Here is a 114245-nt window from a genome sequence, read left to right as displayed (position 1 = left end):
AACGGCGGGGCGGGCTGCGCCAGCTTCCGGCGCGAGAAGTTCATTCCCTTCGGTGGCCCGGATGGGGGCGACGGCGGCAAGGGCGGCAGCGTCTTCGCGATGGCCGACCGCAACCTCAACACACTGATCGACTACCGCTACGCGCGCCGCCACGAGGCCCGCAACGGGGAGGCGGGGCGTGGCTCGGACCAGTTCGGCGCCGCCGCCGACGACATCACGCTGAAGGTGCCGGTCGGCACCATCGTGCGCGACCTGGAAACCGACGAGATCATCGCCGAGCTGCTCGAGCCCGATGTGCCGGTGTTGCTGGCCAAGGGCGGCGACGGCGGCTTCGGCAACCTGCACTTCAAGACCTCGACGAACCGCGCCCCGCGTCAGAAGACGCCGGGCTGGCCCGGGGAGATCAAGAAGATCAAGATGGAGTTGCGCGTGCTGGCCGACGTCGGCCTGCTCGGTCAGCCCAACGCCGGCAAGTCGACGCTGATCGCGGCCGTCTCCAATGCGCGCCCGAAGATCGCCGACTACCCGTTCACGACGCTGTACCCCAACCTGGGTGTGGTGCGCGTGGGGCCGGAGAAGAGCTTCGTCATCGCCGACATCCCTGGCCTGATCGAGGGCGCCGCCGAAGGTGCCGGCCTCGGTCACCAGTTCCTGCGCCATCTGCAACGCACGCGCGTGCTGCTGCATGTCGTCGACCTGGCCCCCTTCAATCCGGACGTCGACCCGGTCGCCGAGGCCAAGGCCATCGTCAAGGAACTGAAGAAGTATGACGAGGCGCTGTACGAGAAGCCGCGCTGGCTGGTGCTGAACAAGCTGGACATGGTGCCGGTGGAAGAGCGTGCCGCCCGCGTGAAGGACTTCATCAAGCGCTACAAGTGGAAGGGTCCGGTGTTCGAGATCTCCGCGCTGACACGCGAAGGCTGTGAGCCGCTGATCCGCGCCATCTACGATCATGTGGCGGCGATCCAGTCGCCGCCGGTCGAAGATCCGGACGCACGCTTCGATGCGCCGACGATCGATCCTCCGAAGGCCTTCCAGGAAACGCGCAAGACGCGCGCCACCAAGGCCAAGGCGGTCAAGGCGGCGAAAGCCGAGAAGGCGGAGAAGGCGGAAAAGCCGCCCGAGCGCGATCCGCGCTTCGATCCGCTGCCCTGACTTCCGGCTTCGGCCTTACCGTTCCCTGATTCTTCGCGCATGAGCAACGGCAACCTCACCGGCCACCCCACTGGCAACTCGCACGGCGAACTGGCCGGCGTCCTCAGGGACGCGCGACGCATCGTCGTCAAGGTCGGATCGAGCCTGGTGACCAACGAGGGCCGAGGCGTCGATGCTGAAGCGATCGGCAACTGGTGTCGCCAGCTGGCAGAACTGGCGCGCGAGGGCCGCGAGGTCGTGATGGTGTCCAGCGGTGCCATCGCCGAAGGCATGAAGCGCCTGGGTTGGGCGAGCCGTCCGAAGGAGTTGCACGAGTTGCAGGCCGCGGCGGCCGTCGGCCAGATGGGCCTGGCGCAGATGTATGAGACCAAGTTGCGTGAGCAGGGCCTGACGAGCGCGCAGGTGCTGTTGACGCATGCGGACCTGGCTGACCGCGAGCGCTACCTGAACGGGCGCTCGACGCTGCTGGCGCTGCTGCAGCACCGCGTGGTCCCGGTGATCAACGAGAACGACACTGTCGTCAACGACGAGATCAAGTTCGGCGACAACGACACGCTCGGTGCGCTGGTCGCCAATCTGGTCGAGGCCGATGCGCTGGTGATCCTCACCGACCAGAAAGGCCTGTACTCGGCCGATCCGCGCAAGGATCCGAACGCCCGCTTCATCGATCGCGCGACGGCCGGCAAGCCCGAGCTGGAGGAGATGGCCGGCGGCGCCGGCTCCAGCATCGGGCGCGGCGGGATGATCACCAAGATCCTGGCCGCCAAGCGCGCGGCCAGCAGTGGTGCCAACACCGTGATCGCCTGGGGCCGCGAGCCCGACGTGCTGCTGCGCCTGGCCGCCGGCGAGGCGATCGGCACGGCACTGATGGCGTCGACCGCGAAGCTCGCGGCGCGCAAGCAGTGGATGGTGGATCACCTGCAGCTGCGCGGGAAGGTCATCGTCGACGCTGGCGCGGCGATCAAGCTGCGGGAGGAGGGCAAGAGCCTCCTGCCGATCGGCGTGCAGGAGGTGTCGGGCGAGTTCCATCGTGGCGACGTCATCGCGATCGTCGACGTGACCGGGAAGGAGCTCGCACGCGGCCTGACCAACTATGGCAGCGCCGAGGCCCGGCTGATCGCGCGCAAACCGTCGTTCGACATCGAACGGGTGCTGGGCTACGCGGCCGAGCCGGAACTGATCCACCGCGACAACCTCGTGCTGCGCTGACGCCTCAGCGATGCGGCGCTGAGGCGCACGCGACAAGGACAAAGGCGCCCGTGGGCGCCTTTGTCATGTCCACATCGCCAGCAGCGAGCGCTCAGTCCTTCGGAGGTTCCACCGCGCCGCCGTGGGCGGCGCTCGGTGGCGCGACCTCGCGACCGTCGTGCGACTCCTGATGCGTGGCCTCCGCACGCGCCTGGCCGTCAGGGTCGTGGGGCCGGTGATCGAAGCGCTCATGCCGGTGGTGGTCCTGATCGCCGTGATGGTCACCGTGGTCGCCGTGCCCGCCATGACGGTCCCCCGCGGCGGCGGACGCATGCCGGCACGCAGGTAGCGGTTGTGATGATTCAAGCGTGGCAGGAAACGCGCGAGCTCCGTCAGCGCCATCTGATACACGCCGCGCTTGAACTCGATCACGGCCTCCAGCGGCACCCAGTACTCGTTCCAACGCCAGGCGTCGAACTCCGGATGGTCGGTGGCGCGCAGGTTCATGTCGCTGTCGCGACCCATCATCTGCAGCAGGAACCAGATCTGCTTCTGCCCGCGGTAATGCCCGCGCGCGTCGCGCCGGATGAAGTGGTCCGGGACTTCATAACGGAGCCAGTCCCGCGTGCGCGCAATGATGCGCACGTGGTCCGCAGTGAGGCCCACTTCCTCATGCAGCTCCCTGAACATCGCCTGCTCGGGCGTCTCTCCATGCTTGATGCCCCCTTGGGGGAACTGCCAAGAATGGGTGCGTATGCGCTTGCCCCAGAACACCTCGTTCTTGTGGTTGAGCAGGATGATGCCGACGTTGGGCCGGAAGCCTTCACGGTCGAGCATAATCAACCTTCAAATCATTCGTTGGATTGATTATTGCACCGGGGCTGCGACCCGGCGCGATCATCGCTAACCCTCGGTGATTCACGGTACTTTCCGCGGCGGCCCGGCTGACCGCGGACTTTTATTTTCTGCGCCCATGAAAGCCTCCCAGTTCTTCATCTCCACGCTCAAGGAAGCGCCCGCCGATGCGGAAATCGTCAGCCACAAACTGATGATGCGGGCCGGCATGATCAAGCGCCTGGGCGCCGGCATCTACAACTACATGCCGATGGGCCTGCGCGTGATCCGCAAGGTCGAGCACATCATCCGCGGCGAGATGAACCGCGCCGGCGCGGTCGAGCTGCTGATGCCGGTCGTGCAGCCGGCCGAGCTGTGGCAGGAGACGGGGCGATTCGACAAGATGGGCCCGGAGCTGCTGCGCGTGAAAGACCGCCACGGGCGCGACTTCATCATCCAGCCGACGTCGGAAGAGGTCATCACCGACATCGCGCGCCAGGAGCTGCGCAGCTACAAGCAGCTGCCGAAGAATTTCTATCACATCCAGACGAAGTTCCGCGACGAGCGCCGCCCCCGCTTCGGGATCATGCGCGGCCGCGAGTTCACGATGAAGGATGCGTACTCGTTCGACCGCGACAAGGAAGCGGCCGGCCGCAGCTATGACGCCATGTATTCGGCCTACGGCCGGATCTTCGATCGTCTCGGCCTGCGGTACCGCGCCGTGGCGGCGGACACCGGCGCGATCGGCGGCGACCGCTCGCATGAATTCCAGGTCATCGCCGAGACCGGCGAAGACGCCATCATCTACTGCCCGACCAGCGACTACGCGGCCAACATCGAGCTGGCCGAGGCGCTGTCGCTGATCGCCACGCGCGGCGCCGCGACTCAGCCGCTTGCCAAGACGGCGACGCCCGGCAAGGCCACCTGCGCCGATGTCGCCGAGCTGCTGAAGCTGCCGCTGTCGCAGACGGTGAAGTCGCTGGTGCTGGCGACCGACGAGCTCGACGACGAAGGCAACATCGTCAAGTCGCAGGTCTGGCTGCTGCTGGTCCGCGGCGACCACGACCTGAACGAAGTGAAGGCCGGCAAGCTCGAAGGCCTGAAGGGCGGTTTCCGCTTCGCGACCGCCGCCGAGATCGACGCCCACTTCGGCTGCAAGCCCGGCTACCTGGGCCCGATCGGCCTGAAGCAGCCGCTGAAGGTCATCGCCGACCGGACCGTCGCCCACATGTCGGACTTCGTCTGCGGCGCCAACGAGGCCGACTTCCACTTCACCGGTGCGAACTGGGGCCGTGACCTGCCCGAGCCCGACCTGGTCGCCGACATCCGCAACGTCGTCGAGGGCGATCCCTCGCCGGACGGCAAGGGCGTGCTGGCGATCCAGCGCGGTATCGAGGTCGGCCATGTCTTCTATCTCGGCACGAAGTACTCGGCCGCGATGAACGCGAGCTACCTCGACGAGACCGGCAAGCCCCAGCTGATGGAGATGGGCTGTTACGGCATCGGCGTGACCCGCATCCTGGGTGCGGCGATCGAGCAGAACCATGACGAGCGCGGCATCGTCTGGCCCGACGCGATCGCGCCGTTCACCGTCGTGGTCTGCCCGATCGGCATGGACCGCAACGAGGACGTGAAGGCCGCCGCGACCAAGCTGCACGAAGAGTTGTTGGACCTGGGCATCGACGTGCTGCTGGACGACCGGGGCGAGCGCCCCGGCGCCATGTTCGCGGACTGGGAACTGGTCGGCGTGCCGCACCGCGTGGTGATCTCCGACCGCGGCCTCAAGGAAGGCCAGGTCGAGTACCAGGGCCGCCGCGATGCCGCCGCCACCAAGCTGGCGCTGGCTGATGTCGTCGCTCATCTGAAGCAACGACTCGCGTGAACCCGGCCCGTCCGCCGCAGCGTGTCGCGGCGGTGGACGCGCTGCGCGCGCTGGCGCTGTTCCCAGTGGTCGCGGTCAACTGGGTCGGCTATCCCGCTCTCCCGGATGCCGGGCCGCTCAGTCCCCCGTCGCCCGCTGACGGCGTTGTCGCCGAGGTCGTCTCCTGGTTCCTGCACGCGCTCATCGCGGGCAAGGGCATCGCGCTGCTCGCCTTCCTGTTCGGCTACAGCCAGGGGCTGTCCCAGTCGCGGGGCGAAGAGGCCCTGGACAAGCGGAGACGGCGGCTCGCGAAGATGCTGACGCTCGGCCTGCTGCACGGCACGCTGCTCTACATGGGCGACATCCTGACGCTCTACGCGGTCTCCGGTTCGGTGCTGGCGATCTGGGCCGGGCATTCGATGGCGATGCTGAAGGTCCGGCTCCGGGTGTTGATCGGATTGGAACTCGTGGTGATCGCGCTCACGGTCGTGATGGCGAGCATGCCGCTGTCGGGCGAGCCGTCGATGCCGCTGTCAGCGCCGGCCACGTGGGGGGACTGGACGCTGCGCAACGCGGGCCACTTCCTGGCGTCGACGATCGCCTTCGCCACGCTGGGCTTGCCGACGCCGCTCCTGCTGATGACTGCCGGGTTGATGGCAGCGCGTCTGCGGCTGTTCTCCCATCCGCGTTGGGAGCCCGCCTTGCGGCGCTGGTCCCGTCGAGCGCTGTGGCCTGCCGTGGCGGTGAACATCGCGTTCGCCTCGCTGCTCTGGCCAGGGTTGCGCGACGGCGACGGCTATGTCACCAGCCGCTACGCGATCTTCTATCTCTATCCGACGATGCTGCTCCTGAGCGCCGCCGTACCGGCGCTGGTGCTGCGCATGCGCAGCGATCCGCGACTCCTGAACGCGCTTGCGCCGCTCGGGCGGCACACGCTCAGCCTGTACCTTTTCAGCTCGGTCCTGAGCTTCGCGCTTTTCAGCGGCGCGGGCCTCTCCTGGCAACCGGGCACGGTGGCGGTGGCCGGCCTGGCGCTCGCCTACTGGACCGGTGGCTTGCTGCTCGCGCGACTGCGCGGTCCGCGACCTTTGCCGCTGGAACGCTGGCTCTCCCGCTGACGGCGGCGGCGCGCGCCGTTATGCTGCCGCGCCTCGGCCTCTCGCTTGTCGATCGACATACGACCCCACCTGATCTCCGCCGTTCCCGTGACTGACTCTGGCTTCAAGACGATTGCTCCCACCTCGCGCCGCGCGCTGCTGCTCGCCGGCGCGGCCAGTTGCCTGCCGCGTCCGGCGTTCGCCGGCGCCCAGGTGGAGGAGCCGCTGGCCGATGCGGTCCGCTCCGCGATGTCGGCCGCGATCGCCTCGGACGCGCCGCCCAAGCCGCATTTCGACTCGATCGAACCGCGCCTGGCCTACTTGCGCTGGCTGGGCGAAATGAGCGAGCGCATGAAGCGCAAGAAGAGCGAGACCCAGGTGCGGATCGAGTTCCTCGAGACGATCTGGTACGAGAGCGCCCGCGCGGGCCTCGAGACGGCGCTGGTGCTGGGGCTGGTGCAGGTGGAGAGCGGCTTCAAGAAGTACGCGATCAGCGTCGCCGGCGCGCGAGGCTACATGCAGGTGATGCCGTTCTGGATGCGCTCGATCGGCGACGGGCAGGTGTCCCGGCTGTTCCACATGCAGACCAACCTGCGCTTCGGTTGCGTGATCCTGCGGCACTACCTCGACCGCGAGAAGGGCGACCTTTTCCTCGCGCTGGGCCGCTACAACGGCAGCCGGGGGCGCGCGGAGTATCCCAACATGGTGATGGGCGCCCGCAAGGGCTGGTTGATGCCGGGTCAGACCTGAGGCCGCAGCCCCAGCCAGGCCTGCGGCGTCGCGCCTGGCAGCTGCGCCAGTTCGAGCACGCGCTCGACGGTTTCCGCCACCATCTCCTCGATGGAGGTCGGCTTCAGGTACAGCGCCGGCAAGGGCGGGAAGACGATGCCGCCCATCTCGGTCACCGCGGTCATGTTGCGCAGGTGGGCGAGGTTGAAGGGCGTCTCGCGCACCATGAGGATCAGCCGACGACGCTCCTTGAGCGTGACATCGGCGGCGCGGGTCATGAGGTTGTCCGAGAGCCCGTGCGCGACTGCGGCGAGGGTGCGCATCGAGCAGGGCGCGATCACCATCGCGGCGGTCGGGAAACTGCCGCTGGCGACGCAGGCGCCGATGTCGCCGGGCGCGTAGGCGAAGTCCGCCTCGCGCTCCAATGCGTCACGCGCGAGCCCCAGTTCATGGTGGGCATTGAGCACGCCCGCGGGGCTGAGGACCAGGTGGGTCTCCGCGCCGATCGCGCGGGCCCGGCGCAGCAGTTGCAGCCCGTAGGCGGCGCCGGTCGCGCCGCTGATGCCGACGATCAGACGCGGCCGCGGTGCTGCCGCGGCGGTCATCAGGCCTTGGCCAGCAGTTGCTGCAGCTCGCCGCTCTCGTACATCTCCATCATGATGTCCGAGCCGCCGACGAATTCACCGTCGATGTAGAGCTGCGGGATGGTCGGCCAGTTGGCGTAGTCCTTGATGCCCTGGCGGACGCCTTCGTCTTCGAGGACGTTGAAGGTCTTGAGCTCGGCGGCGCCACTGGCCTTCAGGATCTGGATCGCACGGCCGGAGAAGCCGCACATCGGAAACTGCGCGGTGCCCTTCATGAAGAGCACGATGCGGTTGCTCTTGACCAGGTCGGCTATGCGTTGCTGAACGTCGCTCATGGCGGAAATCCTCTGAAAGCAGATGCGGAAAGGCGGATGCGGTGCGAGGCAGGATCCGTTCCGGGGCCCACGGGCGTGGGTCGGCGCGGTACCGCGCGCTATGAGGATTATCAAGCAGCGCGCAAGCCCGCGCTGGGCAGGGCTCAAGTCGTTCGAACGGCGGTGCCGGGCAGCGGCCTCCGGCGCGGACAGCGTCAGAAGCTGTAGCTGACGCCGAACTGGACGACCGGCTTGTAGCGCAGGTCCTGCGACAACTCGGCCTGCGGCGCGCTGTTGCCCAGGCGCAGGCTCGAGGCGCCGCCGCCCACCACGCCGACGTCGGCGCTGAAGCCCCAGCCGCCGCGCAGCGAATAGCTGGTGTAGCCGACGCCCACGTAGGACAGGGACAGGTTGGGCTCGCGGTCGGGGCCGGTGAGCAGGCTGAGGCTGCGGCGACCGGCCGACAGCGACGGCGAGACCGCCGCGCTCTGGCCCAGCGCCAAGCCGGAGCTGCTCTGCAGCAGCGACATCGGGCCCAGCATCAGGCCGCCGGTGGCCCGCAGGCCGCCGCGCGTGCCGGCACCGAGGCCGGATCCGGTCAGGTAGTAGTCCGCCAGCAGGTTCGCGCTCAACAGGCGGCTGCCGTTGCGGGCGTCGAAGGAGAGGCTGTCGTTGTCCTGGGCCTGGCTCAACTGCAGCCGGCCCTGCCAGCTGGTGAACGCCTTGCGGTCCGGTTTCAGTTGCAGGCCCTGTTGGGCCCACGCCGCGCCGGCCATGCAGACACTGCCGGCCAGGACCACGGCAAGGCGCAGGAGCAAGGGGGCGGCGCTCATGACAGGTCTCCCAGACTGACGACGAACCCGTTTCAAGATGGATCAAAACGGGCGCCAAGTCAGACCATGCTACGCCCGGGCCGGTTACCGCGCCAGATCGAGTTGAGGGGGATTCCTGGCACTGTTGCGGATTCCCGGCGCGGTTTCCCGCAGTGTGGAAACAGTCTGTGAGGCGCGCCACATTCCTGTGCGGAGCGCCACATTCCTTACGCCAGCCAGCGGCCGCCAGTGGCGCGGGGCTGGCCGCCCAGATCCCGTCGGTTCTCGACCTCCCGGAAGCCGCGTGCGCTCAGCAGATCGGCCACCGCCTCGGCCTGGTCATACCCATGTTCGAGGAGCAGCCATCCATTCGGGCGCAGCCGCTCCGGCGCGCCGGCGATGAGCGCCCGCAGGTCGTCCAGTCCGTCGCCTTCCGGTGTCAGCGCCATGCGCGGCTCATGCCGCAAGGCATCGAGGTGGTGATCGTCACCCGCAACGTACGGCGGGTTACTCAGGATCAGGTCGAATGCCGATTGACCCGCCAGCGGCTCGTACCAGCTGCCGAGATGGGCCTCGACGGTCAGGCCCAGCCGGCGGGCGTTGTCCTGGGCGACCGCCAGGGCGCCGGCGCTCGCGTCGACCATCCGGACGTCCGCATCGGGACGTCGCGACTTGATCGACAGCGCGATCGCGCCGGTGCCGGTGCCCAAATCGACGACCCGGGGCATGGACTGTCCGGCGAGACGCTCGAGCGCCCATTCCACCAGCACTTCGGTGTCCGGCCTCGGAATCAGCGTGTCCGTCGTGACGCGCAGCGTCAGGCCGAAGAACTCCTTCTCTCCGGTCAGGTAGGCCAGCGGCACACCGTCGAGCCGGCGGGCGAGCCAGTCCTGGAAGCGCTCGCGCAGGGGCGCGTCGAGCGGATCCGTGTCATGCGCGATCAGCCAGGCGCGCGAGACGCCGAGCAGCGCCTGCAACAGGTACTGCGCCTCGGCGCGCGGGAGGCCGGCGGCGACGGCGGCGCGTTCCGCCGCGACGACCGTCAGCGCGTCTGCGGCGGTGCTCATGCCTGACCGCCTTCCAGCGCGGCGAGCTGCTCCGCCGCCTGCGCCTGCTGCAGACCCTGCAGCACGTCGGCGAGGTCGCCGTCCATGATCGCGCCGAGCTTGTAGAGCGTCAGGTTGATCCGGTGGTCGGTCAGCCGTCCCTGGGGAAGTTGTACGTGCGGATGCGGTCGCTGCGGTCGCCGGTGCCGACCAGGCTCTTGCGTTGCGCGGCCTCCTTGGCGGCGCGCTCGTTGCGGTCCTTGTCGCGCAGCCGCGCGGCGAGCACCGCCATCGCCTTGGCCTTGTTGCGGTGCTGGCTGCGATCGTCCTGGCACTCGGCGACGAGGCCCGTCGGCAAGTGCGTGATCCGGATCGCGCTGTCGGTCTTGTTGACGTGCTGCCCGCCGGCGCCACTCGCACGGAAGGTGTCGATGCGCAGCTCGGCGGGATTGAGCTGGATCTCCTCGGCCTCGTCGGGCTCCGCCATCACCGCGACCGTGCAGGCGCTGGTGTGGATGCGCCCCTGCGACTCGGTGGCGGGCACGCGCTGCACGCGGTGGCCGCCCGACTCGAACTTCATCTGGCCGTACACCCCGTCGCCGTCCAGTCGCAGCACGATTTCCTTGTAGCCGCCCAGATCCGATTCGCTCGCCGACAGCACTTCGCAGCGCCACCCCCGGCCTTCGGCGAAGCGCGTGTACATGCGGGTCAGATCGCCGGCGAAGAGTGCCGACTCGTCGCCGCCCGCGCCGGCGCGGATTTCGAGGAACGCGGGCCGGTCGTCGTCCGGGTCCCTGGGGATCAGCGCGAGCTGCAGTTCCTGGTCGAGCTGCGCCAGATCGGCCTCGGCGCCGGCGATCTCCTCGCGCGCCATCTCGATCATGTCGGCGTCGCCGCTGTCGAGCAGCTCGCGCGCCGCGGCGAGATCCTGCTCGCGCTGGACGTAGCGCCGGTAGCGCTCGACGAGGGACGACACCTCCGACTGCTCGCGCGTCAGCGCGCGGTAGCGCTTCATGTCGGCGGCGGCGCTGCCGTCGGCCAGCGTGCTGTCGAGCTCCGCCAGCCGGTAGCCGAGGCGGTCGAACTTCTGGCGCAGGGCGTCTTTCATGGGAATGGGCGGGGAAGGCGAGGAGGCGGAGGAGCGACCGGTCGGCGGACCGGGCGCGGCGTGGCAGGGTGTGCCAGAAGAGCAGCCGGTACCGGCTGCCCGCGCGTGGACCGCGCCGCTACGAGTCCGCTTCTTCGCCGAGCGCGTCCGGGCGGGCGCCCGTCGCCTTCGGGCTGCCGCGCAGGAACAGCCGCGACACGGTCTGCGCCATCTGCAGGCGCTGTTCGCCGTCGCTGCCGTTGAGTTCGGCCATGGCGCCGTGCAGCATCTTCTGCGTCAGTCCGCGCGCCAGCGCATCCAGCACGCTGTCGATGTCCTCGCCCTTGGCGATCAGCTTGCGCGCGCGCTGGAGTTCGGCCTGGCGCCAGCTGTCGGCCTGCTGGTGCAGGGCCTGGATCAGCGGCACCGTGTGACGCTGGCCCAGCCAGTGGACGAAGCTCTGGACGCCGCTTTCGATGATGGCTTCCGCCTGCTGGACCGCGGCCTGGCGCTTCTCACCGGCGGTCTGGACCAGCTTGGACAGGTCGTCCACGGTATAGAGGTAGACGTCGTCCAGCTTGGCCACTTCCTGCTCGATGTCGCGCGGCACGGCGAGGTCGACCATGAACATCGGCTTGTGGCGGCGCTTCTTCAAGGCGCGCTCGACGGCGCCCAGGCCGATCAGCGGCAGGCTGGAGGCGGTGCAGGAGATCACCGCGTCGAATTCGTGCAGGCGGTCGGGCAGGTCGGCCAGCCGGAAGGCCTCGCCGCCCAGCTGATGGGCGAGTTTCTCGCCGCGTTCCTGCGTGCGGTTGGCGATGGCGATGGCCTTCGGCGACTTGGCGGCGAAATGCGTGCCGACCAGCTCGATCATCTCGCCCGCGCCGACCAGCAGCACCTGGATGTCGGCGAGGTTCTCGAACAGCTGCGAGGCCAGCCGGACCGAGGCCGCGGCCATGCTGATCGAGTGGCTGCCGATCTCGGTCGAGCTGCGGACTTCCTTGGCCACCGAGAAGCTGCGCTGGAACAGCTGGTGCAGCGTGGTGCCGAGCGTGCCGGCCGAATCGGCCTCGCGCACGGCCTGCTTGAGCTGGCCGAGGATCTGCGGTTCGCCCAGCACCATCGAGTCCAGTCCGCTGGCGACGCGGAAGGCATGCCGCGCGGCGGCGCCGTCCTCGACCACGTAGGAGTGGTCCATCAGCATCGAGCTGCCGACCCCGCCGACCTGCGCCAGCCAGTCGACGGCGGGGCGGACCATGTCGGCGTCGCCGGCGACGTAGAGCTCGGTGCGGTTGCAGGTCGAGAGGATGGCCGCTTCCGCGGCGGCGGTGCGACGGCGCTGGGTCGTGCCGAGCTGGTCCTGGAAACGCAGCAGCGTCGGGGCCAGTTGCTCGAGCGTGAACGCGAAACGTCCACGCAGATCGAGCGGCGCGGACGTGTGGTTCAGACCCAGGGCGAAGACGGACATCTGGCGATTATAAAATTCCTGCCCGACCCGTGTCTCGCACGGGCCTTGGCGGCGCGCTCATCGCCCCGGGATGCGTCAAGAACGGCGCCTTTCGACCGCCGTCCCGTTACAACTCACTCGCCCGGAGCGAAGCCACCCGTGGATCCACTCGACGCCGTCTGGCATTTCGGCAACCTGTTCCTGCCCGCCTGGGGCGTCGCCGCGCTGATGGCCGCGGCGCTCAAGCTGATCTGGCGCGAGGGCCTGGCCGACATGCGCTGGCGCACGCTGGCCGTGTGGGGCGGGCTCGGCGGCACGCTGGGCCTGTTCGCCGCGCTGATGCTCACCGGCAGCGACGGCACGATGGCCGGCTACGGCCTGATGCTGCTCGGCATCACCGTCACGCAGTGGGGCGTCAGTTACAAGCGTTGAGGGAACGCGCTACCGCTTTCGAGTGAGGCGGCTCAGCCCGGGAGGTCTTCGGTCACGGGCACCTCGCCGCGCAGCGAGTGTGCGAAGGCCTCGGTGATGTGCATCGGGATGATCTGGTGCATCAGGCGCTCGTGGCCCTTGAAGTTGACGATGCGGTTGCACTCGGTGCGCCCCATCAGCTCCGTGGCGTCCCTGCGGGCGTGACCCGACACCAGCACCGGCACGGTCCTGCCGACCATGCTGTGGTTGTAGCGGATGGCGGTCGCCTCGATCTCGGCCTGCAGTTCCTGCAGGCGGCGGACCTTCACCTCGTGCGTCGTGTCGTCGGCCAGGTTGGCGGCCGGCGTGCCGGGACGCGGACTGAAGATGAAGCTGAACGAGGCATCGAAGCCGATGTCCCGCACCAGCTGCATGGTCTTGGCGTGGTCCTCGTCGGTCTCGCCGGGGAATCCGACGATGAAGTCCGAGGCGATGCGGATGTCCGGCCGGATGGCGCGCAGCTTGCGCACGATGCTCTTGAACTGCAGGGCGGTGTAGCCGCGTTTCATCGCCATCAGGATGCGGTCCGAGCCGTGCTGCACCGGCAGGTGCACGTGGTTCACCAGCTTGGGGATCGTGGCGTAGGCGTCGATCAGGCGCTGGCTGAACTCGTTGGGATGGCTGGTGGTGTAGCGGATGCGCTCGATGCCGGGGATCTCCGCGACATATTCGAGCAGCAGCGCGAAGTCGGCGATCTCGTCCGTGCCGCCCATGGCCCCGCGATACGCGTTGACGTTCTGTCCGAGCAGCGTCACTTCCTTGACGCCCTGGTCGGCGAGGCCGGCGACTTCCTCCAGCACGTCCTCGAAGGGTCTGCTGACCTCCTCGCCGCGGGTGTAGGGCACGACGCAGTAGGAGCAGTACTTCGAGCAGCCTTCCATGATGGACACGAAGGCCGAGGCGCCTTCGACCTTGGCCGGCGGCAGGTGGTCGAACTTCTCGATCTCGGGGAAGGAGATGTCGACCTGCGGGCGCGACTGCTGCTGGCGTTGGGCCAGCATCTGCGGCAGGCGGTGCAGGGTCTGCGGGCCGAAGACGACGTCGACGTAGGGCGCGCGCTCGATGATCGCCGCGCCTTCCTGGCTGGCCACGCAGCCGCCGACGCCGATCATCACCCCCTTGGCCTTCAGGTGCTTGATGCGGCCGAGGTCGGAGAACACCTTCTCCTGGGCCTTCTCGCGGACCGAGCAGGTGTTGAACAGCACCAGGTCGGCCTGGTCGACGTCGGTGGTGGGTTCATAGCCTTCGGCGGCGCGCAGGACGTCGGCCATCTTGTCCGAGTCGTACTCGTTCATCTGGCAGCCGAAGGTCTTGATGAAGACTTTCTTGCTCATGGGGGAGCTCCGGGAATCGGGAGGAATGCGGCGGCCCCGCGGCGATGCGCCTGTCCGGTGATCCGGCGGGCGTGGCGCGGTCGGCCGCTCAGTCGTTCAGGGCTTGCGCCAGACCTGGCTGGCCTGGTCGAAGACCAGCTTGGAGGCCTGGTCCGGCGTGGTCGGCCAGGACTTGTTGGCCAGCTCGACCTCGTTGAGCACCCAGACGTCCATGATCAGGCCGCTGATGTCGGTGGTGTAGAGGACGGCGACCTTCTGGTCGTACAGCGAGCCCGGCGTGGCGACCTGGTCGACCGCGTTGCGGATCCGGGCGCCCGGGGCGAGGCGCGCCGCCTTGCCGTTGAGCTTGACGTCGGGCGCGACGCCGACGATCAACTCGCCGCGCAGCGCGCGCTGCGGGAAATAGCGGTGGCCGGGAACGATCTGGGCCTCGGCGGTCGACGGCACGGTCACGGCGGCGAGGCCGCCGAACGCGGCGACGAGGGCGAACAGGGCGGTGCTGGCGGCCGTCGCCATCATCGATCGACGGCGGGGCAGGGCGGGCGAGGCACAGCGGTACATGGTGTAGATCCAGTGGCTGCGGAAATGCGCAAGGGCGCAAGTGTAGCGGGCGTGGTCCTGCCGTCGCGGGAGGGCAGGCGTCGGTTGCGGATCGTTTCCGAAGGCCCGGGTGCGACTCAGAGACGGCCGGTGGCCGTGTTCTGCGCGACGGCAGCGGGGCCGGGTTCCGGCAACACGTAGACGACGCCCGGTCCGTGGCCGAGCACCGGGGCAACAACACGGTCGAAGAATTCGCCCGCGACGACGACGCAACCGAGCGAGATGCGGTTGTCGTCCGGCGAGGGCGAGGCGAGCCGCTCGGCACGGCGCTCGTAGGCGGGGCTCGGACGCAACCGGTGGATGGCGAACGCCGCGTCGTAATCGACCCAGATGACGGTCTCGCCCTTGAGATTGGGGCCGGGTTGGCTGTCGTAGCGGCCGGAAGGCGTGGTGCGCAGGCTGGGCGGAATCCCGGTGCTCACCATCTGGCCGACGCCGGGGGCGACGGTGTCGCCGCGCGCCAGGCCCAGCAGCGCCGGCGCCGCGCCGACCAGCTGGCCGTCCGCATTGAAGACGAAGAGCTTCGCCTCCTTCTTGTCGACGACGGCGAAAGGGCGTCCCTTGGCATCGAATCCCTCGAACGCCGCGCGGGCCGCGGCGCGTGCCTCGGGCGAGGCGGTCTCACCGTGGAAGTCGACGGCCAGCGGGGCGATGTGAGCGGAAGCCGGCTGAAGCTGCTGGAGCGGCTGCTGAAGCGCGGGTTCGGCGTGGACGGCCTGTGCGCCCAGCATCAGCGTGACGATGGCAGCGATTGCCACCCCTGCCTGCTTCGCCTGTTTTGACTGACCCGACGACCCGATCGACTTCATACTGCCCGATGTCTTTCTGGCGGACGGTCTGAGGTGCTCCGACGAGGGCCGGGCGGGTCCGCTGGGGCCGCATATTAAGGAGCAACCGGGTGTTTCAACGGTCGATCTGTCGGCAAAAACGGCAGGACTTTCCCGGGAATTTGTAAGACGTGCGGGCTGCGGCACGAATCGACGTACGTTAGGTGCGCGATAGGAACTTCTCGCGGCCCTGGGCCTCTGCCGCCCCGAGTTCCTTGGCGCCGAGGACGTAGTCGTCGCTGTCCGCCAGACGCTCGATGGCCAGGTCGATGAAGGCGCGCACGCGCGCCGGTTGCGCGCTGCGGCTGCCCCAGTAGACATGCAGGCTGGAGGGCGCGGCCACATGCCGGGTGAGCAGCGGCACCAGGCGCCCCGCGCGGATGTGCGCGGCGACGGTGATGCTGGTCATCATGCTGATCACCTGACCGCCGAGCAGCGCGTCGAATTCGAGTTCCTCGTCGTTGACGCAGAGCGCCGGCGTGATCGGCTGTGCGGCGACCGCCTTCCCGACCTTGACGGTCCACGCGACGACGCGACCCTCGGGATGGCGGAAAGTGCTGCAGCGGTGCGCGGCCAGTTCATCCAGCGTTTGCGGCGCGCCGTGCTTGCGCAGATAGGCCGGCGTCGCGCAGATGATCCCCTGCACCGGGAACAGCCGCCGCGCGATGACGCCGTCCGCGGGCGACGGGCCGATGCGGAAGCCCACGTCGACGCGGTCCTCGACCCAGTTGCCGATGTCGTCGGAGAGCTGGACCTCGGGACGCACGTCGGGATGGCGGGTGCAGAACTCGTCCAGCAGCGCCCACAACGCCGGCCGGAACGCCGAGCGCGGACCGACGATGCGCAGCGGGCCGGCGATCTCGTCCTTGGCCTCGCGCACGTTCTCGATCGCGCGATGCAGCCAGCCCAGCGCGGGCCGCACGCTGTCCAGGAACTGGCGGCCCTCGTCGGTCAGCGCCATGTTGCGCGTCGTGCGATGGAACAGCCGCACGCCGAGGTGCTGCTCGAGCTGCGCCAGCGCCTGGCTCGCCGCCTGCGGCGTGATGCCCTGCGCGGTGGCGGCGCGGCGCAGGCTGCCCAGTTCGGCGGTGCGGACGAAGGTCGTGATGGCGCGGAGTTCGTTGACGGGCATGGCGTGAGGATGACCGATGCGGGACTGGCGGATTATCAAGTTCCGCTTGCCAATCCTTCAATGCGGAACTGGCTAGCGGCTTGCCAATCGCCTGCCTACAGTCCGGCCTGCCGAGCCCTTGCCCCAGCGGTCAGGCGAGCAAGCCGCCGGGCGTGAGATCGAGCGGGCGTCGTGCGGGCGCCCGGTCGTCGGGACGGGGCGTCGATCGCCCGATTGCCGCACCATGCCGATGCATGCCGCCCAATCGTGGGGGAGTGACCCCGTACGCGTACGGTCATTACCGATCAGCAATACATGGGCGCGTGCCGACACACAAAATCCGCGCTCGACAAGACCGGACAACGGTCGTCCACCAGAGAGCAACGATGACAACGATCGTGGGAATCCGTCCATGCTGATGGCCGCCGTGCGCGTCGCGCTGCGACGCCCTTACACCTTCTTCGTGCTGGCGCTGCTGCTGCTGATCATCGGCCCGCTGGCGGCCATGCGCACGCCCACCGACATCTTCCCGGAGATCAAGGTGCCGGTGATCGCGGTGGCCTGGCAGTTCACCGGACTGCCGCCGGACCAGATGGCCGGGCGCATCTCGACGCTGTTCCAGCGCACGCTGACGACCACCGTCAACGACATCGAGCACATCGAGGCCAACACCTATCCCGGCGTCTCGGTGGTGAAGATCTTCTTCCAGCCGGGCGTGAACATCGCGGTGGCCAACGCGCAGGTCACCGCCGTCGCGCAGGTCGCCGTGCGGCAGATGCCGGCAGGCACCACGCCGCCGCTGATCCTGAACTACAACGCCGCCACGGTGCCCATCCTGCAGCTGGCGCTGTCGGGCAAGGGCCTGTCGGAGCAGCAGCTGTTCGACCTTGGCTTCAACACCATCCGCACGCCGCTGGTGACCGTGCCCGGCGCGGCGATCCCGCTGCCCTATGGCGGCAAGCAGCGTCAGGTGCAGATCGACGTCAACCCTGCCGCGCTGCAGGCGCGCGGGTTGTCAGCGCAGGACGTGGCCACCGCGCTGGCGACGCAGAACGTGCTCACGCCGATCGGAACGCAGAAGATCGGCGAACTCGAATACACGCTGCAGCTCAACAGCGCGCCGTCCGCGATCGAGGAACTGGGCCGGCTGCCGGTGAAGGTGGTCAACGGCTCGACGATCTACCTGCGCGACGTCGCCGACGTGCACGACGGCAACGCGCCGCAGACCAACATCGTCCATGTGGACGGCGGGCGCTCGGTGCTGATGTCGGTGCTGAAGAACGGCGCGGCGTCCACGCTCGCGATCGTCGACGGCGTGCGCGCCAAGCTAGGCGAACTGCGACCGTCGCTGCCCGACGAGCTCGAGGTCAAGCCGATCAACGACCAGTCCGTCTTCGTGCGCGCCGCCATCAAGGGCGTCGCGATCGAAGGCGCCATCGCCGCCGCGCTGACCAGCCTGATGATCCTGCTGTTCCTGGGCAGCTGGCGCTCGACGGTGATCATCGCGGTGTCGATCCCGCTGTCCATCCTCGGCTCGATCATCGGCCTGGCGGCGATCGGCGAGACGCTCAACCTGATGACGCTGGGCGGACTCGCGCTGGCGGTGGGCATCCTGGTCGACGACGCGACGGTGACCATCGAGAACATCAACTGGCACCTGGAGCACGGCAAGGGCGTCGAGGAATCGATCATGGACGGCGCGCAGCAGATCGTGACGCCGGCCTTCGTCTCGCTGCTGTGCATCTGCATCGTGTTCATCCCGATGTTCTTCCTGGAAGGCGTGTCGCGCTTCCTGTTCGTGCCGATGGCCGAGGCGGTGATCTTCGCGATGGTGTGCTCGTTCATCCTGTCGCGCACGCTGGTGCCGACGATGGCCAAGTACCTGCTGCATCCGCATGCGCCGCTGACCGACGGTCACGGGCATCTGGCGCAGCCGCCGTCGCGCAATCCGCTGGTGCGCTTCCAGCGCAACTTCGAGGCCCGCTTCGAGCGCGTGCGCGAGGGCTACCGGCGGATGCTCGAGGCCGCGCTGAAGAGCAAGAAGCCGTTCCTGATCGGCTTCGCGGTGGTGGTGCTGGCGTCCTTCGCGCTGGTGCCCTTCATCGGCAGCAACTTCTTCCCGCAGGTCGATTCGGGCCAGATCCTGATGCACGCGCGGGTGCCGGTGGGCACGCGCGTGGAGGAGACCGCCGCGCGCTTCGCCAAGATCGAGCAGGCGATCCGCCGCGTCATCCCGTCCGACAAGATCGAGACCATGGTCGACAACATCGGCCTGCCGCCGTCGTCGATCAACCTGACCTACAACAACACCGGCGTGCTGGGCACCTCCGACGGCGACTTCCAGATCGCGCTGAAGGAGGGCCATGCGCCGACGGCCGACTACGTGCGCCAGCTGCGCCAGGTCCTGCCGCGCGAGTTCCCGGACACGACCTTCTCGTTCCCGCCGGCCGACATCGTCAGCCAGATCCTGAACTTCGGCGCGCCCGCGCCCATCGACGTGCAGGTGCGGGGGCGCGACGTGGAGTCCAACTTCGCCTACGCGCAGCAACTGCTCAAGCGCATCAAGGCGATCCCTGGCGTGGCCGACGCGCGCATCCAGCAGTCCAACAAGGCGCCGACCTTCAACGTCGACGTCGACCGTACGCAGGCGCAGCTGCAGGGCCTGACCACGCGCGACGTGGCCAACAGCCTGGTCGTGAACCTGGCAGGCAGCAGCCAGGTCGCGCCGACCTTCTGGCTGAATCCGCAGAACGGCGTCAGCTACTCGATCGTGATGCAGACGCCGCAGCATCAGCTGGACTCGCTGGCCGCGCTGAGCAACCTGCCCATCGGCAACGGCAGCCAGCCGGGGACCTCGACGCTGGGCGGCGTGGCGACCTTCCAGCGCGTCAACAGCCCGGCGCTGATCAGCCAGTACGACGTCGCGACGATGGTGCAGATCCATGCGACGACGCAGGACCGCGACCTCGGCGCGGTCGCGCGCGACATCCGCAAGGTGCTCGCCGACACGCAGGCCGACGTGCCCAAGGGCTCCAACGTGCAGCTGCTCGGCCAGGTGCGCACGATGGACCGCGCGTTCTCGGGCCTGCTGTTCGGGCTGCTTGGCGCGGTGGTGCTGATCTACCTGCTGATCGTCGTGAACTTCCAGTCCTGGCTGGACCCGGCGGTGATCGTGTCGGCGTTGCCCGCGGCGCTGGCCGGCATCGTGTGGATGCTCTTCGCGACCGGGACGACCTTGTCGGTGCCCGCGTTGACGGGGGCCATCATGTGCATGGGCGTGGCGACCGCCAACAGCGTGCTGGTGATCAGCTTCGCGCGGGAGCGGCTGGAGGAACTGGGCGACGCCTACGCGGCCGCGATGGAGGCCGGTTTCGTGCGCTTCCGTCCGGTGCTGATGACGGCGCTGGCGATGGTCATCGGCATGCTGCCGATGGCGCTGGGCCTGGGCGAGGGCGGCGAGCAGAACGCGCCGCTGGGTCGCGCCGTGATCGGCGGCCTGGTCTTCGCCACCTTCGCGACGCTGGTCTTCGTGCCGGTGGTGTTCAGCATCGTGCACCGACACCACCGCAAGACCGGACCCGCCGCCGACCTTTCCGAATCGAACGACTTGACCGCCGGCGCCGCCACCGCGCTGCCCGGGGCCGGAGATGCATCCCATGCGAACTGATAACGACAACACCGTGGTGTCCTCGCGTCCTCCCGCGCGCTTCAAGCTCGCCGCGACCGTCGCGGTCGTCATCGCGATCGCGGTGGTGGCGGCGGGTCTGTGGTCCCGCAAGTCCAACGCCGAGCAGCTGCAGAGCACCGCCGACGAGCGCGGCCAGCCCAGCGTCGCCTTGGTCTCGCCCCAGCCTTTGACCGAGGGTGGCCTGGAGCTGCCCGCGCGGATCGAGGCCTGGTCGCGCGCGCCGATCTACGCGCGGGTCAGCGGTTATCTGAAGCGCTGGAACGTCGACATCGGCGGCAAGGTCAAGGCCGGGCAGCAGCTCGCCGAGATCGAGACGCCCGACCTCGACCAGCAGCTGATGCAGGCCAAGGCCGAACTCGCGACCGCGCGCAGCAATGCCGCGCTCGCGGCGAGCACGGCCAAGCGCTGGCAGGGCCTGCTGGAATCGGACTCGGTGTCCAAGCAGGAAGTGGACGAGCGCACCGGCGACATGACCGCCAAGCAGTCGCAGGTCACGGCGTTGCAGGCCAACGTCGATCGCATCGAGGCGCTGAAGCGCTTCACGCAGTTGACGGCGCCGTTCGACGGCGTCGTCACCGCGCGCAACACCGACGTGGGCGCGCTGATCAACATCGGCGGCGCGCCGGGCAGCGAGCTGTTCGTCGTCTCCGACACGCGCAAGCTGAGGGTCTACGTCAACGTGCCGCAGCGTCAGGTCGCGCAGGTGCGGGCGGGCGGCAAGGCCGTGCTGACGGTGCCTGAGCGGCCGGGCCAGCGCTTCGCGGCGACGGTGCAGTCGACCTCGCAGGCCATCAACACGGCGAGCGGCGCGATGCTGGTGCAGCTCGCCGTCGACAACGACAAGGACGAACTGCTGCCGGGCGGCTTCGCGACCGTGCGCTTCGACGGCGCGGCGCCCGCTTCCGCGATCGCCCAGGCGAGCGGGCAGGTGAACGGGCAGGTGAACGGGCAAGCGAACCTGCAGGCGAACGCGGCGGTGTCGCTGCCGCCGGGTGCCGTGATCATCAACAAGGACGGCGTGCAGGTCGCGACGGTCGACGCGAGCAATCGCGTGAAGCTGCGCAAGGTCACGATCGCGCGCGACATGGGCACGCGCATCGAGCTCGGCGGCGGGTTGACCGCCGCGGACCGCGTCATCGCGAATCCACCGGACGGCATCGCCGACGGCGACGTGGTGCGCGTCGCGCAACCTGCAGCCGCGCCGGGATCGGCGGCATCGGCGAAGGGCCGCACATGAGGACGCGTCCGTCCGCCGGCGCCGTCCGCGGCGTCACGCTCGCCGTCGGCGCACTGATGGCCGCATTGATCGCCGGCTGTGCCCAGCCGCCGAAGACGGTGCTGCCGGAAGTGCCGATGGCGACGGGATTCAAGGAGGCTCGGGGTCCGTGGGTCGAGGCGGGCTCCTCGACTACCGCGCCCATCGCCTTCGACGGCTGGTGGAAGGGCTACGGCGATCCCGAGCTCGACGCGCTGCAACAGCGGCTGATCGAGAACAGTCCCGACCTCGCGTCGGCGCTGGCCCGCTACCAGCAGGCCAAGGCCGCGACCGACAGCCTGCGCTCGGCGCAATCGCCGACGCTGAACAGCTCGCTCAACGGGCAGCGCGACCGGCAATCGGAACGTCGCCCGTTGCGCGTGCTCGGGCCGACCTCGCCCGATTGGTACAACAGCGCGACGCTGGGCCTGGACCTGAGCTACGAAGTGGATCTGTGGGGACGCATCTCGCAGCAGGTCCGCGCCGGACTGGCGTCGGAGCGGGCGGCGGCGGCGGACCTCGCCGCGGCGCGGCTGGCACTGCAGGCGCAGTTGGCCGATTCCTTGCTGCAGCTGCGCGGACTCGATCGCGACAACGCCTTGCTCGCCGATGCCGAGGAGGCCTACACGCGGGCGTTCGACCTGATCTCCCGTCGACATCAGGCCGGCATCGCGTCAGGTCTTGACCAGGCGCGAGCGGAAGGCCAACTGGAGTCGGCGCGTTCGCAGCGCAAGCAGTCGCAGGCTCAACGTGCGGTGCTGGAGCACGCGATCGCCGCGCTGGTCGGCGCCAACGCTTCGAGCTTCCGCATCGAGCCGGCCGCGTCGCTGGATCTGGCGATGCCGGTGGTGCCGCCGGGCCTGCCGTCGACCTTGCTGGAGCGCCGTCCCGACATCGCCGCGGCGCAGCAGCGCGTCGTGGCGGCGACCGCGACGCTGGGCGTGGCGAAGACGGCGTTCTTCCCCTCGGTCGTGCTGAGCGCGCAAGGCGGCTTCCAGAGCAGCGACTTCGGCCGTTTCCTCGAAGCGCCCAACCTGTTCTGGGCCATCGGGCCAACGCTGGCCTACAACCTGTTCGACGGCGGCCGACGCAAGGCCGAGGAGGCTCGCGCATCCGCGGCGCTGGACGAATCGGCGCAGCGCTATCGCGGCACGGTGCTCGCGGCGTTCCAGCAGGTCGAGGACCAACTGGTCCTGCTCGATCGCTACGGCGAAGCGCTGGAGTCGGAGAACAAGTCCGTCGACGCGGCGGAGCGCTCGCTCATGCTGGCGACGAACCGTTATCGCGCCGGCGCGGCGGCCTACCTGGAGGTGGTCACCTCGCAGACCGCCGGCTTGCAGGCGCGTCGCAGCGCGGTGGATCTCGCCACGCGGCAACGCCGCGCGACCGTGGCGCTCGTGAGGGCGCTCGGCGGAGGATGGCAGCAGCCGGTGGAGATGAAGGCGGACGCGGGAGCGTCCGATGCGGTGGCGGTCACCAGAAATGGAAATCCGTAACGCTAGATCGGCAAATGTAAAACGCCTTTCCGAAATTAGACGACCTCGTTAGTCTGCCTCCCGTTGTCGACATGGCCGCGCCTGCGCGCTGGCGTGTCGACACGTGGCCTGTGCCGACGGCCACCGTCCCCGATGCGGATCCTGCTGGTCCGCGTCGCGCGAGGCGGAGGAAACGGCGTTGGTTCCCGAGCATTTTTTGATTCACCGGTGGCCGGTGAGGGCGGAGCCATGCCCACGCCGATCGCTTCAACGACATTGGGAGACATTCGATGAAGAACATCCGAATTGACGAGTCCGCTGTGCTGGTCGCGCCGAAGCCGACGACCGCCGCAGCGCTGCGCGCGCCGAGCCCGCGGCACGGTCTGATGGCGATGGCGGTCGTGGTCGGCGCCGTCGCGCCGATGGGCGCGGCGCACGCGGTGGACTGGCCGTCCGGCTACTCCAAGTGCGCGGACGAGGGCGGCACCTGCAAGGTCGGCGACACGGCGCGCCAGGTCTCCTTCGGCGTGAAGGACAAGTGGGTCATCAAGAGCTTGAAGGGCGACGTCGCCTGCACGTCGGCGACCTTCGGCGGCGCGGATCCCAACCCGGGCAAGGCCGAGAAATGCGCGGTGGGACCGGCCGGTTCCCCGGCGCCTTCGCCGTCTCCGGCGCCGTCCCCCTCGCCGGCGCCATCGCCTTCCCCCGCGCCGTCACCGGCCCCGGCCGGCCACAGCGGCGGCTACGCGGGGCAGGTCACCGGCGGCGGTTCGGCGACGCCGGTCACCGTCACGACCGCGGCGCAGATGCAGGCCGCGATCGATGCCTACAGCGGCACCGGCGGCCTGGTGATCCGTTACGCGGGCACCTTCGATTTCGGCACCATCCCCGATCCCTGCACGCAGTGGAAGAAGGCGGCGGGCGCCGTCGTCGAGGTCAAGAACAAGAGCAACGTCACGATCGAAGGCGTCAACGGTTCCGCCGCGAACTTCGGGCTCGCGATCAAGGCCGCGGCGACCAACATCATCATCCGCAACATGACGATCGGTCTGCTGCCCGGATCCATCGATGCCATCGGCATCGAAGGCCAGAGCGGCAAGTTCCCGGGCTACGTCTGGATCGACCACAACACGCTGTTCAGCTCGACCGCCGAATGTTCCGGCGCCGGCGACCTGGAGTTCGACGGCCTCATCGACAGCAAGGCCGGCGCGCATCACATCACCTACTCGTACAACTATCTGCACGACCACCACAAGGTCGGCCTGATCGGATCGAGCGACAGCGACGCGAGCGACCGCTACATCACCTTCCACCACAACGTGTACAGCAACGTCGGCTCGCGGCTGCCGCTGCAACGCGCGGGCTACACGCACCTGTACAACAACCTGTACTCGGGCGTGCTGACCTCGGGCGCCAACATCCGGATGGGGGCGTACGCGCTGATCGAGGGCAACTACTTCGAGAACGCGCAGAACCCGGTGACCTCGCGGGACAGCTCGTCGATCGGCTACTGGGAACTGCGCAACAACAACGTGCGCAGCCCGGCCGACTTCGCGACCTACGGGATCAAGTGGGTGGCCAGCGGTTCGAGCCCGTCGCGCGACGCGACCGATTGGGTGACGACGGCGAACTTCCCCGTCGGGATCCCGTATTCGTACACGGTGCACACGCCGGCCTGCGTGAAGCAGAAGCTGCTGACCGTGGCCGGGGCTGGGAAGAACCTGGCGACCCTGAGCTGCAATTGAGCTCGCGCTGAGTTCGCGCGGCGTCGTCAATAGACCGGCAGGACGAAGTCTTCTTCGACCTGCCGGGCGCGACGAGCCGGGCTCGGTGTCAACAGGCGCTGCATGGGCGCGCTGCCGAAGAACCGTTGCAGGACCCGCGCGATGGCGATGCCGACCGGCGTGCGGACATGCATGAGGCGGACGAAGCGGGGGCTGAGTTCCTGCTGGCAGTGCTCGGCGTAGGGGCGCAACAACGCCTCGTACGCGCGGAACGCCTCCGTGTGTGAGGCGGCCTTGCTGAGTTCTCCCGCCAGCACGTAGGCGCCGACCAGCGACAGCGCGGTGCCCTTGCCCGTGAACGGCGTGGGGCAGTGCGCCGCATCACCCAGCAGGACCAATCGGCCGACCGACCAGGTCGAGGCCTGGACCTGGCTCAACGGCCCAAAGTAGAAGTCCTGCACCGTGTCCAAGGCGTCGATCAGGCGATCGGCGATGGTGCCGCGTCCCTGGAGCGCGGCGACCAGCAGGTCCCGTCGAGACCGGTGTGCGGCGCCGTCCAACTCGGCGGGCTCGGCGGGGAAGGTGACCAGCGCGGTCGTCTCCGTCGCGCTTCCCGGTCGCAGGTTGATCATCGTGCCGCCGATGCCGTTGACCGAATGCGCCCAGAGATCGTCGCCCGGGCGCTTCGGGATCTTGAAGAAGGCCATCCATGCGCCGAGATGGCGCATCCGTGTCTGGGCGCCGAGCTTCAGGCTGCGCGTCGACGAGCCGAGGCCTTCGGCGCAGATGACGAGCGAGAAGGTCTCCTGGGTTCCGTCGTCGAAGATGACGAGCGCGCCCTCGTCGCCGTCCACGATATCCGTGACGTGTCGTCCGAAGCGGTATTCGCAGCTGTCTCGTGTGGCCTCGAACAGCAGTCGCGCGAAGTCGCCCCGCAGGATCTCGAAGTCGCTGGTCAGGCTGCCGAAGCCGTCCTTCGGAAAGACGGCGACGACCTTCCCATTGGCGTCCAGCCATTTCTGTCCACACTCGCCCGTGTTGAGTGCCTGGACCTGGTCGTCCAGTCCCATGCGCCGGATGACCTGCTGCCCGGCACCCTTCACGTCGACGTTCTGCCCTCCGTCGCGGAACGACATCGCCTTCTCGGCGATGACGACCGAGAAGCCGTATTGCCTCAGCCAGTACGCACAGGCGGGGCCGGCAATGCCGCCGCCGCAGATCAGGATCTTCTTGCTGCTTGTCATGGGTTCGCGTTCACATCCGTTGGCTGGGATGGGCGGACGTTAGGTTGGGCGGGGTATTGGTCACAAGAAGCGGTCATGCCAAGATCTGTTGAATTCCTGCCAGGCCCTTTCCGGGCAGCACGACCGCCTCATGCCACTGTTTTCGAATGATTCGCCCGTCGATTGGGAGGAGCCCGATCTTGTTCCTCGCCCCGTGGTGACCTTGGGCGCGGTGGGACTGGATGCGACCGATTGGGTGGACGTCGATCACGGCGCCACGCCGTCGCAGCAGGGGCGGGAGGCGGTTTTCCATGCGCATCGCAAGGGACAGTTCCTCCTGTGGATGCGGGGCGTGCTGACCTGTGAGGTCGAAGGCGGGTTCTGGCTCGTGCCGCCCGGACAGGGCATCTGGGTGTCGGCTGGCGTCCAGCATCGAATGGAGACCGCAGGGCGGGTGGAGTGCTACGTGGTGTACGTGGATCCGGCGGTCTGCGGCCCGTTGCCGGCACAGTGCTGCACCCTGGCCACTACGCCGTTGCTGCGGGAACTGGTCATTCGTTCAGCGGCGCTGCCGATGCGTTATGCGGAGGAGGGCATGGCCCCGCGACTCGTGGCGCTGCTTCTGGATGAACTGGCCTTGGCGCCGGCAGGGCGGCTCCACTTGCCGATGCCGGCCGATGGGCGGTTGCGTCCCCTCGTCGATTGGATGATGACCCACCCGGCAGAGCGCGGCAGCATCGAGGCTTGCGCAGGATGGATGGACCTGAGTGCCCGCACCTTGTCGCGGCTGATCGCTCGCGAGACCGGGATGAGCTTCGGCCGCTGGCGTCGGCAGCTGCATCTGCTGCTGGCGCTGCAGTGGCTCGCGAAAGGCGCGGCGGTCCAGGATGTCGCGGAGGGGCTGGGCTACGAGAACGCCAGCAACTTCGTCGTGATGTTCCGGAAGGCACTGGGTGAGCCGCCGGGACGGTACCTGGCGACACGGTGCTGAGTGCGACTTGAGGCGGAGAGGCCCTCGCGGTGGCGAGGGCCCCGGATCAGCAGGTCCGCATGGCTGCGGGCCTGGACGTGATCAGAAGGGGTAGCTCTTCGACAGGAGCGTGTAGTTCTCGAAGATCCAGGCTTTCACCTTTGAACGCCCTTGGAGGTGGGATGGCAGCTTCTCGTGGATCATCCATTCACAGATCTGCCGCACGCGGATGTCCAGGTCCCCACCGAACGGACTTCGCCAGCAGCAGTCGGGCCTTCTCTTCAGGAAGAAGCTCATAGGCTTGGCCGCCCGTGAAGGGGATGTCGTAGTTGTAGAAGTAGGTGCGGTCCGCCTCCACGCGGATCGGTGTGGGCTGCACCATGGGACCACCCAAGAAATGCTCACCCGGGGCAAGCTCGATGGCGGCATGCGTTGCGGTTCCTAGATGAGCAACCTCGCGGCCATCCATGTGAACAGCCCATGTGCCGATGGAGCCCTTGAGCATGGACTCACGCATGACGACCACGAGGGCCTTGTCGCCTGAAGGCCTCAGCGACGATTGGCGTTGATCTCCATGGACCATGTTCGAGGGCGTCGAGGCGCACCCCGCCAATGCAGTTGCCGTGACCATCGCCAACATCGATCTTCTGTACATGACCGCCTCCCCTGATTTCGATCGAGTCTAGCGGCGAGGGGGGTGTGGCCCATGGCGGACGTTGTGCCACTCTGGCCCAATGAACAAAGCCCGCAAGACTTGCGTCTTGCGGGCTTTGAAATTTGGTGGCGCTTCAGGGATTCGAACCCCGGACCTGCGGATTATGATTCCGTCGCTCTAACCGGCTGAGCTAAAGCGCCTTGCGAAGACAGCGACTATAGCAAAGTTTTCGAAGACAATGCAAGCCCCGCCGATCACGGCATCGAAATTTCGGCGCGCGAGTCCCACTCGACCCCTCCATGTTCAGCTTCCTCAAGAAAAAACTGGGCTTCGGCGCCGCCGAACCCACACCGGCTCCCGCTCCCGAAGCGCCGCCGGCCCTCGACACCGCGTTCCCTCCGGCTGCCCCCGCGCCCGCCATCGAGCCGACGTCGACTCCGGCACCCGCGCCGGTCGCGCCGCAACCCCTGACCCCGCCGACGGCGCCCGTTGCCGCGCCGAAACCCGCTCCTGCTCCCGCACCCGTGGCGGTGACTCCGGTAGCGGTGGTTGTGCCCGCGCCTGCGCCGGTCCCTGAGCCGGCACCGCGCAAGAGCTGGATGGACAAGCTCCGCCAAGGTCTGCGCAAGACCGGGTCGAGCATCTCCCAGGTCTTCACCGGCACGCAGATCGACGACGCGCTGTATGAAGAGCTTGAGGCCGCGTTGCTGATGGCCGACGCCGGCGTGAAGGCGACCGAGTTCCTGCTCGACGACCTGAAGCGTCGCGTGAAGGACGCCAAGGCCAGCGATCCGGCCGCCGTGCGGCAACTGCTCGTGGACGCGCTGACGGAGCTGCTGCAGCCGCTGCAGCGCCAGCTCGTGATCGGCGAGCACTCGCCGACGGTGATGATGGTGGTCGGCGTCAACGGTGCCGGCAAGACGACGAGCATCGGCAAGCTCACGCGCCATCTGGCCGATGCCGAGGCCAACGTGCTGCTGGCCGCGGCGGACACCTTCCGCGCGGCGGCGCGCGAGCAGCTCGCCGTGTGGGCGGACCGCAACCGCGTGCAGATCGTCAGCCAGGAGGGCGGGGATCCGTCCGCGGTGACCTTCGACGCGGTGGTCGCCGGCAAGGCGCGCGGCTGCGACGTTGTCATCGCCGATACCGCCGGCCGCCTGCCGACGCAACTCCACCTGATGGAGGAGCTCAAGAAGATCAAGCGCGTGATCGGCAAGGCGCAGGAGACGGCGCCGCACGAGGTGCTGCTGGTCGTCGACGGCAACACTGGCCAGAACGCGCTGATGCAGGTGAAATCGTTCGACGATGCGCTCGGCCTGACGGGGCTGATCGTCACCAAGCTCGATGGCACGGCCAAGGGTGGCGTGCTCGCGGCGATCGCGCGCGAGCGGCCGATCCCCGTCTACTTCATCGGCGTCGGCGAAAAGCTGGAAGACCTGCAGACCTTCGACGCGCGCGAGTTCGCGCAGGCGCTGCTGGAGTAACGCCCGAAGTCCTCGATCGCAGAACCGTCGAAGGACGGCGATGGATGGGGACGGGGAGTCGTGAGGTTTCGGCGCTTGCCGCCGGGGCCTCATGACTCTGCGGCCAACGCACCGAACTCAGCAATCCAGCGATGGTCGCAAAAGCAAAGGGCTCCGAATTGGAGCCCTTGTCATTGGTGCGTGACGATCACATCGGGAACCCGCCGCCCCCACCGCCCATGAGGTTCTTGAGGCCGCCCATCTTCTTCATCATCTTCATCAGGCCGCCGCCCTTCATCTTCTTCATCATCCCCTGCATCTGGTCGAACTGGTTGAGCAGGCGGTTGACTTCCTGGATATGGACGCCCGCGCCCGCGGCGATGCGGCGCTTGCGGCTGGCCTTGGACTTGCCGTCCATCAGCAGCGCCGGCTGGCGGCGTTCCTTGGCGGTCATGGCGTTGAGGATGCCTTCCATGCGCTTCATGTCGCGCTCGGCCTTGTCCATGTCGGGCTGGCCGGCCTTGGCGGTCATCTGCGTGGGCAGCTTGTCCATCAGTCCGGACAGTCCGCCCATCTTCTTCATCTGCGAGATCTGCGCGAGGAAGTCGTTCAGGTCGAAGCCGTCGCCGGACTTGAGCTTCTCGGCCAGCTTCTGCGCGGCCTCGACGTCGACGCCCTTCTGCACTTCCTCGACCAGCGCGACGATGTCGCCCATGCCGAGCACGCGGCCCGCGTGGCGCTCGGCGTCGAAGACCTCCAGGCCGTCGATCTTCTCCGACACGCCCGCGAACTTGATCGGCGCGCCGGTGATCTGCTTCACCGACAGCGCGGCACCGCCGCGCGAGTCGCCGTCCAGCTTGGTCAGCACGATGCCGGTCAGCGGCAGCGCTTCCTTGAAGGCCTTGGCGGTGTTGATCGCATCCTGACCCTGCATCGCGTCGACGACGAACAGCGTCTCCACCGGCTTGAGCGTCGCGTGCAGGTCACGGATCTCGGCCATCAGCGCCTCGTCGATGGCGAGCCGGCCGGCCGTGTCGACCAGCAGCACGTCGAAGAAGTGGCGCTTGGCGTGGTCCAGCGCCGCCAGCGCGATGTCGTGCGGCTTCTGGTCCGGCGCCGACGGGAACCATTCGGCGCCGGCCTGCTTCGTCACCGTCTTGAGCTGCTCGATCGCGGCCGGGCGGTACACGTCCGCGGAGACCGTCAGCACCTTCTTCTTGCGCTTCTCGGTCAGATGCTTGGCGAGCTTGGCGGTCGTCGTCGTCTTGCCGGCGCCCTGCAGGCCGGCCATCAGGATGATGGCGGGCGGCTGCGCGGCGAGGTTGATGTCGGCGACGCCGTCGCCCATCGTCGCGGCCAGTTCCTTGTGGACGACCGAGACCAGCACCTGGCCCGGATTCAGCGACGCGGCCACCTCCTGGCCCAGCGCCTTCTCCTTCACGCGGGCGACGAAGTCGCGCACCACGGGCAGCGCGACGTCGGCCTCCAGCAGCGCCATGCGGACCTCGCGCAGCATGTCCTGCACATTGGTCTCGGTGATGCGGGCTTGGCCCCGCATGGTCTTGACGAGCCGGCTCAGTCGATCGGTCAGGGTGGATGCCATCGTTTCGGCCCCGCGCAAGCGGGCGCGCCTCATTACACTTTGAGGATGATTTTATCGTCCGCCTCCGCCGAGCCCAGCGGCCTGCTCCTCGCCGCCCTCAGCGCCGTCGGGGCACTGGCCTATGCCGCCGCCGCCGTCTTCGCCCACCGCCGCCCCCGCACCTGGCGCGCCGTGCTGGTCCTGGCCTGGCTGCTGCACCTGGCCGCGCTGGTCGTGGACATCGGCGGCATCGGCGCCGCGCCGGTCAACGGCGGTCATGCGGCGCGCTTCGGATTCGCGCCGTCGCTGTCGATGACGATCTGGCTCATGATCGGCGTCTACCTGGTCGAAAGCCGCTTCCTGCCGCTGCCGTCGGCGCAGCGGCTGCTCAGCGTGCTCGGACTGGCCGTCATGCTGGTGGCGTGGGCCTTCCCCGGCGAGTACCGGCCGCAGGCCGGGTCGCCGTTGGCGCCGCTGCACTGGGCGATGGGCCTGGCGTCCTACGGCCTGTGCGGCGTCGCGGTGATGCACGCGGTGATGCTCAACCGCGCCGAGCGCCAGATGCGCTTGCAGAAAGGGCAGGGCGCGCCCGCCTTCGGCACGCCGCTGCTGCGGCTCGAGCGGCTGACCTTCCAGTTCGTCGGCGCGGGTGTCGTCGTGCTGTCGATCGCGTTGCTGCTCGGGGTTGCCTTCACGCCTGAATGGCGCTGGGACCACAAGACGCTGTTCGCCGTGCTCGGCTGGATCGTGCTGACCGGACTGCTCACCGGTCGTCGCGTGTTCGGCTGGCGCGGCAAGCGCGCGACGCGCTGGCTGTACTTCGGCGCCGCGCTGCTGCTGCTGTCCTACGCGGGATCGCGCTTCGTGCTCGAGGTCGTGCTGCAGCGCCCGCCGGTCTGACCGCAGATCGCCCCTTGATGTCCTCGTCCCCGATCCTTTCGACCACCTCACCGACCGCCTCATCGTGATCAAGCTGCTCTTCTGGATCATCCTGCTGGCGGTGGTCGCCTTCATGCTCGGCTTCAAGCGGGGCCGGCCGGCGCCGCGCGAGGAGCGCGCCCCGGCACCGCCTCCGCCGGCGGCACCGCCGCCCGCGCGTGAACTCGAGGCCATGGTGAGCTGCGCCGAGTGCGGCACGCACCTGCCCGCCGGCGAGGCCCTGCCCGGCCGCGGCGGCGAGTTCTGCAGCGCGTCCCATCGCGCCGCCCATGAGGCCCGCCTGGATGCGGCCGCGGCGGAGCGCGCCCGCGGCGCCTCCTCCGGAACCTGAGCGCCGGAGCACGCATGGCCACCAACGAGGCCCGCGGCGCCATCAGCGCCAGCACCATCCAGCGGCTCTATCGCGCCTTCATGGGCGCGCGCGCCGCACTCGGCCTCGCCCTGCTGGCCACGCAGTCGCTGGCCGGGCTGATGGGCGCGCGGCCGACCGGATGGATCGCGCTGCTGGCACTCGTCTACGGCGTGCAGACGGTGCTCGCGTGGCTGCTGCCACGCTGGTTCGGCGGCGGCGAGGCGCCGTCCAAGGAGCGGACCGGTCTCAGCGCCCGCCAGTTCCTGGTCAGCATCGGCGCCGACCTCCTCCTGTTCACCGGGCTGCAGCTGCAGGAACCGGGCGGCCCCTACGGCGCGCTGTTCTTCATGCCCGCGCTGATGGCCGGCGCGCTGCTGCCGCGCCTGCGGGCGCTGGGCTGCGCCGCGCTGCCGAGCCTGGTGCTGCTGGCCCTGTCCGGCTGGGCCGTGCTGAGCGAGCGCGACGGCGCGTTGCGCATCAGCCAGGCCGGCCTGCTGGGCTGCGGGCTGTTCGTCGTCACGCTGCTGTCCAACGAGATCGCTTCCCGCCTCGCGCGCGAGGAGCGCGCCGCGCGCGGCAGCCTCGAGTACGCCCGCCAGCAGGCCGACCTGAACCGCCTGGTCATCGAGGAGATGGAGGAGGGCGTCCTCGTCGCGGACCGCCGCGGGCTGGTGCGCACCGCCAATCCGGCGGCGCGCGCGCTGCTCGCCGAGGGCGCCTCGCTGCGCTCGGGTGCGTTCCGGCTCGATGCGACCCCGGCCTGGAAGCCGTTGCTGCGCGCGATCGAGAAGGCGTTCGGCGGCGAACCATGGCCCGAGCCCGGCCGTGACCTGCTGCTGGACTTCGGCCGCGGCAAGCAGCGCTCGTTGCGCGTGCGGATGCGCTTCACGCAGCGGCCGGTGGACGGCGACGACCTGTGCGTGCTCTTCATCGAGGACAACCGGATGCTCGAGGCGCGCAACCGGCAGGAGAAGCTGGCGGCGATGGGGCGCGTCTCGGCCGGCATCGCGCACGAGATCCGCAATCCGCTGACGGCGATCGCCCAGGCCAACGCGCTGATGGCCGAGGACCTCGCGGAAGATCCGCGCCTGGAGCCGTTGACGCGGATGGTGGCGTCCAACGTCGAGCGCCTCAAACGCCTGGTCGACGACGTGATGGAGGTCGCGCCCGGCATCGCGCCCGTGTCGCTGACGCTGGCGGCGTCGCCGCTCGTGCGCGAGTACTGCGCCGACTGGGCCGTCACGCAGCGCCTGCCCGAGGGCGACGCCAGCCCGCTGCGCATCGAGATCTGGCGCGACGGGCTGCTCATCAGCTTCGAGCCGGAGCACCTGCGCCGCGTGCTGATCAACCTGCTGGACAACGGGCTGCGACATGCCCGGCCCGGGCCGGGCTCGCTGCGCGTGCAACTGGCCGAGTCGGACGAATGGGTGCGCCTGTCGGTGTTCAGCCGGGCTGAAGCCATTCCGCAGGATGTCGAACGGCATCTGTTCGAACCCTTCTTCTCGACGCGCAGCCGCGGATCGGGTCTCGGCCTGTACATTTGCCGCGAGCTCTGCGAACGCTATGGCGGCCGCATCAGCTACCACCGCCATGCCGCCCCCACGGGCGGCCCGGCGGACGCCGAGGCCAACGAATTCCGCGTGCTGCTGCCGCGCGCGGCGACGCCGGCCGGCGTGCTGGCCTCGATCCCGTCCGCGGGACCCGACTCCTATTTCCCCGATACCGAACTCCATGAGCGCTGATCCCCGCCTGCTGGTCATCGACGACGAGCCCGACCTGCGCACCCTGTACGAGATGACGCTGCTGCGCGAGGGCTTCACGCTGGACAGCGCGGGCACCGTCGAGGACGCGCTGGAGTTGCTCGGCGCCCGCCGCTACGACGCCGTGATCACCGACATGCGGCTGCCCGACGGCAGCGGGCTGGACATCCTGCGCTGGCTCGAGCAGCAGGGCGCAGCGAGCGCGCCCTGGTGATCACCGCCTACGGCTCGGCGGAGAACGCCGTCGAGGCGCTCAAGGCCGGCGCCTACGACTACCTGACCAAGCCCGTCGATCTGCGCCAGTTCCGCATGGTGGTCGCGTCGGCGCTCGGACGCGCGCCCAAGGCCGAAGGCACGGTGCCGAAGCCCTTCTCGTCGGCGCCGCCCGTGTCGTCGTCGATGTCGTCGCCCGTTGCGAGCCCCGGGCCCGCAGCGGGGGCTCGTTCGGCCGGCTGCCGGGCGCCGCCGCCCAGGCTGCCGACGCGGCGGACGACGCGTTCGCACCGACCGCGCCCGGCACCTTCGACGTGCTGCCCCCGATGGACGCGCCCCGGCCCGGGACGCCGGAGCGGCGCAAGGCCCCCGTCCCGCGCCGCCCCTGACCGGCTCCACCTCGGCGCTCGCGCGTCTGGTGGGCGAATCGGCGCCGATGCGCCAGGTGCGCGAACTGATCGAGAAGGTGGCGCGCAGCATGGCGCCGGTGCTGATCAACGGCGAGTCCGGCACCGGCAAGGAACTGGTCGCCCGCGCGATCCATGACGTCAGCGCGCGACGACCGCAGCCTTTCATCGCGGTGAACTGCGGCGCGATCCCGGAGCAGCTGCTGGAAGCCGAGTTCTTCGGCTATCGCAAGGGCGCCTTCACCGGCGCCAGCGAGGACCGGGAGGGCTTCTTCCAGGCCGCGCAGGGGGCACGCTGTTCCTGGACGAGATCGGCGACCTGCCGATCGCGATGCAGTCCAAGCTGCTGCGGGCGTTGCAGGAGCGCTCGGTGCGGCCCGTCGGCGCGGTGGCCGAGATCCCGGTCAACGTGCGCCTGCTCAGCGCCACGCACAAGGACCTGACGGCGGAAGTCGCGGGCGGCCGCTTCCGGCAGGACTTGTATTACCGGCTCAACGTCATCCAGATCCGCGTCCCGCCGTTGCGCGAGCGCATGGAGGACCTGGCGCCGATCAGTGCGCGCATCCTGCTGCGCATCGCCGCGGATGCCGGCGTGGAGCCCGTGCCGGCGCTGACCTCGGCTGCCTTGTCGACGCTGTCGCGCTACAGCTTCCCGGGCAACGTGCGCGAGCTCGAGAACCTGCTGCATCGGGCGCTGGCGCTGTCGAGCGGCGACGGCATCGACCTGGCCGACCTCGGTCTCCCGGACAGCGTGCTGGGCCTGGACGACGCGCCGGCCGACGCCACCTTCAGCACAGGCGCGCCGCCGGTGCGGTCGACGCTGCCTGCGGAAGCAGGCGGCGCCGCGCCGCTGCCGTCCGATCTCGCGGCCTACCTGGACGAGGTCGAGAAGCAGATCCTGTTGCGTGCGCTCGAACGTCACCGCAACAACCGCACGGCGGCCGGCGCGAGCCTGGGCCTGTCGCTGCGCCAGATGCGTTACCGGATGGCCCGTCTGGCCATCTCGATCGGCGGCGACGAAGCCTGAAGTCAATCGAATTCCCAAGACCCGAGGGCAGCGAGTGCGGGTGGGGCCGGAATGAGGCCTGAGGGTCCTGGAGGGCGCCCTCATGCCTCGTGGAGCGCCCGCGCCTGGCCTTCCGCATGCGACAGCCGCTGGCCCTCACCCCCACCCTCTCCCGCAAGCGGGAGAGGGAGCAAGAGGCTGTGGCGCTTCTGCCAGCGGGGAGGCCTCCCCGCAGTTGAGTGGTCCGGAAAGTGCGCTCTCCGACCCCTGGATGCGCGCATTGCGACCATGACCCCACTGCCGGTGGCGACTCCGGGAAGGTCCTGATCAGGACTTGTCCTACCCCACGGGGACACCCCGCAAAGTCGTCATCGGATTGCCATCGATGCAAGCGCAGCAACCATGGGCGTTCGCGGCGCATTCAGGCCGCCAGACCGCGTGGATCCTTGCGCTCCGGACAGGATGCGCGAATCCATCGGGGCTGTGCGGGGTCAGGTCTTCCGGCTAGCCCAGCGGGTGGCGGGCGTCAAGGGAGGTGACGCTACCGCTAGTTCCTTGAAGGTGCCGCGACCACTAGATATAGTGTTTTGCATGCTATCCTGCTGACTTCGCAAACACGGCGATGAATGCTCCATCAGAAGTCTTGTCCGCAGTGCCGGCCCCTCAGCCGGAGGAGCGGAATCACCAAGCCAAGGCGCATCTTCAGCATCGCGAGCACCACCTGACCCCCTGACGTTTGGCCCTTCGGAAAAGCCGGGCCGGGCGCAGCTTTTTTGTTTTCAGACCAGAACGAGGAACCCATGCAGACTGTCGCCGCCACACCGACTGCTGAAACGGGCCTGGCGCAGGCTCCCCGCGAGTCCGCCGCCGCTTCGGCCAGCTTCCCGCAGCATCAGATCATCCGCCGCAACGGTGCGGTGGTGCATTTCGAGCCGAGCAAGGTGGCGGTGGCGATGATGAAGGCGTTCCTCGCGGTGCACGGCACCAGCGGCGCCGCCTCCGCGAGCGTGCGCGAGACCGTCGACGCGCTGACCGACTCCGTGACGCGCGGCCTGCTGCGCTCGCGCCCGGCCGGCGGCACCTTCCACATCGAGGACGTGCAGGACCACGTCGAGCTGGCGCTGATGCGCGGCGGCCACCATGAAGTGGCGCGTGCGTACGTGCTGTACCGCGAGCGCCGCACGCAGGAGCGTGCCCGCCAGGGCGAGCAGCAGCAGGCGGCCGTGCTGGAGTCCGGCATCTCGGTCACCGAGAACGGCGTCCGTGTCCCGCTCGACCTGAACAAGCTGGCCGCGCTGATCGCGTCGAGTTGCGAGAACCTGGGTGCCGACGTCAAGCCGGACCCGATCCTGGCCGAGACCAAGCGCAACCTGTACGACGGCGTGCCGATCGACGAGGTCTACAAGGCCGCCATCCTGGCCGCCCGCACGCTGATCGAGAAGGACCCCGGCTATACGCGCGCCACGGCCCGTCTGCTGATGCACACGATCCGCCGCGAGATCCTGGGCGAGGACGCGACGCAGGCCGAGATGGCCACCAAGTACGCCGACTATTTCCCCGGCTTCATCAAGAAGGGCGTGCAGGCCGAGCTGCTCGACGAGCGGCTGCAGCAGTACGACCTGGCCAAGCTGGGCGCCGCGCTGAAGGCTGAACGCGACCTGCAGTTCGACTACCTGGGCCTGCAGACGCTGTTCGACCGCTACTTCCTGCACGTCGACGGCACCCGCATCGAGCTGCCGCAGGCCTTCTTCATGCGCGTCGCGATGGGCCTGGCCCTGGGCGAGATCGACCGCGAGGCCCGCGCCATCGAGTTCTACGAAGTCCTGTCGACCTTCGACTTCATGAGCTCCACGCCGACGCTGTTCAACGCCGGCACGCGCCGCTCGCAGCTGTCGAGCTGCTACCTGACGACGGTGGCCGACGACCTGGACGGCATCTATGAAGCGCTGAAGGAAAACGCGCTGCTGTCGAAGTTCGCCGGCGGCCTGGGCAACGACTGGACCCCGGTCCGCGCGCTCGGCTCGCACATCAAGGGCACGAACGGCAAGTCGCAAGGCGTGGTCCCGTTCCTGAAGGTGGTGAACGACACGGCCGTCGCCGTGAACCAGGGCGGCAAGCGCAAGGGCGCCGTCTGCGCGTACCTGGAGACGTGGCATCTGGACATCGAGGAATTCCTCGAGCTGCGCAAGAACACCGGCGACGACCGCCGCCGCACCCACGACATGAACACGGCGAACTGGATTCCCGACCTGTTCATGAAGCGCGTCATCGAAGGCGGCGACTGGACGCTGTTCAGCCCGTCGACCTGCCCGGACCTGCACGACCTGTTCGGCAAGGCCTTCCAGACCGCCTATGAGGCGTACGAGGCCAAGGTCGACCGCGGCGAGCTCAAGCTCTACAAGCGCATGCCGGCCCGCGACCTGTGGCGCAAGATGCTGACGATGCTGTTCGAGACCGGCCATCCCTGGATCACGTTCAAGGACGCCTGCAACGTCCGCAGCCCGCAGCAGCACGTGGGCGTGGTGCACTCGTCCAACCTGTGCACCGAGATCACGCTGAACACCAACGACAACGAGATCGCGGTCTGCAACCTGGGCTCGGTCAACCTGTCGCAGCACATCAAGGACGGCCAGATCGACCAGGAGAAGCTGAAGAAGACGGTGTCGACGGCGATGCGCATGCTCGACAACGTCATCGACATCAACTACTACGCGGTCAAGAAGGCGCGCGACTCGAACCTGCGTCACCGTCCGGTCGGCCTGGGCATCATGGGCTTCCAGGATGCGCTGTACCAGCTGCGCGTGCCCTACGCCTCCGACGCCGCCGTCGAGTTCGCCGACCGTTCGATGGAAGCCGTCTGCTACCACGCCTACTGGGCGTCGACCGAGCTGGCCGCCGAACGGGGCCGCTACAGCAGCTACCGCGGTTCGCTGTGGGATCGCGGCATCCTGCCGATCGACTCGCTGGACCTGCTGGCCGAAGCCCGCGGCGGCTACGTCGACGTGGACCGCTCGTCGACGCTGGACTGGGACGCGCTGCGCGCCAAGATCGCCCGCGACGGCATGCGCAACAGCAACTGCGTGGCGATCGCGCCGACCGCGACGATCTCCAACATCATCGGCGTCGACGCGTCGATCGAGCCCTGCTTCGGCAACCTGTCGGTGAAGTCCAACCTGTCGGGCGAGTTCACCGTGGTGAACGAGCACCTGGTCCGCGACCTCAAGAAGCTGGGCCTGTGGGACGACGTGATGGTCATGGACCTCAAGCACTTCGACGGTTCGCTGCGCCGCATCGACCGCGTGCCTGAGGAGCTCAAGCAGCTCTACGCGACCGCGTTCGAAGTCGACACCGTGTGGCTGGTGGAAGCCGCCGCGCGCCGTCAGAAGTGGATCGACCAGGCGCAGAGCCTGAACATCTACATGGCCGGCGCGTCGGGCAAGCGTCTGGACGACACCTACAAGCTGGCGTGGCAGCGTGGTCTGAAGACCACCTACTACCTCCGCACGATGGGCGCGACGCACGCCGAGAAGAGCACCGTGCAGAACGCCGGTCAGCTCAATTCGGTGAGCAGCGGCGCGGGTGGTTTGAGCGCGGCACCGGTGGCGGCCGCTCCGATTTCCGTTGCTCCGATCGCGACGATCGCTGCATCGACGGCGCCTGATCTGGGCAGCGCGACGCCGGCGACCGACGTCACGTTCTGCGCGATCGACGACCCCGGTTGCGAGGCCTGCCAGTAATTCGAAACAGGAGGTGTCGACGTCCAACGCCGACACCTCCGACGCTCGCGATGCGAGTGTTCATCGATGTTTGCGGCGATCAGCGGTTTTCTCCGCGACGCCCGCAAGCGATCGATGAACGCTTGAAACGACGCCCCGCCGCGCTCATCAAGAGGCGCGCAGCACACGGTCCCTCGCCGCCAATGCGATGCGGACCAGCAACAGCGAAGCGGCGTCAAAGTCAAGAAGTCCTTTGTGTTTGAACACAACACTCCGATAATCCGCGACCATAGGAAGACCACCATGCTGGTTTGGGAAGAAGACCGTAAATCCTCGAGCAACGCGCCGCAGTCGGGCGCATCGATCAACGCAGCGACGCCCGCCGTCGCGCGTGATGCCGCCACCGCCGCGGCTGGCTCGGTGTCCTCTTCTGAGTCGTCGGCCGCCGATGCCAGCGAGCGCCGTGTGAACGTCGCCGACAAGCGCATCATCAATGGCCAGACCGACGTCAACCAGCTGGTGCCGTTCAAGTACAAGTGGGCGTGGGAGAAGTACCTCGCCACCTGCGCGAATCACTGGATGCCGCAGGAAGTGAACATGTCGCGCGACATCGCGCTGTGGAAGGACCCGAACGGTCTGACCGAAGACGAACGCCGCGTCATCAAGCGCAACCTGGGCTTCTTCGTCACCGCCGATTCGCTGGCCGCCAACAACATCGTGCTGGGCACCTACCGCCACATCACGGCCCCCGAAGCCCGCCAGTTCCTGCTGCGCCAGGCCTTCGAGGAAGCGATCCACACGCACGCGTACCAATACATCGTCGAGTCGCTGGGCCTGGACGAGAGCGAGATCTTCAACGCCTATCACGAGGTGAAGTCGATCCGCGACAAGGACGAGTTCCTGATCCCGTTCATCGACGCGATCATGGATCCGAACTTCGTCACCGGCACGCCCGAGAACGACCAGACGCTGCTGAAGTCGCTGATCGTCTTCGCCTGCCTGATGGAAGGCCTGTTCTTCTACGTCGGCTTCACGCAGATCCTGGCGCTGGGTCGCCAAAACAAGATGACCGGCGCGGCCGAGCAGTACCAGTACATCCTGCGCGACGAGTCGATGCACTGCAACTTCGGCATCGACCTGATCAACCAGATCAAGCTCGAGAACCCGCACCTGTGGACGCCTGAATTCCGCGCGGAGATCAAGGCGCTGTTCCAGAAGGCCGTGGAGCTCGAGTACCGCTACGCCGAGGACACCATGCCGCGCGGCGTGCTGGGTCTGAACGCGGCCATGTTCAAGGGCTACCTGCGCTACATCGCGAACCGCCGTGCGACGCAGATCGGCTTGGAGCCGCTCTTCCCGAACGAGGAAAACCCGTTCCCGTGGATGAGCGAAATGATCGACCTGAAGAAGGAACGCAACTTCTTCGAGACGAGAGTGATCGAATACCAAACGGGCGGCGCGCTGTCCTGGGACTGAGTCCCGGGCGGAGCGACCCCTGAGCATTGTTTGTTGAAGAAGAGATCAAGATTGGCGATGCCCATCGAGACCGACGCAGAAGCGGCTCGATCGCATCGCACCCCGATTCACCGCACCGCGGAGCGCAACTCCCGCGCGTCGTGGGCGGTGAATACCTGCACCGGCATCAACCGGTTGATGACGGGCAGGGCTATTTCCACTTGATCAAGGAGAACTGAAATGGCAACTGCGAAGAAGGCCGCTCCGGCCAAGAAGGCGGCTCCGGCCAAGAAGGCCGCTGCGAAGAAGGCTCCGGCCGCGAAGAAGGCCGCTCCGGCCAAGAAGGCTCCGGCCGCCAAGAAGGCCGCTCCGGCCAAGAAGGCAGCGCCGGCGAAGAAGGTCGCTGCTGCGAATAAGGCGGCTCCGGCGAAGAAGGCCGCTCCGGCCAAGAAGGCGGCTGCTGCGAAGAAGGCAGCACCGGCGAAGAAGGTGGCAGTGAAGAAGGCAGCTCCGGCCAAGAAGGTCGCTGCCGCCAAGAAGGCTGCGCCGGCCAAGAAGGTCGCCGCTGCCAAGAAGCCGCCCGTCAAGGCGACTGCCGCCAAGGCTGCGAAGCCCGCTGCAAAGAAGGCCGCTGCTCCGAAGAAGGCTGCTGCGCCGAAGAAGGCCGCTGCCAAGGCTGCCCCCAAGGCCGCTGCCAAGCCCGCTGCGAAGCCGGCCGCCAAGAAGGCTGCTGCGCCGAAGAAGGCTGCTGCCAAGCCTGCCGCTGCCCCTGCCGCGAAGCCTGCCGCTGCTCCGGCTCCTGCCGCGAAGACCGCGCTGAGCCCGCAAGCCGCGTGGCCCTTCCCGACTGGCAACAAGCCCTGAGCTTGAACGATGACCGGGCCTTCGGGTCCGGTCCTCTCGAAACCCGGCGCAAGCCGGGTTTTTCTTTGGGGCGGCCGCAGGGTCGACCGCCAAAGACAAAGGGCGCCGAGGGCGCCCTTTGACGGTGAGTGCGCCTGTGCTGGCGACGCTCAGGGATAGAACAGTTCGACCGAATAGCCGCTGATCTTCTGCGCGCCGCTGTCGAACACCACCTGCAGCTGCTGATCGGCGCCTGCGGGCAGCGCCGAGCGACCGGCCTGCATTTCCGCCGGCGACAGCATGCGGCGCACGACGAGCACCCCGCTCGCGTCGGTCAGGCTCAGGTCCACCCACGGCTGCGCGACTTCCCAGTTGCTGCGGTTGCGCAGGCTGATGCTGAAGCGGTAGTGGTTGGCGGCGCCGGCCGGGTTGAGGCTGCTGCTCTCGACGCTGAGCGCCTCGATGTGCTGCCAGGGCTTGATCTCCTGGCCCATCGCCTGGGCGATGGAGACCAGCGCCGGCTTCGCCTGAGGGTACTGCGCAGCGATCGCTTCGCGCGCATGCCACAGCAGCTGGGCCATCAGTCCCAGCGCCAGCACCGTCGTCGCGCTGCCCAGTGCGAGACGCACGCCCGGACGGCTCCAGCGGCGCGCCGCTTCGGCCTGGCGCATGAAGCTCGGCAGATGTTCCGGCAGGACGCTGGGCGACCCTTGCGCCGAGGCCGCATCCGCCATCGCCGCGCGCGCAGCCATCAACTCGGACTCGGCGGCGAGCACCGTCATCGTCGTTTCGGGGCTCTCGGCGGTCGCGCGTTCGCGCTTGCGTCGGAACAGCGACCACGAGCGGCGTGGCTTGGCCGGCTTCTTCGCCAGCTTCCTGGTGGCGTCCTTGTCGGCCTTCCTGGCCTCGCGCTTGGCCGCCTTCGCGGCGCGTTTGGCGTCGGCGATCGTCTCCTCGTCCGCCGGCATCATCGATGAACTCGGCTCGAGGGATGGTTCCACGCCCGCCGACAACTCGTTCGCGCGCAGCTGCGCCGCGGTCGCGGGACTCAGTGCCAGCGTCACGTCCGGCCGATCGTCCTCGTCGATCATCGGCGGGGGCAGCTCGTCCTCCTCGAAGCGCATGCCCTTGGGTTCGGGCAGGTGCTCACGGGGATCGGGCGCGGCCGGTGCTTCGAGGAAGGGCTCGCGGCGCTCCTCGAACGAGGGCTCGTCATGACGCGATGCCGAGGCGTGGAAGCGTGCGTCGACGATGTCGTCCGCCGGCTCGTGATCCGGCACGCGGCGCGGCGGGGCGAAGGGATTCAGCGATTCGTCGTCGGCCGCCATCCAGCCGCTGTCGCGCGGCGCCTGGTGGTGATGCGGCGGAGGTTCCGGCGCAAAGACCGGCGTCGGCGTGAAGACCGGGGCCGGTGGTGGTGGCAAGGGCGCGGGCCGGCTCGGTGCGAAGTCGCTCGGATGCGGCGCGTAGGACGGCGCCGGTGCGGCGACCGGCGTGGGCGCCGGCGGGCGGCGTTCGACCGGTGCGGGCTCGGCCGGCGCGCTCAGCGGCGGCCAGGGGGCGGGCTGTCGCGCTCGAGGTCGAACAGCTGCTCGCGTGCGTCGAAGACCTCGGCGCAACGGCCGCAGCGGACCCAGCCTTCGGAGACGCGCAGCTGATCCTGCACCACCCGGAAGATGGTGCCGCAGGTCGTGCAGCGGGTCGCGAGATTCATGGACGCGATGATGCCACGAAGCAGGGTCAGTCCTTGCCGCGAACACCCCCAGGTTGACACTCAGTCACCGGGTGGGCGAAGGCGGAGAACTGTCTGTTCATCGGGGCTGGCGGGCAGTCGGTCAGGAGGATGTCGGGTCCGTTGCCGGCGTGGCAGCGGTCGCGCAGGCGGGCAAAAGGCGGGGCGACCGTCAGGCCGCGCGTCGCGCCGTCATGAGGATCCAGCCGTCCTCGCTGTCCGCGACGTCGAGCTGGACGTGCGGGGCATACGCTGCCTTCAGCTCGTCGGCCTGGCGCTCGAGGATGCCGGCCAGCACCAGGTGCGCACCGGGCCGCAGGTGGTTGCACAGCAGCGGCGCCAGCAGCTTCAGCGGCGTCGCCAGGATGTTGGCCAGCACGACCGGGTACTCGCCGCGCGCGGCGTCCGGCAGGGCGGCATTCAGCGTCACGCCGTTGTCCTTGGCGTTGTGCGTGGAGGCGATCAGCGCGGCAGGATCGATGTCGACGGCGTCGATGGCTTTCGCGCCGAACAGGCCCGCGGCGATCGCCAGGATGCCCGAGCCGCAGCCGTAGTCGAGCACGCGGTCCCAGCCGGCCGCCTCGGCGCCGTGGCCGGCGATCCAGCGCAGGCACATGCGTGTGGTCGGATGCGTGCCGGTGCCGAAGGCCAGGCCCGGGTCCAGGCGCATCACCTGCTTCGCCTGCGCGGGCGCCTCGTGCCACGACGGCACGATCCAGAACTCCGGCGTGATCTCGACCGGCGCGAACTGCGACTGCGTCAGGCGGACCCAGTCCTGCTGCGCGATCGTCTGGATAGCCTGGACGTGCACGTCCTCGGCCCAGTCCTGCGCCAGCAGCAGCGTCGCCGCTTCGGTCGCTTCGGCTTCGGCCGCGAACAGCGCCTTCACCACCGAACGATCCCAACCCGCGCGCGGCGCCGGCATGCCCGGCTCGCCGAACAGCGCGCGCTCGGCGGGCGTGTCGGCGTCGGCGTCCTCGACCGACACGGCCAGCGCCTCCACCTCCATCAGCGCGTCGCTGACGGTCTCGACGTCCTCTTCGCGGCAGATGAGCACGAGCTCGTGCAGCAGGGGGTCGTTGGCGTGGTCTGCGCCGTGGTCTTCGCTCATAGCGGCTCCGGGACTTCGGTGGACTTCTGAAATGGAGAAGCCCTCAAGGCGGACTCGCGTCCACGCCTGAGGGCCTCGGTATTGTCGCTCAGCGATCGTGGCCGATCACCGGCGAACCGTGCGGGGTCAGCGCTTGTGCGCGGCCATCCACTGTTCGAGATAGTGGATGTCGGTGCCGCCTTCGATGAACTTCGCATCGGCCATCAGCTCGCGGTGCAGCGGGATGTTGGTCTGGATGCCTTCGATCACCGTCTCCGACAGCGCGATCCGCATGCGGGCCAGGGCCTGCTCGCGGGTGTCGCCGTGGACGATGATCTTGCCGATCATCGAGTCGTAGTTCGGCGGCACGAAGTAGTTGGTGTACGCATGAGAGTCCACGCGCACGCCGGGGCCGCCCGGCGGGTGCCACATCGTGATGCGGCCCGGCGACGGGATGAACTTGACCGGATCTTCCGCATTGATGCGGCATTCGATCGAGTGGCCGCGCATCGTGATGTTGCGTTGCGTGAAGGGCAGCTTCTCGCCGGCGGCGATGCGGATCTGCATCTGCACGATGTCGATGCCGGTCACCAGCTCCGTCACCGGGTGCTCGACCTGCACGCGGGTGTTCATCTCGATGAAGTAGAACTCGCCATCCTCGTACAGGAACTCGAAGGTGCCCGCGCCGCGGTAGCCCATCTTCTTGCAGGCGGCGGCGCAGCGGTCGCCGACGCGCTCGATCAGGCGGCGGGGGATGCCCGGCGCCGGCGCTTCCTCGATGATCTTCTGGTGGCGGCGCTGCATCGAGCAGTCGCGTTCGCCCAGCCAGACGGCGTTCTTCTGCCCGTCGGCCAGCACCTGGATCTCCACGTGACGCGGATGCTCCAGGAACTTCTCCATGTAGACCTGCGGATTGCCGAAGGCCGCGGCCGCTTCGGCCTTGGTCATCTGCACCGCGTTGACCAGGGCGGCCTCGGTGTGCACGACGCGCATGCCGCGTCCGCCGCCGCCGCCGGCGGCCTTGATGATGACCGGGTAGCCGATCGCGCGGGCGATGCGGACGATCTCCTTGGGGTCATCCGGCAGGGCGCCCTCGGATCCGGGCACGCAGGGCACGCCGGCCTTGATCATGGCCTGCTTGGCCGAGACCTTGTCGCCCATGGTCCGGATGTTCTCCGGGGTCGGGCCGATGAAGGTGAAGCCGCTGCGCTCGACGCGTTCGGCGAAGTCGGCGTTCTCCGACAGGAAGCCGTACCCGGGGTGGATCGCCTCGGCGTCGGTGACTTCCGCCGTCGCGATGATGGCCGGCATCGACAGGTAGCTCTGCGCGGACGGGGCGGGGCCGATGCAGACGGCCTCGTCGGCCAGCTTCACGTACTTCGCGTCGCGGTCCGCTTCCGAATACACGACGACCGACTTCACGCCCAGCTCGCGACACGCGCGCTGGATTCGCAAAGCGATCTCCCCGCGATTCGCGATGAGGATCTTCTTGAACATCTCGGACCGCCTTACTCGATGACGATCAGCGACTGGCCGTATTCCACCGGCTGGCCGTTCTCGGCCAGGATCTTGACGATCGTGCCGGACTTGTCGGCTTCGATCTCGTTCATGATCTTCATCGCCTCGATGATGCAGATGGCATCGCCTTCCTTGACCTGCTGGCCGACCTCGGCGAACGGCTTGGCGTTCGGGCTGGACGCGCGGTAGAAGGTGCCGACCATCGGCGACTTCACGATATGGCCGGTCTCGGCAGCCGGCGCCGGAGCGGCGACGGGCGCCGCGGCGGCGGCCGGCTGCGCGGCGACCGGCTGGGCCGCCACCTGGGGCGCGGCCTGCATCACGGGCATGGCGGCCACGAGGGGCTGGCCATCGGACTTGACGATGCGCACCTTGCCATCGGCCTCGGTGATTTCAAGTTCAGAGATGTTCGACTCGGACACGAGGTCGATCAGGGTCTTGAGCTTGCGCAAATCCATAAGAACTCTCCAACGGGGATCGGTGATCGTGGTGATCTTCGGTGATGTCTTCCGGTCCGCGACGGGGAATCGACGGACCGCGGTGCTCAGGTGGACGAGGCTGACCGGCTCAACTGCTGAATCGCGAACTGCAGGGCCAGCCGGTAACCGGCCGGGCCCAGGCCGCAGATCACGCCCTCCGCGAGAGCCGACAGGTAGCTGTGATGCCTGAACGGTTCGCGCTTGTGGATATTGGACAGGTGCACTTCGACGAACGGCAGCGCCACCGCCGCCAGCGCATCGCGGATCGCAACGCTGGTGTGGGTGTAGGCCGCCGGATTGATCAGGATGAAGCGCGTGCCGTCGCGACCCGCCACTTGAATGCGGTCCACCAGCGCACCTTCGTGGTTGCTCTGATAGCTCTCCAGGGCTACGCCGGCTTCCTGCGCAATCTGGCGAAGATCTGTATCGATCTCCGTCAAAGTGGTCGCGCCATACACCCCAGGCTCGCGGGTGCCGAGCAGATTGAGGTTGGGGCCGTGTAGTACCAGAACTTGCATTCAGCGACCGGTCCCGCCAATTAGAGCGAAGACACTAGAAGCGTAAAAGGGTGGACTTTACGCGTTTTGAGACCAGATCCCGGCAGCAACCCAAAAATAAATGGCTTGACCGGTCCTGGGTCGACCGCTATGGCCGGCGGCCACCCTTTCTAGGGGTTGACCCTGGGTCAGACTTTGCTGGCGCGTACCATCGCGCGCAATTCCTCGAGATTCGTCGCCCCCAGCTTGCGCCAGATCGGTTCGCCTTGGGTACCGAAAGCGACGGTAAACGGCAGGCCACCCTTGGCATTGCCCAAGGTCTTGGACAGGTCGGTTCCGGTGAATCCGGCCAGGGCCACCGGGAACTTCAGCGGGATCTTTTCCAGGAACCCGCGCACCGGCGTCGGGGCGTCGACGGCCAGACCGAGGACCTGCCAGCCCTGCGCGCTGAACTCGTCATGGAACTGGTTGATCTCGGGCAATTCCTTGACGCAAGGCGCGCACCAGGTCGCCCAGAAATTCAGCAGCAGCGGCTTGCCGCGCAACTGGGCGGCGGGCTGGTAGGTCTTCTGATCGAGCGTGTCGAAGCTCGCATTCCAGAATGCCGCGGCCTCTGCCGACAAAGGACCGGCCGGAGCGCCGCCGCCCTGCGCGGCCTGCTTTTCATGATGAAGGGCGAGATACGTGCCCGCGCCTGCCGCCGCCAGGCCGGCGGCACCCAATCCCAGAACAGCGCGTCGTTGCATTCAGTCGTCCTTCGAATTCATCAGTTGACGCAGCGCCGCGAGGTCGCCGCGTTCGGTCCGGCCCCGGGCGTCGGGCTTGAGTCCCCCGCGCAGGTCGTCATGGTCCAGGATGGTCAGGGCGATCGCGACCCGTTCGTTCAGCGCGCGGCAAGGCGCGTCGATGATCAACTGGTCCACGGTCGCGCCCTTCGCATTGCGCGACTGGCCGACGTCGAAGTCGATGCCCTGGTTCAGCAGGGCGATCTCCGTCGATTTGCTGTCATCGCAATACAGCTGCAGGTGGATGGGGGAGAGCCGTGTGGCGGTGCCGCGCCAGACCGCGCCGGTCAGGTGAGGGCGGAACTCGGCCAGCCGCGCCATCCAGACGGCGGCGAGTTCACGCAGCGCCTGCAGTTCGGCAGGCTGGGTGTCGGCGCAGAAGATGTCCAGATACTCGCGGACCTGGTCCTCGAGTTCATCGTTGTTGGGCAGCGCGGTGCGCGGCGGCAGCCCCAGCACCTTCAGCGCGCGGGACTTGGCGGGGCCATATTCCAGGCCTTCCTCCACCACCAGCCGGGCGGCGGTGGCGGCGATCTCAATCGTCAGTTCGGATGTCATGGCGGTCTCCCGGCCCAGGTCGGGCGGTCCGGAGGGCACACGGCAATGCGCCCGCGGAGGCGGTCAGGGTACCTCGACCGCGCCCATCCGGGCCTCGATGGTGCCAGCACGCCCGACCACATAGGGCGAACCTGGGCGTTTCTCGAACCGCTTCGGCGCCGGCAGCATCACCGCCAGCCGGGCGGCCTGGTTCGGACCGAGCCGGGAAGCATCGACGCGGTAATAGTGACGCGCCGCCGCCTGGGCGCCGAACACGCCTTCGCCCCACTCGACGTTGTTCAGATAGATCTCCAGGATGCGCTGCTTGCTGAGCATCGCTTCCAGCATCAGCGTCAGCACGAGTTCCTGCCCCTTGCGCGCCAGGTTGCGCTCGGAATTGAGGAAGAGGTTCTTGGCCAGCTGCTGTGAGATCGTCGAGCCGCCGATGACCTTCGGGACCGGCGGCGGCTTGGTCGGGTTGGTCTTGGCGAGCCGCGCGGCGCGCTTGTCGGCCTGCTCCTGCGCGCGCTGGTTCTTGTCCCAGGCCTTTTCGAGCGCGTCCCAGTCGACCCCGCCGTGCTCGTTGAAACCGGCGTCCTCGCTGGCGATCACGGCGCGCTTGAGGTTGCGGCTGATCAGCGCGTCGTCGACCCACTGCTGGGCCCAGAGGATCTGGTGCTTCTCGCGCAGCAGCCGCATCGCCTCCGCACGCTGGAAGGTCGTCGACTGTGGCGACACGACGGCCATCAGCGCGATGCGCGCCGCGAAGAAGAGCTGCAGGCAGACGACGCTGACCAGCAGCATCCCGGCGAAGCGCCAGAACTGTTTCATGCCCCGGTTCCTCAGTGGGTGGCCAGCCGCTGGCGGAGGTCCGCGAGCACCGTCGCGCTGTCGGGGCGCACACCGCGCCAGAGCAGGAAGGCCTCCGCCGCCTGTTCGACCAGCATGCCCAGGCCGTCGAGCGCGGCGCCGTCCGGGCCGGCCTGGTCCGAGGCCCAGTCCAGGAAGGGCTTCGCCGACGGACCGTACATCATGTCGACGGCCAGGCCGCCGCGCGCAAGCACCGGTGCGTCCGGATCGGGCAGCGGCAGCCCGGCCCCGCTGAGCGAGGCGCTGGTACCGTTGATCAGCACGTCGTGGCGGCCGTCCGGGGCCGCGGCATCGAGGCCGCCGGCGCTCAGCCGGACGCCGTGCTCCGTGGCCCAGGCGCGATGGCTGTCGGCGAGCGCGAGGGCCTTGTCGGCGCTGCGGTTGACGATGCGGATCTCCGCCGGCCGTCCGGTGATCAGGCTGCCGAGCACGCCCGCGGAGGCGCCGCCCGCGCCGATCAGCAGCACCCGCCGGTCGCGCAGCGGACGCGCGGCATTGCGCTCGATGTCGGCGAGCAGCCCCGCGCCGTCGGTGTTGTCGCCGAGCCAGCCGCCTGTCGAAGCGTCGTCGAAACGGAAGGTGTTGACCGCCCCGGCCAGTTGCGCGCGCGGCGTCCTGCGGGCCGCCAGGCGGAAGGCCTCGAACTTGAACGGCACGGTGATGTTGCAGCCGCGGCCGCCCGCGGCGACGAAGGCGCGGATAGCCGCCTCGAAACCGTCCAGCGGGCAGAGCAGCCGGTCGTAGACCAGCGACTGGCCGGTCTGTGCGGCGAAGGTGGCGTGGATCTCGGGGGAGCGGCTGTGCGCCACCGGATTGCCGGCGACCACATAGCGGTCGAGGCCGGCGGCCTGCGACATCGGGTCGGGAGTCGATGCGGTCGTATCAGCGCTCATGACATGTCCATGGGAACAGGAGGACCGGCCCCGGAAGGGCTCAGGACGGTTGCGTGCTGAGGGTCGTTTCCACGCTCTCGTCGCGATTGAACCGGAAGCGGAAGGTCATCACGAGCACCTCCGCGCCACGCCGCATCTCCGACGTGAACTGGCCGAACGGCCCGCTCGCCCGCACGATGGCGACGGCGCGCCGGTCCAGCACCGCGTTGCCGGAGCCCTGGATGATTTCCGTCTCCACGACACGTCCGCGATAGTCGACCTGGATGTTCATCGTGAGCTCGCCGTAGAGCTTGCGGCCCTGGTAGCTCGGGAAGTCGCGCGTGCCGCGCGCCTCGATCCGGCGGCGCAGCTGGTCGTAATAGAGCGCATGCACCGTTTCACGCGTGGCGGGGCTGACGTAACGCTTCTTCGGCCGCGCGTTCTCGGTGTTCACGCGCTTCTCGATCTCCGCCAGCGTCTGCACCAGCTGGCGGCGGTGCTCGGCGACCTGGCGGCCCTCGGCGGTGCTCTTGTCCCGGACCGGATCCGGCGCCGGCAGCATCGCCAGTTGCCGGCGGGTGTCGGTCAGCAACTGTTCCTGCGCCTGCTGCAGCTGCTGGATCTGGCTCTTCTGGAGTTCGATGCTGTCGCCGGTCTCCTCGAGCGGCGACGGCGCGAGCGGCGACGTCGCCCGCACATTGGCGGACAACTCGCCGCCGCCGGCCAGGTTGGCCTGCGCCAGGGCCTGCGCCTTGGAGGGCGCTTCCTGGCCGCGCGCGTTGACGAGGATCACCTCGAGCGGTTCGTCCTGGAAGATCCGGTCGAACTGCTCCGGGGCGACGAGCTTCAGCGTCCCCAGGCCCAGGTGCACCCCGGCCGAGACGATCAGCGCGTAGTGCAAAAGGCTGAGCTTGGGCATCTTGAAGAAGGAAGGGATCAGGAAGCGGCGGGCGCGACCGCCGCGCCTTCGCCGCTCTTGGGAGCGTCGGTGCCGTCGTCGTTGACGTCGATCGCCAGCGTCAGCACGCCGCTGGGTTCTTCGTCCTCGTCGGCTGCTTCTTCGGCATTCACCGGCGCGGCTTCGGCGTCGAGGCGCTCGACCAGGTTGGCGTGCAGGTCCAGCGTCAGTTCATCGAGGCCGGTGATGCGCACCTTCACATGGGCGTTGCGCGGCAGGTTCTCGCAGCCGAGCGCGCGGAACACCAGCGGCAGTTCGTCGGCGCGGACCAGGCCGTCCTTCAGCACGGACGCGGTCAGTTCGGTGATGCCCTGCTGCTGCAGATGACGCAGCGTCCAGTAGCGCTCGATGCCGGACTGGAAGCCGTTGTAGGCGCTGTAGGCGGCGTCGAAGCCCGAGATGACCGAGAACAGGGCGGCATCCTTCGGCTTGAACGGCGCGGCCAGCGCGGCGGTCTTGCCGTGACGGGCGCAGGCGATGATCTGCCACTGGTTGACCAGGTCGACGTAGCGGCGCAGCGGGGACGTCGCCCAGGTGTACTGCGAGACGCCCATGCCGGCGTGAGGCGCCGGCTTGGTGCCCATGCGGACCTTGATGCCGGGGGCGAGGCTGGCCTGGCTGCGGTAGATGCCGGGCACGCCGCACTCGGCGAGGAAACCGCCCCAGCTGGAGTTGGCCAGGATCATCGCCTCGGCCACGATCAGGTCCAGCGCGGTGCCCCGCTTGCGCGTCGAGATGCTGACCAGCTCGGTGCCGGCGGGTTCGGCCCCGTCGTTGTCGAGGCGGAAGTTGTAATCCGGCCGGTTGAAGGTCTCGGGCTTGCCGCGCACGACTTCGCGTTTGGCCTTGAGGTCCTTGGCCAGCCGGTAGGCGAAGGCCAGCTCCGGCGCGAAGTCGTACTCGGCCGGCGCCTCGCCGGTCAGCGTCGCGTCGGTGATGACGTCGTCGAGCTTGTCGTGGCGCAGGTTGGCGGCGATGGGCACGCGGTCGAGCTTGGTCTCACGCGCGGTGATCTCCAGCGTCGCCTCGTCCATCGTCAGGTAGATGCTGACGGCGGGGCAGTCGCGGCCCTCGATCAGCGTGTAGGCCTGGACGACGTCGTCCGGCAGCATCGTCAGCTTCCAGCCCGGCATGTAGACGGTGGAGAAGCGTTCGCGGGCGACCTTGTCGACCGGCGAGTCCGGCTGGATGGCAAGACCTGGCGCGGCGATGTGCACGCCGAAGATCACCGTGCCGGTGCCCAGGCCCTGGACCGACAGTGCGTCGTCGATCTCGGTGGTGGCCGAGTCGTCGATCGAGAAGGCGCGGACCGGCGCGAGCGGCAGCGCATCCTTGATCTCGGGCGCGGACAGCGCGGGGAAATTCGTGCCCTTGGGGAAGTGCTCGAAGAGGAAACGCTTCCAGTGGAACTGGTAGGGGCTGGCGATCGCGCCGGCGTCCTTGAGCAGGTCCAGCGGCGCCTTGTGGCTGCGCTTGGCGGCCTCGACGACGGCCTTGTACTCCGGGCCGTTCTTGTCGGGGCGGAACAGGATCTTGTAGATCTGGTCGCCGATCGGCGCCGGGCATTGGCCCTCGGCCAGCTCGGCCGCCCACTGCTCGATCTGCGCGGCGATCTGCTTCTTGCGCTCGATGCCGAGCAGGGCGGCCTTGACGGTCTCGGCCGGCGCCTTCTTGAACTGGCCCTTGCCCATCCGCCGGAAGTAGTGCGGCGCCTCGAACAGCCGGAACAGCGCGCCGGCCTGCTGGGCGAGGGTGGACTTGGCGTCGAAGTAGTCGCGTGCGAGGTCGGCGAAACCGAACTCGCCCTCCGGCGCGAACTCCCAGGCGAGGTCGAGGTCGATCTCCTCGGCCAGGCGCTGCCCGTCCGCGATCAGTTCGGCCGGTGAGGGCTTGTCGAACTTGAGCAGGACATGGGCGGACTTCACTTTGACGCGCTTTCCGGATTCGAGCTCGATCTGCATCGAGGAATCGGCTTCGGAGAGGATGCGGCCGGCGAGGAATTTTCCGGCGTCTTCGAACAGGGCAAACATAGCGTGGGGATTGTCGCTGATCGTGGAGGGGGTGCCGGGTGGGTGGGTGTGGGGCGCGTGTCAATTCGTTGTCAACACGCGGTCACGCCACCGACGCAGACTCGCGCCGCACCCCGCGCGCCCATGCCCCCACGTTTCCACACCCTCATCGCCGCCCAGTTCTTCTCCGCATTGGCCGACAACGCGCTCCTGATCGTCGGCATCGCGCTGCTTCGGGAGATGGGCCAGCCTGTCTGGTGGGCGCCGCTGCTGAAGCTGTGCTTCACGCTGGCCTACGTGGGGCTGGCGCCGGTCGTCGGCCTGATCGCGGACGCCTGGCCCAAGGTCGCGCTGATGACCTGCATGAATGGGTTGAAGGCGATCGGCGTCGGGGCGATGGCGGCGGGGCTGGATCCGCTGCTCTCGTTCGGGATCGTCGGTATCGCGGCCGCCTGCTACGCGCCGGCCAAATACGGATTGATCACCGAGATCGTCCCGCCGACGCGGCTGGTCGCGGCGAACGGCTGGATCGAAGTGTCGGTCGTGTGCTCCGTACTGCTGGGCACGATGGTGGGTGGGCTGCTGGTCAGTCCCTGGTGGATGGCGGTCATCGGGGAACTGGGGATCGCCCGGCCATTGACTGCCTCGCTGTGCGCGCTGCTGGGGGTTTACGCGCTCGCTGCGGCGCTGCAGCTCCGCGTGCCGGAGAGCGGCATCGTCTATCCGAAGCCGCCGCGCCGGATGCGCGAGATCCTGCGTGATTTCCGGATCTCCAATCAGGCCTTGTGGCGCGACCGGCTCGGCGGGCGGCTGTCGCTGTCGATGACGACGCTGTTCTGGGGCGCCGGCGCGACCTTGCAGCTGGCGGTCCTGCAATGGGCGCAGGACGTGCTGGGCCTGCGGCTCAATCAGGGGGCCTACCTGCAGGCGACGGTGGCGATCGGCGTCGTCGCGGGGGCAGGCCTTGCGGGCCGTTGGATCGCGCTGCATCACTCGTTGCGGGTGATGCCGCTCGGCCTGATGCTGGGCGCTTTGATGCTCGCGACGCCGTGGGTGACGTCCCTCGGTTGGGCCCTGCCCGCGATGGTGATGGTCGGCGCCGTCGGCGGCGCCATGGTGGTGCCGATGAATGCACTGCTGCAGCATCGCGGCGTTCAGATCCTGAGCGCGGGCCGCTCGATCGCCGTGCAAGGATTCAACGAGAACCTGAGCATCCTGCTGATGCTGGGTGCCTACGCGCTGCTCCAGGCGCTCGGCGTCCCGCTGGTCTGGCTGATGAGCGGGCTCGGGATGTTCGTCTTCACCGGCGTGCTGGTCCTCATGGTCCGGCAGCGCGGACGCCGCGAGACCCTGTCCGCTGATGTCGCGGGAGGCGGCATCGTCGGTTGACTCGACCGAGCCAGACGAAGGGCACCCGGGGCCGGCGGCGTCGTCCGCCCAGGGCGCCAACTCGCGTCGCTCACCTGCGGTTCGCTCTGCTCGAACAGACGGCGCCCAGTCAGAGAGGACGGCGGACGACGCCGCCGGCCCCGGGTGCCCTTCGTCTACATCGAGTGGTTCAGTGCGCGCGAGCCTCAAGACCCGAAAGCTGCGATCCGGCGCGCAGCGCCACGGACGTGCCGTCGATGGCAGAAGCGTAGACGTGCTCGATGCCCTGCACGATGCCGTCCCAGTCCAGCGACTCCGCACTCTCACGCGCAGACAGACGCATGGCGCGCAGACGAGGCAGATCCTCGAGCAACGACAGCGTGCGCGCCTGGAAGACCGCCGGATCGTTGAACGGCGCGAGTCCGCCATTGATGCCATCGCGCACGAGCAACGCCGCCGCGGCGTACTGGTAGGCCATCACCGGCAGGCCGCTCGCGAGCGCCTCGGGCGTGACGTTGCCGTAGGTCTCGGTGATGCTGGGGAACACGAAGCAATCGCCGCTGGCATAACAGGCCGCCAGGTCCTCGCCATGCTTCATGCCGGCGAAGACGACGTTGGAAGAGGGCGGCAGCAATTGCTGGAAATCGGCCCGCGCCGGGCCGTCTCCCACCAGCACGAGGCGAGCGCGCGGATGCCGTTGGCGGACCGCCGGCCAGAGGTCGACGAGCAACTGGAGATTCTTTTCCGCGGCCAACCGGCCGACATGCACCAGCACGGGATCGCCGGGCGCGGCGCCCCAGCTTTCGCGCAACGCATCGCTGCGGCGGGAGGGATGGAAGAGCTGCGTGTCGACGCCGCGCGCGATGACGCTGACGTGGCGGAAGCCCTGCGCCATCAGTTCGCCGGCGAGGGTGGCGTTGGGCACCATCGTCGAGTGGCAGCGGTTGTGGAACTTGCGCAGATAGGCGAGCAGCGGCCGGCGCAGCCAGCCGATGCCGTAGTGCTGGGCGTATGCGTGGAAGTTGGTGCGGAACTCCGAGACGACAGGCAGCTTGAGCTGGCGGGCGGCCTGGAGCGCCGACCAGCCCATCGGGCCTTCGGTCGCGATGTGGACGATGTCGGGACGCCGGCTCGCCCAGAGGTTGACCAGCGTGCGCTTGGACACGACGCCCATGCGCAGATGCGGGTAACGCGGCACGGCCAGGCCGCGCATGAGCACTTCGTCGACGGGCGCGTCGAGCGCGGGCGACGCCCCCGCCGGTGCCTGACGCGGTCGCAGCAGTTGCACCGCGTGGTCGCGGGCCTGCAGGCCCTGGACCACGCAGGCGATGCTGCGTGCCACGCCGTTGACCTCGGGCGGATAGGTCTCCGTCACGACCGCGACGCGGAAATGCCGCTGCCGTGTGGGGAGCTCGTCGACTTCGAGTTCGATCGCCGGTGTCGTCATGGCGCGCATGATGGGTCGCAAACGCAACAGTTCTGTGACGGTGCCTGCCGTCACGTGCCTGACACGGCCGATGGCCACAGTCGCCACGTGTCCGTCATCGATCCATCACCGTGCCATCACGGCAGTGCCATCGAACGGCGTCACGCTCACCGCTCATTTCAAGGACGAGGCCCCATGAAGGACTTTCTGGCACTTCTGAATGAACAGCGTTGGGACGACCACCGCTACTACCACCATTGCCGCATCAACCAGTCGCTGCATCTGCTGAGCGCCTGCTGCTTCGTGGTCGCCTACGGGCTGCTGCTCGTGGATCCCGCGTGGTCGGCGCTGCTGGCGTGGGGCGTGTCGATGACCAGCCGCCAGGCCGGACACTTCTTCTTCGAGCCCAAGGGCTACGACCATGTCAACCAGGCGACCCACGAGCACAAGGAAGAGATCAAGATCGGCTACAACCTGCGCCGCAAGGTCGTGCTGATGGCGCTGTGGGCGGCCTCGCCGGTCGCGCTGTGGCTGAAGCCGGGCTTGTTCGGCGTGTTCGCGCCGGCCGCCAGCTTCACCGAGTACCTGCATCAGCTCGGCCTGGTGTGGTTCTGGCTCGGCGTCGGCGGTCTGGTGTTCCGCGTGCTGCAGCTGGCGGTGATCCGCGACTTGCGCACCGGTCTCGCCTGGGCGACGAAGATCATCACGGACCCGTTCCACGACATCCAGCTCTACCACCGGGCCCCGTTGCAACTGTTGCGCGGAGAGCGGCTGGATCCGGCGCTGTGGCCGCGCGACGATGGGCACAATGCCGGCAACGGCGAGCAGGCGGCCTGATCCACCAGGGATGACGCGCCGCGCGGCCCCTCCCTGAGGGACACGCGCGGACGCGGGAACAGGCCGGTTCGCCGGAAGAAGGAGTTCCCGCATGTCTGGAGTTGTACGGCGCCTTCTGGCGCCGATGTCGTTGGCGCTCGCCCTTGTGACCACGGCCGCCATGCTGGCCGGCTGCGCCAGTCCGATGCCGAACACCGGCAATCAGCGGGTCACGGGCGGTCCGATCGTCTTCACGAAGGTGGGGCACGGCGAGCCGACGATCGTCCTGCAATCGGGGCTCGGTGATGGCCGGGATCCGTGGGCGAAGGTCCTGAACGAGCTGCGCACCGACTACAGCGTCTTCGCCTACGACCGTCCCGGCTATGGCGACAGCACCGCCACGCCGCCGGTGCCGCGCAATCCCTGCGGCATCGCGACCGAGCTGCACGGGCTGCTGCAGAGCGCCGGCATCAAGCCGCCGTACGTGCTGGTCGGACACTCGATCGGCGGGCTGTACCAGTACGCGTTCTCGCGGCTGTATCCGGACGAGGTGGCGGGCATCGTGCTCGTGGACGCGACGCATCCGCTGCACCTGCGGCGCATGCAGGTCGAGGTGCCGGTGATGGCCAACATGCTGGACAACATGAGCCGCCGGGTGTTCCGGGGCATGATGCAGGCGGAGTTCCTGCAACAGCAGGACTGCATCGACACGCTGTGGCAGAAGCCGCGTCCGAGCGTGCCGGTGCGGGTGCTGACGCGCACGGTCTATTCGCCGACGGAGATGGCGAGCGGTTTCGAGACCATGGTGCACAACCTGGAACCGAACTGGCTGCCGCTGGTCGGCGGCAAGGCGCTTCAGCCGGTCGAGGGGGCCGGGCACTACATCCAGCGGGACAAGCCGGAGGTCGTGGTGAAGGCGATCGAGGAGGTCGTCAGGGAGGCGCGGGAGCGCGCTCGTCCTTCCCCGGAAACAGCCCCCGGATCACCCCCAGGAACGCCGCCAGCACGCTGACGGTGACGCCGGTGGTGACGGCGATGAGGACCTGGTCGGACCACATCTCGATGCCGATGGTGGCTTTGATGCCCCCTTGAATCGCCAGCAGGGCCGCCCAGAGGACGATGCAACCCGCGGCCAAGCCGTACGCCCTCGCAGCGTAGATCTGCCGAAGATGCCGATTGGCCCGACTATTGGCGATCTGCTCTGCATCCCCCTCGACTTCAAGCCCTGAAATGCTGGTGCGCGTCTCGCGGCCAATGTGCTGGTCGAATCCGCTCATTCGAACTCCCCGACCTGGATCGTTGGGTCGTCTTGAATCGTGCTGTTCAGGATCGGGCTGTTGTCCCCCAGGGTTTGCGACCAGGCCGAGTCGGGTAGATGCGTGAGATCCGACAGAGCGACGGCAGACTTCTTCCGTGGGCATAGATGATCGCGTCCACAAGATCCCACGATGATCGGTCTTCCGGTGGCAGGAAGGGTTCGTTCCAGCGCTCCGGATCATCGTGGGCAGTCAGCGTCGTCACGAGTTGACCGACGCGGCGCGAGCCATACAGCTTCAGTTGAAAGTCGATGGAGGGCAGCACGGGACCATTCGCGCCGCGGAGAAAGGTGTCCTGGAAGAGCGGGATGCCCTTCTTCTTGAGACGCCAAGCCTGTGCGAAGAACATGAGCTTCTGAAGCTTCATCGAGTTCAGATCGCGCAAGCGACCGTCGAGCGCACGCCGGATGAAGGCGTTGGCGATGCAAAAGGCGGAATACATGTGACAACTCCTCGTGGCACACGCAAATGCGTATGCAAGGCGAAGCAGTCTAGGAATCACACATCGCCAATGACAACGGGGCGCTCTGACATTCGTCAATGAATGTCGAGGCGCCCCGCTTTGTGGGGAGGTGTTGGGGGAGATATGGGGAAGTGGCGGGGGATGTCCGCGCGCTCAGTTGCGCAGTCCCAGCGTCTCCATCAGCAACCGGCGCTTGATCGCCTTGTTCGTCGGCAGCGCCGGGTTGCTCCACCAGCCGCCGTCGCGCATCGCGCGGGCTGCGGCGACGATGCGGCGTTGGACGTCATCGAAGTCCGCGTCGCTGAAGTCCAGGCTGAAGATCAGCCGGCCCGTGCCCACCCAGCTCAGCGCCAGGCCCTGCTCGCGCAGGAAGTACTGCAGCATCCAGTTGTAGCGCGACGGCTCCGTGTAATAGAGCGTCCAGATCGACGACATGTTGGCCGCGCGCAGCGGCAGCTGTTCCGCCTCGAGCGCCGCATTCAACCGCGCGCGCCGACCGTCCTGCTGCTCGTCCTGCTCGTCGAGCTGGCGCAGGCGCTCCGGATCCTCCAGTGCGTCGAGGAACACCGACATCGCGCCCATCACGTACGGATGCGTGTTGAAAGTGCCGCGCGCGAAGCAGACATCGGCGGGGCGCTCGTCGCGGAAGCGCTTCATCCACGCCGCGCGGCCGCAGACCACGCCGACCGGCAGGCCGCCGCCCAGTGTCTTGCCGTAGGTCACCAGGTCCGCCTGCACGCCGAAGTACGCCTGCGCGCCTCCGGCGCCGAGGCGGAAGCCCATGAACACCTCGTCGAAGATCAGCGCGATGCCGCGCTCGGTGCAGACCTGACGCAACTCGCGCAGCCAGGCGGCGTAGGCGGCCTTGTCGTAGGACGCGCGCCGGGAGCTGTCGACCAGCGAGCCGTCGCCTGGCGCCGGCTTGTTCGGGTGCAGCGCCTGCAGCGGATTCACCAGCACGCAGGCGATGTCGCGCCGCGTGCGCAGCACCTGCAGGCTGCGTTCATGCATGTCGCGCAGCGTGTAGGTGCGCTCGGCGGGCAAGGGGTTGCCGGGACCCGGCTGCGCTTCGTCCCACCAGCCGTGGTACGCGCCGCAGAAGCGCACCAGGTGCGTCTTGCCCGTGTGGTACCGCGCCAGCCGCACCGCCTGCATCACCGCTTCGGTCCCCGACATGTGGAAGGACAGCTGATCCATGCGCGCATGCGACAGTATGCGGCGCACGTTGTCCTCGACCAGCGGGTGGTAGACGCCGAGCACCGGTCCGAGCGCGTCCACACGGGCCGCGCCCTCGGCGATGCAGCGTTGATAGAAGGCGTAGCCGAACAGGTTCACGCCGTAGCTGCCGGCCAGGTCGATGAAGCGTTCGCCGTCGAAGTCGGTCAGCCAGTGGCCGTCGCTGGCGACCATCACCGGCCCCAGCGGCAATTCGCGCTGCACCAGCGGGCTGAACGACGGCGGCACCCGGTAGCTGCTGGTGAACTGCAGGTCGGGCAGCGACGGCTTCATGGCCTGTGTCGCGTCGATGCTGCGCGCGTGGCGCGTCTTCAGGATGTGCGACAGCGCGGCGAAGCTGGAACGCCGCGCCGCGACGATGTCGGCCGGCGCGTCGTCGGCGTTGAAGAAGTGCGCGTCGTCGAAACGCTGCGTCGGCATCAGCCGTGCCAGCCGCACCGCCATCCGGGAGTGCCCCGCCAGCGACGGGTGCTTGGCGCGGGAGAGCTGCAGACGGCGCCAGCCGGTCGGTGCGTAGTAGAGCGCCAACAGTCCCGCCGCCGCCGCGGCGACGGGCAACAGGTCAAAGGTGAAGAGCGTCGTCGACATGGGCATGGGCCTCCGGAGCCTCGTTCAGCTGTCACACAGCGTTGGCAAATTACCGGGGTGTATCCGACGGAATTGACATGTCTATGAAACTGGCCCGCTGGCGCGACCGTCTGACCCAGCAAGAGTCCCTCAACTTCCTGCTCACCAACCGGGTTCCCCGCCTGGCGCTGACCCGCTTCATGGGCTGGTACGCCCGGATCGACAGCCCGGCGCTCACGCGATTCAGCGTCGCGGTCTGGCGGATGTTCACCGACCTCGACCTGAGCGAGGCCGAACCGCCCGCCCACGGCTACCGCTCGCTGCGGGACGTGTTCACCCGCCGGCTGAAGCCGGGCCGGCGACCGGTCGATCCGGCGCCGGCGACGATCGTCAGCCCCTGCGACGCGATCGTCGGGGCGCACGGCCCGGTCTCGCGCGGCATGGCGCTCCAGGCCAAGGGCATGGACTACCGCATCGCCGACCTGTTCGGCGACGCCACGCGTGCCGCGCCGTATCTCAACGGCACCTATGTGACCTTGCGGCTGACTTCGGCGATGTACCACCGCTTCCACGCACCGGCCGACCTGCGCATCCAGCGCGTCACCCACATCGCCGGCGATACGTGGAACGTCAATCCGATCGCGCTCAAGCGCGTCGAGCGCCTGTTCTGCCGCAACGTCCGCGCGGCCGTCGAGTGCACGCTGCCCGACGGCACCCCCATCGCCCTGGTGCCCGTGGCGGCCATCCTGGTCGCCAGCCTGCGGCTGCATGCGCTGGACCTGACGCTGCGTCCGGACCATCCCGGGCCGCATCGCTTCGACGTCGGCCACGATCACGCACGAGGCGAGGAGATGGGCTGGTTCGAGCAGGGCTCGACGATCATCGTGTTCCTGCCGCCGGGCATGAACCTGTCGGCGGGCTTGCAGATCGGACAACGGGTCCGCATGGGCGAGGCGATCGCGCATCTACCATCCGCGGATGGCGATGAATGACACGACGCAGCTCCCAGGCGGATCAGGCGGCCCCTTGGCCGGCTCGTTGGCGGGCCCTTACGGCGGAGACGAACACGGCCTGATCTGCGGCTTCTGGATCCACCCGGACCGTCCGACCGAGACGCTGCCGACGCTCGCGCAGGCGCAGGCCCGGCTCTCGCAGCCGGACGGCGGCTACCTGTGGCTGCACCTGAACCTGGCGCATGCCGGCGCGCTGCCCTGGCTCCGCCGCAACGCCGCGCTGGCCGAGAGCTTCGACGAGGCGCAGCAGCAGGGCTCGCGCTCGTCGCGCATCGAGCGCGTCGGCGAGCACCTGTTCGCCGTGCTCAACGACGTGACCTTCGATTTCGCCTTCGACGTGGGCGATGTCTCCACGCTGTGGATGCAGGTCAGCGAGCATCTGGTGCTGAGCGTGCGCCGCGCGCCGTTGCGCTCGGTCGACCGCCTGCGGATGGCGATCAAGCGCGGCGACCGGCCGCGGTCCAGCGTCGCGCTGCTCGACCACCTGCTGCGCGACCAGGCCGACGAGCTGCAGCGCATCGTCCGTCAGGCCACCGAGCGGGTCGACGACATCGAGGATGCGCTGCTCGCCGGGCGCCATTCGGGACACGGGTCCGAGGTCGCCGCGCTGCGGCGGCTGATGGTGCGGCTGCAACGGCTGCTCGCGCCGGAGCCCAGCGCGCTGCTGCGCATGCTGTCCAACCCGCCGGAGTGGGTCGTGGAGCGGGACAAGCAGCAGCTGCAGCAGGCGAGCGAGGAATTCGCGCTGGTGCTGCGCGACATCCAGGCGCTGCAGGAACGCATCCGGGCGGTGCAGGACGAGACCTCGGCGCGCGTCGCGCAGGAGAACAACCAGACGCTGTATGTGCTGACGATGGTCACCGTGCTGGCGCTGCCGATCAACCTGATCAGCGGCCTGTTCGGCATGAACGTCGGCGGGCTGCCGCTGCTCGAGCACAAGCACGGCTTCTGGGTCGTCGTCGGCCTCATCGTCGTGCTGACCGGGCTCGTGACCGTGCTGCTCTTGAAGGCCACCGGCCGACGGAAGTAGCCGCCCGATGTCGCCGAGTGCCGAGCCCCTGGGCCCGCGAACAGCGGGTGCCACTGGGGCCGGAATGATTCGGGAGGTTCCCGGAGGGACGCCTCCCGAGTCGTGGAGTGCCCGCGCCTGGCGTCGGCAGTCGCCGCCGGGACTCAGAGCCCGAGGAACGAGGTCAGTTCGTCCAGGTAGTCGTCGAAGTCGACCAGGCCGTGGTCGCTGCCTTCGAGCAGCTTGATCCTGCAGGGCGCGTAACGCGCGTGCATCTCTCGCCAGTCCAGTACTTCGTCGCCCTTGGCGATCACCGCCAACATCCGGTCCGGGTGCGCCAACGTGCCGACGTTCAGCGCGACGAGTTCGTCGACGAACTCGGGCCGGAAGAAGAAGCGCTCCTCGGGGTTCTGCCAGCAGGTCTGCTCGCCGATGTAGTTCGCGAGGTCGCGGGCCGGATCCACGGCCGGATTCAGCAGCACGGTCCGCGCGCCGGTGCGTTGGGCCACCGAGGTTGCGTAGAAGCCGCCGAGCGAGCTGCCCATCACGGCCATCGTGTCGCGCGGCCAGTCGCGGATCAGCGTGTCGACGAGCGTCATCGCCTCACGCGGCGACGGCGGCAGTTGCGGGCAGGCGAACACCAGGTCCGGGCGGTGTTCGGCCGTCCAGCGCGCCATCCGCAAGGCCTTGGCCGAGCGCGGCGACGACCGGAAGCCGTGCAGGTAGAGGAAGTGCGTGCGACGGCTTGCCGCGGGGGCGGTCGGCGTGGCCGCGGCGAGCGGGGAGGGCGACGGAGAGCTCATGGCGGGGCAGTGTAGGCGGCCCCCTTCCGCCCTCGGCCACCCCTCTCCCCGGGTGGCGGGTCACTTCCGGCACGGGTGGGGCCGTCCGGCGTGGGCGATCATCGCCACGCGCGCGCTTCGCAAGGCTTGCGCGCTCGTTAGTGCGCATTGACGCGCGGGCCCCGGCCCCGCACATTGCCCGCTTCACCGGGGTCATGCGGCGCCACGACCGCAACGCCCGCTTTCTCAACACGATCCGACCGGTTCCGGACGGACTCACGACCACTTCGATCCATGATCCACAGGGACACGATCCAGCTGACGGCCATCGCCGCCGCGGCGCTGCTGCTCACCGCCTGCGCCACGACGGGCCCGACCGGCGCTTCCTCCACCGCGCCGACCGCGCAGGCGGCCCAGCCGCCGGCCAGCGCCGCCTCCGGCGCTCCTGGCGCTCCGGGCGCCTCCTCGCCGATGACCGCCGCGCGCCCCGCCGTCGATCCGGCCGCGCCCAAGCCGTTCGCCGAGGTCAGCCGCGACGCCAAGCGCGACGACGGCCTCTTCCCCATCCTGCGCAAGGACGAGAAGGTCTGGCTCGAGATCCCGCGCGCGATGCTGAACAAGCCCTTCCTGTTCACCATCAACATCACCAGCTCCATCGGCGAGCGCGGCTTCTACGCCAGCCAGATGGGTCCGGAGATCCTGGCCGAGTGGCGCCGCATCGGCAACTCGATCCAGCTGGTTGCGCTGAACACGGCGTTCCGCGCCGAGGGCGGCGGCAAGCGTGCCGGCGAAGAGGCGTTCTCGCCCAGCCTGCTGGCCGCCGGCCCGGTCGCCAGCGCCGACCACCCCGAGCGCAAGGCCTTCCTGATCGATGCCGGCATGCTGCTGAGCGACATCCCCGGCATGTCCACGCGCCTGGAGATGGCCTACCGGCTGCCCTACAACGTCGACCGCGGCAACTCGTTCTTCGAGCTGACCCGCGCCGACGCGCAGCTCACGACGCTGAACGCCAAGGTCCACTACTTCACGCCGCGCATCCCGGCGCCGCCGCTGGTGGCCCCGCCCGTGGCGGTGCCGACGCCGCCGCAGGCGCTGCCGGATCCGCGCTCGATGTTCATGGGCTTCGTCTACAACTTCCGCGCGCTGCCGGAAGAGAAGATGGCCACGCGCCGCGCCGATGGCCGCCTGGGCCACTTCACCGAGTCCTTCACCGACCTGAGCGACGACGCCAAGCCGAACCCGCGCGTCCACTACATCGCGCGCTGGCGCCTGGAGAAGAAGGACCCCGCCGCGGCGCTGTCCGAGCCGGTGCAGCCGATCACCTACTGGATGGACAAGAACATCCCGCCGAAGTACCGCCCCGCGGTCGAGGCCGGCATCCTGGAATGGAACAAGGCCTTCGAGAAGATCGGATTCAAGAACGCGGTCGTTGCCAAGCAGCAGCCCGACGACGCGGACTGGGACAACATGGACGCGTCGCACGCGTCGATCCGCTGGTTCGTCGGTTCGGACGTGGGCTTCGCCATCGGCCCGAGCCACCTGGACCCGCGCACCGGTGAGATCCTGGACGCCGACATCGGCATGAGCGACGTGTTCGCCCGCGGCGGCCGCGCCTTCATCGCCGAAGACGCGCCGCGCGGCATGGCCGGCGGTCAGGTGTCCACGCTGGCGGAAGAGGCGCAGGCGCTGGCCGCGCTGAACCAGGGCTGGCGCGAAGGTCGCAACGCGACCTACTGCACCTACGCGCATGACGCGGCCGCCGAGATGGACTTCGCGCTCGACGTGCTGGAAGCGCGCGGCGACATCGCGCCGGACAGCCCCGAAGCCGACGCCTTCATCCAGGCGCGGATCAAGGACGTGATCATGCACGAGGTGGGTCACACGCTCGGCCTGAAGCACAACTTCAAGGCCTCGACGCAGGTGACGCAGGCGCAGTTGAAGGACAAGGCCTGGACCGACGCCAACGGCCTGTCGGCCTCGGTGATGGACTACAACGCCTACAACATCCCGCTGGAGGGCGAGGCGCCGACCACGTACAACAACACCACGCTGGGCGCCTACGACTACTGGGCGATCGAGTACGCCTACAAGCAGGTGCCCAAGGAGCAGGAAGAGGCCGAGCTCAAGCGCGTCGCCGCGCAGAACACGCTGCCCGGCCACGCCTACGCGGACGACACCGACGCCGGCGGCTTCGGCCCATTCGACGGCATGGATCCGACGATCAACCGCTTCGACCTCGGCGACGACCCGATGGCCTACTTCCGCAAGCGGCTGAAGCTGACGCAGGAGCTGTGGACCCGCGTGCAGAACCGGACGCCGGAATCCGGCGACGATCCGCTGCGCCAGCGCCGTCAACTGGCCAGCGGCTTCAACCAGCTGGCGCGTGCCTCCGACCTGGTGGGCAAGTACGTCGGCGGCATGTACACGCACCGCGACGTGCCGGGCGCGTCGGTGGCCGCGATGCGGCCGGTCGATCCCGCCAAGCAGCGCGAGGCGCTGCGCTTCCTGGCGCAGGGCATCTTCAGCGCGGACAGCTTCCGCTTCAAGCCGGAGTTCCTGACCTCGATCACGACCGACTATGTCGAGTTCAATCGCGCGGGCTTCGTGAACATCCCGGCGGCGGTGGCGCGGGTGCAGCTGGGCTCGCTGGACCGCCTGCTGCAGGCGCAGACGGCGATCCGCCTGATGGAGCTGCCGGCCTACGTGCCGGTGTCGCAGCGCAAGGGCCTGATCACGATCGGCGAGGTCTACGGCACGCTGCAGTCCTCGATCTGGAGCGAGCTCAAGACCGGCGCGGACATCGATCCGCTGCGCCGCAACCTGCAGCGCGAGTACCTGCGCCGCATCCAGGCCAACCTGACCAAGAGCGGCGCGGCCTCGGGCCAGTTCGCCGATGCCTACGCGGTGCTGCGCCTGCACGCCGTGCAGCTGCAGAGCGACCTGCGCGCCGCGCAGGGCAAGGGCTCGATCGAGACCCGCGCCCATCTGGCGGAAAGCCTGGACTTCCTCAGCAGCGTGCTGAAGGCGACGATGACGCGGACCTGATCGCCCCGCGTTCACCATGCAAAGGGCCGGCTCTCGCCGGCCCTTTGTCGTCGCGGGTCTGGATCAACCCTTCTTCGGGCAGTTGGCCGCGGCCGGGGTCAGGGGTTCGGGCAGCAGCTGGCCGCCTTGAAGGATGCGGCTGACCCTCAGCCTGCAATAGAGCCCGCCGACGTCCATGCGGGCTTCGTAATCGGCACCGGCTTCCGGCACGAAGCTCATCGTCAAGGTGTTGCAGCTCTTGCCTTGTCCCTGGCTGTCGAACGAGAAGTCCAGCGTGACCGGCGCTTCGGCCGTCACTTCACGTTCCACGAAATAGGCCTTGGAGCCGAGCTGGCTGCGTTCACCCACGGTGCGCGAGGCCTCCGTCTCCGGCATCCCGATGGAGGTATTGCCGGCGACGCCGGCCAGCGAACCGAAGGCCTTCCAGAACCCGGAGCCGGCACTCGACGCGCTGTCGGACGAGGCGCAGGCTGCTTCGTTGGTGAGCCCGCCGCCGAGGCCGTTCTGCTGGAACAACCGGATGCGGGCCTTGGCGCTGCCGATCGGTCCGCCGCCGGCGGCTGCCGCCGTCGACGCGGAGGACGATGCCGGAGCGGGCGCGCGCGCCGCCGCCAGCAACTCCTGGCGCATGGTGTCGAACCGACGTTGTTCCTCGGACTTCTCAGGCGTCGCCATCAGCGTGTCGAGGCGCTGGCGCGACTCCTCCTCGCCATAGGCCGCGGCGAGGATGGGGCCGCAGACCGCGCGGACCTCGGCGGCGAGGTTGGCATCGGCGGCGACCTGCCGGGCCGGCGTCGGTTCCAGGCGCAGGTAGTCCATCCACGGCTGCTGAGGCGCTCCCGTCAGATCGAGGGAGGCGAACACGACCTTGCCCGCCTCGAGGATCCGTCCGGTCTCGCAGTGCACGGCCCGGCGCTCGGCGCTCGAGAACATGCGCGCCGTCGACGCGCCGTTGATGGGCTGCACGGTGATGCGCGACCAGTACAGGTACCAGGCGCCGGGACCGCTGGGCGTCGCCTTCTCGGCGTTGCGCTTGAGTTCCTTGTAGGCTTTCTCGGGCATCGGCACGCCCGCCGAGACGACGCGCCGCAGCACCCGGCTGCGGTCTGCCGTCTCCACGAGGGGAACTTCGAGGCTCTCGAGCTTCCCGGCCATGGTCCAGGCCTTGAGGATGTTGTGGTACTTGAGGAAAGTCCCGCTGTAGGGCGCGTCGGCCTCAAGCAGGAAGTCACCGTACTCGGTCGCCGCCGCATGGGCTGTTCCCGCCGCGACGGTCAGGGCCAGGGCGACCCAGGCCCGGCCAGATCGCCGGCCATTCACTTGCTGCTTCATGTTCTCGCGGGCCTCCCTGCCCATTCGTCGCAAAGCCGCGCACCTTATCGGTTCGCGGCCGGTGGCAACACCGTCTCAAGGGGAGGGAGCGAGCGTCACGCGGGATGCGTGACGGATTGCAGGGCGGGGCCGCCGTCGCTGACGCGGCGAGGCGACAGGCGTCAGTGCTGGTCGCCGACCGGATAGCGCCGCTCCGCCGCGACGATGTCCCAGACCGCGATGAACATCGCCGCGATCAGCGGGCCGATGACGAAGCCGTTGATGCCGAAGACCGCCATCCCGCCCAGCGTGGACAGCAGCACGACGTAGTCCGGCATCTTGGTGTCCTTGCCGACCAGCAGCGGGCGCAGCAGGTTGTCCACCAGGCCGATGACCACGGTGCCGAAGACGATCAGGCCGATGCCGGAGCCGACATGCCCGGTCGACAGCAGGTAGATCGCCACCGGCGCCCACACCAGCGCCGCGCCGACCGCGGGCAGCAGCGACAGGAAGGCCATCAGCACCGCCCACAGCACCGGCGCGTGGATGCCCAGCACCCAGAACGCCATGCCGCCGAGCGCGCCCTGGATGGCCGCCACGGCGATGTTGCCCTTGACCGTCGCGCGGATCACCGTCCGGAACTTCTCGCCCAGCTGGCGCTTGTAGGAGTCCTGCAGCGGCAGCGCGTCGCGGATGCGCGCCGAGAGCTGCTCGCCGTCACGCAGCAGGAAGTACAGCAGGTAGAGCATCACGAAGAAGCTCACCAGGAAATCGAAGGTGTCCTGCCCGAAGCCCAGCGCCTTGGTCGCCATGAACTGGCTGCCCTGGTTCAGTGCGCTGCCCAGCTTCTCCTGCAGGTTCGACAGGTCATGCAGGCCCAGCCGCTCCAGCACGTCGATCAGCCACGACGGCAGCGCCGCGTAGATCTGCGCCACGTAGGTGTTGAAGTTGAACTGGCCGGACTTGACCATCTCGAAGACGACCGCGGCTTCGCGCACCAGCGCGCCCATCACGTAGGTCAGCGGCAGCACCACCAGCAGCAGGATCACCAGGATCGTCGCCCCCGCCGACAGCCCGGGCCGCTTCGTCTTGCGCAGCAGCTTGCGATACAGCGGCTGGAACACGATGGCCAGGGCCACGCCCCAGAGGATCGCGCTCATCATCGGCCACACGATCCAGAAGAACGCCACCGTCACCAGCGCCAGCAGGCACAGGAAGGACCGGTTCTGCAGCGCGGGGACCAGCTTGCCAGGACCACTCATCGTGAAGTCGCTCCTCGGGAGTCGTGCAGGATCCCCTCGGGATCTTGCGAGATGGGACAGGGAACCGCCGGACGGCGGGGATCGCGGGAAGGGCACGCGAGGTGCCAACCCGCCGTCACATCGCAATCCAGGCGCGGCGGCGCAGGATCGCCGGTTTACTTCAGCGCGTCCAGCAGCTTTTCGTGGATGCCGCCGAAGCCGCCGTTGCTCATGCACAGCACATGGTCGCCGGGCTTGGCCGCGCGCTTGACCATCTGCACCAGCTCGTCGACGTCCGCGCCGACCAGGCCCTGCTCGCCGAGCGGCGCCAGCGCCTCGCGCGCGTCCCAGGTCAGGCCGTCCTGGTTGCAGAAGCTCAGGTCGGCCTCCTCCAGCGCCCAGGGCAGTTGCGCCTTCATGGTGCCCAGCTTCATCGTGTTGGAGCGCGGTTCGAAGACGGCCAGGATGCGTTCCTGCGGAGGAATCCGGCGGCGCAGGCCGGCGATCGTCGTGTGGATCGCCGTCGGGTGGTGCGCGAAGTCGTCGTAGACCTTGATGCCGCGCGACTCGCCGCGCAGCTCCAGCCGCCGCCGCACGTTCTTGAAGGTGCCCAGCGCCTCGGCCGCCTGCTCCGGATCGACCCCCACGTGTTCGGCCGCCGATATCGCCGCCAGCGCGTTGAGCTGGTTGTGCTCGCCGAGCAGCTCCCAGTTGACGTGGCCGACCTTCAGGCTGCCGCGCAGTACGTCGAAGGACTGCGGCTCGCCACGCGCGCGCAGCGCGCCGGGTTCTTCCTTGCGGGCGCCGAAGCGCTGCACGTCGCTCCAGCAGCCGCGCGACAGCACGCGCTGCAACGCTTCCTCACGCGCGTTGACCACCAGCCGCCCCGATGCCGGCACCGTCCGCACCAGATGGTGGAACTGGGTCTCGATCGCGGCCAGGTCCGGGAAGATGTCCGCGTGGTCGTGCTCGAGGTTGTTCAGGATCGCCGTGCGCGGCCGGTAGTGGACGAACTTGCTGCGCTTGTCGAAGAAGGCGGTGTCGTACTCGTCGGCCTCGATGACGAAGAACCGGCCGTCGCCCAGCCGGGCCGACACGCCGAAGTTCTGGGGCACGCCGCCGATCAGGAAGCCGGGCGCCAGGCCGGCCGACTCGAGGATCCAGGTCAGCATCGAGGTCGTCGAGGTCTTGCCGTGCGTGCCGGCGACCGCCAGCACGTGCTTGCCCTGGAGCACGTGTTCCGCCAGCCATTGCGGCCCGCTGGTGTACGGCAGTCCGGCGTCGAGGATCGCCTCCATCAGCGGGAAGCGGCCTTCGGACGAACGCGTCACCACGTTGCCGATGACGAACAGGTCGGGCTTGAGCGACAGCTGCTCCGCACCGAAGCCCTGGATCAGCTCGATGCCCAGGGCCGCCAGCTGCGTCGACATCGGCGGGTAGACGTTGGCATCGCAACCGGTGACCGTGTGGCCGGCTTCCCGGGCGAGCGCCGCGAGGCCGCCCATGAAGGTGCCGCAGATGCCAAGGATGTGGATATGCATGTCTGTCTCTCAGCTGCTGTACCAATCGGTAAGCAAGCGTAATGCCTGTCGCGGATTGAAAAGATCGCGACAAGCCTGGCTCGGTGTTTGCTGGGGCCAGGCTTTCCCGAACCGGCAACCGGGCGGCCCGCCCGGGGAGCGGCTGCCGTCAGCGCAGGGCGGCGCGGGCGGCTTCCAGCGTGGCGTCGATGTCCGCATCGGTGTGCGCGGCGGACACGAATCCCGCCTCGTACAGCGCCGGCGCCATGTACACGCCAGCGTCCAGCATGCCGTGGAAGAAGCGGTTGAAGCGTTCCTTGTCCGTCGTCATGACGGTCGTGTAGTTCTGGGGCAGTTCCGGCATCAGGAAGAAGCCGAACATGCCGCCTTCGCTGTCGGTGCTGAACGGCACGCCGTTCTCGGTCGCCACGGTCTTCAGTCCGTCGACCAGGCGGCGCGTGCGCGCGGACAGGGCGTCGAAGAAGCCGGGCTTCTTGATCTCGCGCAGCGTCGCCAGGCCGCAGGCCGTGGCCACCGGGTTGCCCGACAGCGTGCCCGCCTGGTACACGCCGCCCAGCGGGGCGAGGTGGCGCATGATCTCGCGGCTCGCGCCGAAGGCCGCCAGCGGCATGCCGCCGCCGATCACCTTGCCGAACACGCTGATGTCCGGCACGAAGCCGGGGATCAGGTCCGCGTACACGCCCTGCGCGCTGCGCAGGCCGACGCGGAAGCCGGTCATTACCTCGTCCAGCACCAGCAACGCGCCGTGCTGGCGGCACAGCTCGCGCATCCGGGTCATGAAGGGCACGCTGGCGCGCACGAAGTTCATGTTGCCGGCGATGGGTTCGACGATCACGCAGGCCAGCTCCGGGCCGTGCAGCGCGAAGGCCTCTTCCAGCTGGGCGACGTTGTTGTACTCCAGCACGATGGTGTGCTGGGCCGTCGCCTCGGGCACGCCGGCCGAGGTCGGGTGGCCGAAGGTCGCCAGCCCCGAGCCCGCCTTCACCAGCAGCGCGTCGGTGTGGCCGTGGTAGCAACCCTCGAACTTGATGAACTTGTTGCGCTGCGTCGCCCCGCGGGCCAGGCGGATGGCGCTCATCGTCGCCTCCGTGCCGGAGCTCACCAGGCGGACCTGTTCGCAGCTCGGGACCAGCGCCAGGATCTCCTCGGCCAGTTCGACCTCCCGTTCGGTCGGCGCGCCGAAGGAGAAACCCTCCAGCACGGCCTTCTGGACCGCCTCGACGACGGCCGGATGGCCATGGCCCAGGATCATCGGGCCCCAGGAGCCGATGTAGTCGATGTAGCGCTTGCCGTCGGCGTCCACGATGTAGGCGCCTTCGCCGCGCGTGATGAAGCGCGGCGTGCCGCCGACGGCGCGGAAGGCGCGCACCGGCGAATTCACGCCGCCGGGAATGACGCGCTGGGCGCGGGCGAACAGGGTCTCGTTCTGGCTCATGAGGGAAATCCGGTGCTGCGACTGCCGCGAGCGAGGCTCACGGCCGAGGGATGGAGGTGAAGGCCGATGACGGCAGGAAAGCACGAGGGCGCCGCGCGGGCGCCCTCGGCGGTCTCAATGGATGCGGCGAGGGCCGCGGCTGGGGGGCTCGTCGATCGGCATCTCGTCGGTGACGGGCACGACCTCGGCCCCTTCCTCCCCTTCCTCGCCGGGCGGCAGCGCCCAGAAGAAGCGGTCCGGCACCACGTTGCCCATGCCGGGGCGGAAGCCCGCCTCCAGCGACTGGTCCAGGAAGGCCAAGGCCTCGCCGACGGCGTCGTGCGGCTCCGAGCCCACCGACAGCAGCGCCGCCAGCGCCGCCGACAGCGTGTCGCCCGAGCCGACGAAGCTGGCCTCGAAGCGCTCGAACTTCTCCCCGGTGATCGCGCCCTGGGAATTCGCCAGCACGTTGTCGATGTACTGGTTGGGGAGCTGGATACCAGTCACCAGCACGTTCGCGGCGCCATGTTGCTGCGCGGCCACGGCCAGTTCACGGGGGAGGCGGGTCGGTCAGCATCCCAGTCGGGGAGCAGGCAGTCGCTCAGTGTCTTCTGGTTGCCGACCAGCACCAGCGTCTGCGGCAGCACCAGCTCGCGGAACGCGTCGAGGTAGCTCTGCTGCTGTTCCTCGTCCAGCCAGGAGATGCTGGGCAGGTAGGCCACCAGCGGCACGTCCGGGTAGTCGGACAGGACCTCGGCGACAGAGGAGACGCCCTCGGCGCTGCCCAGGAATCCGACTTTCCAGGCGGCGACCGGCACGTCCTCGAGGATGGAGCGGGCCTGCTCGACGATGCAGTCGCCGTCCAGGGTCTGGTGGTCGAAGACTTCGGCGGTGTCTCGCATCACGATGGCGGTCACGACCGGCAGGGCGTGCGCACCCATGGCGGCGATGGTGGCCACGTCGCCGGCGCTGCCGCCCGCGCCGCTCGGGTCGGACGCATTGAAGCTCATCACGCAGGCCGGGGGCGGCGAATCCTGGTCCTCGATCGCGGCGGCGTCCTGGGGATCTTGTTGATGCGGGTCTGGGCGGCTCATGAATGGTTCGGCGAGAAGCCGTGAACTGGTGCGCAAAACGTGGAGAAGCACCGCAACCGACTGTTGTTTCATCGGTACTTCCGCCCCCGGGTCAGACCGGGGGCATGGCTACAATCTTTCGATCATTGTAGTGATGCAAAGTCAACCCATCGTGAGCGAAGCAAGGACCTGGATGTGCCTGATCTGCGGCTGGATGTACGACGAGGCCGTGGGCGACCCTGAACACGGCATCGCCGCCGGCACCCGTTGGGAAGATGTCGACATGAACTGGACCTGCCCCGAATGCGGCGCCCGCAAGGAAGACTTCGAAATGGTCCAGATCTGACCCTCGCATCGACCTTTCGGCAAGGCACCGGTCCTCGATCATCCGGCGGTCCTTCCAGCGCTCGTCGTTTGTCGCGAGCCTGAAATCTCTCTGACAACCATTGTCTGAACAATACGGAGAAGAGCTTGGATTCCAGCGCAAGCCCCCGCACGGCGACCAAGGTGCTCGTCATCGACGACAGCAACACGATCCGCCGCAGCGCCGAGATCTTCCTGAAGCAGGGCGGCCATGAGGTCGTCCTGGCCGAGGACGGCTTCGACGCGCTCGCCAAGCTGAGCGACTACCAGCCCGATCTCGTGTTCTGCGACATCCTGATGCCGCGTCTGGACGGTTACCAGACCTGCGCCATCATCAAGCGCAACCCACAGTTCGCGTCGGTGCCCGTGATCATGCTGTCGTCCAAGGACGGCCTGTTCGACAAGGCCCGCGGCCGGATGGTCGGGTCGCAGGACTACCTGACCAAGCCCTTCACGAAGGACCAGCTGCTGCAGGCGGTCCGACAGCATTGCCAGGCGGGCTGACCGGCCAGACGGGCCGCCCGCTTTCCACGACCTCATCCACGACATCCAACGACGCTCACGCCTGGCTCGAACGACGACTCCACCAACGCGAATCGACACGAGCCAAGACAGAGGGAGATCCCATGCCCATCCACAAGATCCTGCTGGTCGACGATTCGAAGACCGAGCTGCACGCGCTGAGCGACCTGCTGACCAAGCGCGGCTTCACCGTGCGCACCGCCGAGAACGGCGAAGAGGCGATGAAGCGCCTGGCCGAGGAAAAGCCCGACCTCATCCTGATGGATGTGGTCATGCCCGGCCAGAACGGCTTCCAGCTGACCCGCGCCATCACCCGTGACGAGCGCTATGCCGACGTCCCGGTGATCATGTGCACCAGCAAGAACCAGGAAACCGACAAGGTCTGGGGCATGCGCCAAGGCGCGCGCGACTACGTCGTCAAGCCTGTCAAGGCCGACGAGCTGCTGGCCAAGATCAAGGCGCTGGGCTGACATCATGGCCAACAAGCAAGCGCTGCGCGAACTTCAACAACGGCTGGCGCAGCGCATGCAGGCGGCGCGCGAAGCGCCGCAGGCTGCGAGTTGGCTGGCAGTCGAGTGCGCGGGCCTCGGCCTGCTGCTTCCGCTCAAGCAATCCGGCGAAATTTTCACGCCGGTGCCGCTTCAGGCGGTCCCGTACACGCAACCTTGGATGCTGGGCGTGGCCAACTTGCGGGGCGGTCTGCATACGGTGGTGGACCTGTCGGCCTTCCTGGGCCTGCGAGGTCCGGCGCCGCTGACATCGGCCCACCGGATGGTGTCGATCAATCCGGATCTGGGCATCAACTGCGCGCTGCTGGTGGACCAGCTGCTGGGGCTGCGCGGCGATGAACAGCTCCAGGCCGAGCCCGATGAGGGCGGCCATCCCGATTTCGCTCCTGCCCGCATGCGCGACGGGCAGGGCCGGCGCTGGCAAGTGCTGGACCTGGATGCGCTGACGCAGCATCCGCAATTCCTGCGCATTGTTTTGAACTGATAGCCAGACGACGGTCCCGTCACAGGCGCCGATTCGACGAACGAGATCAAACGAGGGTGAGATGAGCTTCCTGGACAAGATCAAGAACAAGGGCAAGAACGAGGGCAACGACGACTTCGACGCCGGTCCGCAGACCGACGCGTCGGGCGCCGTGCCGGAGGACACGCAAGACTTCCAGCCTTCGATCATCACCACGGCGCAGCCCACGCCGGAGTTCCAGGACACGTCCGCGGGCTACCAGCCCTCGGCGTCCGCCCCGGAATCGCCCCAGCCGATGCCGGCCGTGGCCCGCCAGCCCGAGCAGCGCCGCACCGGCCTGCTGACGGCGTTGGTCGCCGCCGGCCTGATCGGCACGACGCTCACGGTGTCCTGGTCGCTGATCAGTTCGAACCGTTCCGCGGCGCAGGTGCGCGGCGCGGGTCAGGCGGCGACGCAGTCGCAGCGTCTGGCGAAGGCGGTCTCGACCGCGCTGCTGGGCAACAAGAACGCCTTCCCGGAAATGAAGGAAGCGTCGGAGATCCTGACCGGCGTGATCGGCTCGCTGCGCGACGGCAGCGGTGAGCTGGCCAAGGCGCCGGGCTCGGTCGATCCGCTGCTCGAGAAGATCGCACCGATGGTGGCGCGCGCCGACAAGAACACCAAGGTCATGCTGGCGCAGGAAAAGGTGTTGACCCAGGTCGGCGCCGCGCTCCGCGCGATCAACCGGCAATCGTCCGACCTGCTGGAAAGCGCCGAGGCCGTGGCTTCGCTGTCGCTGCAGAGCTCTGCCCCGACGGGTGAGGTCGCCGCGGTCGGTCAGCTGGTGATGCTGACCCAGCGGATCGGCAAGTCCGCCAACGAATTCCTGACGCAGGAAGGCGTGAGTCCTGAGGCCGTGTTCCTGCTCGGCAAGGACTTGAACGCGTTCCGCGAGATCGCCCAGGCGCTGCTGAACGGCAACCCGGAGCTCCGCCTGAACGGCGCGAAGGACGCGCAGGTGCGCGAACGCCTGAAGGTGCTGCTGACGCAGTACGACCAGACCCGCTCGCAGGCCACCGCCATTTTGTCGAACCTGCAGGGCCTGGTGTCCGCGCGGGAAGCGCAGACGGCGATGCTCAATGACTCGGAACTGCTGCGCAAGGACCTGGACGACCTGGGCGTCGGCCTGGAATCCGCCGGTGGCCTGAACCCGGTGCTGCTGATCGGCATGCTGGCTTCGCTGGCGGTGCTGGTGATCGGCTCGGTGGGCTTCCTGCGTCTGTACGTGTCCGACCAGTCGCGTCGTGCCCAGATGGCGGAAGAACAGCGTCGCGAGGCCGAGGCGCAGGAGCAGGAAGCCAAGCGCGTCAACGACGCGAACCAGGCGGCGATTCTGCGACTGATGAACGAACTGCAGACGGTCGCGGAAGGCGACCTGACGCACCAGGCGACGGTGACCGAGGACATCACCGGCGCGATCGCCGACTCGGTGAACTACACGGTGGAAGAACTGCGCTCGCTGGTGCACCAGGTGCAGACGACGGCGGTCCGGGTGACGGACACGACCGCGCAGGTCGACCAGACGTCGACCGAGCTGCTGGCCGCATCGACCGAACAGCTGCACGAGATCCGCGCCACCGGCGAGGCGGTGCTGCAGATGGCGCACCGGATCAACCAGGTGTCCGCGCAGGCGCAGCAGACCGCCGACGTGGCCCGCCAGTCGCGGGAAGCGGCCGAGCAGGGTCTGGAGGCGATGCAGAACAACATCGGCGGTATGAACCAGATCCGCGACCACATCCAGGAGACCTCCAAGCGCATCAAGCGGCTGGGCGAGTCGTCGCAGGAAATTGGCGAGATCACCGAGCTGATCTCGGACATTACCGAACAGACCAACGTGCTGGCGCTGAACGCGGCCATCCAGGCGGCGTCCGCGGGCGAAGCCGGTCGCGGCTTCTCGGTGGTGGCGGAAGAAGTTCAGCGGCTGGCGGAACGCTCCGCCGACGCGACGCGCCGGATTGCCGCGCTGGTCAAGACCATTCAGACCGACACGCACGACGCGGTGGCCGCCATGGAGCGCTCCACGCTGGGGGTGGTCGAGGGCACGAAACTGTCCGACGCGGCCGGCCGTGCACTGGAAGACATCGACTCGGTGTCGCGTCGCCTGGACGACCTGATCGGTCAGATCTCGTCGGTCGCGCAGAACGAAGCGCGCGCCGCCAACGAGGTCGGTGCGAACATCCAGCACATCTTCGCGGTGACCGAGCAGACTTCCGACGGTACGCGTTCCACTGCCCAGATGGTGCATGAGCTGTCGCGGTCGGCGGAAGCGCTGAAGCAGTCGGTGGCCCGGTTCAAGGTCACGTCCTGATCGGACGGGCCTTCCGCCCCGCGCCACACCGGTAGAACAGGGATCACCCCGCACCGCGTCGACAATTAGAAGAGAACAAGAGCGAGCATGGACCTTACGCGCGAATCCGAGTTCCCCGCCGACCTGAGCCCTCTGGCCTGGGTCCAGGAGGAGCTGCGCCGCACGCTGGAATCGGTGCACAAGGCCCTTCGCCGCGTGCTGCGCGATGCCGATGCGCGGTCGACGACGCTGGGCGGCGACGGCCAGCCCAGCCCCGCCCTGCAAGGCGCGGCCCAGCAGATGCATCAGGCCGCCGGCGTGCTGGCGGTGGTCAGCCTGCCTGCCGCGGCGCATCTGTTGCGTGCCGCCGAAGCGACGCTGTTCCGCCTGGCCGAGAACCCGGCCAGCGTGAGCATCGCCGAGGTCGAGGCGGTCGAGCGCGCGGACTTCGCGGTGCTCGCCTTCATCGCCAAGACGCTGGCCGGCGGACAGCCGAGCTCGCTGGCGCTGTTCCCCGCCTATCAGACGTTGCAGGAACTCAACGGTGCGGGCCGCATCCACCCGGCCGACCTGTGGACCGAGGAATTCCGCTGGCGTGAACTGCCGTTGGACCGGGGCGTGCGCGCCCTGACGTCCGAGCAGATGCGCACGCCGTTCGAGGCGCTGCTGCTCAAGCAGATGCGCGCACCGGCGCCCGGTCAAGGGCAACTGCTGAGCGACCTGTGCGCGGGTCTGGCGCTGACACAGACGCAAGCGAACGCGCGCACGCTGTGGATGCTGGCCGCTGGCCAGTTCGAAGCTCAATCGCGCGGTCTGCTGCCGGTGGACACGCTGGTCAAGCGGCTGGGATCGCGTCTGCTCGCGCAATTGCGCGCCGGCAGCGATGCCGCGCCGTCCGAGCGTCTGGCCAAGGACCTGCTGTTCTTCGCCGCCGCCGCCAAGCATGCGGAACCCGGCTCCGCGCCGCGCCTGAGCGCGGTGCAGCAGGCCTACGGCCTGATCGAAGCCGACACCGTCGACTACCGTGACGACGCGCTGGGCCGCATCGATCCGAACTGGGTCGCCGCGGCGAAGCGTCGCGTCATCGCGGCCAAGGAATCCTGGGCCTCCGCCGCCGAGGGCGAGACCCACCGCCTGGGCGGATTGGACGAGCAGTTCGCCAACGTCGCCGAGTCGCTGCAGAAGCTGTTCCCGAGCGGCGAAGTGCTGGGCGACACGCTGCGCCGTGCCGTCGTCACGACGCTCCGCTCCGGCCGTGCGCCCGAGCCTGCGCTGGCGATGGAGATCGCCACGTCCATGCTCTACCTGGAGGCCGCCCTCGAGGACGAGGCCTTCGACCAGCCGGAGCAGGGCGAGCGCGTGAAGAGCCTGGCCCGCCGCATCGAGTCGGTCGGTCACGGCGAAGCGCCGCTGGCGCTCGAAAGCTGGATGGAGGAGCTCTACCGCCGCGTGGCCGATCGGCAGACGCTGGGCTCCGTCGTCCATGAACTGCGCGCGAGCCTGTCCGAGGTCGAGCGTCAGTGCGACGAGTATTTCCGCGACCCCAGCAAGCGTGACCGGTTGATCCCGGTGCCGGGGCAGTTGCAGGCGATGCGCGGCGTGTTCAGTGTGCTGGGGCTGGCTCAGGCCGCGCAAGCGACGCTGAAGATGCGCGATCAGGTCGACGAACTGGCCAACACCGAGGTCGATCCGACGCTGTCGGGACCGCGCGCGCAATTCGACCGGCTCGCCCACAACCTGGGTGCGCTGGGTTTCCTGATCGACATGCTGAGCGTGCAGCCGCAACTGGCCAAGCGCATGTTCCGCTTCGAGGAAGACACCGGGCTGCTGCAATCGCTGGTGGGCCGCGAAAGCGAACTGCAGCCGCAGGCGCAGGAGCCGGTCGCCGCGATGGCCGAGGCACAGCCGCAACTGATCGATCAGTTGCAGGCGACGGCCCAAGCCGTGGCGCAGGGCGATCGCTCGACCGAGGATCTGGCCCGAGATCTGGAACGGATCTCCCACGAAGCCCGTGCCGCCGACGACCTCGGCATGGCGCAGGCGGCGCAGCAGGCGCAACAGCAGCTGCTGTCGGCCGGCGGCGATGCTGCGGGCAGCCACGCCGCGGAATCGCTGCAGCAGTTCATCGAGGCCGCCGCGCCCGCCGCACCTCCGGCGCAAGCGCCGAGCGCGCCGATCCCGCAGGCCGAGGAAGCCATCGACGAGGAGATGCTGGGCATCTTCCTGGAAGAAGCGGCCGAGGTCGTGACGACCGCTCGCGAGGCGATGACCGCGCTCGCCCGCAACGGCAGCGACAAGGAACAGCTGACCACCGCGCGTCGTGCCTTCCACACGCTGAAGGGCAGCTCGCGCATGGTCGGGCTGAACGAGTTCGGCGAAGCCGGCTGGGCCTGCGAGCAGCTCTACAACCACCGCCTGTCGGAGCATCCGCAGGCTGATTCGGACCTGCTGCGCTTCAGCAATGAAGCGCTGGACGCCTTCCAGGCCTGGGCCGCCGCGATCGCCGACAAGCGTCCGCACGGCTTCCACAGCGCCCCGTTCCGCGCTTCGGCCGATGCGCTGCGCCTGGAAAACCGCTATCTGCCGCTGCAAGTGTCTGCCGAGCCGGCGGCCCTCGCGGCTGCGCCAGTCGCTGCCCTGCCCGAGGCGATCGAGGTCGTCGAACTGGTCGACATCGGCGCGATCCCCGAAGTGATCGAAGCCGCCGAGGCGGTTGAAGTCGTCGAGGTCCCCACCGTCGACGAGGTGCATGAACTCGACCTGTCGGGCCTCCCGGAACTGTCGCTCGCCGACGAGGTCGCCGCCCCCGCGCCGTCGACCACGCCTGACGAGCAGGCCGCGCTGGACCTGCTCGCCACGCTGGACGCGGCGCCGATCCCGGCAGGCGCGGTCCTGCCGTCGCTGGATCTGCCGGGTCTGGATGTGCCGCCGCTGCCGGTGGCCGATCTTGGCATCGTCACGGAAGTCGAGGCGGCCACGTCGTCTGACCTGGCCCTGGACCTCCCGGGCGAGCTGCCCGAGTTGACCCAGGCCGTGCCGGAGTTGAGCGCCTCGATCGATCTGGCGGCGCTGTCCGCGGCCGACCTGCCTGCCCTCGACGCGACGATGTCACTGCCGACCGTGGCGGATGTGATCGAGCCGTCGGCGCTGCAGGCGCCGTCGACCTCCGAGCCGTCGCTCAGCGTCGAGCCGCCGGTCTTCCACGACGAACCGACGCTGGCCCTGGAGCCGACGTTGACGCCCGCCGATGACGCGGCCGTCACCCTGGATCTGCCGGAAGGATGGCCGGCGGATGCGCCGATGGTCGAGATCGAGGCCACGACGCCGATGCCGCTGGACGAGCTGCCGGTTGAGCCGGTGGTCGACGAGCCTGCACTGGACCTGCTGGATCTCTCGGATCTGAATACCGAGCCGGTGACCGCGCTGGACGCGTCATCGACGCCCGACCTGTCGCTGACGCTGGACCTGGGCGAGGAACGGGTCGAGACGCCGCCGGAAGGCCTGTCGCCGCGTACCTTGTCCGATCTGGAACTGCCGGACCTCGACCTGAACACGCCGGTCGTGCCCGCGACGCACGCGGCGCCGGCATTGAGCCTGGTGGGCGGGACGGCCGTCACGCCGCCGGTCGCCGAGGCGCCGGCCGAGACGCTGGACGAGGACATCACGGATGACAGCGACGAAGGCGTCAAGGTCATCGGCCCGCTGCGCATCAGCATCGCGCTGTTCAACATCTTCCTGAACGAGGCCGACGAGCGTTCGCGCCGTCTGCAGGTGGAACTGACCGAGTGGTCGCTGCTGCCGCAATCGCCGCTGCCGCAGGACGCGGAAGCGCTGGCACACGGCCTGGCTGGCAGCGCGGCCACGGTCGGATTCGACGACCTGTCGACGCTGGCACGATGCCTGGAACACGCCCTGGGCCGCGCACAGGGCCACGTGGTGGCCGACCCGACGCTGTTCCAGCGCGCTTCGGACGAGATCCGCCGCCTGCTGCATCAATTCGCCGCCGGTTTCCTGAAGGAAGCCGATCCGGCCCTGCTGCTCGAACTGCAAGCCTTCGAGCCCGGCGCCGTGCTGCCTGACGGTCATGCCGACAGCGACGAGGGCCTGCTGGCCATGTCGCTGGAGGAAGTGTCCACGGCCTCGCTGCCGGCCAATCTGCTGAACGTTCCGGTGGCCCCGGTCAACCCGTTCGATCCTGATTTCCCGACCTCGCAAGCCGCCTTCCATCAGGCCGCCGAGGCGACCGACGACGATTTCGACTTCAGCCAGCCCGACCAGATCGAGCCGGAACTGATGCCGATCTTCGAGGAGGAAGCCGAGGATCTGCTGGGTCAGCTGCACGGCGCGCTGCGCGAGTGGGCGGCTCAACCGGCGGATTCCAGCCGGGCCGCGGCATGCATGCGTGTGCTGCACACCTTCAAGGGTGGCGCGCGCCTGTCGGGCGCCATGCGCCTCGGCGAAGAGGCTCACCGCCTGGAGTCGCAGGTCGAGCATCTGGTGGCCGAGGGCGAGCCGCGCTTCGACCAACTGCTCGCCTTGCAGGACGCCGGTGACAGCCTGGAGCACTCCTTCAAGACGCTGCAGCGCACGTGGCGCAATCCGGCGCCGGTGGTGCCCGCGCCGATGGCGCCACCTGTGCCGGTTCCGCCGATCGCGCCGGTCGCCGAGCAACTCGCTCCGATTCCGGCCGCCGAGGCGGTGGAAACGATTGAATCGCCCGCCGAAGGTTCCGACGCAATTCCGGCGCAGATCGCTGAAGCGCCGGCCGAGCCCGAGGCCCCGATCGAAGAGATCGTGGAGCTGGTCGCTCCCGCGATTGAGGCCGAAGCGCCGATCATCGAACCGGTGGTCGAGCCGATCGTCGAAGCGGTTGTTGAACCCACCATCGCGCCGGTCGCCGAGATCGTCGAGCCGGTCGTCGTGGAGCCTGCTCCCGCGGCGGCGCTGATTCCCACGCCGCTGGCCGACATCGACATCGACTGGGCCCACTTCAGCGAGGTGGCCGACCTCGGCCAGCCGCTGGAAAGCGCGCCGGTCGCACCGGCCGCGCAGGTGCGCGTCCGTGGCGCGCTGCTGGAACGCATGGCGGCGCTGTCGGGCGAAGTGTCCATCCGCCGCGCCCGCCTGGAATCCGAACTGGGCCAGATGCGCACGTCGCTGGGCGACCTGGACGACAACCTGGAGCGTCTGCGTACGCAGCTGCGTGAGCTGGAGTTGCAGGCCGAGGCCCGCATCGCCGCTCGCCAGGAAGCCGCGCAAGCCACCGGCAAGGACTTCGACCCGCTGGAGTTCGACCGCTACACCCGCTTCCAGGAACTGACCCGGATGCTGGCCGAGTCCGTCAACGACGTGGCGACGGTCCAGCGCGGCCTGCAACGCAACGTCGCGGCGGGCGAAGACGAACTGGCCGGCCAGTCCCGGCTGACGCGCGAGCTGCAGGACGACCTGCTGCGCACGCGGATGGTGGAATTCGACAGCAGCCTGGGCGAACGTCTGCACCGCGTGGTGCGGCAGGCTTCCCGCGAGAGCGGCAAGCAGGCGCAGCTCGAGATCCGCGGCGGCGGCGTCGAACTGGACCGTGCCGTGCTGGAGCGTCTGACGGGCGCTTTCGAACATCTGCTGCGCAACAGCGTGGTGCACGGCATCGAGACACCGGACGTCCGCCAGCAGGCCGGCAAGGCCCCGGTGGGCCGCATCGTGCTGAACCTGCATCAGGAAGGCAACGAGATCCAGGTCCGCTTCAGCGATGACGGCGCCGGCCTGAACCTGGTGCGCATCCGCGCCCGCGGCGAGAGCCAGGGCCTGATCCAGCCGGGTCAGGACGTCAGCGACTCGCAGTTGATGGACCTCATCTACGAGCCGGGCTTCTCCACTGCCGATGCGCTCACCGAAATGGCAGGCCGCGGCGTCGGCATGGACGTGGTCCGCTCGGAAGTGAACACGCTGGGCGGCTACGTGGTGACGCAGTCGACCGCGGGGCAGGGCGCGAGCTTCGAGTTGCGCGTGCCGCTGACGACGGCGCTGACGCAGGTCGTCGTGCTGCGCTACGGCGACCGCAAGGTCGCGGTGCCCGCGGCGCTGATGCTGTCGGTGCAACGTCTGCCCGTCGAGACGGTGGAACAGGCCTACGTCGACGGCTCGCTGATGGCCGCCGGCGAACGCATGCCCTTCTACTGGCTGGGCGGCCTGATGCGCCACAGCGATCGCGGCTTCGCCCATGGCAAGACGCTGCCGGTGGCGCTGGTGCACAGCGCGCAGCAGCGTCTGGCGCTGCACTGCGACGAAGTGCTGGGCAACCAGGAAGTCGTGATCAAGAACCTGGGCCCGCAGCTGATGCAGGTGCCGGGCCTGGCTGGCATCAGTCTGCTCGCCTCCGGCGACGTGGCGCTGATCTACAACCCGGTGGCGCTGGCCAACCGCTATGGCCATGCCGCGCAGCAGCGCGTGCACGACGCCGAAGCGGCGTCGCGCCAGGTCGTGGTCGAGGAAGCCAAGGTCCAGCTGGCACCGCTGGTGATGGTGGTGGACGACTCTCTGACGGTCCGTCGCGTCACGCAGCGCCTGCTGGAGCGCGAGGGCTACCGCGTGCTGCTGGCCAAGGACGGTCTCGACGCGATGGAACGCCTGGGCGGCGACGAGTTGCCTGCGGTCGTGCTGTCGGACATCGAGATGCCGCGCATGGACGGCTTCGACCTGGTCCGCAACCTGCGTGCCGACACGCGTCTGGCGGGTCTGCCCGTGATCATGATCACGTCGCGGATTGCGCAGAAGCATCGCGAGTATGCACAACGGCTCGGAGTCAACGATTACCTGGGCAAGCCCTATGACGAAGAGCACCTGCTGGGCCTGATCGCCCGATACACTTCGCATCTGTCCGCCGCTCAGCCGGCGGGGGCGTAGCGTCCGGCCTCCCGGACATCGGGAAGCCGGCGCCTGGATCCTCCCTCCACGCTGCAAACACCATGTCCGGGGTAGTCGACCATCTTGCCGAACTGACGGGCTTCCGTGACCGCGATGTCATGGACGTCACGCTCGTCACCGCGCTGCGGGATCTGCTCAGCGGGCCGGTGGCCGCAGTGGCGATCTACCGCTGCGTCGGCGAGCCCGGACAGCATCGGTGGCTGACACGCGCCCGCCTGCGCTCAGGGGACTCGGTCGCCACGGCCGATTCGCTCTGGGTCGATCCCGAGTCGCTCCCCAGACTGGCCGAACACCCTCGCCGCCTCGAGTGCCTGACGCAGCGCAGCGTGCTGCAGCAGCGCGAAGGCGAGGAGTGGGTGACGCTGTTCCCGCTCGCCACCGAGCGCGAGGTCGTCGGCGTGCTGGAACTGCACACGGCGCGCCGGCTCAAGGCCGAAGCGCAGCGCATGGTCTCCAGCGTGCTGCGGATCTATCACAACTTCCAGGGCCTGCTGGATTACAGCGAGCGCGATACGCTGACCGGCTTGCTCAATCGCAAGACTTTCGACGAGAGCTTCCTGAAGGCCGTGTCGGAACTGCCGATGCGCTCGCTCAGCGAAGCGGCGGCACAGGACGAGGCGGGTCAGGATCGTCGTCATGCCGCGGTGCATCCGCGCTACTGGCTCGGCGTCATCGACATCGACCTGTTCAAGTCGATCAACGACCGCTTCGGCCATCTGATCGGCGACGAGGTCCTGCTGCTGCTGTCGCGCCTGATGCGCAGCAGCTTCCGCTTCAATGATCTGCTCTACCGTTTCGGCGGCGAGGAGTTCGTCGTGCTGATGCGCTGCGAGGATGAGCCCGATGCGGCGCATGCCTTCGAGCGCTTCCGCAACAACACCGCGCAGTACGCGTTTCCGCAGGTCGGCCGCATCACTGTCAGCATCGGCTTCACGCAGATCCGTGCCGGAGATTCGCCGGCTGCCGCGTTCGAGCGCGCCGACAAGGCGGTCTACCATGCCAAGGGCGCCGGCCGGAACCAGGTGCAGAGCCACGCCACGCTGGTCGCTCAGGGGGCGATGTCCGAGGCCAAGCACCTGAGCGACGTCGAGCTGTTCTGACATCGTGAACAGGACGTGGCGCTGGTCCGCGCTCGCCGCCTCGGCGATGGCGGCCCTCGCGGCCCTGCTGATCGGTTGCGCATCGCCTCCGCCCGCGAGCGGCCCTGATCTTCCCGCGCAGCCCGGCGCGCAACTCGCCGACGACGGCAGTCACCACTGGCAGGACTTCGACTGGGTCGATCCGGCGCGCCAGCGCGCGGTCCCTGTTCGCGTCTACTGGCCCCACGGCGAGGCGCCTGCCGTTGGCTGGCCGGTCGTGGTGTTCTCGCATGGCATGGGCGGCTCGCGCCGCGGCTACAGCTACCTGGGCAGCTACTGGGCCGCGCACGGCGTGGTCGCCATGCATGTGCAGCACATCGGCAGCGACCGCCGCCTGTGGTCGGGCGGCTTCGGCTGGTCCAACTCGCTGAACCTGGTGCTGCGGCTGCAGCACGCGGCCCAGCCGGAAGAGGCGGTCGACCGCACGCAGGACGTGCGTTTCGCTCTGAACCAGCTGCTCGCGGGTCCGCTCGCCCCCGGCTCGACCCCTCGCGGCTCGCGATCGCGGGGCATTCCTACGGCGCCAACACCAGCCTGCTGCTGGCCGGCGCGAAGGTCGCTGCTCCGGCCTCACTGCTCGGTGGCGGCGCGCGATTGCCGGCACTGGCGGATCCACGCTTCAAGGCGGCAATCCTCATCTCCGCGCCGCCTTTCTATGGCGAAGGCGACCCGACATCCATCCTGGGCGGCATCTCGATCCCCACGCTGCATATCAGCGCCACCGACGACGAGATCACCATTCCCGGCTACTACAGCGGTTCTGCGGACCGCGTGGCGCTGTTCGATGCGATCGGCGGCCCGCACAAGGCGCTGGCGATGTTCAGCGGCGGCTCGCACAGCATCTTCACCGACCGGATGAACACCGGTGGCCTGGATCTCAATCCGAAGGTCAAGGCCGCCACGCGCGAATTGAGCCTGGCCTATCTGCGCCTGGTCCTGGACGGCGAGGAAACACCCTTGCGCGATTGGCAGCGGCGCCACGCCGCGTTGCTCGCGCGGTGGCAGGCGCCTTGATCCCCTGCGTGTGTCAAGCCCTGACCCCCGAAGACGCCGTACGTCCGGGCACTTCGTGCGTTGCCATGACCGGGACGTGGCTTTCACGGAACGCGCCACGTGAGCAGGGACTTGCTTTTCCCGCGCTACCCCTCTAGCGTTAGGCCCATGTGAACCGTCTCCGCAGAGAGACATGGCACCGGCCCCGGATGCGAGGGGCCTTAGAGAGGCGCGACGACACGTCGCGAGCAACAGAAGCACTGGGGTGGATGTCGGCGCGGATGTCATCGCTGTGATGCCGTCGTCCACAGGGTTGTACCAACACGGGCGCGCAAGCCCGGACCTTCGATGCGCATGCTGACCTTTCCGGTGGCTGCGGGCCTGTTGCTGGCCGGCTGCATCGCTTTTGTGGCCACCGCCTACGGCGAGTACCGCAGTCTTGGCGAATTGACGCGTCAGGAGAACGTGCGCGCCCACGCATTGCGCACGCAGCAGCTCATCTCCGACCTCAACGCGCTGCTGATCGACCTCGAGACGGGCACGCGCGGCTTCCTGATCACCGGCGATGCGGTGTTCCTCCAGCCGTACGAGCGCGCGCAGCGTGATCTCGACGCGCACTATGCCGAGCTCAAGACCGCGCTCGCGCGCTCTGGCGACCAACAGGACACGGCCTTCGAACGCCTGGACCGTTTCATCGCGGAGCGCCGCCACCAGGTGGAGCGGCAGGTGGAAAGCCGTTGGAAGGACGGCGAATCGGCGCTGAAGGACCGCCAGGCCTACGTGGCGGGCAAGCAGTTGATGGATGAGATCCGCGGCGAGCTCGGACGTTTGAAATCCCTGCAGCAGCAACGGATCGACGGGATCGAATCGGCCGTCGCGATCCAGACGAAGGAGACCACGTTGCTGGCGCAGGTGCTGCCGCTGGCCGGGGGCGTGATGGTGGCCGCGGCGATGGCGGCGCTCTGGATGGAGCGCGAGCGGCGCGACCAGGCGGAGCGCGCCCTGCGCGACAGCCACGCGCAACTGGAGGGCGCCGTCGTCGAACGCACCCGTGAACTGACCGAGGCGCTGGGGCGCATCCAGAGCTTTGCCGCGGAGCTGGATCGCAGCGTCGAGGCGGAACGGCGCCGCCTGGCCCGCGAAGTCCACGATCAACTGGGTCAACTCGGCACCGCCGCCAAGATGCTGGCGCTGTCCATGGCACGCAAGATCGCGCCGGCCAAGGAGCCGATGCACGAGGAGATGCTGGCCATCGCCGACGAGGTCATCGGCGCCGCGCGCCGCATCGCCAACACGCTGCGGCCGCCGCTGCTGGACGATTTCGGCTTCGGTGCGGCGGTGCAGCATTACGTGCAGGGGTTGCAACGCCAGAGCGAGCTCATCGTCGACGTGGATCTCGCGTCCGACGAGGCCCTGACGCCCGAGCAGCACAACCAGCTGTTCCGGCTGCTGCAGGAGGCCGCGACCAACGTCCTGCGGCATGCGCAGGCGCAGCAGTTGACGATCGAATCGCGCCTCGAGGACGGCGAATACCGGCTGCGGATCGAGGACGACGGCGTCGGCCCCGGCCAGGTGCGTGCCGACGCGTCAGGTTTGCGGAACATGCGGGAGCGCGCCGTGCTCGCAGGCGGGGAGATGGTGTTCGGGCCGGCACCCCGGCGCGGCACGCGGATCGACGTCCGGGTGCCGGTGGGGGCCGATGGCAGTGAAGCGGAGGACGCGGACGGCGCCAACGGTGGCGCCGGCGCGAGACGGGAGAACGAGGAGGGTTGGGATGAGATTTCTGATCGTTGACGACCATCCGATCATGCGGCTCGGGGTCAAGCAGTTGATCCAGGGCTACTGGCCGCAGGCGGTGATCGACGAAGCGTCGACCATCGCCGAGGGGCTGCAACTCGGCCAGGCGCACAAGCCGGACGCGCTGGTGCTGGACCTCTCGTTGCCCGATGCGAGCGGGACCGAGGGCGCCAGCCGCATGCTGCGCGCGATCAAGGGCGTGCCCGTGCTGGTGCTGAGTCTCAACGCGGAGTCGGCCTACGCGGCACGGCTGCTGCAGATGGGCGTGTCCGGCTATCTGCCGAAGGACAAGGCGACGGACGAACTGGTCGTCGCGCTGCAGCGGCTGCTGCAAGGTGGACGCTACGTCACGGCGGCGATGGCGGATCACCTGCTGGGGCTGCTCAGCGGCGCGACGCCGGGCCAGCTGCCGCACGAGCAGCTGTCGGCGCAGGAGCACCGCGTGATGCTGCTGATCGCGGCCGGCAAGACGCCGGCCGAGATTGCCGACACCATGCATCTCTCGGCCAAGACGGTCGGCACCTATCGTGCGCGCATCCTCGAGAAGACAGGCTGGCGCAACAACACCGAGCTGACGAAGTACTGCGTCCAGCACGGTCTGACCGACATCCAGTGACCAGGCGGAGGACGTAGGTGATCGCCCGACAAACCCTGCGGAGGGAACCCGACATCAGCTTGGGCGCGGTGCCGCTGATGCGGGCGGGGGGCGCGCGCAAGATGCCGGACAGGCGGTGACAACCAGTCGCCGCATCGATCCGGAGCATCCTTCCATGGACATCTTTCTCGTCGAGGACTCGTCGGCCATCCGCCGGCTCCTGGCACGCCGGCTCGAGGACATGCCCGGCGCCCGCGTCGTGGGCGAGGCGGACTCCGCCCCGCAGGCGATCGCGCTGATCGACTGGCTGCAGCCGGACACCGTGCTGCTGGACATGACGCTGCTGGTCGGCACCGGGATCGACGTGCTGCGCGGCCTGCGCGGCAAGGGGTATCGGGGCCGCATCCTGATGCTCACGCATCACGCGATGGACGCTTATCGCGACATGTGCATGAAGGCGGGCGCCGACGGGTTCTACGACAAGGGGTCGGGCCTGGAGACGCTCTTCGGCGATCTCGATGAACTGCTGCAGAGCGAGCTGGCCGGCGGTCGGCAGCAACGGCCGTCGCCGCTGCTGCGGGACGCCGCGACCGGTCTGCTCGGCCAGGTCGCGTTGCTCGAACGCCTGGACCAGGTGCTGCGCCTGGTCAATGCCGAGGCCGGCAAGGTGGCCGTCACGGTGGTGGTGCTGAAGGGCCTGGAGGCGCTGCTGCGCAGCCAGGGCGTGTCGGCGGCGGCCCCCGTGCTGGTCGAGATCGGCCGGCGGATGGCGGGCTGCGCCGGACCGGCCGACCTGCTGGCGCGGCATGCCAACGAGCAGTTCGCGCTGGTCGTCTCGCGCGCCGGTTCGGCGCAGGAGGCGGAAGCGCTGACGGAACGCATCCGCGAATCGCTGGCCGACCCCTTCGACCTGGGCGGCCACGAGGTGCGGCTGGACAGTCATGTCGGCCTGGCGGTCTATCCCCGCGACGCGATTTCCGCGCGCGGACTTCTCATCCTTGCGGAGGCCCGGGCCCATGGGACGCGGCTGCCCGAAAGGGGCAGCGCCGTGGTGCACTGACGGGACACGGATGCGGAGAAGCCTCCCGCTGCTCCTGATCACGGCCGCACTCGTCGGCCTGATCGGCGTTGCGCGCGGCGGCACGGCGACGAATACGCTGACCTCGCAGACGACGGTGTCGTCGGCATGCAATGTGTCGGGCTCGACATTGGCCTTCGGCTCGGCGATCAATCCGATCAGCGCCGGGCCGGTGAACGGCACCTCGACGCTGACCATCGAATGCACCGCCACCACGGCCTACACCGTCGCCCTGAGCGCCGGCAGCAACGCCGGCGGGGCCGCCAACTTCTCGGCCCGCAAGATGATCAACGGGGCCTACACGCTCGGCTACCAGCTCTACGTCGACGCGGCGCGGACCTCCGTCTGGGGCAACAGCACGGGGGCAGCACCGTCTACAGCGGCACGGGCAGCGGCGGCGTGCAGAGCGTGACGATCTACGGGCAGGTGCCGTCGCTCACCGGGGCGGTGCCGGGCGCCTACACGGACACGGTGACGGTGACGGTGACCTACTGAGCGCGATCGGAGGTCGCCGGCGTGTACGGCAGGGATGGAGGACGGCTTCGGGCGGCCGGAACGCCCAGGGAGACATCGGACGACAAGACAACAGGAGAGAGACCGATGAACACGATCCGACGCGGGCTGGCCGCCGTCCTGGGCAGGACGGCGATGCTGGCGGGAACACTGGCGGCATTGCTGGCGGCGCCGGCGGCCTGGGCCGCGGACGTCAGCATCATGCCGGTCAACGTGCGGCTGGATCGCGCGAACGACCGGGCGACGGTGCAGGTCCAGAACAACGGCACGGAGCCGGTGACCATGCAGGCCGAGGGCATCCGCTGGACGCGGGAGAACGGCCAGGACGTCGATGGTCCGACGACGGACCTGCTCGTCAATCCACCGATCTTCACGTTGCAGGCCGGGCAGGTCCAGGTCTTGCGCGTGGGGCTGCGGCGCCCGCCGGATCTGCAGCAGGAGGCGACCTACCGGATGGTGCTGCGCGAGGTGCCGGTGGCGCGTCAAGGGGGCGACACGCAGGTCACCGGCGCCGTGCGGGTGCTGGTGGCGCTGCGGGTGCCGGTCTACGTCGCGCCCAACCAGGTGCGGCGCGACTCGAGCTGGAGCGTGCAGCGCGCCAGCAGCGGCGAGACCGTGGCGACCGTGACCAACGCCGGCAATGTGCATGTGAAGGTCAGCGAACTGCGGCTGACAGGCGCCAACGGCGAGGTGAAGTCGATGGCCGTGCCGGGCGCGCAGAGCGTGGTCTTTCCCGGCGAGCAGCGCAGCTACCGCATCCCCACGCCCGCTGGCCCCCCGGCAACCTGCAGGTCATGACGGACCAGGGATTGCAGCAGGTCACGGCCGGTGCGGCGGGCAAGTGATCTCGGCGTGCTGCCGGCAGCGGTCTGCCTGTGCGTGACCGCGGCGGCGCAGGCGCAGCAGCCACCGCCGGCGCCAGCCCTGCCGCCCGCGCCGCCCGCTTCCGACCCGGCCCAGGCATTGGCCCAGGCGCCGCGCTTCGGTGAGACGCTGCTGCTCGGCTTGAAGATCAACGGTCTTCCCCAGCCGCAGACGGTGCGCGCGGTGCGCGTGCCGGAGGGGCTGGCCATCCCCCAGGCGTTGTGGACCGAACTGAAGTTCCGACCCCCGCGTTGCCGCCGCGCATGATCGACGGCGAACTCCACATGATCCTCGGCGAGGGGCCCGCCGAACTGATGCGCTGGCGCGTCGAGGACCTCAGCCAGACGCTGGAGATCGACGCGCCGCCCCAGGCCTTCTCCGAACAGCAGATCGAAGTCGCGCGCTCGGCCACGCAGGTCACCCTGCCGTCGACCTTCGGGCTGTATGCCAATTACGACGTGCAGTGGCAGAAGCGTCTGAGCGGTGACGGCAACGTCGACGGCGTGACCGAACTCGGCGTGCTGACGCCGCGGGGCGATCTCAACCACCAGCAGCTCTACCGCAGCGGCATGGGCGGCGGCTGGGTGCGGCTGGACTCGCGCTGGACGATCGACCGCCCCGAGCACCTGACCAGCTGGCGGCTGGGCGACAGCATCGCGCAGCCGGGCACCTGGGGCCAGGCGATGCGGTTCGGGGGCGTGCAGTGGAGCACCGACTTCTCGTTGCGCCCCGGCTTCCTGAGCTTCCCCTGCCCACGCTGCGCGGCGAGGCGGCGCTGCCGTCGACGGTGGACGTCTTCGTCAACAACAGCCAGCGGCTGCAAGGGCGCGTGCAACCGGGCCCGTTCGACATCAGCGATCTGCCGCTGGTCACCGGCCAGGGGAGATCCGCACCGTGGTGCGGGACCTGCTCGGCCGCGAGCAGATCGTCGTGCAGCCGTACTACATCAGCCCCTCGCTGCTGAAGCCGGGGCTGTCGGCCTACAGCGTCGAGGCCGGCTGGCTGCGGCTGAACTACGGCATCGACAGCAACCGCTACGGTCGCGCCGTGCTGGCCGGCACTTGGCGCAACGGCCTCACGCCGGGTTTCACGCAGGAATGGCGGGGTGAGCTGACGCAGCGCCAGCAGGCGCTCGGCGCGACGGGGTTGTGGCTGTTTCCGGCGCTGGGCACGGTGAGCCTGGCGGGCGTGGCCAGCCGCAGTGACGATCCCGAGGCGCGCCGCGGCGCGCTCGCGACGCTGGGCGTCGAGCGCCAGGGCATGGACTGGAGCGGCGGGGTGCAGGTCAAGCGCGCCACGGCGGGTTTCACGCAGCTCGGCAATCCCGTGCTGCCGAAATGGAGCGTCTCGGCGTCGGTGGGCACCTCGTGGAAACAGTGGGGGCTGGGCATCGGCCTCGTCAACCAGGGCGCGCCGCAGCGGCTTGCACCGCAAGGGCAATTGCAGGTGGCCAACAAGCTCTGGTCCTTCAATGCGAGCCGCAGTCTCGGCGGATGGGGCTTCTTCGGCCTGTCCGCGCTGAAGGCGGGCAACGGCGGCGGCACGGCGATCTCGGTGTTCTGGAGCCTGCTGCTCGACGGCAACAAGAGCCTGTCGACGGCCTGGCAGGGCCAGCGCGGCGGCGGGCAGCAGTCGCGCGACCTCTGGCAGGTCCAGTTGCAGAGCAACCCGCCGGTCGGCGAGGGCCTCGGCTATCAGCTGCTGACGGAGTCGCACGGCCGGCAGCAGGCACAGGCGCAGTGGCAGACGAACGTGGTGGCGCTGGACGGGGGCGTCTCGCGGATGTCGGGCAACACCGACGTGCGGCTCGGCGCGAGCGGCGGGCTCGCCTACATCGACGGCAGTGCCTACGCGAGCCGTCGCATCGATGGTGGCTTCGCGGTCGTGCAGGTCGACAACCAGGCCGACGTGCGCATCCTCCATGACAACCAGCCGGTCGCACGCACCGACGCGAAGGGGCGGGCGTTCCTGCCGGCCTTGCGCGGCTACCAGATGAACCGCGTCGGCGTGGTGGCCGACGATCTGCCGCTCGATGCCGAGATCGAGGCGCTGGAGTTGCAGGTCATGCCGGCGGCGCGCAGCGCGGCGCTGATCCGCTTCCCGATCACGCACAGCCGCACGGCGACCTTCCGCGTCGTCGACGAGTCCGGCGAACCGCTGCCACCGGGGACCGAGTTGCAGGTCGCCGGATCGAGGCGCACATTCCCGATGGGCCTGGACGGCCGGGCCTTCGTGACGGGACTGCCCGACGGCACCGGCGTGGTCGGCGACGTGCTGGCGCGGCGCGAGGACGGCACGCCGTGCCGGCTCGAACTGCGGCTGCCGGCGCAGGCGACCGAACTGCCGGACCTCGGCACGGTGGTCTGTCGCAGGATCGCGTCCTGGTCGACCGGCACGCCGCCCCCGCCTGACGCGTCCGGTCCCGCGCAAACTCCCGCCAAGACACCCGCAGAGACAACCCGCAAGGAGTCGCCATGAACGCCATGCCCTTCCGCCTGCTTCGTATGTTGCCCTGGCTGGTGCTGATGGGCGCGGCACCCTCGGCGCACGCCCTGTGCGTGCAGGGCCTGTGCTCGTGCACCGTCACGACGACCTCGGTGCTCTTCGCAAACTACAACCCGCTGGCCTACGGCAACACCGACTCCACCGGCACGGTCACGGTGAAGTGCGGCGGCGTCGCAGGCCTGCTGATCCCGTTCACCGTCGCCTTCAACCAGGGCAACGGACCCAGCATCTCCGCCCGACGACTGACCTTCGGGGCGAACTCGCTCAACTACAACCTGTACATCGACAACACCTACACGACGGTGTGGGGCGACGGCACCACCGGCACAATGGTCGGCGGCGGCCTGCTGCTCGACGCGCTCGGGCTGTCGCCGGGGCTGGTCTACACCGTCTATGCGCGCATCCCGGGTCGGCAGACCACGGTGCCGCCCGGCGGGCCCTACACCGATTCCGTCAGCGTGACGCTCACATACCAGTGATGTCGCGGGTCACGGCGCCAGCGGCCATCGGCCAACGGACCCGTGACGTCCGCGGACGCACGCCGCGAGGGCGCCTGACGGGCGTCAGGTGTCGGGGAAGGTCCTGTCCTTCACCACGGCGTAGCGCGCCATCGTCGACATCCGCGCCGTCTCGTGGCGCACGACCGGTTCCGGATAGTCGCGACCCAGCACCACCCCGCAGGCCGCGAGTTCCGCCGGCTTCGCCAGCCACGGCGCGTGGATCAGCTTGGGCGGCAGCTTCGCGAGCTGCGGCAGGTAGCGTTTGATGAACTTCCCGTCGGGATCGAATTTCTCGCTCTGGTTGACCGGATTGAAGATGCGGAAGTAGGGCTGGGCGTCGCAGCCGCTGGACGACGCCCATTGCCAGCCGCCGTTGTTGGCGGCGAGGTCGAAGTCGATCAGCTTCTCGGCGAAGTAGGCTTCGCCGCGGCGCCAGTCGATGCCAAGGTCCTTGATGAGGAAGCTGGCCGTGACCATGCGCAGCCGGTTGTGCATGTAGCCGGTCTCGTTGATCTGGTGCATCGCCGCGTCGACGAGCGGATAACCGGTGCGGCCCTGACACCAGGCCTCGAAGTCCGCGTCCGCGTCGGGGCCGTCGGCCCAGGCGATGCGGTCGTACTCGGGCCGGAACGCGCCTGCGACGACCCGGGGATGGTGATGCAGGACCTGGTGGTAGAAGTCGCGCCAGATCAGTTCGGACAGCCAGACCTGCGCACCCGCGCTGACGGTCTTGCCGCCCTTCGGCGCATGGCCCCGCACCCAGGCCTCGCGCGCCAGGCGGCGGATCGAGATCGTCCCGAATCTCAGGTGCGTGCTGAGGTAGCTGGGACCTTTCGCCGCGGGGAAATCGCGCGTGTCGCCGTAGCGGTCGATGCGGTCGAGGAACTCGTCGAACAGCCGCTGCGCGCCGGCGCTGCCGCCGGTCAGTGCCGCGGTGAGTCCGGCCGGCTCGAAACCGATGTCGCCCAGCGATGGCACACCCCGTTGCGGTGCCTCGGCCAGGTGGGACGCGTATCGCTCGACCGGATAGCTGCTCAGGAAGAAGGGGTTGATGTCCCGCAACCACGCGTTCTTGTAGGGCGTGAAGACGCCGTAGGGCTTGCGTGAACCGGTCAGGATCTCCGAGCGCTCGAAGACCACGTGGTCCTTGAAGCTCTCCACCTGCACGCCGCGTGCGAGCAGCGTTCCGCCCACATCGGCGTCGCGGCGCAGGGCGTCCGGTTCGTCATCGTGGTTGAAGTAGAGCGCGTCGATCTCCAGCTCCGCTGCCAGCGCGGGGATCTGCTCACGCGCGGTGCCGTGGCGCACGATCAGTCCGGCGCCGGGCGCCAGTGCCGCCAGGTCCGCGTCCAGCACGCGCAGGGCGTCGACGATGAATTCCACCCGGCGGTCCGCGCGCGGCAGCGCGTCCAGGATGTCCGTGTCCAGCACGAAGGCGCAGAACACGCGCTCGTGGTGCTTGAGGGCGTGGAAGAGGGCGGCGTGGTCGTCCGCGCGCAGATCGCGCCGGAACCAGACAAGGGCGTTCATGGAGAGGGAGTGTCGGTGAAATAGAATCCGTCCCTATGTCCAAGGCACGCATCGACCTGACCAACCAGTTCCTGATCGCCATGCCGGGCATGGTGGACGAGACCTTTGCCGGCTCGGTCATCTACCTGTGCGAGCACAACGAGAAGGGCGCGCTGGGGCTGGTCATCAACAAGCCGATCTCGCTGACGCTGGGCAACCTGTTCGAGAAGGTCGAGCTCGAGTTGTCGGACGTGGACATGGCCGCGCGGCCGGTGTTCTTCGGCGGACCGGTGCAGACCGAACGCGGCTTCGTGCTCCACGAGGCGCTGGACGAGCAGGGCAACCACTACAGCGCGACGCTGGCGGTGCCCGGCGGTCTGGAGATGACGACCAGCCGCGACGTGCTTGAAGCCTTGTCCAACGGTGCCGGTCCCAAGCGCGTGCTGGTCACGCTGGGCTACAGCGGCTGGGCCGCGGGCCAGCTCGAGGAGGAACTCGGCCGCAACGGCTGGATCACCGTCGACGCCACGCACGAGATCATCTTCGACACGCCGATCGAGGAGCGCTACGACAAGGCGCTGGCGCTGCTCGGCATCGACCCGCGCATGCTCAGCCAGGAGGCGGGCCACGCATGAGCCCAGGAAGCGCCATGAGTACTGCCTCTCCCGCTTCTTCCCCCGCCGCCTTCGTTTCCCCCTCGGTTTCGACTTCGGTACCAAGCGCCTCGGCGTGGCGACCGGCAACCGGATGCTGGGGAGCGCGCGCGGGCTGCGGACCATCACCGAGCAGGGCGACGCCCGCTGGGCCGCGATCACCGCGCTGATCCAGGAGTGGGCGCCCGATGCCCTCGTCATCGGCGTTCCGCGCCATCCGGACGGCGCGCCGCACGAGATGACGGCCCGCGCGCTCAAGTTCGCCGGGCAACTGCGCGGTCGCTACCGGCTGCCGGTGGTCGAAGTCGATGAACGCTACACCAGCGTGGAAGCCCAGTCGCAGGGCGCGCGCGACCTCGATGCCGCGAGCGCGGCATTGATTCTCGAACAATTCTTCCGGGAACACCCATGAGCACATTGCACCTCGATGCGGAAGCGCTCTACGCCGACCTCGTGCGCGGCGTCCAGCGGCTGCTGCAACCCGACAGCGCGCTGGTCGGCATCTGGTCGGGCGGCGCCTGGCTCGCCGAGCGCCTCCAGCAGGACCTGAAGCTGGCCGGCCAGCACGGCGTCATCTCCAGCGCGCTGCACCGCGACGACTTCGGCAGCAAGGGCATGAACGCCAGCGCCGACCACACCAAGCTGCCCTTCGACATCGAGGGACGCCACGTGCTGCTGATCGACGACGTGCTCTACACCGGTCGCACGACGCGCGCCGTGATCAACGAGCTGTTCGACTTCGGCCGCCCCGCCAGCGTCACGCTGGCCGTGCTGGTCGACCGCGGCGGCCGCGAACTGCCGATCGAGCCGGCGTTCTCCGCCGCGCGCGTCGCGGTCGCGCCGAACCAGCGCCTGAGCCTCATCAAGGGCGACGGCGGCCGCTTCAGCTTCGACGTGAAGGAGGACTGACCCCATGCTGAGCAAACGAAATCCGCAGCTGAACAAGCATGGCGAGCTGATCCACCTGCTGTCCACCGAAGGCCTGCCCAAGGCCGTGCTGCACCAGATCCTGGACACGGCGGGGACCTTCCTCTCGGTCAACGACCGCGAGGTGAAGAAGGTGCCGCTGCTGCGCGGCAAGTCGGTGTTCAACCTGTTCTTCGAGAACAGCACCCGCACCCGCACCACCTTCGAGATCGCCGCCAAGCGCCTGTCCGCCGACGTCATCAACCTCGACATCGCGCGCTCCAGCACCGCCAAGGGCGAGACCCTGCTCGACACGGTCGCGAACCTGTCGGCGATGCACGCGGACATGTTTGTGGTCCGCCACAGCGAGTCCGGCGCGCCCTACCTGATCGCGCAGCACTGCGCGCCGCATGTCCACGTGGTCAACGCCGGCGACGGCCGCCACGCGCATCCGACGCAGGGCCTGCTCGACATGTACACGATCCGCCATTACAAGAAGGACTTCTCCAACCTGACGGTGGCGATCGTCGGCGACATCGTGCACTCGCGCGTCGCTCGCAGCGACATCCACGCGCTCACGACGCTGGGCGTGCCGGAGATCCGCGCGGTCGGCCCGAAGACGCTGGTGCCCGGCGACCTCAAGGACATGGGCGTGCGCGTGTGCCACGACATGGCCGAGGGCGTCCGCGATGCCGACGTCATCATCATGCTGCGCCTGCAGAACGAGCGCATGAGCGGCGCGATGCTGCCCAGCGCCGGCGAGTATTTCAAGAGTTTCGGCCTGACGCCCGAGAAGCTGGCGCTGGCCAAGCCCGATGCGATCGTGATGCATCCGGGCCCGATCAACCGCGGCGTGGAGATCTCGTCCACCGTCGCCGACGGCCAGCACAGCGTCATCCTGCCGCAGGTCACCTTCGGCATCGCGGTGCGCATGGCTGTCATGTCCATCCTGGCGGGGAACGAAGCATGAAGATCCTGATCCAGAACGGCCGGCTGCTCGACCCGGCTTCCGGACTCGACAAGGTCGGCGACCTTGCGATCGCCTCGGGCCGCATCGTCGGCCTCGGCAGCGTCGGCGACTTCAACGCGGATCGCGTCATCGATGCGGCCGGCCTCGTCGTCGCGCCGGGTCTCGTCGACCTCGCCGCGCGTCTGCGCGAACCGGGTCACGAGCACGAAGGCATGCTGGAGAGCGAGCTCGCCGCCGCCGCCGCGGGCGGCGTCACCAGCCTCGTCTGCCCGCCGGACACCGATCCGACGCTCGACGAGCCCGGCCTGGTCGACATGCTCAAGTTCCGCGCCCGCAAGCTCAGCCGCTGCCGGCTGTTCCCGCTGGGCGCCCTGACGCGCGGCCTGGCCGGCGAGTCGCTCACCGAGATGGCCGAGCTGACCGAATCCGGTTGCGTCGGCTTCTCGCAGGCCTACGTGCCGATCCGCAACACGCTGACCGTGCAGCGCGCGATGCAGTACGCGGCGAGCTTCGGCTACACGCTGTGGCTGCATGCGCAGGATCCATGGCTGAGTGGCGGCGTCGCGGCCAGCGGCGCCGTGGCGACGCGCTTGGGCCTCTCCGGCGAACCGGTTGCGGCCGAGACGATCGCGCTGCACACGATCCTGGAACTGGTCCGCGTGACCGGCTGTCGCGTCCACCTGTGCCGCCTGAGCAGTGCCGCGGGCGTGGCGCTCGTGCGCCAGGCCAAGAAGGAGGGCCTGCCCATCACGGCGGACGTCTCGATCAACTCGCTGCACCTGAGCGACGTCGACATCGGCTACTTCAACCCGTCGATGCGCCTGCAGCCGCCGCTGCGCCAGCAGCGCGACCGCGACGCGCTGCGCGCCGCGCTGGCCGACGGCACGATCGACGCGCTCGTCAGCGACCACAACCCGGTCGCCGCCGACGAGAAGACGCTGCCCTTCGCCGAGGCGACGCCCGGAGCCACCGGCCTGGAGCTGCTGCTGAGCCTGGCATTGCGCTGGGGTCAGGACGAAGGGCTGTCGCTCGCGCAGGCACTCGACACGATCACCGCGCGTCCGGTGAAGGTGCTGGGCAGCGCGCTCGGCTCGCTGGCGGCGAGTGCTGGCCGGCTGGTCGAGGGCGGTGTCGGCGATGTCGTCGTCTTCGATGCGGAAGCCAGCGGCGCAGTGACACCGGAGCGTCTGGTCAGCCAGGGCAAGCACACGCCGTTCGCATTCGACATCACCGGCTTCGAACTGCCGGGCCGGGTGCGCTACACGCTGGTGGCCGGCACGGTCGCCTACGAATCGCTGGTGACCGAAGCCGAGCGGACCGCCTGATGCGCGCGCTGGTCGGCGCTTGGCGCGCGCTGCGGATGCTGGCGCACATCGGACACGGGGTGTACCTCGTCCAATGGCGCTGGGGGCGTCTGGACACGCCGGCCAGGCAGCGCTACGTCGGTTGGTGGTCGGCCAAGCTGCTGCGCGTGCTGGGCGTGCGGCTGGAGTCCCCCGGGCCTCAGGCACCGACGCCGCGGCTGATCACGGCCAACCATATTTCCTGGCTGGACATCGCTGCGATCCACGCGGTGATGCCTGAGGCGCGCTTTGTGTCCAAGGCCGACATCGCGACCTGGCCGCTGGTGGGGGCGCTGGCGACGGCGGTCGGCACGCTCTACATCGAGCGGGCCAGCAAGCGCGATGCGCTCCGTGTCGTGCACAAGACGGCCGAGGCGCTGGCGGCCGGCGAGACGGTGGCGGTGTTCCCCGAAGGCACGACAGGCGCGGGTTATCCAGTGCTGCCCTTGCACGGGAATCTGCTGCAGGCCGCGATCAGCACGCACACGCCGCTGCAGCCGGTGGTGCTGCGCTGGCATCAGCCGAACGTCCTGTACAGCAATGCTGCGCAGTACATCGGTCAGATGTCGTTGATGGAGAGCTTGTGGCGCATCCTGACCGCAAAGGATCTGGCGGTCGAAGTGCGTTCCCTGCCGGCGATGCCCACCGAGGGTCTTGATCGCCGCCACTTGGCGGGAGCGCTCTCGGATCGGATCAACAACGCACTCCCAAGGCCCTGAGTCCTCGGTTGATCGGGGACGGCAAGTCGTGAGGTTTCCGCGCTTGCCGCGGGGGCCTCATGACTTGGCGGCCAAGCGCGCCCTCGCTGGCAGGTAAGCGACCTCACGCCACCCGCATCGTCCCTCAATCCTCCAACCGGCGGGCTCAGTTCGCCCAGCCCGGGTATGCCGGATGCCCTCCGGGTCCGGATTGGTGCGAGGATCCGCCGATGCTGCTTTGTTTCGAAGATGAACAGGAGTTGGCCACGCGCCTGGCGCGCGAGTTGGGCCGCCCGCTCGGCGTGATCACGCGTCACCGTTTTCCGGATGGGGAACTCCGCCTGGTCCTGCCCAAGCCGTTGCCGGCTGACGTCATCGTGCTGCGAGGATTGCAGCACCAACCCAACGATCGTCTGATCGAGCTGCTGATCACGGCGCCTGCTGCGCGTGGTTGGGGTGTCCGGCACCTGATGCTGGTGGCGCCGTATCTGGCCTACATGCGGCAGGACATGGAGTTCACGCCGGGCGAGGCCGTCAGCCAGCGGCACATCGCCGCGTTGCTGTCGACGCAGTTCGACCGCGTCGTGACGGTGGATCCCCATCTGCACCGGATCGCGAGCCTGGACGAGGTCATGCCCAAGGGTCGGGGCGTCGCGCTGTCGGCGGCGTCGCTGCTGGGACGTTTCATCGCGGTGCAGGTGCCGGGGGCGGTGCTGGTCGGACCGGACGAGGAGTCCGGTCAATGGGTCGCCGAAGCGGCGCGCGCCGCCAAGCTCGATCATGCGGTCGGCCGCAAGGTGCGTTTCGGCGACACGCAAGTGCAACTCGCCTTCCCGGACCTGGAGGTGCGCGGCCGCGCCGTGGTGCTGCTCGATGACATGGCCTCGACGGGCCGGACGCTGATCGGCTCGGCCCGCGAGGCGCTCGAGCGCGGCGCGGCCAGCGTCGACGTCGCGGTCACGCATGCGCTCTTCAATGGCGACGCGTTGCCGGCGCTCCGCGCGGCCGGCGTGCGCCACGTCTGGAGCAGCAACGCCGTGTCGCACGAGAGCAATGCGGTCTGCATCGCGGAACTGCTGGCGACGGCGTTGCGGCGGAAGTAGGTCGCGCCGTCGCGCGGCATGGCCCGCTGCGCACCGTCAACGAAAAAGCCCGGCACTGCCGGGCTTTCGTTCGTCTGCGTCAAGCGCTGTGTGGCCCCGTGCGTGACGCAGCCGATCTCAGGCCTTGCCCTGGTTGGCCACCGCGGCGGCGGCCTTGGCGGCCGCTTCGGCGTCGCCCAGGTAATAGCTCTTGATGGGCTTCAGGTCCTTGTCCAGTTCGTAGACCAGCGGGATCCCGTTGGGAATATTCACGCCAACGATGGCTTCGTCGGCGATGCCATCCAAATACTTCACGAGGGCCCGGATCGAGTTGCCGTGGGCCGCGATCAGCACGCGCTGGCCCGACAGAATGGCGGGTGCGATCTGTTCGTTCCAGTAGGGCAGCACGCGGGCCACGGTGTCCTTCAGGCACTCGGTCAGCGGAATGTCCGAGGGCTGCAGGCCGGCATAGCGGATGTCGCCGCGCTCGCTGCGCGGGTCCGACGCTTCCAGCGCCGGCGGCGGGGTGTCATAGCTCCGGCGCCAGACGAGCACCTGCTCGTCGCCGTACTGCTTGGCCATGTCCGCCTTGTTCAGACCCTGAAGGCCGCCGTAGTGGCGTTCGTTCAGGCGCCAGCTGTGCTTCACCGGCAACCACTGGCGATCCATCTGATCCAGGCAATGCCACAGGGTCCAGATGGCGCGCTTGAGCACCGAAGTGTGGGCCACGTCGAAATCGACGCCGGCTTCCTTCAGCAGACGGCCCGCCTGCTTGGCCTGTTCCACCCCGGTGGGCGTCAGATCCACGTCGGTCCAGCCGGTGAAGCGGTTCTCGAGATTCCAGGTCGATTCGCCATGGCGAATCAGCACGAGCTTGTACATGGGTCTTGGATGGTTTCGTGAGGTTTGGCCGGGTTCCGGCAGGCCCGGCGGATTCTAGAGGCAGCCCTCCAGGGCCTCCGCCTCAAGAAGCCTTCCGCAGGGCCGACAACTGGTTTCGTACCGGGCGAAAGGCGCACTCGCGCCCCAACTTGGTTCGCCAAAAGAACATGCCCGCGTTGGGCATTCACGCTGTACAGGAGTACTTGCAATGATGGTGGTGAAGAACTTGCGCATGACGCCCCTCGCGCTGGCGCTGGTGGCATTCGGCGCGCACGCGCAGGGCCAATCGGACTCGATGTTCTCGTTCTCGGGCTTCGGCACGGTCGGCCTGACCGGTGCGACCAAGGACGGCGCCGAGTACGTCATCCCCGGCCAGGTGCACGGCGCCGACAAGACGATCAGCGGCGAAGTCGACAGCAAGCTGGGCCTGCAGGGCACGGCGAAGTTCAACTCGCAGTTCTCGGCCACCGTGCAGGTGCTGACCAAGCAGACCGGCAAGGGCGACTGGACGCCGCAGGTCGAGTGGGCCTTCGCCAAGTGGCAGGCCACGCCGGGCCTGGCGATCCGCGCTGGCCGCATCGGCGCGCCGTTCTTCGCCGTGTCCGACTTCCGTGACGTGGGCTACGCCAACACCTGGCTGCGCCCGCCGATCGACGTCTACGGCCAGGTGCCGGTGAGCCACTTCGACGGCGCCGACGTGAACTGGACGACCCAGGTCGCCGGCAAGACCGTCTCGCTGCAGGCCTTCGGCGGGGAAGCCTCGTCGTATGTGCGCCAGACCAAGCTCGAGATCAAGAAGATGGTCGGCGTCAACGCCACCGTCGAACTGGCCGATGGCCTGAACCTGCGTGTCGGCCATGCGCAGGGCAAGCTGACCGCGCACAGCGCCACCGTCAGCTCGCTGGTCGGCGCGCTGCGCCAGACGCCGTTCGCCTCGGTCGGCAACGAGATCGACCCCACCGACAAGGACGCCAGCTTCTCCGGCGTCGGCCTGACCTACGACGAAGGCCAGTGGGTCGTCGCCGCCGAGTACACGAAGCGTCGCAACGACTCGTTCGTGCCGGACACCACCGGCTGGTACACGACGGTCGGCTACCGCGTCGGCAAGTTCACGCCGTACGCGACGCTGTCGCAGCAGAAGACCGACAGCAGCAATGTCAACAACACGATCCCGGGCACGGTCGTCGTGGGTGGCCTGCCGCTGCGCGCGGTCGTCGACGCGGTCACCGCCGCGCAGAGCACGCCGCAGAAGACCATCGGTCTGGGCGTGCGCTGGGACGTGTGGCGCAACATCGCCGTCAAGGCCCAGTACGACAGCATCAAGACCACCGGCGCCGGACAGTTCTACAACGTCCAGCCGGGCTTCAGCAACGAGCGCGTCGGCGTCTACAGCGTCGCCGTCGACTTCGTGTTCTAAGCATCAGAAGAAGAGGCCCCCATGCAGTTCAACATGATCAAGCCCATGATCGGCGCGGCGTTGTTCGCCGCCGCCGTGGTCGCGCAGGCGCAGGTCGCCGTCGTGGTCAATCCGAAGAGCCCCGTCGCCAGCATGACCGCCGACCAGGTCGCGAGCATCTTCCTGGGCAAGTCCAACCAGCTGCCCAACGGCAGCGCCGCGCAGGCGGTGGATCTGCCCGACAGCGCCCCGGCGCGCGAGCAGTTCTATTCGAAGGCCACCGGCAAGTCGTCCGCGCAGGTGAAGGCCGCGTGGTCGCGTCTGGTGTTCTCGGGCAAGGGAACGCCGCCCAAGGAACTGGGCGGCGCGGCCGACGTGAAGAAGTTCGTCGCCGCGAATGCCGATGCCATCGGCTACATCGAGAAGTCGGCGGTCGACGGCTCGGTGAAGGTGGTGCTGAGCGTCGATTGACGCCGCCACCGGGGCGGCGCATGCCGCTCCCGCGCCCGCCGCCGAGTCCGCGCAGACGCACCGGTGGCGGGTGTCAGGCGCCGCGCCGGGAAACGGGGCGCCGCCGACTTCGGGCGGAATCGCCGGGGTCGAAGGGGATCGTTGGGACAAAGATGGATTGGAGTCAGGCATGAACTTGAAGACCCGTATCGCGATGCTGCCTGTGCTGGCGGCGATCGTTTTCGCGGTGGGCATCGCGGTGGTGCTGTTCTTTTCGTCGCGGACCTCGGGCGCGATCCACGCGCTGGGCGAGGCCGACTATCCGTACCTCGTGGCCACCAACCAGGTGGCCGCGCAGCTCGAGGCCCTGGGCGGGACGATCCAGTCCGCCGTGGCCGAGGGCGAGAAGAAGCGCCTGGACGAAGCCGCCGAGCGGGCGACCGCGATGCGCAAGGTGATCGCGAGCATCAAGGCGATCCCCGGTCGTGCCGATGCCGGCTCGAAACTGGAAAGCGGCTTCGAGGCCTACTACGCCGCCTCGGTCGAGACGGCGCAGCTGTTCCTCGGCATCAAGCAGGGCGATCAGGCGGGCTCGATCCCGAAGATGCAGGCCGCGCAGAAGGCGCTGGAGCAGACGCTCGGCGACGCGCGCGCCGATGCGAAGACGACCTTCGACGCGACGCTCGCGAGCGCCGAGAAGGGCGTCGGCTCGGGCCTGTGGGCGACCGTGCTGAGCGGCCTGATCGTCGTCGTGTGCCTGGGCGCGGGGTCGTGGCTGCTGATCGCCAGCGTGTGGCGCCAGCTCGGCGGCGAGCCGGAGTACGCCCGTGACGTGATGCGCCAGATGGCCGAGGGCGACCTCTCGCAGACCATCCGCGTCGCACCGGGCGCCGATGCCAGCCTGCTGGCGGCGGTGCGCGACATGTCGCAGGGCCTGTCGGCGATCGTCGGCAACGTGCGCAGCGGCACCGACTCGATGACGGTGGCCTCGCGCGAGATCGCCGCGGGCAACCAGGATCTGTCGGTGCGGACGGAGAAGCAGGCCGGCTCGCTGGAGCAGACCGCGTCCAACATGCAGCAGCTGACCGAGACCGTGCGCCAGAGCGCCGACGCGGCCAGCCAGGCGAACCAGCTGGCCGGAAGCGCGGCGACCGTCGCGAAGAAGGGCGGAGAGGTCGTCGGGCAGGTCGTCTCGACGATGGACGAGATCAGCGCGAGCTCGCGCAAGATCGGCGACATCATCGGCACCATCGACGGCATCGCATTCCAGACCAACATCCTCGCCTTGAACGCGGCGGTCGAAGCCGCCCGTGCGGGTGAGCAGGGCCGTGGCTTCGCGGTGGTCGCGAGCGAAGTGCGTTCGCTGGCGCAGCGCAGCGCCGAGGCGGCCAAGGAGATCAAGACGCTGATCGGCGCGAGCGTCACCCGTGTCGAGGCCGGTTCGCGCCTGGTGCAGGATGCGGGCTCGACGATGGAGGAGATCGTGGCCAGCGTGCAGCGCGTCTCCGACATCATCAGCGAGATCACCGCGGCGTCCGCCGAGCAGAGCCAGGGCATCGGCCACGTCAACGAGTCGGTGGTGCAGCTGGACCAGATGACGCAGCAGAACGCGGCGCTGGTCGAAGAGGCCGCCGCCGCCGCCAACAGCCTGGAGCAGCAGGCCCGTGCGTTGCAGTCGGCAGTGTCGACCTTCAAGCTGAGCTGACGGACCTGCCTGGCGGGGTTTCTATAATCCTCTGCTTTTGCATCCAACCGAACGGGCCCCGCCTTGAAGTTCCTGATTGAAAACTGGTATCTCGTGCTGTCGGCCCTGGTGTCGGGCGGTCTGCTGCTGTGGACGTCGATGCGCGGCAAGGCGGGCGGCGTGCCGACGGCCGAGGCGGTGCGCCTGGTCAACCGCGAGAAGGGCGTGCTGGTCGACGTGAGCGAGGCGGAGGAGTTCGCCGCCGCCCACGCCAAGGGGGCCCGCAGCGTGCCGCTGTCGACGCTGACTGGCACGGAGCTTCCGGCCAAGCAACTGCCCAGCAACAAGGCCCTGCCGGTGGTGCTGATGTGCAAGACCGGCGCACGCGCGCAGCGCGCCGCTGGCATCCTTCAGAAACAGGGCTACGCGAACGCGGTCGCTGTCCAGGGCGGCCTGACCGCCTGGCGCGAGGCGAGTTTGCCTGTCGAGACGTCCGCGGCCTGACCGCCCTGGCGACCGCGCCGGCACGACCGTTGCCGGTGGAGGGACGCTCGACACGATTCTTGGAGAACTGGCGATGGCCGCCGTGAAGATGTATACGACCCTGGTCTGCCCGTACTGCGTGCGGGCGAAGCACCTGCTCAAGCAGCGGGGTGTCAGCCAGATCGAGGAGGTCCGTGTGGACCTGGACCCGTCGCAGCGCGACGCGATGATCCAGCAGACGGGCCGTCGCACCGTGCCGCAGATCTTCATCGGCGACACCCATGTCGGCGGGTGCGACGACCTGATGGCGCTGGACCAGCGCGGCGGATTGCAACCGTTGTTGCAGGCCTGATACCTGGATCCCTGAAGCGACACCCGAAGTCTTCGCCGATCTCCGGAAACCCTCACCGGCGTGTCGCGAACGCTCGGTCATAATGCCCGCCACGGCTCGCCGCTGGCGGGCTTTTTCATTTGGATGACCCCATGGCCGACGACAACAACGCTCCCGTGTTCCAGATCCAGCGCATGTACCTGAAGGACCTGTCGCTGGAGCAGCCCAACGCCCCGGCGATCCTGCTGGAGCAGGCCCAGCCGCAAGTCGACATCAAGCTCTCGCTGGCCGCCGAACCGGTCGCCGAAGGCCTCTTCGAAGTCAGCGTCACCGCCACCGTCACGACGACGGTGCAGGACAAGACCCTGTTCCTGATCGAAGCCAAGCAGGCCGGCATCTTCGAGATCCGCAACCTGCCGCAGGATCAGCTCGAAGGCATCCTGGCGATCGTCTGCCCGCAGATGATCTACCCGTACCTGCGCGCGATCGTGTCGGACGTCTGCACGCGCGCCGGCTTCCCGCCGGTCATGCTGACGGAAGTGAACTTCCAGGCGATGTTCGAGGCCCAGCAGGCGCAACTGGCTGCCAACGGCCAGGGCGGCGAAGCCGTCCCGAACTGAACCTCGGTCCATGAGCGCGCCGGCCTCGCGGATCTGTCCGCCGGCCGGCGTGTTTCATTGCAGGCTTCCCTTCCTCGATCCTCCGAACCGACCATGACTGCTCCGCGCATGAAGATCAGCGTGCTCGGCGCCGGTGCCTGGGGCACGGCGCTGGCCATCGCCGCGAGCGCGCGCCATGACGTGATGCTGTGGGCGCGCGACGCCGGGGCGATCGCCGCAATGCGCGCCGATCGCCGCAACGTCCGCTATCTGCCCGATTCGCCGCTGCCCGCAGCGCTGGCACTGAACGACGACCTCGACGGCGCGCTCGTGCATGGCCGCGAAGGGTTGATCGTCATCGCGACGCCGATGTCGGGCCTGCGCGGCATGCTGGCGCTGTTGCCGGCCGGCGCGCGGGCGCAGTGGCTGTGCAAGGGGTTCGAGGCCGGCACCGGGCTGCTCGGCCACGAGATTGCGCGCGAGGTCGCGCCGCAGCTGGCCACGGGCATCCTGTCGGGGCCGAGCTTCGCGCAAGAAGTGGCGGCCGGCCAGCCGACCGCGCTCGTGTCCGCTTCGGGCGACGCGGCGCTCGCGCAATTGGGCGTGTCCGCGTTCCACAGCGAGCGGCTGCGTGTGTATTCGTCGGCCGATCCGGTCGGTGTCGAAGTCGGCGGCGCGGTCAAGAACGTGATGGCGATCGCCGTCGGCATCGCTGATGGCCTGCGGCTCGTCGCCGAGGCGAAGGGCGTGAAGGGCCCCGGCCTCAACGCCCGCGCCGCGCTGATCACGCGCGGGCTTGCCGAGATGCAAAGGCTCGCGCTCGCGCTGGGCGCGCAGCAGGAGACGCTGCTCGGGCTCGCGGGTCTGGGAGACCTGGTGCTCACCGCCACCGGCGACCTGTCGCGCAACCGCCGTGTCGGCCTGCTGCTCGCCGAGGGCCTGGACCTGCCGGGCATCCTCGTGAAGTTGGGCCACGTCGCCGAAGGCGTCTACAGCGCGCCGACCGTGCTGGCGCGTGCGCAGCGCGCCGGCGTCGACATGCCGATCACCGCTGCGGTCGTCGACGTGCTGGAAGGCCGCATGACCACGCATGAAGCCCTGGACGCGCTGATGGGGCGCCAGGCCAAGTCCGAGTGGTGAACCGTCGGACGTTGATCGTCGCGGCCACCGCGACGTCGGCCTCGACCGCGTTCGGCGCTTGGCCGCTGTCCGGCCGCGCCGCGACACCGTGGCCGTCGCGACCGATCCGCCTCGTCGTGCCGTTCCCGGGCGGCAGCTCGCCCGACCTGATTGCGCGTTATCTCGCCGAGCCGCTCGCGCAGGCGCTGGGTCAGCCCATCGTCATCGACAACAAGCCCGGCGCCGGCGGCAATATCGGCACCGGCGCGGTCGCGAAGGCATCGCCCGACGGCCACACGCTGCTGTTCACGATCCAGGGGCCGTTGATCACCGCGCCGTTGCTGGCGAAGTCATTGCCGTATGACCCGCAGCGCGAGCTGCGTGCGGTCAGTTTCATCGCGAGTTCGCCGAACGTGCTCGTCGTGCCGCCGTCGCTGGGCGTGGACACGCTGGCGCAGTTCGTCGCGCTGGCGAAGCAGCGCGCGGGCGCATTGAACTACGGCAGCATCGGCAACGGCAGTGCCGCGCACCTGGCGATGGAATCGTTCATCGCGCGCGCCGGGTTGAAGCTGGTCCACGTGCCGTATGCCGGCTTCCCGCAGGTCGTGAACGCGATGCTGGCCGGTCAGATCCATGCCGGCTTCATGGTGCCGGCCATCGCGATGCCGCAGGTCAAGGCAGGCAAGCTGAAGGCGCTGGCGGTGACGAGCGCCGGACGTTTCGGGGCGCTCGCCGAACTGCCGACCGTCGCCGAGTCGGGGTATCCCGGCTTCGAGGCGACGTCGTGGCAGGCATTGCTGGCGCCGGCGGGTACACCGGATGGCATCGTTCGTCGCGTTGCTGACGAAGTCATCCGCATCGTCCGCGGCGAGAGCTTCCGGCGCGAACTGCTGCCGCTGTACTTCAGTGCGGCAGGCACGTCGCCCGAAGGGCTCGACAGTTTGATGCGCGACGAGCGTCAGCGCTGGGGCGCGCTGATCAGGCAGTTGAAGCTGGATCGCGAATAGCGGGGGCTAGACGCCGTCGGCGTAGCCGTTCTGCCGCCAGGCCTCGAAGACCGCCACCGCCACGGCATTGCTGAGGTTCAGGCTGCGCTGTCCGTCGCGCATCGGCAGCCGCACGCGTTGATCAAGCGGGAAGCTGTCGCGCAAGGGGGTTGGCAAGCCCGCCGTTTCGCAACCGAAGATCAGCCAGTCGCCGGGCTTGAGTTCGACCGACGGCAGCAGCCGGCTGCCGCGCGTCGTGAACGCGAACATCCGCGCCGCATCGGGCCGCTCGGCGGCGATGAAGCGGTCCCAATCCGCGTGCCGCAGCACCGGCGCGTACTCGTGATAGTCCAGACCCGCGCGTTGCAGCAGCTTGTCCTCCATCGAGAACCCCAGCGGTTCGATCAGATGCAGCCGGCAGCCGGTGTTGGCCGCGAGCCGGATCACGTTGCCGGTGTTGGGCGGAATCTCCGGATGGACCAGCACGATGTTGAACATGGACGAAGCTCTTTCGACAGGAATCAGGGCGTGCGCGCGACGACCCAGGCCTGCACGTCGCGGGCGCCGGCGCGACGCAAGGCCAGCGCGGCCTCGTGCAGCGTGGCGCCGCTGGTCATGACATCGTCGACCATCGCGACGCGCTGCCCGTGCACCGGCTTCACGACGGCGAACGCGCCGCGCAGATTGCCGCGGCGCTCGTCCAGCGGCAACTGCGCCTGCGGGTCGGTGTGACGCACACGCATCAGGGTCAGCGCGCAAAGTCGTGATTGTCGCTGCGCGTCCAAGGGGAGTGTGAGTCGCCGCGCGATCTCGTGCGCCTGGTTGTAGCCGCGCTCGCGCAAGCGTTGGACCGACAGTGGAACCGGCACGATCAGGTCGGGCGCGTCGACCCGCGCCAGTTCCAGCGCGCGGGACAACCGCGCCGCGAGCAGTGGTGCATGTTCGAGTCGCTCGCCGAACTTCAGCCCGAGCAGCAGCCGGTCCCACGGGAACAGGTAGTCCATCCCCGCGACGCAACGCGACAACGGCATCGGATGGGACGCGCAACGCCCGCAGCGCATCGCGTCCGTGGCGCGCGTGCCGGCCGGCAGCCGCAGGGCGCAGAGCGCGCAGCGCGGCCCCGCGTCGACCGGATGCTGCGCCTCGCAGTCTTCGCACAACGGACCCCGGCACCAGCATCGGCAGAACGCGCACTGCCCCGGCCAGAACCGCGCGAGGCCGCTGCCCATCGAGGATCGCGCCAATGCCCGGCGCCGGAACAGGTCAAGCATGGCCGCCTACAATCCTGCCCCATGACTGGAGATGAGGCCTTGCCGCCAAGCACACAGCAGATCGATGCGGGCGCGGCGCGGCGGCAGCGCCATCGCCTGGCCGCGTCGGACCAGGCCCCGTGGCTGCATCAGGAAGTGGCCACGCGCATGCTGGACCGGCTGCCGGTGATCCGCCTCCAGCCGACGGCCGTGCTGCAGAGCCGCCCGTCGATCGGCGGCGGCGACGAAGGCCTGCGCCAGCACTACCCGCAAGCGACGCAGCTGTGGCTCGAACCCGACGCCGACGTGCGCGCGCTGCTCGCGCAGCGGCTCAAGCGCGGCTTCATGCAATCGATGGTGGACAAGCTGCGCGGCAGCGCGCCGACCGAGCTCATCACCGATCCGCCCGCCGGCGCCGCACAACTGGCGTGGTCCAACATGGAACTCCATGCCGAAGCCGACAAGCCCGCGCTGGTGAAGACCTGGCACGCGGGACTGGCGGTGGAGGGCTGCCTGATGTTCTCGTGCCTCGGTCCCGACAGCTTCATCGAACTGCGCCCGATCTTCGCCCGCGAGGGCTGGGGACCCCGGCGCCGGACTGGGTCGACATGCATGACCTCGGCGACCTGCTCGTGCACGCGGGCTTCGCCGATCCGGTGATGGACCAGGAACATCTGCGCCTCACCTGGGGCTCGCCGCAGGACCTGCTGCGCGATCTGCGCGCACTCGGCGGCAACCTCGCGCCGGCCCGGCTGCGCGGTCTGCGCACGAAATCCTGGCGCGAACGGCTCATGCACGCGCTCGAATCGCTGCGCGGCCCGGACGGCCGCCTGTCGCTGAGCATCGAACTGGTCTACGGCCATGCGTTCAAGCCTCAACCGAAGGTGAAGGTGGCGGCCACGACCGAGGTCTCGCTGGATCAGATGCGGGCGATGGTGCGCGGCGCGGGCAAACACTGACCCCCGTCCTTCGCGGGCTCGGCTAGCCCCGCGCTTTCAGAGGGCGAGAGCGCACCATTCTGCGGGTAATCCTGGGCGGTTCGGCGCGTCGCGCCCAGTCATAGTGCGCCAGGGGGTGGGCTAGAATCCGCCCCCGACTGGAGTACGTCTGCTGGCCCCGTAGGTTTCCGCCATCGCTTGGCGCCGGAGCCCGCGCTACGAGCGGGCTCGAGCGCCGAAGCCGCCTGGAGGAGACCCGGGTGACAAGAGCTTGAGAAAGACTGGATAAAGAGACGACCATGACGATTGAACACAGTTGTGTGCAACTGGGGCGCCGCTGCAGCCAGCTCGCGTTCGGCCTGACGGCCGCGCTGGCCAGCCAGGTCGCCTTGGCGGTCAACGACCTCCCCGGAGGTCCGGCCGTCAACCAGCTGAATCTGCACCCGCCGGTCACCAAGATCGCGCATGAGCAGATGTGGCTGCACAACATGATGCTGATCCTCTGCCTGGCGATCTTCCTCGCCGTGTTCGGCGTGATGTTCTATTCGATCTTCAAGCACCGGAAGTCCAAGGGCGCCGTGTCCGCCAACTTCCACGAGAGCGTGAAGGTCGAGATCGCGTGGACCGTCGTGCCCTTCATCATCGTCATCCTGATGGCGCTGCCGGCGACCAAGGTCGTCGTGGCGATGAAGGACACCACCAACTCCGACCTCACGATCAAGGCCACCGGCTACCAGTGGAAGTGGGGCTACGACTACCTGAAGGGCGAGGGCGAGGGCATCGGCTTCGTCTCGACGCTGGACGCCTCGCACCGCGCGCTGTCGGACTCCGGCCACCCCGGCCAGGTCGACAACTACCTGCTCAAGGTGGACAACCCGCTGGTCGTGCCGGTCGACAAGAAGATCCGCATCATCACGACCGCCGACGACGTCATCCACGCCTGGATGGTGCCGGCCTTCGGCGTCAAGCAGGACGCGATCCCGGGCTTCGTGCGCGACACCTGGTTCAAGGCCGAGAAGACCGGCGACTTCTACGGCCAGTGCGCCGAGCTCTGCGGCAAGGAGCACGCGTACATGCCGATCCACGTCAAGGTGCTGAGCGCCAAGGACTACAGCGCCTGGGTCGGCGAGGAACAGAAGAAGATCGCCGCCAAGGCGGACGATCCGAGCAAGGTCTGGACGATGGACGAGCTGCAGGCCCGCGGCCAGAAGCTGTTCGACGCCAACTGCGCGGTCTGCCACAAGGCCGACGGCAAGGGCGCGGGCCAGTTCCCGGCGCTGGACGGCTCGGCGATCGTGAAGGCCGAGGACCACACCCAGCAGCTCCACCTGGTGCTGAACGGCAAGGGCCAGATGCCGGCCTGGAAGACGGTGCTCAAGGACAGCGAGATCGCCGCCATCGTCACCTATACGAAGAACGCCTGGTCCAACAAGACCGGCCAGATCGTGCAGCCCGCGGAAGTCGTGGCCGAGCGCGCCAAGTGACCGGCGGTCACGCGCGCCCGACCCGACCCTTTCCGCCTGACCGACTGAACGCCAGATCGCCCCGGCGACCAGCTACCGAGGATTTGACATGAGTGCAGTGCTCGACCACCCGACCGGTCATGCCCATGACCATGACGATCACCACGACCACCATGCCCCGACGGGCTGGCGGCGCTGGGTCTTCGCGACGAACCACAAGGACATCGGCACGATGTACCTGCTGTTCAGCTTCACGATGCTGATGATCGGCGGCATCCTGGCGCTGTGCATCCGTGCCGAGCTGTTCCATCCGGGCCTGCAGTTCTTCAATCCTGAGCTGTTCAACCAGTTCACGACGATGCACGGCCTGATCATGGTGTTCGGCGCGATCATGCCGGCCTTCGTCGGCTTCGCGAACTGGATGATCCCGCTGCAGATCGGCGCGTCGGACATGGCCTTCGCGCGGATGAACAACTTCAGCTTCTGGCTGATGATCCCGGCGGCGCTGATGCTGGTGGGCTCGTTCTTCATGCCCGGCGGCGCGCCGGCCGCGGGCTGGACGCTCTACGCGCCGCTGACGCTGCAGATGGGCCCGTCGATGGACGCCGGCATCTTCGCGATGCACATCCTGGGCGCGTCCTCGATCATGGGCTCGATCAACATCATCGTGACCATCCTCAACATGCGCGCCCCCGGCATGACGCTGATGAAGATGCCGATGTTCGCGTGGACCTGGCTGATCACCGCCTACCTGCTGATCGCGGTGATGCCGGTGCTCGCCGGCGCGATCACGATGACGCTGACGGACCGCCACTTCGGCACCAGCTTCTTCACGCCCGCGGGCGGCGGCGACCCGGTGATGTACCAGCACATCTTCTGGTTCTTCGGCCACCCCGAGGTCTACATCATGATCCTGCCGGCGTTCGGCATCGTGAGCCAGATCGTCCCGGCCTTCGCCCGCAAGCGCCTGTTCGGCTACGCCTCGATGGTGTACGCGACGGCCTCGATCGCGATCCTGTCCTTCATCGTGTGGGCGCACCACATGTTCGCCACCGGCATGCCGGTCACGGGTCAGCTGTTCTTCATGTACGCGACGATGCTGATCGCGGTCCCGACCGGCGTGAAGATCTTCAACTGGCTGGCGACGATGTGGCGCGGCTCGATGACCTTCGAGACCCCGATGCTGTGGGCCGTCGGCTTCATCTTCGTGTTCACGATGGGCGGCTTCACGGGCCTCATCCTGGCGGTCGCACCGGTCGACATCCAGCTCCAGGACACCTACTACGTGGTGGCCCACTTCCACTACGTGCTGGTGGCCGGCTCGCTGTACGCGCTGTTTGCCGGCGTCTACTACTGGGGTCCGAAGTGGAGCGGCGTCATGTACTCGGAGACGCGCGGAAAGATCCACTTCTGGGGCTCGCTGATCTTCTTCAACCTGACCTTCTTCCCGATGCACTTCCTCGGCCTGGCCGGCATGCCGCGACGCTACGCCGACTACCCGATGCAGTTCGCCGACTTCAACGCGGTGGCCTCGATCGGCGCCTTCGGCTTCGGTCTGATGCAGGTCTACTTCTTCCTCGCCGTGGCCATCCCGATGATGCGCGGCAAGGGCGCGAAGGCCCCGCAGAAGCCGTGGGAAGCCGCCGAGGGCCTGGAATGGGAAGTGCCGTCGCCGGCGCCGTTCCACACCTTCGAGACGCCGCCCAAGCTGGACGTGACGGCCACGAAGATCATCGCCTGATCGAAATTGCCACCGCAGCGGAATCCGAGGACCGATCGATGTCGCCGACGCCCGAGCAACGCAAGAGCAACCTGCGCCTGGCCCTCATCCTGGCCAGCGTGGCGGCGATCTTCGGGATCGGCTTCGTGGTCAAGATCGCGTTCCTCGGGGCGTCATGACCGAACCGACCAAGCGCGCCAGCTGGATCCGCCGGGAGAACCTGCGGATGACCGGCAAGCTGCTGGTCGTGGTGGCGGTGATGGCGTGCTTCGGCTACGCGCTGGTGCCGATGTACCGGGCGATCTGCACGGCGCTGGGCATCAACGTGCTGTCGCTGTCGGAGCGCCAGCACGCGGTGCGCGCCGAGGACGTGAAGAACACGCAGATCGACTACAGCCGGACGATCTCGATCGAGTTCGACGCCAACGCGCGCGGCCCGTGGGACTTCAAGCCGGCCAAGCGCTACCTGACGGTCCATCCGGGCGAGCTGACGACGGTGATGTA

General features: G+C 68.6%; 100 protein-coding genes, 1 tRNA gene and 5 pseudogenes (2 of these 106 only partly in view). 65 read left to right on the top strand and 41 right to left on the bottom strand.

Features of this window, described 5'->3' with window-relative positions:
- A protein-coding gene (cgtA, locus tag ACQ859_RS28465; RefSeq protein WP_431263801.1) for an Obg family GTPase CgtA crosses the window boundary here: on the top strand, window positions 1-1155 show its 3' portion. Its footprint begins 42 nt before the window's first position; the window shows 1155 of its 1197 coding nt (coding positions 43-1197); the start codon falls outside the window, past its left edge; it ends in the stop codon at window positions 1153-1155.
- A gap of 39 nt (window positions 1156-1194) precedes the next feature.
- On the top strand, window positions 1195-2364 hold the full coding sequence (gene proB, locus ACQ859_RS28460; RefSeq protein ID WP_431263800.1) for a glutamate 5-kinase: 1170 nt from the start codon (window positions 1195-1197) through the stop codon (window positions 2362-2364).
- Window positions 2365-2427: 63 nt separating this feature from the next.
- On the opposite strand, the gene ACQ859_RS28455 is transcribed toward proB, so the two are convergent.
- On the bottom strand, window positions 2428-3180 hold the full coding sequence (locus ACQ859_RS28455) for an RNA pyrophosphohydrolase (protein ID WP_431263799.1): 753 nt from the start codon (window positions 3178-3180) through the stop codon (window positions 2428-2430).
- A 136-nt stretch (window positions 3181-3316) separates the two neighbouring features.
- Between ACQ859_RS28455 and ACQ859_RS28450 the strand changes: the two genes are divergently transcribed.
- The 3 genes from ACQ859_RS28450 (at window position 3317) to ACQ859_RS28440 (ending at window position 6885) form a co-directional block, all read left to right on the top strand.
- A complete protein-coding gene (locus ACQ859_RS28450) occupies window positions 3317-5059 on the top strand; it encodes a proline--tRNA ligase (protein WP_431263798.1) in 1743 nt (580 codons plus the stop codon).
- Window positions 5056-6156, top strand: a complete 1101-nt coding sequence (locus tag ACQ859_RS28445; RefSeq protein WP_431263797.1) for a DUF418 domain-containing protein — start codon at window positions 5056-5058, stop codon at window positions 6154-6156. The genes ACQ859_RS28450 and ACQ859_RS28445 overlap by 4 nt, the downstream gene beginning before the upstream one ends.
- 87 nt (window positions 6157-6243) lie before the next feature.
- A complete protein-coding gene (locus ACQ859_RS28440; protein ID WP_431263796.1) occupies window positions 6244-6885 on the top strand; it encodes a lytic transglycosylase domain-containing protein in 642 nt (213 codons plus the stop codon).
- Here ACQ859_RS28440 and ACQ859_RS28435 read toward each other — a convergent pair.
- The 6 genes and pseudogenes from ACQ859_RS28435 to hemA form a co-directional block, all read right to left on the bottom strand.
- On the bottom strand, window positions 6876-7469 hold the full coding sequence (locus ACQ859_RS28435) for a UbiX family flavin prenyltransferase (protein ID WP_431263795.1): 594 nt from the start codon (window positions 7467-7469) through the stop codon (window positions 6876-6878). The two genes, ACQ859_RS28440 and ACQ859_RS28435, sit on opposite strands and share 10 nt — an antisense overlap.
- Entirely contained in the window at window positions 7469-7783 is a 315-nt protein-coding gene (gene grxD / locus ACQ859_RS28430) for a Grx4 family monothiol glutaredoxin (RefSeq protein ID WP_431260580.1), read from the bottom strand. Before grxD ends, ACQ859_RS28435 begins: the two co-directional genes overlap by 1 nt.
- Before the next feature lie 194 nt (window positions 7784-7977).
- The gene (locus ACQ859_RS28425; RefSeq protein ID WP_431260581.1) at window positions 7978-8595 is read right to left on the bottom strand and encodes a hypothetical protein; all 618 of its coding nucleotides are present in this window, start codon (window positions 8593-8595) and stop codon (window positions 7978-7980) included.
- Between the two features lie 206 nt (window positions 8596-8801).
- Window positions 8802-9641 (bottom strand): peptide chain release factor N(5)-glutamine methyltransferase, encoded by an 840-nt coding sequence (prmC, locus tag ACQ859_RS28420; RefSeq protein ID WP_431263794.1) that lies wholly within the window; start codon window positions 9639-9641, stop codon window positions 8802-8804.
- Window positions 9638-10728: pseudogene (prfA, locus tag ACQ859_RS28415) on the bottom strand (peptide chain release factor 1). Before prfA ends, prmC begins: the two are co-directional and overlap by 4 nt.
- 118 nt (window positions 10729-10846) lie before the next feature.
- On the bottom strand, window positions 10847-12175 hold the full coding sequence (gene hemA / locus ACQ859_RS28410) for a glutamyl-tRNA reductase (protein WP_431263793.1): 1329 nt from the start codon (window positions 12173-12175) through the stop codon (window positions 10847-10849).
- 138 nt (window positions 12176-12313) lie between these two features.
- Between hemA and ACQ859_RS28405 the strand changes: the two genes are divergently transcribed.
- Window positions 12314-12586 (top strand): hypothetical protein, encoded by a 273-nt coding sequence (locus ACQ859_RS28405; RefSeq protein ID WP_431263792.1) that lies wholly within the window; start codon window positions 12314-12316, stop codon window positions 12584-12586.
- A gap of 32 nt (window positions 12587-12618) precedes the next feature.
- Here ACQ859_RS28405 and miaB read toward each other — a convergent pair whose 3' ends face one another.
- The 4 genes from miaB to ACQ859_RS28385 all read right to left on the bottom strand — a co-directional run bounded on the left by miaB (window position 12619) and on the right by ACQ859_RS28385 (window position 16518).
- Window positions 12619-13959, bottom strand: a complete 1341-nt coding sequence (gene miaB, locus ACQ859_RS28400) for a tRNA (N6-isopentenyl adenosine(37)-C2)-methylthiotransferase MiaB (RefSeq protein ID WP_431263791.1) — start codon at window positions 13957-13959, stop codon at window positions 12619-12621.
- 96 nt (window positions 13960-14055) lie between these two features.
- Window positions 14056-14520: a hypothetical protein gene (locus ACQ859_RS28395; RefSeq protein WP_431263790.1), complete on the bottom strand. Its 465-nt coding sequence runs from the start codon at window positions 14518-14520 to the stop codon at window positions 14056-14058.
- Window positions 14521-14636: 116 nt separating this feature from the next.
- Window positions 14637-15317 (bottom strand): L,D-transpeptidase, encoded by a 681-nt coding sequence (locus ACQ859_RS28390; RefSeq protein ID WP_431263789.1) that lies wholly within the window; start codon window positions 15315-15317, stop codon window positions 14637-14639.
- Window positions 15318-15546: 229 nt separating this feature from the next.
- The gene (locus tag ACQ859_RS28385; RefSeq protein WP_431263788.1) at window positions 15547-16518 is read right to left on the bottom strand and encodes a LysR family transcriptional regulator; all 972 of its coding nucleotides are present in this window, start codon (window positions 16516-16518) and stop codon (window positions 15547-15549) included.
- A gap of 394 nt (window positions 16519-16912) precedes the next feature.
- Here ACQ859_RS28385 and ACQ859_RS28380 point away from each other — a divergent pair, with 394 nt between their 5' ends.
- The 4 genes from ACQ859_RS28380 (at window position 16913) to ACQ859_RS28365 (ending at window position 24660) form a co-directional block, all read left to right on the top strand.
- Window positions 16913-20164 carry an efflux RND transporter permease subunit gene (locus tag ACQ859_RS28380; protein ID WP_431266679.1) on the top strand — a complete coding sequence of 1084 codons (3252 nt, stop codon included), beginning with the start codon at window positions 16913-16915 and terminating at the stop codon, window positions 20162-20164.
- Window positions 20154-21422 carry an efflux RND transporter periplasmic adaptor subunit gene (locus ACQ859_RS28375; RefSeq protein WP_431263787.1) on the top strand — a complete coding sequence of 423 codons (1269 nt, stop codon included), beginning with the start codon at window positions 20154-20156 and terminating at the stop codon, window positions 21420-21422. The genes ACQ859_RS28380 and ACQ859_RS28375 overlap by 11 nt, the downstream gene beginning before the upstream one ends.
- A complete protein-coding gene (locus tag ACQ859_RS28370; RefSeq protein ID WP_431263786.1) occupies window positions 21419-22936 on the top strand; it encodes an efflux transporter outer membrane subunit in 1518 nt (505 codons plus the stop codon). Before ACQ859_RS28375 ends, ACQ859_RS28370 begins: the two co-directional genes overlap by 4 nt.
- Window positions 22937-23205: 269 nt before the next feature.
- Window positions 23206-24660 (top strand): pectate lyase family protein, encoded by a 1455-nt coding sequence (locus tag ACQ859_RS28365; protein ID WP_431263785.1) that lies wholly within the window; start codon window positions 23206-23208, stop codon window positions 24658-24660.
- A 26-nt stretch (window positions 24661-24686) separates the two neighbouring features.
- Here ACQ859_RS28365 and ACQ859_RS28360 read toward each other — a convergent pair whose 3' ends face one another.
- Window positions 24687-25883 carry an FAD-dependent monooxygenase gene (locus ACQ859_RS28360; protein WP_431263784.1) on the bottom strand — a complete coding sequence of 399 codons (1197 nt, stop codon included), beginning with the start codon at window positions 25881-25883 and terminating at the stop codon, window positions 24687-24689.
- A gap of 130 nt (window positions 25884-26013) precedes the next feature.
- On the opposite strand from ACQ859_RS28360, the gene ACQ859_RS28355 reads away from it, so the two are divergent.
- Window positions 26014-26853 carry an AraC family transcriptional regulator gene (locus tag ACQ859_RS28355; RefSeq protein ID WP_431263783.1) on the top strand — a complete coding sequence of 280 codons (840 nt, stop codon included), beginning with the start codon at window positions 26014-26016 and terminating at the stop codon, window positions 26851-26853.
- Between the two features lie 187 nt (window positions 26854-27040).
- On the opposite strand, the gene ACQ859_RS28350 is transcribed toward ACQ859_RS28355, so the two are convergent.
- Together ACQ859_RS28350 and ACQ859_RS28345 are read right to left on the bottom strand one after the other, a co-directional pair.
- Entirely contained in the window at window positions 27041-27472 is a 432-nt protein-coding gene (locus ACQ859_RS28350) for a hypothetical protein (RefSeq protein ID WP_431263782.1), read from the bottom strand.
- A gap of 138 nt (window positions 27473-27610) precedes the next feature.
- Window positions 27611-27687 (bottom strand) — tRNA-Met (locus tag ACQ859_RS28345).
- Between the two features lie 99 nt (window positions 27688-27786).
- Between ACQ859_RS28345 and ftsY the strand changes: the two genes are divergently transcribed.
- Window positions 27787-28971, top strand: coding sequence for a signal recognition particle-docking protein FtsY (gene ftsY / locus ACQ859_RS28340; RefSeq protein ID WP_431263781.1), 1185 nt, complete (start codon window positions 27787-27789; stop codon window positions 28969-28971).
- Window positions 28972-29158: 187 nt separating this feature from the next.
- Here the strand turns inward: ftsY and ffh are convergent, their stop codons facing one another.
- Window positions 29159-30553, bottom strand: coding sequence for a signal recognition particle protein (gene ffh / locus ACQ859_RS28335; RefSeq protein ID WP_431263780.1), 1395 nt, complete (start codon window positions 30551-30553; stop codon window positions 29159-29161).
- Between the two features lie 45 nt (window positions 30554-30598).
- Here ffh and ACQ859_RS28330 point away from each other — a divergent pair, with 45 nt between their 5' ends.
- The 8 genes and pseudogenes from ACQ859_RS28330 to ACQ859_RS28295 all read left to right on the top strand — a co-directional run bounded on the left by ACQ859_RS28330 (window position 30599) and on the right by ACQ859_RS28295 (window position 41244).
- Window positions 30599-31432: a cytochrome C assembly family protein gene (locus ACQ859_RS28330; RefSeq protein ID WP_431263779.1), complete on the top strand. Its 834-nt coding sequence runs from the start codon at window positions 30599-30601 to the stop codon at window positions 31430-31432.
- Window positions 31433-31496: 64 nt separating this feature from the next.
- Complete coding sequence (locus tag ACQ859_RS28325) at window positions 31497-31802, top strand: PP0621 family protein (protein WP_431263778.1); 306 nt, start codon at window positions 31497-31499, stop codon at window positions 31800-31802.
- A gap of 14 nt (window positions 31803-31816) precedes the next feature.
- Entirely contained in the window at window positions 31817-33565 is a 1749-nt protein-coding gene (locus tag ACQ859_RS28320) for a sensor histidine kinase (protein WP_431263777.1), read from the top strand.
- Window positions 33555-35230: pseudogene (locus ACQ859_RS28315) on the top strand (sigma-54-dependent transcriptional regulator). Before ACQ859_RS28320 ends, ACQ859_RS28315 begins: the two are co-directional and overlap by 11 nt.
- A gap of 779 nt (window positions 35231-36009) precedes the next feature.
- Window positions 36010-38946, top strand: a complete 2937-nt coding sequence (locus ACQ859_RS28310; protein ID WP_431263776.1) for a ribonucleoside-diphosphate reductase subunit alpha — start codon at window positions 36010-36012, stop codon at window positions 38944-38946.
- Window positions 38947-39228: 282 nt separating this feature from the next.
- A complete protein-coding gene (locus ACQ859_RS28305) occupies window positions 39229-40401 on the top strand; it encodes a ribonucleotide-diphosphate reductase subunit beta (RefSeq protein WP_431263775.1) in 1173 nt (390 codons plus the stop codon).
- Window positions 40402-40458: 57 nt separating this feature from the next.
- Window positions 40459-40605 (top strand): hypothetical protein, encoded by a 147-nt coding sequence (locus ACQ859_RS28300; protein ID WP_431263774.1) that lies wholly within the window; start codon window positions 40459-40461, stop codon window positions 40603-40605.
- Between the two features lie 15 nt (window positions 40606-40620).
- Window positions 40621-41244 carry a histone gene (locus tag ACQ859_RS28295; RefSeq protein ID WP_431263773.1) on the top strand — a complete coding sequence of 208 codons (624 nt, stop codon included), beginning with the start codon at window positions 40621-40623 and terminating at the stop codon, window positions 41242-41244.
- Between the two features lie 149 nt (window positions 41245-41393).
- Here the strand turns inward: ACQ859_RS28295 and ACQ859_RS28290 are convergent, their stop codons facing one another.
- From ACQ859_RS28290 to ACQ859_RS28235, 12 genes are all read right to left on the bottom strand, one after another.
- A complete protein-coding gene (locus ACQ859_RS28290) occupies window positions 41394-42647 on the bottom strand; it encodes a DUF3426 domain-containing protein (protein ID WP_431263772.1) in 1254 nt (417 codons plus the stop codon).
- Between the two features lie 119 nt (window positions 42648-42766).
- Window positions 42767-42937, bottom strand: coding sequence for a zinc-ribbon domain-containing protein (locus ACQ859_RS28285; RefSeq protein ID WP_431263771.1), 171 nt, complete (start codon window positions 42935-42937; stop codon window positions 42767-42769).
- A gap of 190 nt (window positions 42938-43127) precedes the next feature.
- On the bottom strand, window positions 43128-44024 hold the full coding sequence (gene prmA / locus ACQ859_RS28280; protein WP_431266678.1) for a 50S ribosomal protein L11 methyltransferase: 897 nt from the start codon (window positions 44022-44024) through the stop codon (window positions 43128-43130).
- A 168-nt stretch (window positions 44025-44192) separates the two neighbouring features.
- Complete coding sequence (accC, locus tag ACQ859_RS28275) at window positions 44193-45542, bottom strand: acetyl-CoA carboxylase biotin carboxylase subunit (RefSeq protein WP_088406404.1); 1350 nt, start codon at window positions 45540-45542, stop codon at window positions 44193-44195.
- Window positions 45543-45553: 11 nt separating this feature from the next.
- On the bottom strand, window positions 45554-46021 hold the full coding sequence (gene accB, locus ACQ859_RS28270; RefSeq protein WP_431263770.1) for an acetyl-CoA carboxylase biotin carboxyl carrier protein: 468 nt from the start codon (window positions 46019-46021) through the stop codon (window positions 45554-45556).
- Between the two features lie 86 nt (window positions 46022-46107).
- Window positions 46108-46560 carry a type II 3-dehydroquinate dehydratase gene (aroQ, locus tag ACQ859_RS28265; protein ID WP_431263769.1) on the bottom strand — a complete coding sequence of 151 codons (453 nt, stop codon included), beginning with the start codon at window positions 46558-46560 and terminating at the stop codon, window positions 46108-46110.
- 167 nt (window positions 46561-46727) lie between these two features.
- On the bottom strand, window positions 46728-47285 hold the full coding sequence (locus ACQ859_RS28260; RefSeq protein WP_431263768.1) for a TlpA family protein disulfide reductase: 558 nt from the start codon (window positions 47283-47285) through the stop codon (window positions 46728-46730).
- Window positions 47286-47882: a hypothetical protein gene (locus ACQ859_RS28255; RefSeq protein WP_431263767.1), complete on the bottom strand. Its 597-nt coding sequence runs from the start codon at window positions 47880-47882 to the stop codon at window positions 47286-47288.
- A gap of 63 nt (window positions 47883-47945) precedes the next feature.
- Window positions 47946-48692: a transglycosylase domain-containing protein gene (locus tag ACQ859_RS28250; RefSeq protein ID WP_431263766.1), complete on the bottom strand. Its 747-nt coding sequence runs from the start codon at window positions 48690-48692 to the stop codon at window positions 47946-47948.
- Between the two features lie 11 nt (window positions 48693-48703).
- Complete coding sequence (gene aroE / locus ACQ859_RS28245; protein WP_431266677.1) at window positions 48704-49588, bottom strand: shikimate dehydrogenase; 885 nt, start codon at window positions 49586-49588, stop codon at window positions 48704-48706.
- Between the two features lie 76 nt (window positions 49589-49664).
- The gene (locus ACQ859_RS28240; protein ID WP_431263765.1) at window positions 49665-50522 is read right to left on the bottom strand and encodes an energy transducer TonB; all 858 of its coding nucleotides are present in this window, start codon (window positions 50520-50522) and stop codon (window positions 49665-49667) included.
- Between the two features lie 17 nt (window positions 50523-50539).
- Window positions 50540-52591 carry a ribonuclease catalytic domain-containing protein gene (locus ACQ859_RS28235; protein WP_431263764.1) on the bottom strand — a complete coding sequence of 684 codons (2052 nt, stop codon included), beginning with the start codon at window positions 52589-52591 and terminating at the stop codon, window positions 50540-50542.
- A 123-nt stretch (window positions 52592-52714) separates the two neighbouring features.
- Here ACQ859_RS28235 and lplT point away from each other — a divergent pair, with 123 nt between their 5' ends.
- On the top strand, window positions 52715-53959 hold the full coding sequence (gene lplT, locus ACQ859_RS28230; protein ID WP_431263763.1) for a lysophospholipid transporter LplT: 1245 nt from the start codon (window positions 52715-52717) through the stop codon (window positions 53957-53959).
- 169 nt (window positions 53960-54128) lie between these two features.
- On the opposite strand, the gene ACQ859_RS28225 is transcribed toward lplT, so the two are convergent.
- A complete protein-coding gene (locus ACQ859_RS28225) occupies window positions 54129-55385 on the bottom strand; it encodes a glycosyltransferase family 4 protein (protein ID WP_431263762.1) in 1257 nt (418 codons plus the stop codon).
- 174 nt (window positions 55386-55559) lie between these two features.
- On the opposite strand from ACQ859_RS28225, the gene ACQ859_RS28220 reads away from it, so the two are divergent.
- Window positions 55560-56201, top strand: coding sequence for a hypothetical protein (locus ACQ859_RS28220; protein ID WP_431263761.1), 642 nt, complete (start codon window positions 55560-55562; stop codon window positions 56199-56201).
- A 91-nt stretch (window positions 56202-56292) separates the two neighbouring features.
- On the top strand, window positions 56293-57192 hold the full coding sequence (locus ACQ859_RS28215; protein ID WP_431263760.1) for an alpha/beta fold hydrolase: 900 nt from the start codon (window positions 56293-56295) through the stop codon (window positions 57190-57192).
- Here the strand turns inward: ACQ859_RS28215 and ACQ859_RS28210 are convergent.
- The 3 genes from ACQ859_RS28210 to ACQ859_RS28200 all read right to left on the bottom strand — a co-directional run bounded on the left by ACQ859_RS28210 (window position 57113) and on the right by ACQ859_RS28200 (window position 59783).
- Window positions 57113-57457: a hypothetical protein gene (locus tag ACQ859_RS28210; protein ID WP_431263759.1), complete on the bottom strand. Its 345-nt coding sequence runs from the start codon at window positions 57455-57457 to the stop codon at window positions 57113-57115. The two genes, ACQ859_RS28215 and ACQ859_RS28210, sit on opposite strands and share 80 nt — an antisense overlap.
- A 46-nt stretch (window positions 57458-57503) precedes the next feature.
- A complete protein-coding gene (locus ACQ859_RS28205; RefSeq protein WP_431263758.1) occupies window positions 57504-57938 on the bottom strand; it encodes a Panacea domain-containing protein in 435 nt (144 codons plus the stop codon).
- 174 nt (window positions 57939-58112) lie between these two features.
- Window positions 58113-59783: an aminotransferase class III-fold pyridoxal phosphate-dependent enzyme gene (locus ACQ859_RS28200; protein WP_431263757.1), complete on the bottom strand. Its 1671-nt coding sequence runs from the start codon at window positions 59781-59783 to the stop codon at window positions 58113-58115.
- A 77-nt stretch (window positions 59784-59860) separates the two neighbouring features.
- Here ACQ859_RS28200 and asd point away from each other — a divergent pair, with 77 nt between their 5' ends.
- Both asd and ACQ859_RS28190 read left to right on the top strand, forming a co-directional pair.
- Window positions 59861-60754 carry an archaetidylserine decarboxylase gene (gene asd, locus ACQ859_RS28195; protein ID WP_431263756.1) on the top strand — a complete coding sequence of 298 codons (894 nt, stop codon included), beginning with the start codon at window positions 59861-59863 and terminating at the stop codon, window positions 60752-60754.
- The gene (locus ACQ859_RS28190; protein WP_431263755.1) at window positions 60741-61805 is read left to right on the top strand and encodes a transporter; all 1065 of its coding nucleotides are present in this window, start codon (window positions 60741-60743) and stop codon (window positions 61803-61805) included. The genes asd and ACQ859_RS28190 overlap by 14 nt, the downstream gene beginning before the upstream one ends.
- Before the next feature lie 143 nt (window positions 61806-61948).
- On the opposite strand, the gene ACQ859_RS28185 is transcribed toward ACQ859_RS28190, so the two are convergent.
- A complete protein-coding gene (locus tag ACQ859_RS28185) occupies window positions 61949-62587 on the bottom strand; it encodes a YqiA/YcfP family alpha/beta fold hydrolase (RefSeq protein WP_431263754.1) in 639 nt (212 codons plus the stop codon).
- Window positions 62588-62860: 273 nt separating this feature from the next.
- Between ACQ859_RS28185 and ACQ859_RS28180 the strand changes: the two genes are divergently transcribed.
- A complete protein-coding gene (locus tag ACQ859_RS28180; protein WP_431263753.1) occupies window positions 62861-65611 on the top strand; it encodes a zinc-dependent metalloprotease in 2751 nt (916 codons plus the stop codon).
- 63 nt (window positions 65612-65674) lie between these two features.
- Here ACQ859_RS28180 and ACQ859_RS28175 read toward each other — a convergent pair whose 3' ends face one another.
- From ACQ859_RS28175 to thiD, 5 genes and pseudogenes are all read right to left on the bottom strand, one after another.
- Window positions 65675-66943, bottom strand: coding sequence for a hypothetical protein (locus ACQ859_RS28175; protein WP_431263752.1), 1269 nt, complete (start codon window positions 66941-66943; stop codon window positions 65675-65677).
- A gap of 161 nt (window positions 66944-67104) precedes the next feature.
- Window positions 67105-68184: an AI-2E family transporter gene (locus tag ACQ859_RS28170; protein WP_431263751.1), complete on the bottom strand. Its 1080-nt coding sequence runs from the start codon at window positions 68182-68184 to the stop codon at window positions 67105-67107.
- Window positions 68185-68339: 155 nt separating this feature from the next.
- The gene (gene mpl, locus ACQ859_RS28165) at window positions 68340-69704 is read right to left on the bottom strand and encodes a UDP-N-acetylmuramate:L-alanyl-gamma-D-glutamyl-meso-diaminopimelate ligase (RefSeq protein WP_431263750.1); all 1365 of its coding nucleotides are present in this window, start codon (window positions 69702-69704) and stop codon (window positions 68340-68342) included.
- Window positions 69705-69852: 148 nt separating this feature from the next.
- Window positions 69853-71139 carry a glutamate-1-semialdehyde 2,1-aminomutase gene (gene hemL / locus ACQ859_RS28160; protein ID WP_431263749.1) on the bottom strand — a complete coding sequence of 429 codons (1287 nt, stop codon included), beginning with the start codon at window positions 71137-71139 and terminating at the stop codon, window positions 69853-69855.
- 114 nt (window positions 71140-71253) lie between these two features.
- Window positions 71254-72212 (bottom strand): annotated as a pseudogene (thiD, locus tag ACQ859_RS28155) (bifunctional hydroxymethylpyrimidine kinase/phosphomethylpyrimidine kinase).
- 133 nt (window positions 72213-72345) lie between these two features.
- Here thiD and ACQ859_RS28150 point away from each other — a divergent pair.
- From ACQ859_RS28150 to ACQ859_RS28065, 18 genes and pseudogenes are all read left to right on the top strand, one after another.
- Window positions 72346-72537: a rubredoxin gene (locus ACQ859_RS28150; protein ID WP_088406382.1), complete on the top strand. Its 192-nt coding sequence runs from the start codon at window positions 72346-72348 to the stop codon at window positions 72535-72537.
- A gap of 125 nt (window positions 72538-72662) precedes the next feature.
- Window positions 72663-73058, top strand: a complete 396-nt coding sequence (locus tag ACQ859_RS28145; RefSeq protein ID WP_088406381.1) for a response regulator — start codon at window positions 72663-72665, stop codon at window positions 73056-73058.
- Window positions 73059-73180: 122 nt separating this feature from the next.
- On the top strand, window positions 73181-73546 hold the full coding sequence (locus ACQ859_RS28140) for a response regulator transcription factor (protein ID WP_088406380.1): 366 nt from the start codon (window positions 73181-73183) through the stop codon (window positions 73544-73546).
- A gap of 4 nt (window positions 73547-73550) precedes the next feature.
- Entirely contained in the window at window positions 73551-74069 is a 519-nt protein-coding gene (locus ACQ859_RS28135) for a chemotaxis protein CheW (RefSeq protein ID WP_431263748.1), read from the top strand.
- A 61-nt stretch (window positions 74070-74130) separates the two neighbouring features.
- Window positions 74131-76395 carry a methyl-accepting chemotaxis protein gene (locus tag ACQ859_RS28130; RefSeq protein WP_431263747.1) on the top strand — a complete coding sequence of 755 codons (2265 nt, stop codon included), beginning with the start codon at window positions 74131-74133 and terminating at the stop codon, window positions 76393-76395.
- A gap of 87 nt (window positions 76396-76482) precedes the next feature.
- Complete coding sequence (locus ACQ859_RS28125; protein WP_431263746.1) at window positions 76483-83274, top strand: Hpt domain-containing protein; 6792 nt, start codon at window positions 76483-76485, stop codon at window positions 83272-83274.
- Window positions 83275-83336: 62 nt separating this feature from the next.
- Window positions 83337-84395: a GGDEF domain-containing protein gene (locus ACQ859_RS28120; RefSeq protein WP_431263745.1), complete on the top strand. Its 1059-nt coding sequence runs from the start codon at window positions 83337-83339 to the stop codon at window positions 84393-84395.
- Window positions 84396-84441: 46 nt separating this feature from the next.
- Window positions 84442-84738: pseudogene (locus ACQ859_RS28115) on the top strand (hypothetical protein); the annotation flags it as partial.
- A gap of 290 nt (window positions 84739-85028) precedes the next feature.
- Entirely contained in the window at window positions 85029-85448 is a 420-nt protein-coding gene (locus ACQ859_RS28110; protein ID WP_431266704.1) for a hypothetical protein, read from the top strand.
- 327 nt (window positions 85449-85775) lie between these two features.
- Window positions 85776-87221: a CHASE3 domain-containing protein gene (locus tag ACQ859_RS28105; RefSeq protein WP_431263744.1), complete on the top strand. Its 1446-nt coding sequence runs from the start codon at window positions 85776-85778 to the stop codon at window positions 87219-87221.
- A complete protein-coding gene (locus ACQ859_RS28100) occupies window positions 87202-87840 on the top strand; it encodes a response regulator (RefSeq protein ID WP_297526560.1) in 639 nt (212 codons plus the stop codon). Before ACQ859_RS28105 ends, ACQ859_RS28100 begins: the two co-directional genes overlap by 20 nt.
- A gap of 154 nt (window positions 87841-87994) precedes the next feature.
- Window positions 87995-88879, top strand: a complete 885-nt coding sequence (locus ACQ859_RS28095) for a response regulator (protein WP_431263743.1) — start codon at window positions 87995-87997, stop codon at window positions 88877-88879.
- Window positions 88761-89392: pseudogene (locus ACQ859_RS28090) on the top strand (Csu type fimbrial protein). Before ACQ859_RS28095 ends, ACQ859_RS28090 begins: the two are co-directional and overlap by 119 nt.
- Before the next feature lie 105 nt (window positions 89393-89497).
- Complete coding sequence (locus ACQ859_RS28085) at window positions 89498-90208, top strand: fimbrial biogenesis chaperone (protein ID WP_431263742.1); 711 nt, start codon at window positions 89498-89500, stop codon at window positions 90206-90208.
- A gap of 54 nt (window positions 90209-90262) precedes the next feature.
- On the top strand, window positions 90263-90541 hold the full coding sequence (locus ACQ859_RS28080; protein ID WP_431263741.1) for a hypothetical protein: 279 nt from the start codon (window positions 90263-90265) through the stop codon (window positions 90539-90541).
- Window positions 90538-91383, top strand: coding sequence for a hypothetical protein (locus ACQ859_RS28075; RefSeq protein WP_431263740.1), 846 nt, complete (start codon window positions 90538-90540; stop codon window positions 91381-91383). Before ACQ859_RS28080 ends, ACQ859_RS28075 begins: the two co-directional genes overlap by 4 nt.
- A gap of 151 nt (window positions 91384-91534) precedes the next feature.
- Window positions 91535-92752 carry a fimbria/pilus outer membrane usher protein gene (locus ACQ859_RS28070; protein ID WP_431266676.1) on the top strand — a complete coding sequence of 406 codons (1218 nt, stop codon included), beginning with the start codon at window positions 91535-91537 and terminating at the stop codon, window positions 92750-92752.
- Entirely contained in the window at window positions 92749-93258 is a 510-nt protein-coding gene (locus tag ACQ859_RS28065; RefSeq protein ID WP_431263739.1) for a Csu type fimbrial protein, read from the top strand. Before ACQ859_RS28070 ends, ACQ859_RS28065 begins: the two co-directional genes overlap by 4 nt.
- A gap of 84 nt (window positions 93259-93342) precedes the next feature.
- Here the strand turns inward: ACQ859_RS28065 and ACQ859_RS28060 are convergent, their stop codons facing one another.
- Window positions 93343-94809: a cryptochrome/photolyase family protein gene (locus ACQ859_RS28060; RefSeq protein ID WP_431263738.1), complete on the bottom strand. Its 1467-nt coding sequence runs from the start codon at window positions 94807-94809 to the stop codon at window positions 93343-93345.
- Window positions 94810-94844: 35 nt separating this feature from the next.
- Between ACQ859_RS28060 and ACQ859_RS28055 the strand changes: the two genes are divergently transcribed.
- The 7 genes from ACQ859_RS28055 to ACQ859_RS28025 all read left to right on the top strand — a co-directional run bounded on the left by ACQ859_RS28055 (window position 94845) and on the right by ACQ859_RS28025 (window position 100461).
- Window positions 94845-95423, top strand: coding sequence for a YqgE/AlgH family protein (locus tag ACQ859_RS28055; RefSeq protein WP_431260645.1), 579 nt, complete (start codon window positions 94845-94847; stop codon window positions 95421-95423).
- A gap of 94 nt (window positions 95424-95517) precedes the next feature.
- Window positions 95518-95853, top strand: coding sequence for a Holliday junction resolvase RuvX (gene ruvX / locus ACQ859_RS28050; protein WP_431263737.1), 336 nt, complete (start codon window positions 95518-95520; stop codon window positions 95851-95853).
- Window positions 95850-96350, top strand: coding sequence for a bifunctional pyr operon transcriptional regulator/uracil phosphoribosyltransferase PyrR (pyrR, locus tag ACQ859_RS28045; RefSeq protein ID WP_088406365.1), 501 nt, complete (start codon window positions 95850-95852; stop codon window positions 96348-96350). The genes ruvX and pyrR overlap by 4 nt, the downstream gene beginning before the upstream one ends.
- A 4-nt stretch (window positions 96351-96354) precedes the next feature.
- A complete protein-coding gene (locus tag ACQ859_RS28040; RefSeq protein ID WP_431260647.1) occupies window positions 96355-97317 on the top strand; it encodes an aspartate carbamoyltransferase catalytic subunit in 963 nt (320 codons plus the stop codon).
- Complete coding sequence (locus ACQ859_RS28035) at window positions 97314-98642, top strand: dihydroorotase (RefSeq protein ID WP_431263736.1); 1329 nt, start codon at window positions 97314-97316, stop codon at window positions 98640-98642. Before ACQ859_RS28040 ends, ACQ859_RS28035 begins: the two co-directional genes overlap by 4 nt.
- Complete coding sequence (locus ACQ859_RS28030; protein ID WP_431263735.1) at window positions 98642-99379, top strand: lysophospholipid acyltransferase family protein; 738 nt, start codon at window positions 98642-98644, stop codon at window positions 99377-99379. Before ACQ859_RS28035 ends, ACQ859_RS28030 begins: the two co-directional genes overlap by 1 nt.
- Before the next feature lie 209 nt (window positions 99380-99588).
- Complete coding sequence (locus ACQ859_RS28025) at window positions 99589-100461, top strand: ribose-phosphate diphosphokinase (protein ID WP_431260650.1); 873 nt, start codon at window positions 99589-99591, stop codon at window positions 100459-100461.
- Between the two features lie 117 nt (window positions 100462-100578).
- On the opposite strand, the gene gpmA is transcribed toward ACQ859_RS28025, so the two are convergent.
- A complete protein-coding gene (gene gpmA, locus ACQ859_RS28020) occupies window positions 100579-101322 on the bottom strand; it encodes a 2,3-diphosphoglycerate-dependent phosphoglycerate mutase (RefSeq protein WP_297526590.1) in 744 nt (247 codons plus the stop codon).
- A 232-nt stretch (window positions 101323-101554) separates the two neighbouring features.
- Here gpmA and ACQ859_RS28015 point away from each other — a divergent pair, with 232 nt between their 5' ends.
- From ACQ859_RS28015 to ACQ859_RS27980, 8 genes are all read left to right on the top strand, one after another.
- Window positions 101555-102739, top strand: a complete 1185-nt coding sequence (locus ACQ859_RS28015; RefSeq protein WP_431263734.1) for a hypothetical protein — start codon at window positions 101555-101557, stop codon at window positions 102737-102739.
- A gap of 21 nt (window positions 102740-102760) precedes the next feature.
- Window positions 102761-103189 (top strand): hypothetical protein, encoded by a 429-nt coding sequence (locus tag ACQ859_RS28010; RefSeq protein ID WP_431263733.1) that lies wholly within the window; start codon window positions 102761-102763, stop codon window positions 103187-103189.
- Between the two features lie 169 nt (window positions 103190-103358).
- Window positions 103359-104873, top strand: coding sequence for a methyl-accepting chemotaxis protein (locus ACQ859_RS28005; protein ID WP_431263732.1), 1515 nt, complete (start codon window positions 103359-103361; stop codon window positions 104871-104873).
- Between the two features lie 63 nt (window positions 104874-104936).
- Entirely contained in the window at window positions 104937-105356 is a 420-nt protein-coding gene (locus ACQ859_RS28000; protein ID WP_431263731.1) for a rhodanese-like domain-containing protein, read from the top strand.
- 73 nt (window positions 105357-105429) lie between these two features.
- On the top strand, window positions 105430-105687 hold the full coding sequence (gene grxC, locus ACQ859_RS27995; protein ID WP_431263730.1) for a glutaredoxin 3: 258 nt from the start codon (window positions 105430-105432) through the stop codon (window positions 105685-105687).
- Between the two features lie 131 nt (window positions 105688-105818).
- The gene (gene secB / locus ACQ859_RS27990) at window positions 105819-106286 is read left to right on the top strand and encodes a protein-export chaperone SecB (protein WP_431260656.1); all 468 of its coding nucleotides are present in this window, start codon (window positions 105819-105821) and stop codon (window positions 106284-106286) included.
- A gap of 108 nt (window positions 106287-106394) precedes the next feature.
- The gene (locus ACQ859_RS27985) at window positions 106395-107405 is read left to right on the top strand and encodes an NAD(P)H-dependent glycerol-3-phosphate dehydrogenase (RefSeq protein ID WP_431266675.1); all 1011 of its coding nucleotides are present in this window, start codon (window positions 106395-106397) and stop codon (window positions 107403-107405) included.
- Window positions 107399-108391 (top strand): Bug family tripartite tricarboxylate transporter substrate binding protein, encoded by a 993-nt coding sequence (locus tag ACQ859_RS27980; protein WP_431263729.1) that lies wholly within the window; start codon window positions 107399-107401, stop codon window positions 108389-108391. The genes ACQ859_RS27985 and ACQ859_RS27980 overlap by 7 nt, the downstream gene beginning before the upstream one ends.
- A 6-nt stretch (window positions 108392-108397) precedes the next feature.
- Here ACQ859_RS27980 and trmL read toward each other — a convergent pair whose 3' ends face one another.
- On the bottom strand, window positions 108398-108868 hold the full coding sequence (gene trmL, locus ACQ859_RS27975) for a tRNA (uridine(34)/cytosine(34)/5-carboxymethylaminomethyluridine(34)-2'-O)-methyltransferase TrmL (protein ID WP_431263728.1): 471 nt from the start codon (window positions 108866-108868) through the stop codon (window positions 108398-108400).
- Window positions 108869-108891: 23 nt separating this feature from the next.
- Window positions 108892-109641 carry a ComF family protein gene (locus tag ACQ859_RS27970; protein WP_431263727.1) on the bottom strand — a complete coding sequence of 250 codons (750 nt, stop codon included), beginning with the start codon at window positions 109639-109641 and terminating at the stop codon, window positions 108892-108894.
- Between the two features lie 21 nt (window positions 109642-109662).
- On the opposite strand from ACQ859_RS27970, the gene ACQ859_RS27965 reads away from it, so the two are divergent.
- The 6 genes from ACQ859_RS27965 to ACQ859_RS27940 all read left to right on the top strand — a co-directional run.
- Window positions 109663-110280, top strand: coding sequence for a hypothetical protein (locus tag ACQ859_RS27965; RefSeq protein WP_431263726.1), 618 nt, complete (start codon window positions 109663-109665; stop codon window positions 110278-110280).
- On the top strand, window positions 110229-110579 hold the full coding sequence (locus tag ACQ859_RS27960) for a hypothetical protein (RefSeq protein WP_431263725.1): 351 nt from the start codon (window positions 110229-110231) through the stop codon (window positions 110577-110579). The genes ACQ859_RS27965 and ACQ859_RS27960 overlap by 52 nt, the downstream gene beginning before the upstream one ends.
- A 278-nt stretch (window positions 110580-110857) precedes the next feature.
- Entirely contained in the window at window positions 110858-112042 is a 1185-nt protein-coding gene (gene coxB / locus ACQ859_RS27955) for a cytochrome c oxidase subunit II (protein ID WP_431263724.1), read from the top strand.
- 88 nt (window positions 112043-112130) lie between these two features.
- Window positions 112131-113762 carry a cytochrome c oxidase subunit I gene (gene ctaD, locus ACQ859_RS27950; protein WP_431263723.1) on the top strand — a complete coding sequence of 544 codons (1632 nt, stop codon included), beginning with the start codon at window positions 112131-112133 and terminating at the stop codon, window positions 113760-113762.
- A gap of 38 nt (window positions 113763-113800) precedes the next feature.
- Window positions 113801-113920: a cytochrome oxidase small assembly protein gene (locus tag ACQ859_RS27945; RefSeq protein WP_331614812.1), complete on the top strand. Its 120-nt coding sequence runs from the start codon at window positions 113801-113803 to the stop codon at window positions 113918-113920.
- A protein-coding gene (locus ACQ859_RS27940; protein ID WP_431263722.1) for a cytochrome c oxidase assembly protein crosses the window boundary here: on the top strand, window positions 113917-114245 show its 5' portion. 313 nt of this gene lie beyond the right edge of the window; the window shows 329 of its 642 coding nt (coding positions 1-329); the start codon lies at window positions 113917-113919; its stop codon lies off the right edge, out of view. The genes ACQ859_RS27945 and ACQ859_RS27940 overlap by 4 nt, the downstream gene beginning before the upstream one ends.

The sequence above is a fragment of the Roseateles chitinivorans genome (genome assembly GCF_050632235.1).
Lineage (GTDB): Bacteria > Pseudomonadota > Gammaproteobacteria > Burkholderiales > Burkholderiaceae_C > Roseateles > Roseateles chitinivorans_A.
The sequence above is the reverse complement of the archived record's forward strand: the minus strand, read 5'-3'. Positions and strand labels throughout refer to the sequence as shown.

Coding starts and splice junctions, on each gene's coding strand:
- ACQ859_RS28040 (WP_431260647.1), top strand. CDS start 96,355: ATGCTGAGCAAACGAAATCCGCAGCTGAACAAGCATGGCGAGCTGATC.
- ACQ859_RS28370 (WP_431263786.1), top strand. CDS start 21,419: ATGAGGACGCGTCCGTCCGCCGGCGCCGTCCGCGGCGTCACGCTCGCC.
- ACQ859_RS28205 (WP_431263758.1), bottom strand. CDS start 57,938: ATGTATTCCGCCTTTTGCATCGCCAACGCCTTCATCCGGCGTGCGCTC.
- ACQ859_RS28065 (WP_431263739.1), top strand. CDS start 92,749: ATGAACGCCATGCCCTTCCGCCTGCTTCGTATGTTGCCCTGGCTGGTG.
- lplT (WP_431263763.1), top strand. CDS start 52,715: ATGCCCCCACGTTTCCACACCCTCATCGCCGCCCAGTTCTTCTCCGCA.
- aroQ (WP_431263769.1), bottom strand. CDS start 46,560: ATGCAAGTTCTGGTACTACACGGCCCCAACCTCAATCTGCTCGGCACC.
- ACQ859_RS28005 (WP_431263732.1), top strand. CDS start 103,359: ATGAACTTGAAGACCCGTATCGCGATGCTGCCTGTGCTGGCGGCGATC.
- ACQ859_RS28235 (WP_431263764.1), bottom strand. CDS start 52,591: ATGTTTGCCCTGTTCGAAGACGCCGGAAAATTCCTCGCCGGCCGCATC.
- ACQ859_RS28100 (WP_297526560.1), top strand. CDS start 87,202: ATGAGATTTCTGATCGTTGACGACCATCCGATCATGCGGCTCGGGGTC.
- trmL (WP_431263728.1), bottom strand. CDS start 108,868: ATGTTCAACATCGTGCTGGTCCATCCGGAGATTCCGCCCAACACCGGC.
- accB (WP_431263770.1), bottom strand. CDS start 46,021: ATGGATTTGCGCAAGCTCAAGACCCTGATCGACCTCGTGTCCGAGTCG.
- ACQ859_RS28125 (WP_431263746.1), top strand. CDS start 76,483: ATGGACCTTACGCGCGAATCCGAGTTCCCCGCCGACCTGAGCCCTCTG.
- proB (WP_431263800.1), top strand. CDS start 1,195: ATGAGCAACGGCAACCTCACCGGCCACCCCACTGGCAACTCGCACGGC.
- hemA (WP_431263793.1), bottom strand. CDS start 12,175: ATGTCCGTCTTCGCCCTGGGTCTGAACCACACGTCCGCGCCGCTCGAT.
- ACQ859_RS28285 (WP_431263771.1), bottom strand. CDS start 42,937: ATGAATCTCGCGACCCGCTGCACGACCTGCGGCACCATCTTCCGGGTG.
- ACQ859_RS28215 (WP_431263760.1), top strand. CDS start 56,293: ATGTCTGGAGTTGTACGGCGCCTTCTGGCGCCGATGTCGTTGGCGCTC.
- ACQ859_RS27985 (WP_431266675.1), top strand. CDS start 106,395: ATGAAGATCAGCGTGCTCGGCGCCGGTGCCTGGGGCACGGCGCTGGCC.
- grxD (WP_431260580.1), bottom strand. CDS start 7,783: ATGAGCGACGTTCAGCAACGCATAGCCGACCTGGTCAAGAGCAACCGC.
- ACQ859_RS28030 (WP_431263735.1), top strand. CDS start 98,642: ATGCGCGCGCTGGTCGGCGCTTGGCGCGCGCTGCGGATGCTGGCGCAC.
- ACQ859_RS28350 (WP_431263782.1), bottom strand. CDS start 27,472: ATGTTGGCGATGGTCACGGCAACTGCATTGGCGGGGTGCGCCTCGACG.
- ACQ859_RS28210 (WP_431263759.1), bottom strand. CDS start 57,457: ATGAGCGGATTCGACCAGCACATTGGCCGCGAGACGCGCACCAGCATT.
- ftsY (WP_431263781.1), top strand. CDS start 27,787: ATGTTCAGCTTCCTCAAGAAAAAACTGGGCTTCGGCGCCGCCGAACCC.
- miaB (WP_431263791.1), bottom strand. CDS start 13,959: ATGAGCAAGAAAGTCTTCATCAAGACCTTCGGCTGCCAGATGAACGAG.
- ACQ859_RS28060 (WP_431263738.1), bottom strand. CDS start 94,809: ATGAACGCCCTTGTCTGGTTCCGGCGCGATCTGCGCGCGGACGACCAC.
- ACQ859_RS28170 (WP_431263751.1), bottom strand. CDS start 68,184: ATGAGTGGTCCTGGCAAGCTGGTCCCCGCGCTGCAGAACCGGTCCTTC.
- ACQ859_RS28375 (WP_431263787.1), top strand. CDS start 20,154: ATGCGAACTGATAACGACAACACCGTGGTGTCCTCGCGTCCTCCCGCG.
- ACQ859_RS28385 (WP_431263788.1), bottom strand. CDS start 16,518: ATGCCCGTCAACGAACTCCGCGCCATCACGACCTTCGTCCGCACCGCC.
- ACQ859_RS27960 (WP_431263725.1), top strand. CDS start 110,229: ATGCATGACCTCGGCGACCTGCTCGTGCACGCGGGCTTCGCCGATCCG.
- ACQ859_RS28425 (WP_431260581.1), bottom strand. CDS start 8,595: ATGAGCGCCGCCCCCTTGCTCCTGCGCCTTGCCGTGGTCCTGGCCGGC.
- ACQ859_RS28130 (WP_431263747.1), top strand. CDS start 74,131: ATGAGCTTCCTGGACAAGATCAAGAACAAGGGCAAGAACGAGGGCAAC.
- ACQ859_RS28085 (WP_431263742.1), top strand. CDS start 89,498: ATGAACACGATCCGACGCGGGCTGGCCGCCGTCCTGGGCAGGACGGCG.
- ACQ859_RS28395 (WP_431263790.1), bottom strand. CDS start 14,520: ATGTACCGCTGTGCCTCGCCCGCCCTGCCCCGCCGTCGATCGATGATG.
- ACQ859_RS28365 (WP_431263785.1), top strand. CDS start 23,206: ATGAAGAACATCCGAATTGACGAGTCCGCTGTGCTGGTCGCGCCGAAG.
- ACQ859_RS28135 (WP_431263748.1), top strand. CDS start 73,551: ATGGCCAACAAGCAAGCGCTGCGCGAACTTCAACAACGGCTGGCGCAG.
- ACQ859_RS27970 (WP_431263727.1), bottom strand. CDS start 109,641: ATGCTTGACCTGTTCCGGCGCCGGGCATTGGCGCGATCCTCGATGGGC.
- ACQ859_RS28185 (WP_431263754.1), bottom strand. CDS start 62,587: ATGAGCTCTCCGTCGCCCTCCCCGCTCGCCGCGGCCACGCCGACCGCC.
- ACQ859_RS28055 (WP_431260645.1), top strand. CDS start 94,845: ATGTCCAAGGCACGCATCGACCTGACCAACCAGTTCCTGATCGCCATG.
- ACQ859_RS27965 (WP_431263726.1), top strand. CDS start 109,663: ATGACTGGAGATGAGGCCTTGCCGCCAAGCACACAGCAGATCGATGCG.
- ACQ859_RS28035 (WP_431263736.1), top strand. CDS start 97,314: ATGAAGATCCTGATCCAGAACGGCCGGCTGCTCGACCCGGCTTCCGGA.
- asd (WP_431263756.1), top strand. CDS start 59,861: ATGTCTATGAAACTGGCCCGCTGGCGCGACCGTCTGACCCAGCAAGAG.
- mpl (WP_431263750.1), bottom strand. CDS start 69,704: ATGCATATCCACATCCTTGGCATCTGCGGCACCTTCATGGGCGGCCTC.
- ACQ859_RS28435 (WP_431263795.1), bottom strand. CDS start 7,469: ATGACCGCCGCGGCAGCACCGCGGCCGCGTCTGATCGTCGGCATCAGC.
- ACQ859_RS28190 (WP_431263755.1), top strand. CDS start 60,741: ATGGCGATGAATGACACGACGCAGCTCCCAGGCGGATCAGGCGGCCCC.
- ACQ859_RS28070 (WP_431266676.1), top strand. CDS start 91,535: ATGGACTGGAGCGGCGGGGTGCAGGTCAAGCGCGCCACGGCGGGTTTC.
- ACQ859_RS28140 (WP_088406380.1), top strand. CDS start 73,181: ATGCCCATCCACAAGATCCTGCTGGTCGACGATTCGAAGACCGAGCTG.
- ACQ859_RS28455 (WP_431263799.1), bottom strand. CDS start 3,180: ATGCTCGACCGTGAAGGCTTCCGGCCCAACGTCGGCATCATCCTGCTC.
- ACQ859_RS28240 (WP_431263765.1), bottom strand. CDS start 50,522: ATGCCCAAGCTCAGCCTTTTGCACTACGCGCTGATCGTCTCGGCCGGG.
- pyrR (WP_088406365.1), top strand. CDS start 95,850: ATGAGCACATTGCACCTCGATGCGGAAGCGCTCTACGCCGACCTCGTG.
- ACQ859_RS28250 (WP_431263766.1), bottom strand. CDS start 48,692: ATGAAACAGTTCTGGCGCTTCGCCGGGATGCTGCTGGTCAGCGTCGTC.
- secB (WP_431260656.1), top strand. CDS start 105,819: ATGGCCGACGACAACAACGCTCCCGTGTTCCAGATCCAGCGCATGTAC.
- ACQ859_RS28120 (WP_431263745.1), top strand. CDS start 83,337: ATGTCCGGGGTAGTCGACCATCTTGCCGAACTGACGGGCTTCCGTGAC.
- ACQ859_RS28360 (WP_431263784.1), bottom strand. CDS start 25,883: ATGACAAGCAGCAAGAAGATCCTGATCTGCGGCGGCGGCATTGCCGGC.
- accC (WP_088406404.1), bottom strand. CDS start 45,542: ATGTTCAAGAAGATCCTCATCGCGAATCGCGGGGAGATCGCTTTGCGA.
- ACQ859_RS28305 (WP_431263775.1), top strand. CDS start 39,229: ATGCTGGTTTGGGAAGAAGACCGTAAATCCTCGAGCAACGCGCCGCAG.
- gpmA (WP_297526590.1), bottom strand. CDS start 101,322: ATGTACAAGCTCGTGCTGATTCGCCATGGCGAATCGACCTGGAATCTC.
- ACQ859_RS28260 (WP_431263768.1), bottom strand. CDS start 47,285: ATGCAACGACGCGCTGTTCTGGGATTGGGTGCCGCCGGCCTGGCGGCG.
- ACQ859_RS28150 (WP_088406382.1), top strand. CDS start 72,346: ATGCAAAGTCAACCCATCGTGAGCGAAGCAAGGACCTGGATGTGCCTG.
- ACQ859_RS28075 (WP_431263740.1), top strand. CDS start 90,538: ATGATCGACGGCGAACTCCACATGATCCTCGGCGAGGGGCCCGCCGAA.
- ACQ859_RS28095 (WP_431263743.1), top strand. CDS start 87,995: ATGGACATCTTTCTCGTCGAGGACTCGTCGGCCATCCGCCGGCTCCTG.
- ACQ859_RS28225 (WP_431263762.1), bottom strand. CDS start 55,385: ATGACGACACCGGCGATCGAACTCGAAGTCGACGAGCTCCCCACACGG.
- grxC (WP_431263730.1), top strand. CDS start 105,430: ATGGCCGCCGTGAAGATGTATACGACCCTGGTCTGCCCGTACTGCGTG.
- ACQ859_RS28220 (WP_431263761.1), top strand. CDS start 55,560: ATGAAGGACTTTCTGGCACTTCTGAATGAACAGCGTTGGGACGACCAC.
- ACQ859_RS28300 (WP_431263774.1), top strand. CDS start 40,459: ATGCCCATCGAGACCGACGCAGAAGCGGCTCGATCGCATCGCACCCCG.
- ACQ859_RS28180 (WP_431263753.1), top strand. CDS start 62,861: ATGATCCACAGGGACACGATCCAGCTGACGGCCATCGCCGCCGCGGCG.
- ACQ859_RS28450 (WP_431263798.1), top strand. CDS start 3,317: ATGAAAGCCTCCCAGTTCTTCATCTCCACGCTCAAGGAAGCGCCCGCC.
- coxB (WP_431263724.1), top strand. CDS start 110,858: ATGACGATTGAACACAGTTGTGTGCAACTGGGGCGCCGCTGCAGCCAG.
- ACQ859_RS28010 (WP_431263733.1), top strand. CDS start 102,761: ATGCAGTTCAACATGATCAAGCCCATGATCGGCGCGGCGTTGTTCGCC.
- aroE (WP_431266677.1), bottom strand. CDS start 49,588: ATGTCGCAGGCCGCCGGCCTCGACCGCTATGTGGTCGCCGGCAATCCG.
- ffh (WP_431263780.1), bottom strand. CDS start 30,553: ATGGCATCCACCCTGACCGATCGACTGAGCCGGCTCGTCAAGACCATG.
- ACQ859_RS28355 (WP_431263783.1), top strand. CDS start 26,014: ATGCCACTGTTTTCGAATGATTCGCCCGTCGATTGGGAGGAGCCCGAT.
- ACQ859_RS28175 (WP_431263752.1), bottom strand. CDS start 66,943: ATGAAGCAGCAAGTGAATGGCCGGCGATCTGGCCGGGCCTGGGTCGCC.
- ACQ859_RS28310 (WP_431263776.1), top strand. CDS start 36,010: ATGCAGACTGTCGCCGCCACACCGACTGCTGAAACGGGCCTGGCGCAG.
- ACQ859_RS28105 (WP_431263744.1), top strand. CDS start 85,776: ATGCGCATGCTGACCTTTCCGGTGGCTGCGGGCCTGTTGCTGGCCGGC.
- ACQ859_RS28320 (WP_431263777.1), top strand. CDS start 31,817: ATGGCCACCAACGAGGCCCGCGGCGCCATCAGCGCCAGCACCATCCAG.
- ACQ859_RS28330 (WP_431263779.1), top strand. CDS start 30,599: ATGATTTTATCGTCCGCCTCCGCCGAGCCCAGCGGCCTGCTCCTCGCC.
- ACQ859_RS28295 (WP_431263773.1), top strand. CDS start 40,621: ATGGCAACTGCGAAGAAGGCCGCTCCGGCCAAGAAGGCGGCTCCGGCC.
- ACQ859_RS28200 (WP_431263757.1), bottom strand. CDS start 59,783: ATGTCGACGACGCTCTTCACCTTTGACCTGTTGCCCGTCGCCGCGGCG.
- ACQ859_RS28025 (WP_431260650.1), top strand. CDS start 99,589: ATGCTGCTTTGTTTCGAAGATGAACAGGAGTTGGCCACGCGCCTGGCG.
- ACQ859_RS28255 (WP_431263767.1), bottom strand. CDS start 47,882: ATGACATCCGAACTGACGATTGAGATCGCCGCCACCGCCGCCCGGCTG.
- prmC (WP_431263794.1), bottom strand. CDS start 9,641: ATGAGCACCGCCGCAGACGCGCTGACGGTCGTCGCGGCGGAACGCGCC.
- ACQ859_RS28015 (WP_431263734.1), top strand. CDS start 101,555: ATGACGCCCCTCGCGCTGGCGCTGGTGGCATTCGGCGCGCACGCGCAG.
- hemL (WP_431263749.1), bottom strand. CDS start 71,139: ATGAGCCAGAACGAGACCCTGTTCGCCCGCGCCCAGCGCGTCATTCCC.
- ctaD (WP_431263723.1), top strand. CDS start 112,131: ATGAGTGCAGTGCTCGACCACCCGACCGGTCATGCCCATGACCATGAC.
- ACQ859_RS27945 (WP_331614812.1), top strand. CDS start 113,801: ATGTCGCCGACGCCCGAGCAACGCAAGAGCAACCTGCGCCTGGCCCTC.